Source organism: Pseudarthrobacter linnaei (assembly GCF_055412825.1).
This window is the reverse complement of sequence record NZ_JBVAYX010000001.1, coordinates 229,002-340,888: the sequence shown is the minus strand read 5'-3', so window position 1 is coordinate 340,888 and position 111,887 is coordinate 229,002. Positions and strand designations below refer to the sequence as shown.

Annotated in this window: 112 protein-coding genes and 4 pseudogenes (2 of these 116 cut by a window edge); 60 read left to right on the top strand and 56 right to left on the bottom strand. The window is 63.9% G+C overall.

What is annotated here, in order from left to right; all coding sequences use genetic code 11:
* Positions 1-271, top strand: partial view of a methionine adenosyltransferase gene (gene metK / locus ACZYZ3_RS01590; RefSeq protein ID WP_354170792.1) — the 3' end only. Its footprint begins 965 nt before the window's first position; 271 of the gene's 1,236 nt are visible here — the last part of the coding sequence; the start codon falls outside the window, past its left edge; it ends in the stop codon at positions 269-271.
* A gap of 185 nt (positions 272-456) precedes the next feature.
* On the top strand, positions 457-2,622 hold the full coding sequence (locus tag ACZYZ3_RS01585; RefSeq protein ID WP_463962111.1) for a primosomal protein N': 2,166 nt from the start codon (positions 457-459) through the stop codon (positions 2,620-2,622).
* Between the two features lie 25 nt (positions 2,623-2,647).
* Here ACZYZ3_RS01585 and ACZYZ3_RS01580 read toward each other — a convergent pair whose 3' ends face one another.
* The 4 genes from ACZYZ3_RS01580 to ACZYZ3_RS01565 form a co-directional block, all read right to left on the bottom strand.
* Positions 2,648-2,989 (bottom strand): YciI family protein, encoded by a 342-nt coding sequence (locus ACZYZ3_RS01580; protein ID WP_463962110.1) that lies wholly within the window; start codon positions 2,987-2,989, stop codon positions 2,648-2,650.
* A gap of 629 nt (positions 2,990-3,618) precedes the next feature.
* Complete coding sequence (locus ACZYZ3_RS01575; RefSeq protein ID WP_463962109.1) at positions 3,619-3,903, bottom strand: hypothetical protein; 285 nt, start codon at positions 3,901-3,903, stop codon at positions 3,619-3,621.
* A gap of 176 nt (positions 3,904-4,079) precedes the next feature.
* Complete coding sequence (locus tag ACZYZ3_RS01570; RefSeq protein WP_463962108.1) at positions 4,080-5,735, bottom strand: DEAD/DEAH box helicase; 1,656 nt, start codon at positions 5,733-5,735, stop codon at positions 4,080-4,082.
* Between the two features lie 300 nt (positions 5,736-6,035).
* Positions 6,036-7,514 carry an RNB domain-containing ribonuclease gene (locus tag ACZYZ3_RS01565; RefSeq protein ID WP_463962107.1) on the bottom strand — a complete coding sequence of 493 codons (1,479 nt, stop codon included), beginning with the start codon at positions 7,512-7,514 and terminating at the stop codon, positions 6,036-6,038.
* 41 nt (positions 7,515-7,555) lie between these two features.
* Between ACZYZ3_RS01565 and ACZYZ3_RS01560 the strand changes: the two genes are divergently transcribed.
* The 3 genes and pseudogenes from ACZYZ3_RS01560 (at position 7,556) to ACZYZ3_RS01550 (ending at position 9,225) form a co-directional block, all read left to right on the top strand.
* Positions 7,556-8,227: a ferritin-like fold-containing protein gene (locus ACZYZ3_RS01560; protein ID WP_463962106.1), complete on the top strand. Its 672-nt coding sequence runs from the start codon at positions 7,556-7,558 to the stop codon at positions 8,225-8,227.
* 106 nt (positions 8,228-8,333) lie between these two features.
* Positions 8,334-8,524 (top strand): annotated as a pseudogene (locus tag ACZYZ3_RS01555) (thiazole synthase); the annotation flags it as partial.
* A 26-nt stretch (positions 8,525-8,550) separates the two neighbouring features.
* A complete protein-coding gene (locus tag ACZYZ3_RS01550; protein ID WP_463962105.1) occupies positions 8,551-9,225 on the top strand; it encodes a 4a-hydroxytetrahydrobiopterin dehydratase in 675 nt (224 codons plus the stop codon).
* 33 nt (positions 9,226-9,258) lie between these two features.
* On the opposite strand, the gene ACZYZ3_RS01545 is transcribed toward ACZYZ3_RS01550, so the two are convergent.
* The 3 genes from ACZYZ3_RS01545 to ACZYZ3_RS01535 all read right to left on the bottom strand — a co-directional run bounded on the left by ACZYZ3_RS01545 (position 9,259) and on the right by ACZYZ3_RS01535 (position 10,573).
* A complete protein-coding gene (locus ACZYZ3_RS01545) occupies positions 9,259-9,561 on the bottom strand; it encodes a hypothetical protein (protein WP_463962104.1) in 303 nt (100 codons plus the stop codon).
* A gap of 69 nt (positions 9,562-9,630) precedes the next feature.
* Positions 9,631-9,855 (bottom strand): DUF3107 domain-containing protein, encoded by a 225-nt coding sequence (locus ACZYZ3_RS01540; protein WP_463962103.1) that lies wholly within the window; start codon positions 9,853-9,855, stop codon positions 9,631-9,633.
* A gap of 52 nt (positions 9,856-9,907) precedes the next feature.
* A complete protein-coding gene (locus ACZYZ3_RS01535; protein ID WP_463962102.1) occupies positions 9,908-10,573 on the bottom strand; it encodes a TetR/AcrR family transcriptional regulator in 666 nt (221 codons plus the stop codon).
* Positions 10,574-10,657: 84 nt separating this feature from the next.
* Between ACZYZ3_RS01535 and moeB the strand changes: the two genes are divergently transcribed.
* Positions 10,658-11,878, top strand: a complete 1,221-nt coding sequence (gene moeB / locus ACZYZ3_RS01530; RefSeq protein ID WP_463962101.1) for a molybdopterin-synthase adenylyltransferase MoeB — start codon at positions 10,658-10,660, stop codon at positions 11,876-11,878.
* Positions 11,879-12,100: 222 nt separating this feature from the next.
* Here the strand turns inward: moeB and ACZYZ3_RS01525 are convergent, their stop codons facing one another.
* A complete protein-coding gene (locus ACZYZ3_RS01525) occupies positions 12,101-12,922 on the bottom strand; it encodes an MBL fold metallo-hydrolase (RefSeq protein ID WP_463962100.1) in 822 nt (273 codons plus the stop codon).
* Between the two features lie 320 nt (positions 12,923-13,242).
* Here ACZYZ3_RS01525 and ACZYZ3_RS01520 point away from each other — a divergent pair.
* Positions 13,243-14,628 (top strand): annotated as a pseudogene (locus tag ACZYZ3_RS01520) (DUF222 domain-containing protein); the annotation flags it as partial.
* 398 nt (positions 14,629-15,026) lie between these two features.
* Here ACZYZ3_RS01520 and ACZYZ3_RS01515 read toward each other — a convergent pair.
* The gene (locus ACZYZ3_RS01515; protein ID WP_463962099.1) at positions 15,027-15,413 is read right to left on the bottom strand and encodes a ClpX C4-type zinc finger protein; all 387 of its coding nucleotides are present in this window, start codon (positions 15,411-15,413) and stop codon (positions 15,027-15,029) included.
* A 78-nt stretch (positions 15,414-15,491) separates the two neighbouring features.
* Between ACZYZ3_RS01515 and ACZYZ3_RS01510 the strand changes: the two genes are divergently transcribed.
* Complete coding sequence (locus ACZYZ3_RS01510; protein ID WP_463962098.1) at positions 15,492-16,796, top strand: MFS transporter; 1,305 nt, start codon at positions 15,492-15,494, stop codon at positions 16,794-16,796.
* A gap of 18 nt (positions 16,797-16,814) precedes the next feature.
* Here ACZYZ3_RS01510 and ACZYZ3_RS01505 read toward each other — a convergent pair whose 3' ends face one another.
* From ACZYZ3_RS01505 to ACZYZ3_RS01490, 4 genes are read right to left on the bottom strand one after another with little or no spacing between them, the layout of a single operon-like run.
* A complete protein-coding gene (locus tag ACZYZ3_RS01505; protein WP_463962097.1) occupies positions 16,815-17,903 on the bottom strand; it encodes a glycosyltransferase family 4 protein in 1,089 nt (362 codons plus the stop codon).
* Entirely contained in the window at positions 17,900-18,829 is a 930-nt protein-coding gene (locus ACZYZ3_RS01500; protein WP_463962096.1) for an alpha/beta fold hydrolase, read from the bottom strand. Before ACZYZ3_RS01500 ends, ACZYZ3_RS01505 begins: the two co-directional genes overlap by 4 nt.
* A gap of 10 nt (positions 18,830-18,839) precedes the next feature.
* On the bottom strand, positions 18,840-19,718 hold the full coding sequence (locus ACZYZ3_RS01495; RefSeq protein ID WP_463962095.1) for an aldo/keto reductase: 879 nt from the start codon (positions 19,716-19,718) through the stop codon (positions 18,840-18,842).
* Positions 19,719-19,768: 50 nt separating this feature from the next.
* On the bottom strand, positions 19,769-20,731 hold the full coding sequence (locus tag ACZYZ3_RS01490) for a sugar-binding transcriptional regulator (protein WP_463962094.1): 963 nt from the start codon (positions 20,729-20,731) through the stop codon (positions 19,769-19,771).
* A 125-nt stretch (positions 20,732-20,856) separates the two neighbouring features.
* On the opposite strand from ACZYZ3_RS01490, the gene ACZYZ3_RS01485 reads away from it, so the two are divergent.
* From ACZYZ3_RS01485 to glpK, 3 genes are all read left to right on the top strand, one after another.
* Positions 20,857-22,659 carry a glycerol-3-phosphate dehydrogenase/oxidase gene (locus ACZYZ3_RS01485; protein ID WP_463962093.1) on the top strand — a complete coding sequence of 601 codons (1,803 nt, stop codon included), beginning with the start codon at positions 20,857-20,859 and terminating at the stop codon, positions 22,657-22,659.
* A 157-nt stretch (positions 22,660-22,816) separates the two neighbouring features.
* Positions 22,817-23,566 carry an MIP/aquaporin family protein gene (locus tag ACZYZ3_RS01480; RefSeq protein ID WP_463962092.1) on the top strand — a complete coding sequence of 250 codons (750 nt, stop codon included), beginning with the start codon at positions 22,817-22,819 and terminating at the stop codon, positions 23,564-23,566.
* Between the two features lie 51 nt (positions 23,567-23,617).
* Positions 23,618-25,132 carry a glycerol kinase GlpK gene (gene glpK, locus ACZYZ3_RS01475; RefSeq protein ID WP_463962091.1) on the top strand — a complete coding sequence of 505 codons (1,515 nt, stop codon included), beginning with the start codon at positions 23,618-23,620 and terminating at the stop codon, positions 25,130-25,132.
* A gap of 92 nt (positions 25,133-25,224) precedes the next feature.
* On the opposite strand, the gene ACZYZ3_RS01470 is transcribed toward glpK, so the two are convergent.
* Genes ACZYZ3_RS01470 through ACZYZ3_RS01455 form a run of 4 tightly spaced genes read right to left on the bottom strand, consistent with a single transcriptional unit; the run spans position 25,225 to position 32,943 of the window.
* Positions 25,225-26,139, bottom strand: a complete 915-nt coding sequence (locus ACZYZ3_RS01470; RefSeq protein WP_463962090.1) for a hypothetical protein — start codon at positions 26,137-26,139, stop codon at positions 25,225-25,227.
* 33 nt (positions 26,140-26,172) lie between these two features.
* Positions 26,173-29,316 (bottom strand): efflux RND transporter permease subunit, encoded by a 3,144-nt coding sequence (locus ACZYZ3_RS01465; protein WP_463962089.1) that lies wholly within the window; start codon positions 29,314-29,316, stop codon positions 26,173-26,175.
* Between the two features lies 1 nt (position 29,317).
* On the bottom strand, positions 29,318-29,770 hold the full coding sequence (locus tag ACZYZ3_RS01460; protein WP_463962088.1) for a hypothetical protein: 453 nt from the start codon (positions 29,768-29,770) through the stop codon (positions 29,318-29,320).
* Positions 29,767-32,943: an efflux RND transporter permease subunit gene (locus ACZYZ3_RS01455; RefSeq protein ID WP_463962087.1), complete on the bottom strand. Its 3,177-nt coding sequence runs from the start codon at positions 32,941-32,943 to the stop codon at positions 29,767-29,769. Before ACZYZ3_RS01455 ends, ACZYZ3_RS01460 begins: the two co-directional genes overlap by 4 nt.
* Before the next feature lie 733 nt (positions 32,944-33,676).
* Here ACZYZ3_RS01455 and leuS point away from each other — a divergent pair.
* On the top strand, positions 33,677-36,208 hold the full coding sequence (gene leuS, locus ACZYZ3_RS01450; RefSeq protein WP_463962086.1) for a leucine--tRNA ligase: 2,532 nt from the start codon (positions 33,677-33,679) through the stop codon (positions 36,206-36,208).
* Positions 36,209-36,290: 82 nt separating this feature from the next.
* Positions 36,291-37,280: a DegV family protein gene (locus ACZYZ3_RS01445; RefSeq protein WP_463962085.1), complete on the top strand. Its 990-nt coding sequence runs from the start codon at positions 36,291-36,293 to the stop codon at positions 37,278-37,280.
* A 485-nt stretch (positions 37,281-37,765) separates the two neighbouring features.
* Here the strand turns inward: ACZYZ3_RS01445 and ACZYZ3_RS01440 are convergent, their stop codons facing one another.
* On the bottom strand, positions 37,766-37,897 hold the full coding sequence (locus tag ACZYZ3_RS01440; RefSeq protein ID WP_463962084.1) for a hypothetical protein: 132 nt from the start codon (positions 37,895-37,897) through the stop codon (positions 37,766-37,768).
* On the opposite strand from ACZYZ3_RS01440, the gene ACZYZ3_RS01435 reads away from it, so the two are divergent.
* The 6 genes from ACZYZ3_RS01435 to ACZYZ3_RS01410 all read left to right on the top strand — a co-directional run bounded on the left by ACZYZ3_RS01435 (position 37,898) and on the right by ACZYZ3_RS01410 (position 45,171).
* The gene (locus ACZYZ3_RS01435) at positions 37,898-38,344 is read left to right on the top strand and encodes a ComEA family DNA-binding protein (protein WP_463962083.1); all 447 of its coding nucleotides are present in this window, start codon (positions 37,898-37,900) and stop codon (positions 38,342-38,344) included.
* A 574-nt stretch (positions 38,345-38,918) separates the two neighbouring features.
* A complete protein-coding gene (locus ACZYZ3_RS01430) occupies positions 38,919-39,515 on the top strand; it encodes a hypothetical protein (protein ID WP_463962082.1) in 597 nt (198 codons plus the stop codon).
* 9 nt (positions 39,516-39,524) lie between these two features.
* Positions 39,525-41,075, top strand: coding sequence for a recombinase family protein (locus tag ACZYZ3_RS01425; RefSeq protein ID WP_463962081.1), 1,551 nt, complete (start codon positions 39,525-39,527; stop codon positions 41,073-41,075).
* Between the two features lie 513 nt (positions 41,076-41,588).
* A complete protein-coding gene (locus ACZYZ3_RS01420; RefSeq protein ID WP_463962080.1) occupies positions 41,589-41,882 on the top strand; it encodes a helix-turn-helix domain-containing protein in 294 nt (97 codons plus the stop codon).
* 3 nt (positions 41,883-41,885) lie between these two features.
* A complete protein-coding gene (locus ACZYZ3_RS01415; protein ID WP_463962079.1) occupies positions 41,886-43,727 on the top strand; it encodes a phage/plasmid primase, P4 family in 1,842 nt (613 codons plus the stop codon).
* A 472-nt stretch (positions 43,728-44,199) separates the two neighbouring features.
* Positions 44,200-45,171, top strand: coding sequence for an Rv1352/Rv1906c domain-containing protein (locus ACZYZ3_RS01410; RefSeq protein WP_463962078.1), 972 nt, complete (start codon positions 44,200-44,202; stop codon positions 45,169-45,171).
* 191 nt (positions 45,172-45,362) lie between these two features.
* On the opposite strand, the gene ACZYZ3_RS01405 is transcribed toward ACZYZ3_RS01410, so the two are convergent.
* Positions 45,363-45,848 (bottom strand): hypothetical protein, encoded by a 486-nt coding sequence (locus ACZYZ3_RS01405; protein ID WP_463962077.1) that lies wholly within the window; start codon positions 45,846-45,848, stop codon positions 45,363-45,365.
* 2,076 nt (positions 45,849-47,924) lie between these two features.
* Positions 47,925-48,113 (bottom strand): hypothetical protein, encoded by a 189-nt coding sequence (locus ACZYZ3_RS01400; RefSeq protein WP_463962076.1) that lies wholly within the window; start codon positions 48,111-48,113, stop codon positions 47,925-47,927.
* Positions 48,114-48,170: 57 nt separating this feature from the next.
* On the opposite strand from ACZYZ3_RS01400, the gene ACZYZ3_RS01395 reads away from it, so the two are divergent.
* Positions 48,171-48,317: a hypothetical protein gene (locus tag ACZYZ3_RS01395; RefSeq protein ID WP_463962075.1), complete on the top strand. Its 147-nt coding sequence runs from the start codon at positions 48,171-48,173 to the stop codon at positions 48,315-48,317.
* Positions 48,318-48,452: 135 nt separating this feature from the next.
* Here the strand turns inward: ACZYZ3_RS01395 and ACZYZ3_RS01390 are convergent, their stop codons facing one another.
* From ACZYZ3_RS01390 to ACZYZ3_RS01375, 4 genes are all read right to left on the bottom strand, one after another.
* Positions 48,453-49,331: a hypothetical protein gene (locus tag ACZYZ3_RS01390; protein ID WP_463962074.1), complete on the bottom strand. Its 879-nt coding sequence runs from the start codon at positions 49,329-49,331 to the stop codon at positions 48,453-48,455.
* A 90-nt stretch (positions 49,332-49,421) separates the two neighbouring features.
* Positions 49,422-50,078, bottom strand: a complete 657-nt coding sequence (locus ACZYZ3_RS01385) for a response regulator (RefSeq protein ID WP_463962073.1) — start codon at positions 50,076-50,078, stop codon at positions 49,422-49,424.
* Positions 50,075-51,334, bottom strand: coding sequence for a sensor histidine kinase (locus ACZYZ3_RS01380; RefSeq protein ID WP_463962072.1), 1,260 nt, complete (start codon positions 51,332-51,334; stop codon positions 50,075-50,077). The genes ACZYZ3_RS01385 and ACZYZ3_RS01380 overlap by 4 nt, the downstream gene beginning before the upstream one ends.
* A 357-nt stretch (positions 51,335-51,691) precedes the next feature.
* Positions 51,692-53,104 (bottom strand): aminotransferase-like domain-containing protein, encoded by a 1,413-nt coding sequence (locus tag ACZYZ3_RS01375; RefSeq protein WP_463962071.1) that lies wholly within the window; start codon positions 53,102-53,104, stop codon positions 51,692-51,694.
* Between ACZYZ3_RS01375 and ACZYZ3_RS01370 the strand changes: the two genes are divergently transcribed.
* The gene (locus tag ACZYZ3_RS01370) at positions 53,103-54,065 is read left to right on the top strand and encodes a DMT family transporter (RefSeq protein WP_463962070.1); all 963 of its coding nucleotides are present in this window, start codon (positions 53,103-53,105) and stop codon (positions 54,063-54,065) included. The two genes, ACZYZ3_RS01375 and ACZYZ3_RS01370, sit on opposite strands and share 2 nt — an antisense overlap.
* Before the next feature lie 164 nt (positions 54,066-54,229).
* Here ACZYZ3_RS01370 and ACZYZ3_RS01365 read toward each other — a convergent pair whose 3' ends face one another.
* Both ACZYZ3_RS01365 and ACZYZ3_RS01360 read right to left on the bottom strand, forming a co-directional pair.
* Positions 54,230-54,760 (bottom strand): class IV adenylate cyclase, encoded by a 531-nt coding sequence (locus tag ACZYZ3_RS01365; protein ID WP_463962069.1) that lies wholly within the window; start codon positions 54,758-54,760, stop codon positions 54,230-54,232.
* A 165-nt stretch (positions 54,761-54,925) separates the two neighbouring features.
* Positions 54,926-55,270 carry a MerR family transcriptional regulator gene (locus ACZYZ3_RS01360; protein ID WP_463962068.1) on the bottom strand — a complete coding sequence of 115 codons (345 nt, stop codon included), beginning with the start codon at positions 55,268-55,270 and terminating at the stop codon, positions 54,926-54,928.
* Between the two features lie 45 nt (positions 55,271-55,315).
* Between ACZYZ3_RS01360 and ACZYZ3_RS01355 the strand changes: the two genes are divergently transcribed.
* From ACZYZ3_RS01355 to ACZYZ3_RS01330, 6 genes are all read left to right on the top strand, one after another.
* Positions 55,316-55,774, top strand: a complete 459-nt coding sequence (locus ACZYZ3_RS01355; protein ID WP_463962067.1) for a VOC family protein — start codon at positions 55,316-55,318, stop codon at positions 55,772-55,774.
* Positions 55,775-55,898: 124 nt separating this feature from the next.
* Positions 55,899-56,213, top strand: coding sequence for a hypothetical protein (locus ACZYZ3_RS01350; RefSeq protein ID WP_463962066.1), 315 nt, complete (start codon positions 55,899-55,901; stop codon positions 56,211-56,213).
* 74 nt (positions 56,214-56,287) lie between these two features.
* Positions 56,288-56,884: a cysteine hydrolase family protein gene (locus ACZYZ3_RS01345; RefSeq protein ID WP_463962065.1), complete on the top strand. Its 597-nt coding sequence runs from the start codon at positions 56,288-56,290 to the stop codon at positions 56,882-56,884.
* Positions 56,885-56,959: 75 nt separating this feature from the next.
* Positions 56,960-57,535, top strand: coding sequence for a GNAT family N-acetyltransferase (locus ACZYZ3_RS01340; protein WP_463962064.1), 576 nt, complete (start codon positions 56,960-56,962; stop codon positions 57,533-57,535).
* Between the two features lie 91 nt (positions 57,536-57,626).
* Positions 57,627-58,118, top strand: a complete 492-nt coding sequence (locus tag ACZYZ3_RS01335) for a GNAT family N-acetyltransferase (RefSeq protein WP_463962063.1) — start codon at positions 57,627-57,629, stop codon at positions 58,116-58,118.
* A 186-nt stretch (positions 58,119-58,304) separates the two neighbouring features.
* Complete coding sequence (locus ACZYZ3_RS01330; RefSeq protein ID WP_463962062.1) at positions 58,305-59,237, top strand: GDSL-type esterase/lipase family protein; 933 nt, start codon at positions 58,305-58,307, stop codon at positions 59,235-59,237.
* A 150-nt stretch (positions 59,238-59,387) separates the two neighbouring features.
* Here the strand turns inward: ACZYZ3_RS01330 and ACZYZ3_RS01325 are convergent, their stop codons facing one another.
* Complete coding sequence (locus ACZYZ3_RS01325) at positions 59,388-59,621, bottom strand: hypothetical protein (protein ID WP_463962061.1); 234 nt, start codon at positions 59,619-59,621, stop codon at positions 59,388-59,390.
* Between the two features lie 757 nt (positions 59,622-60,378).
* Positions 60,379-60,837 carry a hypothetical protein gene (locus tag ACZYZ3_RS01320; RefSeq protein WP_463962060.1) on the bottom strand — a complete coding sequence of 153 codons (459 nt, stop codon included), beginning with the start codon at positions 60,835-60,837 and terminating at the stop codon, positions 60,379-60,381.
* 507 nt (positions 60,838-61,344) lie between these two features.
* Between ACZYZ3_RS01320 and ACZYZ3_RS01315 the strand changes: the two genes are divergently transcribed.
* Both ACZYZ3_RS01315 and ACZYZ3_RS01310 read left to right on the top strand, forming a co-directional pair.
* Positions 61,345-61,941 carry an RNA polymerase sigma factor gene (locus tag ACZYZ3_RS01315; protein WP_463962059.1) on the top strand — a complete coding sequence of 199 codons (597 nt, stop codon included), beginning with the start codon at positions 61,345-61,347 and terminating at the stop codon, positions 61,939-61,941.
* The gene (locus ACZYZ3_RS01310) at positions 61,907-62,956 is read left to right on the top strand and encodes a CU044_5270 family protein (RefSeq protein WP_463962058.1); all 1,050 of its coding nucleotides are present in this window, start codon (positions 61,907-61,909) and stop codon (positions 62,954-62,956) included. Before ACZYZ3_RS01315 ends, ACZYZ3_RS01310 begins: the two co-directional genes overlap by 35 nt.
* 204 nt (positions 62,957-63,160) lie before the next feature.
* Here the strand turns inward: ACZYZ3_RS01310 and ACZYZ3_RS01305 are convergent, their stop codons facing one another.
* Entirely contained in the window at positions 63,161-63,688 is a 528-nt protein-coding gene (locus ACZYZ3_RS01305) for a GNAT family N-acetyltransferase (RefSeq protein WP_463962057.1), read from the bottom strand.
* 126 nt (positions 63,689-63,814) lie between these two features.
* Here ACZYZ3_RS01305 and ACZYZ3_RS01300 point away from each other — a divergent pair, with 126 nt between their 5' ends.
* A complete protein-coding gene (locus ACZYZ3_RS01300; protein WP_463962056.1) occupies positions 63,815-64,114 on the top strand; it encodes a hypothetical protein in 300 nt (99 codons plus the stop codon).
* A gap of 293 nt (positions 64,115-64,407) precedes the next feature.
* On the opposite strand, the gene ACZYZ3_RS01295 is transcribed toward ACZYZ3_RS01300, so the two are convergent.
* Together ACZYZ3_RS01295 and ACZYZ3_RS01290 are read right to left on the bottom strand one after the other, a co-directional pair.
* Positions 64,408-64,851: a GNAT family N-acetyltransferase gene (locus ACZYZ3_RS01295; RefSeq protein WP_463962175.1), complete on the bottom strand. Its 444-nt coding sequence runs from the start codon at positions 64,849-64,851 to the stop codon at positions 64,408-64,410.
* Positions 64,852-65,222: 371 nt separating this feature from the next.
* Complete coding sequence (locus ACZYZ3_RS01290) at positions 65,223-65,567, bottom strand: MerR family transcriptional regulator (RefSeq protein WP_463962174.1); 345 nt, start codon at positions 65,565-65,567, stop codon at positions 65,223-65,225.
* A 49-nt stretch (positions 65,568-65,616) separates the two neighbouring features.
* On the opposite strand from ACZYZ3_RS01290, the gene ACZYZ3_RS01285 reads away from it, so the two are divergent.
* The 3 genes from ACZYZ3_RS01285 (at position 65,617) to ACZYZ3_RS01275 (ending at position 67,884) form a co-directional block, all read left to right on the top strand.
* Positions 65,617-66,420: an aminotransferase class IV family protein gene (locus ACZYZ3_RS01285; RefSeq protein WP_463962055.1), complete on the top strand. Its 804-nt coding sequence runs from the start codon at positions 65,617-65,619 to the stop codon at positions 66,418-66,420.
* A gap of 217 nt (positions 66,421-66,637) precedes the next feature.
* Positions 66,638-67,174, top strand: a complete 537-nt coding sequence (locus tag ACZYZ3_RS01280) for a GNAT family N-acetyltransferase (protein ID WP_463962054.1) — start codon at positions 66,638-66,640, stop codon at positions 67,172-67,174.
* Between the two features lie 116 nt (positions 67,175-67,290).
* Positions 67,291-67,884: a class I SAM-dependent methyltransferase gene (locus ACZYZ3_RS01275; RefSeq protein WP_463962053.1), complete on the top strand. Its 594-nt coding sequence runs from the start codon at positions 67,291-67,293 to the stop codon at positions 67,882-67,884.
* Positions 67,885-68,183: 299 nt separating this feature from the next.
* Here ACZYZ3_RS01275 and ACZYZ3_RS01270 read toward each other — a convergent pair whose 3' ends face one another.
* Positions 68,184-69,650, bottom strand: a complete 1,467-nt coding sequence (locus tag ACZYZ3_RS01270; protein WP_463962052.1) for an MFS transporter — start codon at positions 69,648-69,650, stop codon at positions 68,184-68,186.
* 143 nt (positions 69,651-69,793) lie between these two features.
* Between ACZYZ3_RS01270 and ACZYZ3_RS01265 the strand changes: the two genes are divergently transcribed.
* From ACZYZ3_RS01265 to ACZYZ3_RS01245, 5 genes are all read left to right on the top strand, one after another.
* Entirely contained in the window at positions 69,794-70,681 is an 888-nt protein-coding gene (locus ACZYZ3_RS01265; RefSeq protein ID WP_463962051.1) for a helix-turn-helix transcriptional regulator, read from the top strand.
* The gene (locus tag ACZYZ3_RS01260) at positions 70,665-71,093 is read left to right on the top strand and encodes a RidA family protein (protein ID WP_463962050.1); all 429 of its coding nucleotides are present in this window, start codon (positions 70,665-70,667) and stop codon (positions 71,091-71,093) included. The genes ACZYZ3_RS01265 and ACZYZ3_RS01260 overlap by 17 nt, the downstream gene beginning before the upstream one ends.
* A 448-nt stretch (positions 71,094-71,541) precedes the next feature.
* On the top strand, positions 71,542-71,715 hold the full coding sequence (locus tag ACZYZ3_RS01255; RefSeq protein WP_463962049.1) for a hypothetical protein: 174 nt from the start codon (positions 71,542-71,544) through the stop codon (positions 71,713-71,715).
* A gap of 135 nt (positions 71,716-71,850) precedes the next feature.
* Positions 71,851-72,315, top strand: coding sequence for a hypothetical protein (locus tag ACZYZ3_RS01250; protein ID WP_463962048.1), 465 nt, complete (start codon positions 71,851-71,853; stop codon positions 72,313-72,315).
* A gap of 89 nt (positions 72,316-72,404) precedes the next feature.
* Positions 72,405-72,944, top strand: coding sequence for a chloramphenicol phosphotransferase CPT family protein (locus ACZYZ3_RS01245; RefSeq protein WP_463962047.1), 540 nt, complete (start codon positions 72,405-72,407; stop codon positions 72,942-72,944).
* A 91-nt stretch (positions 72,945-73,035) separates the two neighbouring features.
* Here ACZYZ3_RS01245 and ACZYZ3_RS01240 read toward each other — a convergent pair whose 3' ends face one another.
* On the bottom strand, positions 73,036-73,767 hold the full coding sequence (locus ACZYZ3_RS01240) for an alpha/beta fold hydrolase (protein WP_463962046.1): 732 nt from the start codon (positions 73,765-73,767) through the stop codon (positions 73,036-73,038).
* A gap of 73 nt (positions 73,768-73,840) precedes the next feature.
* Here ACZYZ3_RS01240 and ACZYZ3_RS01235 point away from each other — a divergent pair, with 73 nt between their 5' ends.
* The 3 genes from ACZYZ3_RS01235 to ACZYZ3_RS01225 all read left to right on the top strand — a co-directional run bounded on the left by ACZYZ3_RS01235 (position 73,841) and on the right by ACZYZ3_RS01225 (position 75,470).
* Positions 73,841-74,539: a helix-turn-helix transcriptional regulator gene (locus ACZYZ3_RS01235; protein ID WP_463962045.1), complete on the top strand. Its 699-nt coding sequence runs from the start codon at positions 73,841-73,843 to the stop codon at positions 74,537-74,539.
* Positions 74,540-74,631: 92 nt separating this feature from the next.
* Complete coding sequence (locus tag ACZYZ3_RS01230; RefSeq protein ID WP_463962044.1) at positions 74,632-75,243, top strand: hypothetical protein; 612 nt, start codon at positions 74,632-74,634, stop codon at positions 75,241-75,243.
* Complete coding sequence (locus tag ACZYZ3_RS01225) at positions 75,243-75,470, top strand: helix-turn-helix domain-containing protein (protein WP_463962043.1); 228 nt, start codon at positions 75,243-75,245, stop codon at positions 75,468-75,470. Before ACZYZ3_RS01230 ends, ACZYZ3_RS01225 begins: the two co-directional genes overlap by 1 nt.
* A gap of 85 nt (positions 75,471-75,555) precedes the next feature.
* Here ACZYZ3_RS01225 and ACZYZ3_RS01220 read toward each other — a convergent pair whose 3' ends face one another.
* The 3 genes and pseudogenes from ACZYZ3_RS01220 to ACZYZ3_RS01210 form a co-directional block, all read right to left on the bottom strand.
* Positions 75,556-76,074, bottom strand: a complete 519-nt coding sequence (locus tag ACZYZ3_RS01220; protein ID WP_463962042.1) for a hypothetical protein — start codon at positions 76,072-76,074, stop codon at positions 75,556-75,558.
* Positions 76,075-76,194: 120 nt separating this feature from the next.
* Positions 76,195-76,493 (bottom strand): annotated as a pseudogene (locus ACZYZ3_RS01215) (DUF4193 domain-containing protein).
* A gap of 157 nt (positions 76,494-76,650) precedes the next feature.
* Complete coding sequence (locus ACZYZ3_RS01210) at positions 76,651-76,863, bottom strand: hypothetical protein (RefSeq protein ID WP_463962041.1); 213 nt, start codon at positions 76,861-76,863, stop codon at positions 76,651-76,653.
* A gap of 668 nt (positions 76,864-77,531) precedes the next feature.
* Between ACZYZ3_RS01210 and ACZYZ3_RS01205 the strand changes: the two genes are divergently transcribed.
* Together ACZYZ3_RS01205 and ACZYZ3_RS01200 are read left to right on the top strand one after the other, a co-directional pair.
* The gene (locus ACZYZ3_RS01205; RefSeq protein WP_463962040.1) at positions 77,532-78,311 is read left to right on the top strand and encodes a hypothetical protein; all 780 of its coding nucleotides are present in this window, start codon (positions 77,532-77,534) and stop codon (positions 78,309-78,311) included.
* On the top strand, positions 78,298-78,516 hold the full coding sequence (locus tag ACZYZ3_RS01200; protein WP_463962039.1) for a hypothetical protein: 219 nt from the start codon (positions 78,298-78,300) through the stop codon (positions 78,514-78,516). Before ACZYZ3_RS01205 ends, ACZYZ3_RS01200 begins: the two co-directional genes overlap by 14 nt.
* A 1,142-nt stretch (positions 78,517-79,658) precedes the next feature.
* Here ACZYZ3_RS01200 and ACZYZ3_RS01195 read toward each other — a convergent pair.
* The gene (locus ACZYZ3_RS01195; protein WP_463962038.1) at positions 79,659-81,599 is read right to left on the bottom strand and encodes a DUF7487 domain-containing protein; all 1,941 of its coding nucleotides are present in this window, start codon (positions 81,597-81,599) and stop codon (positions 79,659-79,661) included.
* A gap of 322 nt (positions 81,600-81,921) precedes the next feature.
* Here ACZYZ3_RS01195 and ACZYZ3_RS01190 point away from each other — a divergent pair, with 322 nt between their 5' ends.
* Positions 81,922-82,347, top strand: a complete 426-nt coding sequence (locus ACZYZ3_RS01190; RefSeq protein ID WP_463962037.1) for a hypothetical protein — start codon at positions 81,922-81,924, stop codon at positions 82,345-82,347.
* Between the two features lie 134 nt (positions 82,348-82,481).
* On the opposite strand, the gene ACZYZ3_RS01185 is transcribed toward ACZYZ3_RS01190, so the two are convergent.
* Complete coding sequence (locus tag ACZYZ3_RS01185; RefSeq protein WP_463962036.1) at positions 82,482-82,715, bottom strand: type II toxin-antitoxin system Phd/YefM family antitoxin; 234 nt, start codon at positions 82,713-82,715, stop codon at positions 82,482-82,484.
* A 492-nt stretch (positions 82,716-83,207) separates the two neighbouring features.
* Between ACZYZ3_RS01185 and ACZYZ3_RS01180 the strand changes: the two genes are divergently transcribed.
* Entirely contained in the window at positions 83,208-84,815 is a 1,608-nt protein-coding gene (locus ACZYZ3_RS01180) for an AlbA family DNA-binding domain-containing protein (protein WP_463962035.1), read from the top strand.
* 795 nt (positions 84,816-85,610) lie between these two features.
* Positions 85,611-86,018, top strand: a complete 408-nt coding sequence (locus tag ACZYZ3_RS01175; RefSeq protein WP_463962034.1) for a hypothetical protein — start codon at positions 85,611-85,613, stop codon at positions 86,016-86,018.
* A gap of 83 nt (positions 86,019-86,101) precedes the next feature.
* Here the strand turns inward: ACZYZ3_RS01175 and ACZYZ3_RS01170 are convergent, their stop codons facing one another.
* The gene (locus tag ACZYZ3_RS01170; protein WP_463962033.1) at positions 86,102-87,112 is read right to left on the bottom strand and encodes a competence protein CoiA family protein; all 1,011 of its coding nucleotides are present in this window, start codon (positions 87,110-87,112) and stop codon (positions 86,102-86,104) included.
* A 138-nt stretch (positions 87,113-87,250) separates the two neighbouring features.
* On the opposite strand from ACZYZ3_RS01170, the gene ACZYZ3_RS01165 reads away from it, so the two are divergent.
* The 4 genes from ACZYZ3_RS01165 to ACZYZ3_RS01150 all read left to right on the top strand — a co-directional run bounded on the left by ACZYZ3_RS01165 (position 87,251) and on the right by ACZYZ3_RS01150 (position 90,072).
* A complete protein-coding gene (locus ACZYZ3_RS01165) occupies positions 87,251-87,607 on the top strand; it encodes a hypothetical protein (RefSeq protein WP_463962032.1) in 357 nt (118 codons plus the stop codon).
* Positions 87,608-87,706: 99 nt separating this feature from the next.
* Positions 87,707-88,624 carry a hypothetical protein gene (locus ACZYZ3_RS01160; protein WP_463962031.1) on the top strand — a complete coding sequence of 306 codons (918 nt, stop codon included), beginning with the start codon at positions 87,707-87,709 and terminating at the stop codon, positions 88,622-88,624.
* Positions 88,625-88,685: 61 nt separating this feature from the next.
* On the top strand, positions 88,686-89,201 hold the full coding sequence (locus ACZYZ3_RS01155; RefSeq protein WP_463962173.1) for a DUF4113 domain-containing protein: 516 nt from the start codon (positions 88,686-88,688) through the stop codon (positions 89,199-89,201).
* 61 nt (positions 89,202-89,262) lie between these two features.
* Positions 89,263-90,072 carry a hypothetical protein gene (locus ACZYZ3_RS01150; RefSeq protein WP_463962030.1) on the top strand — a complete coding sequence of 270 codons (810 nt, stop codon included), beginning with the start codon at positions 89,263-89,265 and terminating at the stop codon, positions 90,070-90,072.
* A gap of 50 nt (positions 90,073-90,122) precedes the next feature.
* On the opposite strand, the gene ACZYZ3_RS01145 is transcribed toward ACZYZ3_RS01150, so the two are convergent.
* Positions 90,123-90,572: a hypothetical protein gene (locus tag ACZYZ3_RS01145; protein ID WP_463962029.1), complete on the bottom strand. Its 450-nt coding sequence runs from the start codon at positions 90,570-90,572 to the stop codon at positions 90,123-90,125.
* A gap of 195 nt (positions 90,573-90,767) precedes the next feature.
* Here ACZYZ3_RS01145 and ACZYZ3_RS01140 point away from each other — a divergent pair, with 195 nt between their 5' ends.
* Positions 90,768-91,181 (top strand): hypothetical protein, encoded by a 414-nt coding sequence (locus tag ACZYZ3_RS01140; protein WP_463962028.1) that lies wholly within the window; start codon positions 90,768-90,770, stop codon positions 91,179-91,181.
* Positions 91,182-91,191: 10 nt separating this feature from the next.
* Here ACZYZ3_RS01140 and ACZYZ3_RS01135 read toward each other — a convergent pair whose 3' ends face one another.
* From ACZYZ3_RS01135 to ACZYZ3_RS01105, 7 genes and pseudogenes are all read right to left on the bottom strand, one after another.
* Positions 91,192-91,452 carry a glycoside hydrolase family 15 protein gene (locus ACZYZ3_RS01135; RefSeq protein ID WP_463962027.1) on the bottom strand — a complete coding sequence of 87 codons (261 nt, stop codon included), beginning with the start codon at positions 91,450-91,452 and terminating at the stop codon, positions 91,192-91,194.
* A gap of 8 nt (positions 91,453-91,460) precedes the next feature.
* A pseudogene (locus ACZYZ3_RS01130) lies at positions 91,461-91,565 on the bottom strand (Mu transposase domain-containing protein); the annotation flags it as partial.
* 580 nt (positions 91,566-92,145) lie between these two features.
* A complete protein-coding gene (locus ACZYZ3_RS01125) occupies positions 92,146-92,487 on the bottom strand; it encodes a hypothetical protein (RefSeq protein ID WP_463962026.1) in 342 nt (113 codons plus the stop codon).
* 44 nt (positions 92,488-92,531) lie between these two features.
* Entirely contained in the window at positions 92,532-93,830 is a 1,299-nt protein-coding gene (locus ACZYZ3_RS01120; protein ID WP_463962025.1) for a Y-family DNA polymerase, read from the bottom strand.
* A 47-nt stretch (positions 93,831-93,877) separates the two neighbouring features.
* Positions 93,878-94,309: a LexA family protein gene (locus tag ACZYZ3_RS01115; RefSeq protein ID WP_463962024.1), complete on the bottom strand. Its 432-nt coding sequence runs from the start codon at positions 94,307-94,309 to the stop codon at positions 93,878-93,880.
* Between the two features lie 516 nt (positions 94,310-94,825).
* Entirely contained in the window at positions 94,826-95,482 is a 657-nt protein-coding gene (locus ACZYZ3_RS01110; protein ID WP_463962023.1) for a helicase associated domain-containing protein, read from the bottom strand.
* A 308-nt stretch (positions 95,483-95,790) separates the two neighbouring features.
* Entirely contained in the window at positions 95,791-96,300 is a 510-nt protein-coding gene (locus ACZYZ3_RS01105) for a hypothetical protein (RefSeq protein ID WP_463962022.1), read from the bottom strand.
* Between the two features lie 233 nt (positions 96,301-96,533).
* Here ACZYZ3_RS01105 and ACZYZ3_RS01100 point away from each other — a divergent pair, with 233 nt between their 5' ends.
* Positions 96,534-96,785: a helix-turn-helix domain-containing protein gene (locus ACZYZ3_RS01100; protein WP_463962021.1), complete on the top strand. Its 252-nt coding sequence runs from the start codon at positions 96,534-96,536 to the stop codon at positions 96,783-96,785.
* A gap of 13 nt (positions 96,786-96,798) precedes the next feature.
* Here the strand turns inward: ACZYZ3_RS01100 and ACZYZ3_RS01095 are convergent, their stop codons facing one another.
* Positions 96,799-97,044, bottom strand: coding sequence for a hypothetical protein (locus ACZYZ3_RS01095; protein ID WP_463962020.1), 246 nt, complete (start codon positions 97,042-97,044; stop codon positions 96,799-96,801).
* Positions 97,032-97,433, bottom strand: coding sequence for a ScoMcrA-related endonuclease (locus tag ACZYZ3_RS01090; RefSeq protein ID WP_463962019.1), 402 nt, complete (start codon positions 97,431-97,433; stop codon positions 97,032-97,034). The genes ACZYZ3_RS01095 and ACZYZ3_RS01090 overlap by 13 nt, the downstream gene beginning before the upstream one ends.
* Positions 97,434-97,572: 139 nt before the next feature.
* Between ACZYZ3_RS01090 and ACZYZ3_RS01085 the strand changes: the two genes are divergently transcribed.
* Positions 97,573-98,463, top strand: a complete 891-nt coding sequence (locus ACZYZ3_RS01085; RefSeq protein ID WP_463962018.1) for a hypothetical protein — start codon at positions 97,573-97,575, stop codon at positions 98,461-98,463.
* Positions 98,464-98,892: 429 nt separating this feature from the next.
* Here the strand turns inward: ACZYZ3_RS01085 and ACZYZ3_RS01080 are convergent, their stop codons facing one another.
* Both ACZYZ3_RS01080 and ACZYZ3_RS01075 read right to left on the bottom strand, forming a co-directional pair.
* A complete protein-coding gene (locus ACZYZ3_RS01080) occupies positions 98,893-99,339 on the bottom strand; it encodes a hypothetical protein (RefSeq protein ID WP_463962017.1) in 447 nt (148 codons plus the stop codon).
* Positions 99,336-100,505: a DNA-binding protein gene (locus ACZYZ3_RS01075; RefSeq protein ID WP_463962016.1), complete on the bottom strand. Its 1,170-nt coding sequence runs from the start codon at positions 100,503-100,505 to the stop codon at positions 99,336-99,338. The genes ACZYZ3_RS01080 and ACZYZ3_RS01075 overlap by 4 nt, the downstream gene beginning before the upstream one ends.
* A gap of 408 nt (positions 100,506-100,913) precedes the next feature.
* Here ACZYZ3_RS01075 and ACZYZ3_RS01070 point away from each other — a divergent pair, with 408 nt between their 5' ends.
* Both ACZYZ3_RS01070 and ACZYZ3_RS01065 read left to right on the top strand, forming a co-directional pair.
* Positions 100,914-101,663 (top strand): hypothetical protein, encoded by a 750-nt coding sequence (locus tag ACZYZ3_RS01070; protein ID WP_463962015.1) that lies wholly within the window; start codon positions 100,914-100,916, stop codon positions 101,661-101,663.
* A gap of 101 nt (positions 101,664-101,764) precedes the next feature.
* Positions 101,765-102,499 carry a hypothetical protein gene (locus tag ACZYZ3_RS01065; RefSeq protein WP_463962014.1) on the top strand — a complete coding sequence of 245 codons (735 nt, stop codon included), beginning with the start codon at positions 101,765-101,767 and terminating at the stop codon, positions 102,497-102,499.
* 129 nt (positions 102,500-102,628) lie between these two features.
* Here the strand turns inward: ACZYZ3_RS01065 and ACZYZ3_RS01060 are convergent, their stop codons facing one another.
* On the bottom strand, positions 102,629-102,892 hold the full coding sequence (locus ACZYZ3_RS01060; RefSeq protein ID WP_463962013.1) for a hypothetical protein: 264 nt from the start codon (positions 102,890-102,892) through the stop codon (positions 102,629-102,631).
* A 406-nt stretch (positions 102,893-103,298) separates the two neighbouring features.
* Here ACZYZ3_RS01060 and ACZYZ3_RS01055 point away from each other — a divergent pair, with 406 nt between their 5' ends.
* Positions 103,299-104,279, top strand: coding sequence for a ComEC/Rec2 family competence protein (locus tag ACZYZ3_RS01055; protein ID WP_463962012.1), 981 nt, complete (start codon positions 103,299-103,301; stop codon positions 104,277-104,279).
* On the top strand, positions 104,213-105,226 hold the full coding sequence (gene holA, locus ACZYZ3_RS01050) for a DNA polymerase III subunit delta (RefSeq protein WP_463962011.1): 1,014 nt from the start codon (positions 104,213-104,215) through the stop codon (positions 105,224-105,226). Before ACZYZ3_RS01055 ends, holA begins: the two co-directional genes overlap by 67 nt.
* Positions 105,227-105,367: 141 nt before the next feature.
* Here the strand turns inward: holA and rpsT are convergent, their stop codons facing one another.
* Both rpsT and ACZYZ3_RS01040 read right to left on the bottom strand, forming a co-directional pair.
* A complete protein-coding gene (rpsT, locus tag ACZYZ3_RS01045; protein WP_226775157.1) occupies positions 105,368-105,628 on the bottom strand; it encodes a 30S ribosomal protein S20 in 261 nt (86 codons plus the stop codon).
* Positions 105,629-105,801: 173 nt separating this feature from the next.
* Positions 105,802-106,431, bottom strand: a complete 630-nt coding sequence (locus ACZYZ3_RS01040; RefSeq protein WP_463962010.1) for a type II toxin-antitoxin system PemK/MazF family toxin — start codon at positions 106,429-106,431, stop codon at positions 105,802-105,804.
* Positions 106,432-106,622: 191 nt separating this feature from the next.
* On the opposite strand from ACZYZ3_RS01040, the gene lepA reads away from it, so the two are divergent.
* Complete coding sequence (gene lepA / locus ACZYZ3_RS01035; protein WP_463962009.1) at positions 106,623-108,476, top strand: translation elongation factor 4; 1,854 nt, start codon at positions 106,623-106,625, stop codon at positions 108,474-108,476.
* 42 nt (positions 108,477-108,518) lie between these two features.
* Positions 108,519-109,757 (top strand): radical SAM family heme chaperone HemW, encoded by a 1,239-nt coding sequence (gene hemW / locus ACZYZ3_RS01030; protein WP_463962008.1) that lies wholly within the window; start codon positions 108,519-108,521, stop codon positions 109,755-109,757.
* Positions 109,758-109,858: 101 nt separating this feature from the next.
* Here the strand turns inward: hemW and ACZYZ3_RS01025 are convergent, their stop codons facing one another.
* Complete coding sequence (locus tag ACZYZ3_RS01025) at positions 109,859-110,278, bottom strand: DUF4870 domain-containing protein (RefSeq protein WP_463962007.1); 420 nt, start codon at positions 110,276-110,278, stop codon at positions 109,859-109,861.
* A 143-nt stretch (positions 110,279-110,421) separates the two neighbouring features.
* Positions 110,422-111,273 carry a DUF3097 domain-containing protein gene (locus tag ACZYZ3_RS01020; RefSeq protein ID WP_463962006.1) on the bottom strand — a complete coding sequence of 284 codons (852 nt, stop codon included), beginning with the start codon at positions 111,271-111,273 and terminating at the stop codon, positions 110,422-110,424.
* A gap of 232 nt (positions 111,274-111,505) precedes the next feature.
* Here ACZYZ3_RS01020 and hrcA point away from each other — a divergent pair, with 232 nt between their 5' ends.
* Positions 111,506-111,887 carry the 5' end (the start) of a heat-inducible transcriptional repressor HrcA gene (gene hrcA, locus ACZYZ3_RS01015; protein ID WP_463962005.1) on the top strand. 632 nt of this gene lie beyond the right edge of the window, so only the first 382 of its 1,014 coding nucleotides appear in the window; it begins with the start codon at positions 111,506-111,508; its stop codon lies beyond the right edge, outside the window.

The following is a 111,887-nucleotide window of genomic DNA, read 5'->3' as shown; positions in this document are numbered from 1 at the left end:
AATCCAGATCGCCTACGCTATCGGCCAGGCCCGCCCGGTGGGAACCTACGTCGAGACCTTCGGTACCGAGACCGTGGATCCCGCCCGGATCAGTGCGGCGATCGCCGAGATCTTCGACCTGCGCCCCCGGGCCATCATCGATGCCCTCGACCTCAAGCGCCCGATCTACGCCAAGACCGCCGCGCACGGCCACTTCGGCCGGGAGGATCCAGACTTCACCTGGGAGCGGCTGGACCGGGTGGATGCGCTGAAGGCTTTTTTCAACGCCTGAGACGCTCCTGCGCTGTCTGGTGATGCTCTCTTGGACTGCTGTCTAGGACTGCCGACCCAAATTAATGTCACAACCCCGTGATGTGCTGTAGCCAGGCCGCCGATCCCGGCGGCCTGGCTATTCTTTGTTGAGCCGGCGCTTGGTAGGCCGGCAATGACCCGTTGCTGTAGGGAGGACACCCCGCGATGAGCCCGATCCACGGCGCCGCAGCGCCGGACGAGCCACTGCAGCTGTCGCTGCTCCAGGGCTTTCCAGCCTCCGCGGCCGCATCCTCCGGCCCGCCCCTCGCCGCCCGGCTTCCGGTGGCCCGGGTGCGGCTCGAGTCGTCTCTGCCGCACCTTGACCGGCCCTTCGACTACAGCGTTCCCGCCGGGCTAGACGCCGCGGCACAACCGGGTGTGCGGGTGAAGGTGAAGTTCAACGGCCAGGAGCTCCCCGGATACCTGATCGAGCGGGTGGCGGAATCCGACGCCGGCCACCCCCTCGTCCCGCTGTACAAAGTGGTCTCTCCGGTCCCGGTGTTGACGGCCTCCGTCGCGGACCTGGCCTACCGGGTCGCGGCGCGTTACGCCGGCAGCGTCAGCGACGTGCTCCGTGTGGCTGTGCCGCCGCGGATGGCGAAACTCGAGAAGGACCTCGCTCCCGATGGAGCCCTGGATCTGGCCCTCTTCGCGGACGGGGCCGACAACGGGGCGGGCCCGTCCATCCCTGCCGGCCTGGAAGCTTCCAGCTGGTCCTCGTACCGCAACGGCCCGGCCTTCCTGCAGCACCTCAATGCCGGGGAGTCGCCCCGGGCCGTGCTCGGGGCACTCCAGGGTTACGGTCCCGGAGGCTGGCCCCGCATGATTGCCGAGGCCGTGGCCGCCGCGCGCCTGTCCGGCCGCGGCGCCGTCGTCGTTGTACCCGACTACCGGGACCTGGACCGGGTGGAGGCCGCCCTCCTGCAGCTCCTGCCGGCCGGGGACGTCGCCCGGCTCACCGCGGACGATGGCCAGACCCCGCGCTACCGCAGCTTCCTGCGCATCCTCAGCGGAGCCGCCGGGGTTGCCGTGGGCACCCGTTCCGCCGCCTACGCGCCCGTCCACAATCTTGGTCTCGTGGTCTGCTGGGATGACGGCGACGATCTGCACATCGAGCAGCGCTCACCCTATGCCCACTCCCGCGAGGTACTGCTGCTGCGCGCCGAGCAGGAGGGCGCCGCGTGCCTGCTCGCCGGGCACACCCGGAGCACCGAAGCGCAGCGCCTGGTCGAGGCAGGGTGGGCTTGGCCGGTGGAAGCGGACCGCGCCGTCGTCCGCCGGACCGTTCCGCGGGTGCTGAACACCGCCGACAGCTACGAACTCGAACATGATCCGCTGGCGAGGATTGCACGGCTGCCGGGCGCCGCCTGGCGCGCCGCCAAGGACGGGCTCGAGCGCGGCCCGGTCCTGGTCCAGGTGGCCAGGGCCGGCTACGCGCCGTCACTTGCCTGCGAAAACTGCCGTGAACCGGCGCGCTGCACCGCCTGCAGCGGGCCGCTGGCCATCGCCGGGGCCAGCGGTAGTTCCGCCGTGCCGCAGTGCCGATGGTGTTCGACGCCGGCGCCGGCCTGGCGCTGCGGCACGTGCAACGGGGACCGGCTCCGGCGGGGTGCCACCGGGGCGCTGCGTACGGCCGAAGAACTGGGCCGCGCCTTCCCGGGCAAACCGGTCGTCACCTCGTCCGGGGACAGGGTGCTGGCCACAGTTCCGGATTCGAAAGCCCTGGTCGTGGCCACGGTCGGCGCGGAGCCTGTCGCGGCCGGCGGCTACGCGGCGGCACTGCTGCTCGACGGTGACTCGCTGCTGCGGCGTGAGAACCTGCGGGCGGGGGAGGACGCCGTCCGGCGCTGGTTCAACGCCGCGGCCCTGGTCCGGCCTGCCGGTGACGGCGGTCTTGTAGTCATCACCGCAGACGACGCAGCCGGCGTCGGGGCCCTGCTGCGCTGGGACCCTGCCGGCTACGCGCAGCGGGAACTGTCCCTGCGCCACGAACTTCAACTGCCGCCAGCCGTCCGGGTCGCGTCCATCACCGGCGGCCGGACCGCCGTCGGGCACTTCGGCCAGGCCGTCGAGCAGCAGCTGGGCCAGCAGGGGGTCGTGCTGCGGACCGCTGGCCCGGCCCCCCTCGTGACGGCCGGCGCCCCCGGCCCGACGGGATCCCAAGGCAGAGCCGAGGTTGCCGCTGATGAGGACGTGCGCACGCTGCTGTTCATCCCCTACGGGCTGGCCGCACAAGTGATTCGGGTGCTTCGCGCTGTCAAGGTCGCGGCTGCCGCCAAACGTACCGACGACCCGGTTCAGCTGCGGCTCGACGGCGTGGACGTGCTCTAAGTCGATTCTGAATGAGGTTGCCCCGTCAGCTGGCCGGGTCGTACTGGAACTGCCGGACTTCTTGCGAGCAGCGGCAGGCAAGGGCGATCTTCGCGGCCCACTCGAGTGCCGCCTCCCGGGAGGGCAGCTCGAGAACGGTGTAGCCGCCGTTGGGCACCTTGTGGCCTGGGTACGTGCCTTCGGTGACGGTGCCGTCACCGGCCACGAGCACCGGGTCTACGTCTTCATCGATCCCGCCGCCGAAGACGTACACGCCCGCCGCCTTGGCCTCGTCGATGACGGCATGCGCGGCCTCGACCACCGCCTCGAAGTCCTCCTCGGGGAACACCATGGCCTCACCGGGGAACGAGATCAGATACTTCGTCATTCGAGGGCTCCTCTGCTCCTGCGGCGCCAGCCGACGGCTCCTTCTGCGGCACCGCTCTGGTGCCAAGACCGATTATGGCCCCGGTACCCGACGTGTGGTCAAGGCAGATCGTCGCGACCGACCTGCAGAACGATCCCGGCCTTCGCAGATGCCGCTCGCGCAGTCCAGGCACTTCGGTCCACGCCGGAGGCTCTTTCGGCGCCACCCAGAAGTGGACTGCGTGAACAAGTCCGTCGTCACCGTACCGAGCAGTGCCGTCGCTTCTTGAACCACGCTGCCTTCAGGGACGGCGTGTGTTCATCTACGATCTGCCGTGTTCGAAGCGATTCAGGCGTTGGATCCGTCGCGCATTGGGTCTTTACCGTCCATCGCCGACCCCAGCGAGCAGTTTCCCGCACTCAGTACCGCCAGATTCGCGACGTTCTCGCGAGCCATCCACCGGGCCCCTCTATGTGGAAGGCGTAACGCCGCGAAGTCGGCAACGGGGCTGGGCTGACGTCATTGACCTGCCGACAAGCTCTTGTCGTTCCCGGCGCTCCCCAATTTCTTCCGCAGAACCTGTACTCCAAGAACGAGATTTACCCGAACTTGGGCCCGTGCCGGCGTCGACCTGCACCGCGTCCGCTCCATCATTTAGTGTCGGTGGCTCGTGATGTGATGGGTTTATGGATCTCGGAATGGTCTGGAGTGCGGAGGGCAGGGAGGCCCTGGCGGCTGTCGCCGCGTCCGTTGCTGCGCTTGCGGCCCTCACCGGTGCCCCGGCGGACAATGCTGATCGGTCTCAGGCGGGCCACGCTGGTCGGTCCGGTGCGGGCAACGCTGATCAGTCCGGGGCGGGCCACGCTGGTCCGTCCGGTGCGGGCCACGCTGGTCCGTCTGGTGCGGGCCTCGCTGGTCCGTCCGGGGCGGGCCATGCTGGTCCGGCGCGCGTTGATTCGTCCGGGGATGCCGGTCCGCTTCTGGAGGCCGGGTCTGGTCCGCTGTGGGCTGATCCGTTGCGGGATCTGGCGGATGCGTGCCTGGACGGGCTCGGGGAGTTGGCGCGGCTGGAGGCCCGGAGCGCGGCGTTGAAGGTGCGGCTGACCGCGGACTACGCGGAGGCCACGAGGGCGCTGGCGTCCCCGGCGGCGTCCCNCGGACGACGACGGCGGTCGCCGGAGCGTCCGCTGTCCTTGCTGGCAGTGGCACCGCCGCTGCGGCGGGTGTCGCGGCTGCCGTCGCGGCTGCCGCCGGCGGTGCGGCCGCCGTCACGACCGCCGCCGGTGGCGGCGGCGTCGCGTCCGCCGGTCCGGGCACTGTCTCGTCCGCCACTGCGGGCGCTGTCGCGTCCGCCGGTGCCCTGCCCAGTGCGGGGTGCGTTCTTCTTGCCGGTCTCGCCCAGGTCCTCGAGGACCTCGGCGTCGACGCCGGCCAGCACACGCTTGTCGCGGGGCAGCCGGCCCTTGGTGCCCTCGGGGATGTCGAGCTCCTCGAAGAGGTGCGGCGAGGAGGAGTAGGTTTCCACGGGCTCCGGGACGCTCAGGCCCAGGGCCTTGTTGATCAGGCCCCAGCGGGGCATGTCGTCCCAGTCGACGAAGGTCACGGCGGTGCCCTTGTTGCCGGCGCGGCCGGTGCGGCCCACGCGGTGCAGGTAGATCTTCTCGTCTTCAACGCACTGGTAGTTGATGACGTGCGTGACGTCGTCGACGTCGATGCCGCGGGCGGCAACGTCGGTGGCGACGAGGACGTCGACCTTGTTGTTGCGGAAGGCGCGCAGGGCCTGCTCGCGGGCGCCCTGGCCGAGGTCGCCGTGGATGGCGGCGGCGGCGAAGCCGCGGTCCACGAGTTCCTCGGCAACCTTGGCGGCGGTTCGCTTCGTTTTGGTGAAGATGATGGTGCGGCCGCGGCCGCGGGCCTGCAGGATGCGGGCAACAACCTCGATCTTGTCCATGCTGTGGGCACGGTAGATCAGCTGACGGATGTCGCGCTTGGTCAGGCCCTCGTCATCGGGGTCGGCCGCGCGGATGTGGGTCGGCTTGGTCATGTAGCGGCGCGCCATGGCGACAACCGGACCGGGCATCGTGGCCGAGAACAGCAGGGTCTGGCGGACGGCGGGCGTGCCGGCGATGAGGGTCTCGACGTCCGGGAGGAATCCAAGGTCCAGCATCTCGTCGGCCTCGTCAAGGATGACCATCTTGACGTTCTTCAGCACGAGGTGCTTCTGCTTGTATAGGTCGATGAGGCGCCCGGGGGTGCCGACGACGACCTCGACGCCCTTCTGCAGCGCCTCGACCTGCGGCTCGTACGCGCGGCCGCCATAGATTGTGGTGATGCGGGCGTTGCGCTTGCGGGCGGCGTTCTGCAGGTCATTGGCGACCTGGACGGCCAGTTCGCGGGTCGGCACGATCACGAGGGCCTGCGGGGCGCCGGGCGCGGGCAGCGAGTCATAGCCGGCGTCGTCCGGTCCGACGACGCGCTGCAGTGCCGGGATACCGAAGCCGAGGGTCTTGCCGGTGCCGGTCTTGGCCTGGCCGATGATGTCGTGGCCGCTGAGGGCGACCGGCAGGGTCATGGCCTGGATCGGGAAGGGGTGGGTGATGCCGGCGTCGGCCAGCGACTCCACGATGTCGGCGCGGACGTTGAAGTCGGCGAAGGTCTTCTCTTCGATCTCGTGCGGCTTTTCGTCCGAGATGATGGTCTCTTCCGGCTCGAGCGTTTCCGTTCCGGATTCGTCGGTCAGAAGCTGGTGCGTGTGCAATTCACTCACTAGGGGAGTTTCCTTATTCATTTGGGCTGCGCTGCTTGCTCAACGGGGCCGGCCGGGTGGCCGTTCCGGAGCACGCTCAGGCGCGCAGGCAATTCCAGTGGAAGCCGATCGCGGGCTATCAAAATGCTGGCACTGGGGACCAGCGGGTCTGTCTCAAGATCGCGTAGGGGCGGGCTTGTTGAATTCGAAAATCAAGGAAATCAACGACCGGGCATCCATATCTACCCTTCCAGTCTAGCTGTACGTGGCCCGAATCCCCGACTGACACCGCAGGCGGCGCGCGGGAGCGCCGCCGGTTCCTTAACCCACCAGCTCCAGCCGGACCTCGCGGGTGGCAATGTCGGAGGACACAATCCGCACCCTGACCTGGGTGCCGGGCTCCAGTTCGCCGGGGCAGCGGGCGGTGACGGCGGGCTCGGCGATCTGCACGATCCCGGAGGGTCCGTTGCCGTTCCCGTTCTTGCCGTTCGCGTTTTTGCCGTTCCGGGCGATTTTGGAACCCGAAATCACGACGGCGTCGAACTCCTGTCCGACGTGGTTCACCAGGAGAGCCGCCTCGACGGTGTCGAGGGAGAGCCGCTCCAGTTTGGCGGCCAGCTGGTCCGAGGTTGCCATGATCCCGGGCAGGGAGGGAAGGGCCTCGCGGGCCCAGTCCGGGACGGCCGTGCCGTTGCTGAGCGCCTCGCAGATGACCAGGACGAACCGGTCGATGAGCCGGCGCAGCGGGGCGGTGGAATGGGCGTAGGCAGCGCCGATGGCAGCCTGGGTGGCGGCCCCGGGCACGGTTCCATCGAAGGGTGTGTAGCCGGCGCCGCGGAACAGCATGCCGGCCGAGTGTACGATCGCCAGCTGGCGGGGGTCCGTCGGATCCAGGGTGCGCAGGTACTCGCCGTAGCTCATTTCGCTGTCCCAGGGCTTCCCCAGGGCGCGGGTCTGGCGGTGGAAGTGCGCCAGCGATGCCTCATCCGGGGCCGGCATGGTGCGCAGGATGCCGACCTTGCCCGCCAGCATGATCTCCGCTGCGGCCATCCCCGTCATCAGGGAGATCTGGGCGTTCCAGTCCTCCACGGGCAGCGGCGGCGCAGCGGCAATCCGGTAGCCGCCGTCGGCGAGCTGTTCGATTTCCTGTTCAGGCATGTTCAGGCTGGCGCCGCCGCGGAGCCGTTCCAGCTCTACCCGCTTCATCCCGACCTCCTTGAGCAGCTGCAGCACCGGCGCGGCGGTGCCGGCGTCGAGCTCGGCCTGAACGCCCCTGTAGCTGAGCTTCGCCCGGCTGCGGACCGTCGCGCGGCGGACCAGCACCGCGGACACCCCGGCCGCGGCGTCCAGCTCGAATTCCCACACGAACGCAGCGCACAGCTGGCCGGCGAGCAGGCTTCCGGCCTCTTCGCTGATGATTTCGGGATGCAGCGGAATCCGGCCGTCCGGCGTGTAGTAGGTCTGGCCGCGGCGGCGGGTTTCGGCGTCGAGCGCCCCGCCGGGGACCACGAAGGAAGGGGCGTCGGCGATCGCGTAGAAGACCTTGTAGCCAACACCGGAGCGGTCGATGAAGAGGGCCTGGTCCAGGTCGGTGGAGGACGCCGGATCGATCGTCACGAACTCGATATGGGTAAAGTCCAGTTCGGGCAGCTCGTGCCCGGCGACGGCCTCCTTGGCTTCCCGGAGCGCATCCTCGGGGAAGGGCCCCGGCAGCTCCAGCGTCGTGCGCAGCGCGTTGAGCGCCTCGGCAAGTTGGTTCTTTTGCTGGTGGACATTCGGGGTCAAGCGATGATGGGACACGGAAATCAGATTAGCTCCATTTGCGCCATTAGTCTTGGATCATGAGCACATCCCCGGCTGATCCTGCCCGTTACAACACGTTCCTGATGGATCTGCTCGGCGTCATGGCCTACGGCGAGCTGTCCGCCTTCGAACGGCTCTCCTCCGATGCGCGGTATTCACCCACCCTCCACGACCGTGCGGTGCTGGGCCGGCTCGCCGTGACCGAGTTCCAGCATTACGAACTGGTGAGCACCAAACTCGACGCCATGGGACTGGATGCGGAGGCCGCCATGCTGCCGTTCCAGCCGTCCGTGGACCACTTCCACGAACGCACCCGCCCGGCAGACTGGTACGAATCGCTGATGAAGGCGTACGTGATTGACACCGTCTCCGCCGATTTCTACCGCGCCATTTCCCGCTACGTTGACGCCGGAACCCGGGCCCTGGTGGAGCAGATCCAAGCCGACGGGGGAGCCACCGAGGTGCTGCGGGAGCGGCTCAAGGCAGCCCTCGCCGACGACCCGCGGCTGGCCTCCCGGCTGGCACTGTGGGCCAGGCGCCTGCTTGGGGAAGCACTGATTCAGGCCCAGCGGGTGAGTTTTGAGCACTCGTTCGTTGGGGGCCTGACCGGCGCGGACGAGGACCGGTCCAAGGGCCTTGTGCGCGAGCTGATGGCCGAACTGGCGGCGAACCACTCCCACCGGATGATCCAGCTCGGGCTGGCCGGCTGACCGGACGGCCCGGCCGGATCAGACGGCCCGCACTGCCCAGACGGGTCCCGGGTTTCCCGCGCTGGCTGTTTCCCGGGGCCGCAGTTCCCGGGGCCTCAGTTCCCGGCGCCGCCTGGCCATGGAGCCTGGCTGCGCCGCTGTGCTGCTGGCGTCGGCAGTGGCCCGGGCCCAGAATTCGGTGCTGATGGGGGGAGGCCTTCAAGCACGCCCTGCTGGCCGGTAGGCTGGCCAAAATGGCCGGGCAGGATCCCGCGCCGGGAGCACGCGCTGGCGTCCTCGGCGATGGACGGCCGGGCCACCTCCACGCAGCGAAGGAGCCCGCCATGGCAGCCACCGACGACATCCTCGACGAGGGCAAGATCGACGCGGCCCTGGCGGAGCTGCCGGACTGGAGGTACCGGCTCGGCGGCCTCGTCACCGTCTACAAGGCATCGACGGCGGCGGCGGCGCTGGAACTTATCGCCGCCGTCGGACGCCTGGCTGAGGAACAGAACCACCACCCGGACCTGGACTGGCGCTACAACCGGGTCTTCCTGCGGTACAGCTCCCACGACGCCGGCGACCAAGTCACGCGGCGGGACATCGCGGCCGCCACGGCCGCCGGTGCGGCGGCAGCCGCTGTCGGCGCCACCGCGGAACCCGGCCTGCACCGGACCGTGGAGGTGGCCATCGACTCCGAGGACCCGGCCGCCATCGCGGAGGTCTGGCGGGTGGCCCTCGGCTACCGCCGCGGCGGCGGGAATGACCTGGTGGACCCGTACGGGCGCGGCCCGACGCTCTGGTTCCAGGAGACCTCCACCCCCAGCCCCAACCGGCTGCACCTGGACATCCACCGCAGCAGGGCTGAGTCGGGTCCCGTGCTGGAGAGAACGGCGGCCGCCGGGGCCTTAATGAACCGTGACCACGCACCCAACTGGGTGGTGGTCACGGATGCGCAGGGAAACCAGTTGTGCCTTTGCACTGAATCAGGTCACGGAACCGGGACGCCGGAGGCCTGAGCCCCGGCAGCTGGCCCGCTGCACGGCACGCGGCTAGTAGCGCAGGATGGCGGTGAGCCGTGCGGTGTCGCGGCTGGTGCGGGTCCTGCCCAGGTACAGCACGGCCGCCACGGCGGCGGCGGCGCCCAGGCCCATGGGCAGCACCCATGGAATCCAGGTCAGGCCCGGCTGGTAGCCAAGCCCGGCGGCCATGAAGGCGATCCAGCTCAGCATCCCTACCGTCAGCGACAACCCGGCCGGCACGGCGATCCCGTACTTGGCGTGGCGCTTGTCATTGGCCCACACCACAAAGCCCGCGGCCACGGTCACCAGGGCAACCACAATCAGGGAAAGCATGTTGGGACTCCTTGAGGATCGGGGTGCCCGCCGGCAGCGGTGCTGCCGGCGCACAGGGGCGGCTGGTGCTTAGAGCGCGCCGAAACCGACGCGGCGTACTTCCTCGGCGCCGATTTCAACATAGCCCAGGGCGTTCGCGGGAATGATGATCAGGCGGCCTTTTTCATCCTTCAGGCGCAGCTCCGTACCCTTTGTGATGGCCTCGCCGACCACCTTGGCCACGGCGTCAGCCTCCTGGGACGATTCCAGCACAATTTCGCGGCCGATGTTCTGTATGCCGATCTTTACTTCCACAGCAAGGCCTCCCAGCCAATCAAAGTTCTCAGGTGTTATCTCTATTTGTAGTCTAGGTTTCCTTGGGGAAGCGGGAGATTCCGCGCCAAGCTAAACGGTAGACCAGATCGCTGGCCACATCGAGGTCAAGGTTGCCGTCGGTTTCCAGCCAGTACCTGGCGCTGACCTGCGCCATCCCAGCGAGCCCGCGGCCCAGCAGCTGGGACTCCAGTTCGGGCAGCTTGGTGTCCTCGGCGATGACCCGGGCGACGGCGTCGGCGAAGGTTTTGTTGAACGCTTCCAGCCGGGCGCTGACATCGGCGTCGTTGACGAGGTCCGATTCGAAGACGAGGCGGTGGGCCTGGTCGTCGCTGGCGATGAAGCGGAAATAGGCCCGCATGACCGCCTGGACGCGTTCATCATTGTCTGTGGTGGAGTTGAGGGCCCCGAGCAGCAGCTCAATCAGTTTGCTCAGCTGGTTGTCCAGCAGGGCCAGGTAGAGCTCGCGTTTGGAGGGGAAGTGCTGGTACAGCACGGGCTTGCTGACATGGGCTGTCTCGGCGATTTCGTCCATCGCTGCCCCGTGGTAGCCGTTGGCAACGAACACTTCCTGGGCCGCGGCGAGCAACTGTGCCCGGCGCACATCGCGGGGCAGCCGCGCCGATCGCGGTCCGCTGCGTGCCGGGACGTCCGGTGACTTTCCGCCATGACCCCGCTCAACCGGTGCCTGATGAACCACTGTCGGCCTTCTTTCGCTTGCTGTTACGTCCACTTTACGTGCCAGTAATATGACCTGGCGGCATCTTCGGGCATAGATTGAAGTATGGCTTCCAAGTTCACCCCCAGCCCAGGCCCCGCAACCCCGGAAACGGCGCCAGTGGCGCCCGGACCGCTGGTGGAGCCGGCCGACGGCCTGAGCCCGGACGAGGTGGAACGGTACTCCCGGCACCTGATCATCCCGGAGATCGGGTCCATCGGGCAGCGCCGCCTGAAAAATGCCAAGGTCCTCGTGATCGGCGCCGGCGGCTTGGGCTCTCCCGCGCTGCTGTACCTGGCTGCCGCGGGCGTGGGCACCCTGGGAATCGTCGACGACGACACGGTGGACCTGAGCAACCTCCAACGCCAGGTGATCCATGGCGTGGCGGATGTGGGCCGGCCCAAGATCGAGTCGGCGCGCGACGCCATTGCCGCCTTGAACCCGCTCGTGGCGGTCCGGCTGCACAATGTTCGGCTGGACGCCTCCAACGCCCTGGAGCTGTTTGCCGGCTACGACCTCATCCTGGACGGGGCCGACAACTTCGCGACCCGCTACCTCGTGAACGACGCCGCGGCGATCCTCGGCAAGCCCTACGTCTGGGGTTCGATCTTCCGCTTTGACGGGCAGGTCAGCGTCTTCTGGGAACAGTTTGGCCCCACCTACCGAGACCTGTACCCGGAGGCGCCTCCCGCGGGCTCCGTGCCATCCTGCGGGGAAGGCGGCGTGTTCGGGATGCTCTGCGCCGCCGTCGGCTCGTTCATGGTGACGGAGGCCGTCAAGCTGATCACCGGCGTCGGGCGTTCGCTGCTGGGCCGGGTGGCGCTCTTCGACGCTCTCGGCGGGACCTGGCGTGAAATCAAGGTTTCCCGGGATCCCGAGGCAGAGCGGATCACGGAACTGACCGACTACGAGGCGTTCTGCGGGATCACCCCGGCCGCGGAGGCGGGCACCGAACACACCGTGACGGCAACGCAGCTGGCCACGATGCTGGCCTCCCGCACGGCCGGACTCAAGGACTTCCAGCTGGTCGATGTCCGGGAAACAGGGGAGTACGAGATCGTCCGGATCGATGGGGCCATGCTGATCCCGCAGGGCCGGATCCTGGCCGGGGAGGCCTGGCACGAACTGCCGCAGGATATGGACATCGTGTTCCACTGCAAGGGCGGGACCCGTTCCGCAGCTGTTCTCGCTGCTGCCCGGGCTGCCGGCTATGAGCGCGTCAGCCACCTCGACGGCGGAATCCTGGCCTGGGTGCGGGACGTCGAGCCGGACAAACCGGTCTACTGACCGGGTCGGCCTGGAGTGACTCGAATCGTAGCCAGTGAGACGAATGACGACCCGGACATCCGTGTTTTGCGACAAACGCTGTTCAGGGGCTGGGGCCGCCGGTGACTCTGCGGGTCGTGAATAAACCGATTCCATCAGAATCTTGCGGGACATAGTTTCGGGAATCGCGTGGGAAACCGGGCACGCTCGGGTCAGGAGACCCGCAGACCGGTGCCCGACGGCTTATCCGGGTGTCTCGTTCTGCGCTCTCCGGGCGAGCCGCTGTAGTTGCCATTTATGCACGTCGGGCAGCCAATCTAACGTGGCCGATGGACCGACCCGCGGGTCGTCGGGAACACCGCCGTCCCGCAGGCCCCGCACGTAGGCGCGATCCTGCTTGATTCGTGCTCGTAGCTGCTCAGCTCCGCCGACTGAGCCGTGCCCGGGGATGACGGCAACAACGTCCTCGGCCACGGTCTCGAACAGCAGCAGCGCGGCGAGGTAGTCCTCGATCGGATTCGCGGCCTCTAGATCGAGGAACGGCATCAGGATGTCGGAAAGCATGTCGCCGGCGATGAGGACGCCGCGCTCCTCGATGAGCAGGGCGGCATGGCCTGGGGCATGGACCTGATGCTCGATGATGCGGACTTTGGGGCCATCCCAAGGAATCTGCGCAGCTTCGGCGGGCAGACCGGTAATGAGACCGAGCAGATCCATCGGGATATCCTCGGCGAATTCCGGCGGTAGCCCGACGGCGACTCGGGCCTTCCAGTCCGTGTGCGAGAGCAGACCGTGGATGGAGGCCGCGCAGCGGGCTGTACCGTAACGGGGCACGTCGCCGAAAGTCGCTTGCCAGAGCACGTGGTCCCAATCAGAATGCGTCGAAAAGCCTGCCACGACGGGCTGGCCCGACTCGCTAAGGTCGTTCGCGAGTGCGGCCATTTCGTCGGCCGTTATGCCGGGGTCGATGAGCAATACACCGGCCCGGCCCTGCACGACAACGGAGTTACTCTGGATGAACTCGCTCTCGTGAATGAGGACGCCCTCAGCGACTTGCTTTAGCATGAAGCGCCCTCCGCTTGTGGTTTGCAACCGCTTGTCGCGACGGTATTGCCCGGCGGTAGTAGAGCGCAAGAACTATGGGCAAAAGCGGACGAGCCGCTCCGATCGTTGTCGCGTAACCTAACCGCCTCAAAGCTATGCAACACCTATGCGAGGCAGGACAACTCAAAGTCCCGTTGACCGACACCGCGCAATGACAGTATGCCGTCACGAAGCGCTGAACTCCACAGCTCAGAGACGTGGTCGGTGCCGTCTCCGCCTGCCAACGCAGTCCATCGTTTAATGTCGGTGGCTCGTGATGTGATGGGTTTATGGATCTCGGAATGGTCTGGAGTGCGGAGGGCAGGGAGGTGCTGGCGGCTGTCGCGGCGTCGGTTGCTGCGCTTGCGGCCCTCACCAGCGCCCCGGCGGGCAATGCTGATCAGTCCGGGGCGGGCCATGCTGGTCCGGCGCGCGTTGATTCGTCCGGGGACGACGGTCCGCTTCTGGAGGCCGGTCCGTCCCTGGAGGCCGGGTCTGGTCCGCTGTGGGCTGATCCGTTGCGGGATCTGGCGGATGCGTGCCTGGACGGGCTTGGGGAGTTGGCGCGGCTGGAGGCCCGGAGCGCGGCGTTGAAGGTGCGGCTGACCGCGGACTACGCGGAGGCCACGAGGGCGCTGGCGTCCCCGGCCGCGTCCGTGCGGGACCGCACCGTCCGGGAGATGGCGTTGGTCGCGGAGCTCGCGTGTGTCCTGACCGTCAGTGAACACACCGCCGGGATTCCTGCTGGGTGAGTGCCAGGTGCTGACGGCGTCGCTGCCGCTGACCCTGAACGCGCTGCAGGCCGGGTCGATCTCCTGGGCCCACGCCCGGATCATGGTGGAGGAAACCACCGACCTGGACCCGGCCGGGGCGGCCGCGCTGGAGGCGCATTTCCTGGACCCCAAGGTCCCCAACCCGGCCCGCGGCTGCCCCGCCGGGGAACTCGTCCCGGGACGGTTCCGCACGAAATCACGCACCTGGCGCGAACGCCACCACCCGGTCAGCATCGAACAACGCCACACCAGGAGCGCCAAGGACCGGCGGGTTGAATTCGCTCCGGACCGGGACGGGATGGCCTGGCTCCCGCCTACCTCCCGGCCGGCACCGCTGCGGGGATCTGGGAGCGGACCACCGCCGCCGCCCGCGCCCTCCAGGGCCCGGCCGAGCCCCGNAAGGACCGGCGGGTTGAATTCGCCCCGGACCGGGACGGGATGGCCTGGCTCTCCGCCTACCTCCCGGCCGGCACCGCCGCGGGGATCTGGGAGCGGACCACCGCCGCCGCCCGCGCCCTCCAGGGCCCGGCCGAGCCCCGGACCCTGACCCAGCTCCGCGCCGACGTCGCCGCCACCTGGCTGCTGGGCACCGGCACCGACGCCGATGGCAACGGCGGGTGCCCGGGTGTGCCGGTCCCGCGGGCGCAGGTCCTGATCACCGTCCCGGTCCTCTCGCTGCTGGGTGCCGGTGAGGAACCGGCGATGCTGGACGGGTACGGGCCGATCCCGCCGTCCATGGCCCGGGCGCTGGTCGCCGACGGCGCGGAGTCCTTCCACCGGGTCCTGACCGACCCGCGGGACGGTGCCCCGCTGGAAATCGGCCGGACCAGCTACCGGATCCCGAAGGCGATGCGCCAATGGCTCCGGCTGCGCGACGGCCGGTGCCCCTTCCCGGGCTGTAACAACCCGTCCCTGCCCGCCCGCGGACGACGGACCGGGCCAGGATTTGCCCCCGGACCCAGGACCTTATCCGGGCTGGGCTCCTACCAAGTATCCCTCCCCGGGCCGGGCCGGGGATCCCGACCGGGACCTGCCCCCGGAACCAGACAGGGATCCCTACCTGGAACTGCCCGCGGACCCCTTCCCGCACTGGTACCTCGATACGGCCGGGCACGGATTCCCTGCCGCAGACCCGGAGGCTTCGCCCTGGCCACCGCCCCCGAGGGCTCGTTCCCGGAGTACTTTTTAGTCCAATGTGACTGAGCGGCCAGAAGCCTGCTGCTGTCTCATGACAGTCGTCCTGGCTGAATCCCACCGGACCACAGTGCCAGTTGAACGTGCAGAGGCGTCCGCGGACGACGCGGGCAGCAGGCTCAGGGTGTGTCGGCTGAGGCAGCAGCAGCCGGGGACCGGAAGCGTTCCCACGCCGACTGGCGGGTCATGCCTAATGCAGCGCCAATGCGCGCCCAGCTGATACTTCTTTGCCGGGCGGTCCCCACCCAGGCGCGCAGCCGCTCTTCGACTTGCGCGGCGACTGCGGAAATTTCCGGCAGGTGGGCGAGCAGTTCTTCATCAGTTATTCTCGCCCAGGGGGCCTCTGCCCGTGAGCTGTCGGTGCCGCTCAAGAGTTTTATGGATGACGTGGCGCAGTCCTCGCAGATGGCAACACCCGGACCTGCCACCAGTCGACGCGTACTGCTGGCTGACCCTGCACAGAAGCTGCACATCATTGGGCTTTCAGGTGGCAGTTCGTCTTCCACGGCGTTCTCCTTCAGTACGTTGGCTGACGATGTTCAGTCTAGTTGACATGTCAGGAGGATCCTGACAGATTGTCAGGCGTGACCTTACAGCCAGTTGCAGCACCCAGGAGCCGGCCGGCCGACAAGACTCCACTGATGCGGCTGGTGGCGTTTAGGAAGCTGTGGATGTCCAGCGCGTTCGAGGGTGTGGGCGACGAAGCAAGTCGCGTCGTGATCCCGATCATTGCGGTCTCGATGCTTGGTGCTGGCGCCCTGGAGGTGGGAGTCATCAACGCCCTGGGCCTGAGTGCCTTCCTAATCCTGGGCGTCCCGATCGGTGTCTGGGTGGACAGGCTTCGCCGACGATGGCTGATGATCGCCGCGGACGTGTTCCGGGCGCTGGTCGTCCTGAGCGTTCCGGCGGCCTTCGTGACAGGGGCGATGACGATCGGGCACCTGCTGGTTTGCGTGGCGCTGATCAGCGTCGCGGATGTCGTGTTTACCACCGCCCATGGGGCCTTCGTCGCTTCCGTGGTGGACCGGGAGCAGGTCAGCGACGCCCACGCCCGGCTGCAATCGGCCGCCAGCATGGTCGCCGTCGGCTCCCCGTCCCTGACGGCGGCGCTGCTCAGTGTCATCGCTGCACCGTTCGCCCTGGTGACGGCAGGGATCTCCTACGTCCTATCCGCACTGACCCTCGCAAGCCTCCAGGTCGGTGAGGACGTCAAACCTCTCCGGCAGCACGAGGGGTTCTGGCCGGCGGCACGGGCCGGGTTGTCCTTTACCATCCACCAACCGGTTCTCAGGGGTCTCTTCCTGTCCGGCATGGTCCTGAACGCGGCCACCATGTTCGGCAGCGCCGCCACGGCGGTCTACGCCCTCGGCGTCCTGGGGCTCAGCCCCGCTGTCTTCGCGCTGCTTGGCAGCTTCGCCGCTCTGGGCGGCTTGGCGGCCTCCTTCGCTGCGCCGGCCGTTCTGAAGCAGCTGGGCATCGGGAGGACCAGGATTTTGGCCGGCGTCGCCTGCGTCCCTATTGTCGCGCTGACGCCCCTCGCGGCTGTCCTGCCGTGGTTCCCGGCGATCTGGCTCGGCGCGTCCACATTCGGGTGGGCATTCCTCGTCGTGGTCATCTCGGTGGCAGGAGCCGGCATCGTGCCGCGCATCGCTCCGGCCCACAGGCTAGGAACCGTAATGGCGAGCAGCCGCCTCTTTGTCCTTGGAGTCATGCCGCTCGCCAGCCTCACCGGGGGCGCGCTGGCCGCATGGATAGGTGCCCTACCCGTGCTCTGGTTCTGGGCCCTGCTCGCCGGCGCCTCTGTTGTCCCGATTGTCCTTTCGCCAATGCGGACCTGGCGGGAATTTCCGGCGGACTCAGACGGCGCCGCCAGTCGCTTTCGAGGCTGACACCAGCCGGGGTAACAATTACAGGCCCGAGCGGTGTGCGCGTAGCGCCATAGCCTCTTCGGCGACTTCCAGCAGCCTGCGGGCGGACTCGTCCCAGCTGAAGTCCGCGGCGCGTTCCACCGAGCGGCGGGATCGGGCCTTCCACAGGTCCGGTTCCTCAAGCGCCCGGACCGCAGCGGCGAACTCCGCCGGGGAATCAGGGTGGACGTAGCTAACGGCGTCGCCGCCCACTTCGCGGAAGATCGGAATGTCGCTGGCGATCACGGGCGTGCCGTGCGACATGGCTTCAACGAGGGGCAGTCCGTAGCCCTCCGCCCGGGACAGGCTGATCAGGGCCGTGGTGCGTCCCAGCATGGCCTCGTACTCGGCGTCGGTGACGCCGTTGTGGAAGACGATGGCGGCGCCCGCCGGCGCCAGGGCTTCGAGTTCGGCCCGGCGATCGGGGGTGATCCGGCTGAGTAGGTGCAGGGTCATGTCCGGGAGCTCCGCCATGCCCCGGATCATGGTCTCCACGTTCTTGTACGGCATGAAGGAACCCATGTACAGCAGCGTCTTGTCCGCTCCCGCCCCGGGGTCCCGCGGCGTATGGCCGTGCTGCGGGGCGTTGCCGACAATCCTGACGGGGCGCCGGGTGAGCCGGTACTTCGAGATCAGCGCGGCGGTCGTGGAACTGATGGTGGCAACGACGTCGGCCCGGTTCAGCAGGAGTCGCTGCGGCCAAAACGCCCTGTGGTACAGCCGCCAGAGGACCCGGACCGGGGCCGGCAGGAAACCGGGAGGTGCCGGGTGTTCGTAGTAGATCAGGTCATGCAGGGTCAGCACCAGGGCGTACTTCCGGCCCCAGCTGCCCATGGTCTGCATCGGACACACCACCACGTCGGCGCCGAGCTTATTGACCCTGCCCGCGACGAACAGCTCGGCCGGGGACAGGGGGCTGTTGATCAGGGTGTACGGCACATCGGGAAGCAGGGCCAGCTGGCGGGCGTCGCTGACCAGCATGGAAACATCGGCGATTTTTGCTGTCGCCTCGATCAGGCTGGAACCGTAGCGGCTGATGCCGTCATGGTGGTCCAGCCGGGTGAAGCGGGCATCGATGAGGATTTTCACGCGGAATGGTCCTTCAGGAAGCGGCGGATGAAGCCCGCGGCGGGTTCCGGGGTTTCGTAGTGGATCAGGTGGCCGACGCCCGGGATCACGTCGAGGTGCGCGTCCGGCAGCAGGGCCAGCAGGGTGCGCTGGTCCGTCAGTGCGGCGATCTCGTCCTTTTCCCCGGCGATCAGCAGCACGGGAAGCGTCAGGCGGCCGGCCACTTCCGCCACGTTGCTGCCGACCGAGGCCTTGAACGCCTCCAGCAGGCTCTCCCGGTCCGCAAACGCGGAGAAATAGGCGCTGTGCTGGGCATGCACAAAACGGCGGAGCTGCTTGTCCCGGGTCTTCGCCATCGTCTCGCTCATGACCCGGACGATCAGCTGGCTGCGCAACAGTCCCTGCCCCAGGCGGCGGGGAAGGCGCGCGGCGGCCTCGTAGTACAGGACGGCGAGCTTGGTCATGAGCCCCTTGGGCCCCTCCAGGGCGGGGGCGGCGATCGGGTTGACCAGGATCAGCTCGGAGACCGTGCCGGGGTGCGCCGCCACGAAGTGGCCCGCGACAATGGAGCCAAAGGAGTGGCCCAGCAGGACCGTGTCGGGCCCCAGACCCAGGGCGCCCATAAAGTCGGAGACGAACCGGCCGTAGCGCTCGACGCTGTGTTCGGCACCGACAAAGGCGGCAGAGCTGCCGAAACCGGGGAGGTCCGGCATGATCAGCCGCATCTCGGGGAGCTGGTCGGCCACCCGGAGCAGGCCATGGTGGTCGCCCCGGAAGCCGTGGATGACCAGGATGGTCCGGGTTTCCGGCGTCACCCGGACCGGCTCGTAGCTCCAGTACGCGACCCTGGTGCCGGCCAGGACCACCTCGGAGCCATGGGTGCGGGCCTCGAGCCCGGCGCTGAACAGGGGAGTGGTGGGGGAAGGCTCGGTGGCCACGTGTTCCATTCGATGGGTCCTAGTTGACTGAGTCCGGGTGGGAGCCGGTGCGGAAGCCACGTTCCAGACCGGCCAGTGCGTCCATGGCGGCGTTGTCGAGGCTGAAGCCGAAGACATTCAGGTTTTCCTTGATCCGGGCGTAGGAGCTCGCCTTTGGGATGGTGACATTGCCCAGCTGGACATGCCAGCGGAGGATGATCTGCGCCGGGGTCCTGCCGAGCGCGGCGGCGAGGTCCAGCACCACCGGATCCTGCAGGACCCGACCGCGGCCCAGCGGGCTCCACGCCTCGGTGGTGATGCCGAGCTCCCCGTGCAGGGTGCGCAGCTGCTCCTGCTGGAGCCAGGGATGCAGTTCGATCTGGTTGACGGCCGGGACGACTTCCGCGGTCTGCAGCAGGCGGTCCAGGTGGGCCGGCTGGAAATTCGAGACCCCGATGGCCCGCGCCTTGCCTTCCCGGTACAGCGTCTCCATGGCGCGGTAGCTCTCGGGATACAGCCCGCGCTGCGGACATGGCCAGTGGATCAGGTACAGATCCACGTATTCCAGTCCGAGGTTGGACATGGACGTGTCGAAGGCGCGCAGGGTGGCGTCGTAGCCATGGTCGTCGTTCCAGAGCTTGGTGGTGACGAACAGGTCCTCGCGCGAGAGCGAGGGGAAGGACTCACCGGAACCGCCGCGGGCGTCGTCGGGGCTCACAAAACCTGACAGCGAGCCAATGCCGCGGCCAACGCCAGTCTCGTTGCCGTACATGGCGGCGGTGTCGAAGTGCCGGTAGCCGGTCTCCAGTGCCATGGTCACAAGTCCGGCGGCGTCCGCGGGGGGCACCTTGTAGAGTCCGAACCCCACCTGGTCGATCAGTACTCCGTTGTTGAGGCTGAGGCGCGGCGAGGGTTTCATAGCATCGACTTTACCGACTCCGCCGGCGGGACTGCCCACGGCGGGCCGGTTCAGGACAAGCCGTCGAAGCTGACCAGCCGCCGTGCGCTGGCCTCGTCGAGGATCAGGTCGGTGGCCAGCCCCGCGGCAAGGGCGCCGCGCAGGCCGTTGATCTTGGAGGCGCCGGACACGACACAGATCCGACGGCGTACCTGGCGCAACTGCGCCAGGTCCGGGCCGGTGGAGCGTTCGTTGAGGGTGATGCCGTCCGAGGAGCCGTCGGCCCGGAAGAAGACGGTGGCCACATCGCCCACGACATCGGAGGAGGCCAGCACCGACAGGTCGTCTTCGTCGAGGTAGCCGCCCGCGTAGACGTGGCTGGGGTAGTCGGCGTCGACCGAGCCGACGCCGAAAATGGCGATGCTCATGCGGGCCTGCAGTTCAAGGATCCGTTGCACACTGCGCTCATTCCACATGGCCCTTTTCGTCGCGGCGTGGTCGAAGAACGCCGGGACCGGGAATTGTTCCACCCGCGCCCCGTAGGCGCTGCCAAAGCGCCGCATGATGTCGGAGGCGTACGTGATGCCCGTGGTTTGCATGTTGCCCGCCCCGTTGAGCTGGACGATCACTGTGTCGTGGGTGATCTTCCGGGTCAGGTGCCGGCTGACGGCGCTCAGGGTGGAGCCCCATGCGACGCCGATGATGGCGTTGGAGTCGACCAGCGGGCCGATGGTGCGCGCGGCCTGCATCGCCACGCGGTCCAGTGTTTCCGCCTCATTCAGCGTGTCCACCACCGGAACGACGTGCACATCGACCCTGTATTCGGCGCGGATCATGCTTGCCAGTTCGGGGCCCGTGTCCAGCGGACTGCGGATCTGGATCTGGACCAGCCCCGATTCCCGGGCTGAGGAAAGCAGCCGGGACACGGTGGACCGCGACGTGCGGAGCTCGCGGGCGATCGCGTCCATGGTCAGGTCCTGCAGGTAATACAACTGGGCCGCGCGTAGGGCGTCGGAGCTGCGTGAGGGCGTCATCCCATTTCCGTTCTGCACGTTTGTGCATAGTGCTTGACTCCATTTTCCATTAGTCCAAAGAATAGTGTTGAACGGCGGCGCGCCACCTGGCGCGCCGCACAGGACTAAACCCAGAGGAGCAGTTCTTGGGACAGAAGGATTCAGCCCGCAACCAGGCGTCGGCCGGCGAGCGAGCATCGGTGCAAAAGCTGCGGACGCGGCCCCACGCCCAGGTGCTGATCATCGGCGGCGGCATCAACGGAGTGGGCACGTTCCGGGACCTGGCCCTGCAGGGTGTGGATGTCGCCCTCGTGGAGCGCGGTGATTACTGCCAGGGGGCCAGCGGAGCCTCCTCGCACATGATCCATGGCGGCATCCGCTACCTCGAGAACGGCGAGTTCCGCCTGGTCCAGGAATCGGTGGTGGAACGGAACCGGCTGCTGCGCATCGCCCCGCACTACGTCAAGCCGTTGCAGACCACCATCCCCATCTTCAGCACCTTCTCCGGCATCCTCTCCGCTCCGCTGCGTTTCCTGACCCACAAGCAGCAGGGCGCCCCCAAGGAACGCGGGGCCTTCCTGATCAAGCTCGGCCTGAGCATGTACGACTTCTTCTCCCGTGACGGCGGCACCGTCCCCCGCCACGAGTTCCGCGGGCGCAAGCGCGCACTGGCGGAACTCCCGCGCCTGCACCCGGGGATCAAGTATGCCGCCACTTATTTTGATGCCTCCGTCCACAACCCTGAGCGACTGACTCTGGACGTGCTCCAGGACGGTGAGAAGGCCGGCGCCGCGGGCGCCAGTGACGCCCGCGCCAGCAACTATCTCTCCCTCGTCTCCGTCCGGGACGGCGCAGGAACCGGGCGAACCGGAAGCACCGTGAAACTCCGCGACGAGCTCACCGGTGAACTGTTCGACTTCTCCGCGGACGTCATCGTCAACACCACCGGCGCCTGGGTCGACCAGACCAACCAGGCGATGGGTGCGGCATCAAAGTTCATGGGCGGCACCAAGGGATCGCACATTGTGCTGGACCACCCGGAGCTGCTGGCCGCCTGCAATGGCCGCGAGATCTTCTTCGAACACACCGACGGCCGGATCGTGCTGATCTACCCGATGGGGGACCGGGTCCTGGTGGGAACCACAGACGTCGACGCCGACATGGCTGAGGACGCCGTGTGCACCGAGGCGGAGATCGACTACTTCTTTGACCTGATCGGCCACGTCTTCCCGGACATTTCCGTGGACCGGGAGCAGATCGTTTACACCTTCTCCGGTGTCCGCCCGCTGCCCAGGCACGACGCCACCCAGCCCGGCTTCGTCAGTCGTGACTACAGGATCGAACGTCGCGCCGGTGCCACAGCAGGGCTGGGCGACGGCGGCGCCGTCGTGCTCAGCCTCGTCGGCGGAAAGTGGACCACTTTCCGGGCCCTCGCCGAACACCTGAGCAACGACGTGCTCGCCGAGCTCGGGATGGAGCGGAAGGTCTCGACGGCGAAACTCGCCATCGGCGGCGGCGCCGGCTTCCCGGACAGCGAGGACGGTGTGCAGCGCTGGATCAAGGCGCACATGGCCGCCGGACGCGACGCGGACCGCACGGCCGGACTGCTGACCCGCTACGGCACCCGCGCCGCGGAAGTCATCGGCTTCCTCGATGCCGCCCCGGGAGCAGCCCCCGACCGGATCCTGCACTCCACCCGGGAACTCAGCGTCCGCGAACTGGAGTTCATGGCCCGGAACGAGCAGGTCGGGCACCTGATCGACGTGCTGATCCGCCGCACCTCCCTCGCTTTCCGGGGGCTGGTGACCGGCGAGCTGCTGAACGAGGTTGCCGACATCCTCTCCGGGCCGTTGGGTTGGGACATGGCGACGAGGTCCTCCGAAATCATCCACGCTCAGGAGGTGCTCAAGCGGTTCCACGGCGTCCAGGTCCACAGCCTGGTCTCCTGAAAGACCTCGGCGCCCGGACGGGGGACGTCCGGGCGCAAGGACTGCGTGGTCCACTGGGGGACCGGCGCAGTGGCCGGCCGGCAGCGCCAACACGTTGCCGGCCCAACAGCCCTTCAAACTCGCGAGGGGCTGACAACAGAAAATAGAGGAGTCAAAGATGTCTCTTGGAATAGTTTTCCTGTCCGAAGTATTCGGTACCGCAATGCTGACCCTGCTGGGTTGCGGCGTTGTGGCAAACGTTGCACTCAAAGGCACCAAGGGCAACAACGGCGGGTTCCTGATGGTCACCTGGGGATGGGGCATCGCCGTCTTCTCCGGCGTTTACGTTGCCGCCATGTCCGGGGCCCATCTGAATCCCGCGGTGACCTTCGGCCTGCTGCTCAAGGGCAACAAGGAGTATGCACCGGGCGTCCCGGTCGACTTCGCCTCCACCTTCACGTACTTTGGCGGTGAACTGCTCGGTGCCTTCCTCGGCGCCGTGGTGATGTGGCTGGCTTACAAGCAGCACTTCGACGCCGAGCCGGAGCCCGCCAGCCAGCTGGCAGTGTTCTCAACCGGTCCGGCCATCCGTTCGGCCCCGTGGAACCTGATCACGGAGATCATCGGCACCTTTGTGCTCGTCTTCGTCATCCTGACCTTCGGCGGGACACCCTCGGGGCTTGGCCCGCTCGCTGTGGCACTGCTCGTTGTCGGCATCGGCGTCTCCCTCGGTGGCCCCACCGGCTACGCCATCAACCCCGCTCGTGACCTCGGCCCCCGCATCGCCCACGCCCTGCTGCCCATGAAAGGCAAGGGATCCTCCGACTGGAGCTACTCCTGGGTTCCGATCGTCGGGCCGATGATCGGCGGTGGCCTCGCCGGTCTGGTCGCCGCAGTAGTGCCGATCATCGCCACCGCAGCCGCCTAACCCACCCACTACGCACTCATTCAACTGCCAGCCCAAGACAAGGACGTCAACATGAACCAGTACGTAATCGCCATCGACCAGGGCACCACCAGCACCCGCGCCATCGTGTTCGACCACAGCGGCCACATCGTCTCCTCGGGGCAGATGGAGCACGAGCAGATCTTCCCGCAGGCAGGCTGGGTGGAGCACGACCCCGCCGAGATCTGGAACAACACCCGCGAGGTCATCGCCTCCGCGTTGTCCAAGGCCAACCTGACCCGCCACGACATCGCCGCCGTCGGCATCACCAACCAGCGTGAAACCGCGGTCGTCTGGGACAAGACCACCGGCAAGGCCGTCTACAACGCGATCGTCTGGCAGGACACCCGCACCCAGCCCATCGTGGACGAGTTGGCCAAGGACGGCGGACCGGAGCGGTTCAAGCAGAAGGTCGGCCTGCCGCTGGCGACCTACTTCTCCGGCACCAAGATCAAGTGGATCCTGGACAACGTCGAGGGTGCCCGCGCCAAGGCTGAGGCCGGGGACCTGGTGTTCGGCAACACGGACTGCTGGGTGCTCTGGAACCTCACCGGCGGGGTCGACGGCGGCGTTCACGTCACGGATGTCACGAACGCCTCCAGGACCTTGTTCATGGACCTGGAGACGCTCTCGTGGGACCAGGAGATCCTGGATGTATTCGGCGTCCCGGCCTCCATGATGCCGGCCATCAAGTCCTCCTCCGAGGTCTACGGTACGGTGCACACCTCCCAGCTGCTGCGCGAGGTCCCGGTCGCCGGCATCCTGGGCGACCAGCAGGCCGCGACGTTCGGCCAGGCCGCCTTCGACGCCGGTGAAGCCAAGAACACCTATGGCACCGGCTGCTTCCTCATCTTCAACACCGGTGAGGAAATCGTCCACTCCAAGAACGGCCTGCTGACGACGGTCGGCTACAAGCTCGGCGACGCCGCACCGCACTACGCCCTGGAAGGTTCCATCGCTGTCACCGGTTCGCTGGTGCAATGGCTGCGTGACAACCTCGGCATGATCAGCAGCGCCGCGGAAGTGGAGACGCTGGCGGCCTCGGTGGAGGACAACGGCGGCGTGTACATCGTGCCTGCGTTCTCCGGCCTGTTCGCCCCGTACTGGCGGTCCGACGCCCGCGGCGCGATTGTCGGGCTGACCCGCTTCGTGAACAAGAACCACATTGCGCGGGCGGCGCTGGAGGCCACCGCTTTCCAGACCCGCGAGGTGCTCGACGCCGTCAACGCGGACTCGGGTGTGCCGCTGACGGAGCTGAAGGTCGACGGCGGCATGGTCGCCAACGATGCGCTCATGCAATTCCAGGCGGACATCCTCGGCGTTCCGGTGATCCGGCCCAAGGTTGTCGAGACCACGTCGCTGGGTGCCGCCTACGCCGCCGGTCTGGCCGTCGGCTTCTGGAAGGACCTCGGCGAGTGCTCGGCCAACTGGTCCGAGGACAAGCGCTGGGAGCCGCAGATGGAACAGGCGGAGCGCGAGCGCCAGATGCGCCTCTGGAAGAAGGCCGTCACGAAGTCCATGGACTGGGTTGACGAGGACGTTAAGTAGCCGTTTCCGGGCCTCTGAGGGCACAAAAGAGCCCCGGCCAGCCATGCTGGCCGGGGCTCTTTCCGTGCGCCGCCGGGGACGGAGGCGACAGGTCAGTCCGGGTGCCGGGGAGCTACCTCGACGGCGGGAGGCGTCTTGGCGTACACATCCTTGCTGACCTTATAGGCGCGCTTATCCAGTTCCAGCGCCTGATCGTTGACCTTGCTGAGCTGCGCATCGCTGAGCTTGCGGATCTTGACGAGATCCATGGTCTCCTGCTGGTCACCGCCCACGGCGGTGACCCGTACGAGCCCGGTGCCGGCGGAGTAGAACTTCCGCTGGTGACCGGCGGTGGGCGGATCCAGCGGGTTGTACTCGTCGATCACCAGCACATCATCGTAGCGCCCGGTGGGAACGGAGACGTGCTGGTTTTTCTTGACCACCTGGCCGCAGTCGAGGAAATCGACTTTGGGGGCATACGCCTGCACATACGCGGGCGTGCCGGTCCGCGGATGGGCCTGCATGGCGATCCCCGCCTGCGCCGTAGCGATCCCGCTGATAAAGGTGCTCGGCGCCCCCACAAATTCGCCGTTCTCGTACTCCTCCGGATACTCGCCGAAAAGCCAGACGTTGTTATCGTCCGACTGGGCGAAGAACGCCAGTTCGGATTCAGCCAGCTCGCCGTCCGAGTAGTCCCGGTCCCACATCACCAGGGTGTTCACCCCGTCAATAACCTTGGTCAGGCCGGTGACGGTGTGGACGACCTTGTGCGCACTGGTTCCGTCCGCCGAGGTGACCGTGCCGTCAGTGGTGTACTGCATTCCGGGCTTCAGCGGAAACCACTTGTTGTTGATCCGCGGCGAGGCAGGGAATTCCCAAGGATCGAAGTCGATCGCCGAGCCGGGTCCGCAGAGTTCCTTGTGACCCGAAGCGGCTGTGGCGGTAGCCGCCGTCGTGACTGTCAGCGTGGCCAGCACCAGCAGGATAGCGGAGCCGTACGCCGTGATGCGCTTTCCGGGTGTGACCATGTCACAGCCCTCCTTCAAGGGGGTGGTTGGTGGCTAGACGGCCGGCACCGGCTGGGGCTGGTTGGGCCGACTCTCACGCCTCGGACGCTTCTTGGCGAACCGCAGGTAGAGCGACGGAACGATGAACAGGTTGACCAGCGTCGACGTGACGAGGCCACCCAGAATCACCACCGCCATGGGATGCTCGATCTCATGGCCCGGGATGTTCCCCATCACCACCAGCGGCACAAGGGCCAGGGCGGTGGCAAGGGTGGTCATGAGAATCGGCGACAAGCGCTCGGCGGCGCCCCGCATCACCAGGTCACGCCCAAAGGGCATACCCTCGAATTGTTCCAGGTGCTGGCAGTGATTGATGAGCAGGATGCCGTTGCGGGCCGCGATGCCCATCAGTGTCAGGAAGCCAACCAGCGACCCCAGGGATAGGATGCCTCCGCTCATATGCGCGGCGATAATCCCGCCCACGAGGGCCACCGGCAGCGTCAGGATGGCAAGAATCGCCAACCGCCAACTGCGGAACGCCGCCTGAAGCAGCAGGAAGACCACGATGACCGCGCCGATCGAGTAGAGCAGGAGCCGCTGGGAGGCGGCCTGGCGTTCTGCGTACTCGCCGAGGACGACCGCTTCGTAGCCGACCGGGAACTCAACCGCCTTCATCTCGGACTCCAGCTTTTCGACAACCTTGGCCAGATCGCCTTCCTTGACGTTGGCACTGACGTCGATGCGCCGGGACCCCTCTGAGCGCTCAATGACGTTCGGCGTGGGCTTGACCGCGATCGTGGCGACATCAGCCAACCGGATCTTCTGCCCGCTCGGCGTATCGAGCGGAAGATTCTCGATGCTCGACACGCTGGTCCGGATTTCCGGCGGGCTCCACACCTGGACGTCGTAGGCCTTGCCGTCCCGGTAGATGTCGCCCACTTCTTCGCCGGCGACGAGAGTGGCTGCGGCACGCCGCACATCGCCCGGTTTGAGGCCGTACCGGTTGGCGGCCTCGAGGTTCACCTCGACGTTAATCTGCGGAATGTTGGCCTGCAGGGCCACCTTCGCGCCGATGGCTCCGTCAATGCCGGCCAGGATGGTCTTGAGTTTGTCGGCCTCCTTCTTCAGTGTGTCGAGATCGTCACCATACACGCGGATGACGACGGCGTAGCCCGTGCCGGTCAGGACCTCACGGATGCGCTCCTTGAGGTAGGTCTGGACGTCCCTGACGATGCCGGGGTAGCCGTCGACCACTTCCTGGACTGCCGCGAGGGTCTCGTCGTAGTCGACTGCGGGGTCGACGCTGATCCAGTTCTCACCGAAGTAGACGCCCACCACCTCGTCGGCGTTGAATGCCTGCCCGGTGTGAGCCCCGCAATTGTTGACACCCGGAATCGTCATGAGTTCCTTGCAAGCCAGCTCGCTGACGCGGACTTCCTCCGAGTTGGATGTGCCGGGCTGCGTGAGCCAGTGCATCAGGAAGTCCCGTTCCTTGAAGGACGGTAGTAGCGATTGGCCCAGCAGCGGGGCCGCGACAATGCCGATGACACCCAAAGCACCCAGGGCAAGGTACCCCGGGACAGGCCGGCGGACGATGGGGCGGAGCGCGTTGGCGTACCAACGTTTCAGCACCCTAACGAGGGGCGGGTCGCGATCCTCCAGTTTGGCGTTCCGGAGGAAGATGTACGCCATCGCCGGGGTGACCGTGAGCGCCACGATCATGGATGCCATCACCGCGAGGGTGTAGGACGTGGCCAGTGGCCGGAAGAACGCCCCGGTCAGCCCGTCAAGGAAGAAAATCGGCACCGTGGCAGCGACGATAATCAGGGTGGCGTACACAATCGGTCCGCGGACCTCGAGCGAGGCGTTGACCACCACCCTGGCCGTGCTTTCGGTGCCGCCACTTGCCCGGTGCTGCCGGAGCCGTCGAACGATGTTTTCGACGTCAATAATGGCATCGTCCACCACCACCCCGACGGCGATCACCAACCCCGCAAGCACCATCGTGTTGATTGTGCCTCCGGTCCAATACAACACCAGGGCCGCGGCCATGAGGGACAACGGAATGGCCGTCACGCTGACCAAGGCAGTCCGCCACTGGAAGAGGAAGACGCTCAGTACCAGGATGACCAAAAGGCATCCGAGCAACAGAGCCACTCCCAGGTTGCCCAGGGATTCCTCGATGAAGGTCGCTGGCCGGAAGATCGCGGTGTCCACCGCGATCCCGGTAAGGCCAGGTTCGAGTTGCTTCATCGCCTCTTCGACCCCACGCGTCACTTCGAGCGTGTTGCCCCACGGGAGCTTTTCCACGATCAGCATGAGCCCGGGACCACCGTTGATGACCGCGTCACCGATCAGCTGCTGATGGTCTTCCACGACGTTGGCGACGTCAGAGAGCCGCAGCGGGGCCTGGCCCTCACGGTCCGCTACCGCCACCTTCGCAAGCTCTTCCGGCGATGTGATGGGCTGGACGTGCCGGATGGCCATGCTCTGGCTGGGTGTATCCAGCGAGCCGCCGGTACCGATCAGGGCGCCCGGGGAATACTGGAGCAAACCCGCGTCCAGGGCGTCACCTGTGGAGGTCATTACCGTTTCCAGCGTGACATTGTGGGCCGCCAGCCTGGCAGGATCAACCTGCACCTGCAGCATCTGGAGGCGTTCGCCCCAGATAGCCACGTTTGCCACCCCCGGGACCCGGAGCAGATGAGCCCTGATGTTCCAGTACGAAACCATGGACATCTCGATCAGGGACCGGGTGTCCGAGGACAGTCCGATCTTCATGACACGGCTGGTCGAGGACAGCGGCTGCAGCATCAGCGGCGGCGCCGCCCAGGTGGGGAGGGTTGGTATGACAGTCGCCATCCGCTCTGAGACCAGTTGCCTGGCCGTCAGGAGATCCGTGCCGTTCTCGAATTCCAAGACGATCGACGAGAGCTGGGGGACCGACTTCGACCGCATATGGTCGAGGCCGTCGATTCCGTTGAAGGCCTCTTCCAGGGGAACAGAGACCAGTTCTTCGACTTCGGCGGCGGTGAGTCCCAGGCACGCTGTCTGGACCTCGACCTTCGGCGGCGCAAACTCGGGAAACACGTCCACCGAGGCACTGCTGAGTTGTGCGCCGCCCACGATCATCAGGGCAGCCGCCATCGCAATGATGATCGATCTGAACCTTAGGCTGGCTGCGACTATCCGGCGCATGTCATTTGCCTGTGTTGAATTCGGCGCCGAACAGTTCCGCGGCGCCTACCGTGACCACGAGGGTTCCTGCCGGCGGTCCGGCAGTGGCCGTGACCACGCCGGCTTCCACCTTGCGGACGGTGACCTCCTGGCGCTCGTAAACCCTGGGGGCGGGGTTGGTGTAGACCCAGGTCTTGCCGTTGGCGTCGTACATCAGGGCTCCGTAGTTGATCAGGAGCTCTGTTCCCGGACCCGCTGTAACAGGCTCGGTTTTAAGCTCGAGCCGGTCCACGCCCCGTTGGGTGAGGGTCAGCTTCGCGATGCCGGTCGAGGCGTTCTTCTCCACTTTGGCGGGGGCCTCGCCCACAGCTGCCGGGGCAGCGGCGGGTGCGGCGCATGCCGGGAGGAAGAACACGAGGGCTGCACAGACAGCGGCCGCCAGGGGCAGGCGCCGTTGGGGCTTTTGGCTGGTCATTTTGCTTCCACCTTTTCCTGCGTAACGGGCTGAACGGGGATTTCCGAGTCGTAGACCTCTGACCACTCTTCCGGGGCGGTGCGGGGACCGAACCAGAGGGTCAGGAGAGGGACCACCAACAGCGCCACAAGCGTCGTGGTGATCAGGCCGCCCGCAATGATCAGCAGCATCGGAACGATCAAGGCCTGCCCGACGGAGCCGCCCAACAACGCGGGCGGAATCAGCACGAGCACGGTGATCAGCGCTGACTTCAGGACCGGCGAGACCCGGTCCCGGGCCGCCGCAAGGGCGACCTCCGCCCGGGACGTGTGCGGTGCGGAGCGCCACAGATCGTCCGCCCGGGCTGACAACAGAACTGCGTTGCGGGCAGCGATACCCAGCACCGCAGCAAAGGCGGTCAATGAGAGCCAGGAGACCGACGCCGCACCGATCCACGCGGCCACGGCCGCGCCGGCAAGCGCCGCCGGCAATGCCAGGAAGAGGGCCAGGGCCAGCTTCCAGCTCCGCACTGCGGTCTGAAGCAGCAGCAGTATGCCCACCAGGGCGGCCGCTCCAAGCCAGAGCACCACCGCGTCGGCTGCGCGCAGTTCGCTGTACTTCGCGGGAATCTCCGCGTGGTATTCAAGCGGGAACTGAATTTGCTTTATTGCCGCTTCAATATCGCGCTGGACGTCGGCCAACGACCGTCCGCTGACGTCGGCTACGACGTCGATCCGCCGGGAGGTGGCATCGTGCTCGATGACAACTTCATTGGGAACCATCCGGACCGCGGCGATCTCACCCAGCTGGACATGGCCTCCGTCGGGGGTGTCCAGGAGCAGTTCACGGATGCTGGTCAGGTCGTCCCTGACGTTAAGCGCCCCGCGTACGACCACTTCAAACACCTTCTGTTGTTCGAAAAGGTTGCCGACGATGACGCCCTGCATCAGCGTGGCAGCGGCGCGCCTGGCGTCGCCTGGCTTGATGCCGACCCGCTGTGCAGCCTCAAGGTTGACTTCCACCTCCACGATCGGAGTCATGGTCGTGGCTTTGACGGTCGGGTTCTGCACGCCGTTGATGTTCGCAAGTGCCTTCCGAACCTCTTCGGCCTTTTCGCGCAGGATCGGCATGTCCGTTCCGTAGACCCGGACCGCAAAGCCCGGCTCCATGCTGTTGCGCATATCGCCGACCTCCTGCTGCGAGTAGTTCGAGACGTTATGAGCGATACCCGGGTAGCCCTGGACCACGTCCCGGACTGCCCGCTCGGTCTCAGTGAAGTCGGCATCGGCGGCTATGGACACCCAGAGTTCGGCTGCATTGTTCCCGACAATCTGGTCCGAGGAGATGGCGCGGCCGATGTGGCCGCCCACGCCGGTTACACCAGGCAGGGCCCGCAGCTCATCTGAGGCTTTGGATGCGACCCTGCGGACCTCATCTGTAGACGTGCCCGCCGCGTTGTCCCACTGCACCAGCAGGGTCCTGTCCGGCAGAGTGGGAACGAGCGGCCGGTTGGCGATAAGTTGGGATCCAGCGGCGAGGCCGAGCACCCCGATGACGGCCACAGCGACCAGACTGAGGGTACGGCGGGACCGGGCGCCTTCCAGGACCCGGCCGTAGTAGGCGCGGGCACGTCCGGCGGCAGGAGACTCCGGACGGGCTGCAGTGTCCCGGCGCAGGAGCATCTGGGCCAGTACCGGCGTCACGGAAAGGCCAACGAGCAGTCCGGCTGCGAGGGCAAGCGCCAAGGACCAGAAGAGCGGCTGGAAGAACGAGCCGCCGACACCGGTCACAAACAGCGTCGGAATGAGAGCGACCAGCATGATGAGTGAGGCGTGGAAGAGCGGAGTGCGGATGCCACGGACCACGTTGGTGATGCGGGACCTTAGGGTTGCATCGGTTTCCGTGGCCACGGTGGTCAGGGGCCGGCGGCGCTGTGCCTGGACGTCCTCCACTATGTCGCCCACGATCACGGAAACGCCGAGCAGAATGCCGAGAAGAATCGTGATGTTTAGCGTCGCATTTTGCGCGTAGAGCACCACGGCCGCCGTCAAGACCGTCGTTGTGAGGGCCACTAGAGCGATCACGGCGACCCGCCAGGAGCGGAAGAGCAGCCAGAACAGCGCCACAGCGATCAGGAGGCTGAGCAGCAGCGCGATACCGAGACCGTCCACTGTGTTCTGAACGGCAGTGGCGGGACGGAACACGCTGGTGTCGACCGTGATGCCGGTGAGCCCCGGTTCCATGTCCTTCAGGGCTGCCTCGACAGCGCGCGTTACATCCACCGTGCTGGTGCCCGGGAATTTTTCAACAACCAGCATGAGGCCAGCATCCTGCCCGACGACGGCGTCGCCGATCAGGGGCTGATGGTCTTCCTTGACCTGGGCGATGTCACCCAGGAGCATCGGCTGGGGTGCGTCCTCCACACTCACCTTTGCCAGATCCGCAGGAGTGCGGATCGGAAGGACGTGCTGGATACCCAAACGCTGGCTGGGAGACTCCACGAAACCGCCGGTGCCCGGGGTCGAGGCCTCAAGGAAGCTCAACGGCGAGACCCAGACGGCATTGCCGGTGGTCTTGATGATTTGCTCCAGGGTAATTCCCCGGTCGCGCAACTGGGTGGGAGTGACCTCAACCTGCAGCTGTTGTTCACGCTGGCCCCAGATGGACACGTTCGCCACGCCCGGAATGCCGACCAGCCGCGGCTTGATCTTCCACCGCGCCAGGACGGACATCTCGATGCCCGAGAGCTGCTTCGAGTTCAACCGGACCATCAGCACACGGCTGGTGGAGGACATCGGTTGCATGATGAGCGGCGGAGACGACACGTTTGGCAGAGCGTGCGCCTGGGTCATCCGTTCCGCCACAAGCTGACGGGCACGAAGGAGGTCCGTGCCCGGCTCGAAAACGAGTTCAATCGAGGACAGCCCCGGAACGGATTTCGATCGGATTTCGTCCAGCCAGGCCACTCCATTGAGGAGGTCGGCTTCCATCGGAGCGGTAATGAGCTGTTCAACTTCGACAGCGGAAAGGCCCAGGGCCTCTGTCTGGATTTCGACCTGAGCGGGGGCAAATTCGGGCATTGTGTCCGCAGCAATGTGTGGAACGTTAACAACGCCGAAGGTGATGAGTCCGGCCGCAAGAGCGAGCACCAGGATCCGGAACTGCAGACTAAACCGGGTGATCCAGCCAAACATGGCTATTCCGATTCCAGGTTGCTGCCCGTGACGCCGGAGCGTTCGGTCAGTTTGCAGAGTCGTGGCATGACAGAACACGACAAACAAAACATGTCAGTCTCCTCAGTCCGAGACCTGTTTGAATCCCCCCAGGGATCTTGAGTGCATAGTGGCCCTCCTGACACGGTTTTGGCAAGGAAGCAAAATTCGCCCAGGAACGAGGAATCTGAAAGTTCAATTTCATGAGACTGCAATCCGTAAAAAGGCAAGCTCCGGATACTCGGGATTACGGAAAAGCTACTCGGGCAGACTCGAAAAAATACGTGCTTTGATGTCTCATGTACTTTGTTCGTTGGTCCTGAGGACACGGTGAGGGCGCCCTAGCCGGCGTGAGTACTGGATTTCTTTCCGAGTGGTGCGTTTATAACAATTTGAGGCGGAGTCCGGGGCTGCGCCGGACCTCCGGCCCGCGTGCCCGGTTGCCGCCAGGCTCCGCGCGGCCGCAGTTACCCCGCGATGCAGCCCGAGGCGCTAAAGTAGAGGTATGCGTGCGATCTTCCTGCTTAGCTAGCCGCCCGGTATCCCGACGAGAACTCGGATTGCCGAGCGGCAGCCCCTCCGTGTCGAGGGGCTTTTGTGTGTCTGGACCCTTTTGGGCAGACGGCAGCGGAGCAGGACAGTGGCCGCCGCCGGAGTGATTTACGGTACGAGACTTGACGGAACATAAGGCTTGACAGAACAGAAGAGGCCAGCAGTGAGCGTTCAGCCGGAGACAGAGACCGGAACACCAGCAGTCGTAGCCCAGACCCCTGAAGAGGGTGCCTACAGCTTCGCGGCCATGGAAGCCAAGTGGCCGCAGGTCTGGGAAGACCTAAAGGTCTTCACGCCCGTCGACGACGGTTCGAAGGAGCGGCGGTACGTGCTGGACATGTTCCCGTACCCCTCCGGAGATCTCCATATGGGCCACGCCGAGGCTTTCGCCATGGGCGACGTCGTCGCGCGCTACCTGCGTCAGCAGGGCTACGACGTGCTCCACCCGATCGGCTGGGATTCCTTCGGGCTGCCTGCCGAAAACGCGGCCATCAAGCGCAATGCCCACCCGAGCGAGTGGACCTACGCCAACATCGACACGCAGGCGGCGTCGTTCAAACGCTATGCCATTTCCGCTGACTGGTCCCGCCGGATCCACACCTCCGACCCGGAGTATTACCGCTGGACGCAGTGGCTCTTCAAACGCTTCCACGAGCGCGGCCTGGCCTACCGCAAGAACTCCCCGGTCAACTGGTGCCCCAAGGACCAGACCGTGCTGGCCAACGAACAGGTGGTCAATGGAGCCTGTGAGCGCTGCGGCACCCCGGTCACCAAGAAATCACTGAACCAGTGGTACTTCAAGATCACCGACTACGCCGACCGGCTGCTCGATGACATGGACGAACTGCGCGGCCACTGGCCCGAACGCGTCCTGGCCATGCAAAAGAACTGGATCGGACGCTCCGAGGGCGCGCACGTCACCTTCGTGATCGAGGCCGAGGGCGGCAAGCCGGCCAAAGACGTTACGGTGTTCACCACCCGCCCGGACACCCTGTACGGCGCGACGTTCTTCGTCGTTGCCGCGGACGCGCCGATCGCCGTCGAACTGGTCACCGACGAATACGCCGCTGCCCTGGACGCGTACCGCGAACAGGTCAAGGCGCTCTCGGAAATCGAACGCCAGTCCACCGAACGGGAAAAGACCGGTGTCTTCACCGGCCGGTACGCCACCAATCCGCTTAACGGCGAGAAGCTGCCCGTCTGGGCGGCGGACTACGTGCTGGCGGACTACGGCACCGGCGCCATCATGGCCGTCCCGGCCCACGACCAGCGCGACCTCGACTTCGCCCGCACCTTCGACCTGCCCGTGCGGGCAGTGCTGGACACCGGCGAGGAGGATCCCGCCGTCAGCGGCACCGCGACCTCTGGCGAGGGAACCCTGATCAACTCCGGCGCCCTGGACGGCCTGCCCAAGGCAGAAGCCATCCCGGCCGCCATCGAGATCCTGCAGCAGCAGGGCACGGGCGAGAAATTCGTGAACTTCCGCCTGCGCGACTGGCTGCTCAGCCGGCAGCGCTTCTGGGGCACCCCGATCCCGATCATCCACTGCCCCGCCTGCGGCGAAGTCCCGGTCCCGGACGACCAGCTGCCCGTCACCCTGCCGGCCGACCTGCGCGGAGAGGACCTGTCCCCGAAGGGCACGTCACCGCTGGCCGCCGTGGAAAGCTGGGTCAACGTCGCATGCCCCAGCTGCCAAGGTCCGGCCCAGCGGGACACGGACACCATGGACACCTTCGTGGACTCGTCCTGGTATTTCCTGCGCTTCGTCTCGCCGCAATACACGGACGGCCCGTTCGATCCGGCGAAAATCAACGACTGGATGCCGGTCGGCCAATACGTGGGCGGCGTGGAGCACGCCATCCTGCACCTGCTCTACGCGCGGTTCTTCACCAAGGTCATCCACGACCTGGGCATGATCGACGCCGACGAGCCGTTCAGCGCGCTGCTGAACCAGGGCCAGGTGCTCAACGGCGGCAAGGCCATGAGCAAATCCCTGGGCAACGGCGTTGACCTGAGCGAACAGCTGGACAAGTACGGCGTCGACGCCGTCCGGCTCACCATGATCTTCGCCTCCCCGCCGGAGGACGACGTCGACTGGGCCGATGTCTCGCCGTCGGGCTCCGCGAAGTTCCTGGCCCGCGCCTGGCGCCTGGGCCAGGACGTCACGAGCGCCCCAGGCGCCGACTACGCCACCGGCGACCGGGCCCTGCGCGCCGTCACACACCGCACGATCGCCGACGCGGAAGCCCTGCTGGAGAACAACAAGTTCAACGTGGTCGTGGCCAAGCTCATGGAGCTGGTCAACGCGACCCGTAAAACCATTGACGCAGCCAGCGGTGCGGGCGGCGCCGATCCGGCGGTCCGTGAAGCTGTCGAGACCGTTGCGGTCATCCTGAGCCTCTTCGCGCCGTATACGGCCGAGGACCTCTGGAACGTGCTGGGACATCCCGCCTCGGTGGCCAACGCCGGCTGGCCGACGCACGACGCGGCCCTCCTGGTGCAGGACACGGTCACCGCCGTCGTCCAGGTCCAGGGCAAGGTCCGGGACCGGCTGGAAGTCTCGCCGGAGATCAGCGAGGACGATCTGCGGGAAGTGGCCCTGGCGTCGGAAAACGTCCAGCGCGCCCTCGACGGCCGCGGGATCCGCACGGTGATCGTCCGGGCGCCTAAGCTGGTCAACATCGTCCCGGCCTAACCGGGAGCCGGCCGCCGGTACCCACCGGCGGCCGGCTGATACCGCAAGTCCGTCAGCACGTGCAGACAGCAGGAGGTCCCTCGTGCCCCACCGCGACCCCGCAGGGTGGCTGAAGGAGCGCCTCAGCGGGCTCCGGCAGGCCAAGACGTCCGCCGAAGGCCCCGCCGCCGCAGTCGTGAGGACAGCCGTCGTCACCGACTCCGCCGCGGCGCTGCCGGCTGACTGGGTCCATGCCGTCTCCGCCGACGGGCGGCTGACGGTCGTCCCTATGCCGGTGATGGTGGGGGCGGAAATCTACGGCGAGGGCGAGGACGACATCGCCGAGACGATCGCCCTGGCCCTTGCCAGCGGCAGGCCCGTCAAGACCTCGCGCCCTTCACCCGGACAGTTCGAACAGGCGTACCTGGCGGCCCAGCGCAGCGGCTTTGAGGCCGTCGTGTCGCTCCATATTTCCGGTGAGCTCTCCGGAACGGTGGACTCGGCCCGGCTCGCTGCCGCACGGGTGGGTATCCCGGTGGAGGTTCTGGACTCGCGCACCGTCGGCATGGCGCAGGGGATGGGTGTCCAGGGGGCCGTCGCGGCGGCGGCGGACGGTGCTGCCCCGGCGGACGTGCGCGCGTCCGCTGAACACGAACTGGCCCGCACCAAGGTTTACTTCTACGTCCCGAGCCTGGAACAGCTGCGCCGTGGGGGGCGGATCGGCGCCGCGGCGTCGGTCTGGGGCACCATGTTCTCGATCAAGCCCATCCTCGCGGTGGAGGACGGCAAAGTCGTTCCGCTCGAGAAGGTGCGGTCGGCGGCGAGGGCCATCGCGCGGCTCAAAGAGATCGTTGTGGCCGACGCGGCCGCCCGGCCCGCGGGGCAGGCCCGGCTTGCCGTCCACCATTTCGGCAACCCGGCAGAGGCGGAACTGCTTGCGTCGCAGCTGGCCGAAGCGGTTCCCGGCTGTGCTCCCGTCCAGATCAGCGCCCTCCCGGCCGTCCTGGCCGCGCACGCCGGACTCGGCGTCCTGGCAGTGATCGTGGGGGAAAGCAGCACCCCGGCAGTCCGCGACATCCCCGCCGCGCCGTAGTCCTTGTGGCTTGGGATCGACACAAGAACCGCCGGGCCGTGCCCGGCGGTCTCCCGGTATCCACATAGGACTCACCGCCCCTGAACCGCGTGCCCGGAGCTTCGTACGATGGGCGCATGCTGCGTCATAATCCTGGAGACCCGCCCGGCGCCGAACCGGGCCGCGCAGACCACAGGCTGGCGGCAGCCGTTGGTCCGGGCGCTGATCGTCCTGATGCCGGGCCGGGCCTGCTCAACGGGCCGCCCGTCGTGTCACGGCCCGGGACGCGGCATGACCCCGGCCCGGACCCTTCGCCGGTCCGCAGCCCCTGCATCAGGTGGCGCACCGGGCGCCGTGCCGCAGCATTGCTGTGCCTGCTGGCCACAGCGCTCCTCTGCTGGTTCTGGTGGCAGGCGGCGAACGCCACAGCACAGGTCAGCCCGCTCAGTTCCATCAACCCAACGGAAGCCAGTGGACCAGGGGACCCGGAACCTGAAACAGGACCGTCAGCCGCCCCGGACAATTCCCCCGGCGAAGGCGAAGGCGGTGGCGGAGGCGGAGGCAGAGGGGGAGGGGACGGCGAGGGCGGAGGCGGTGTCGGAGTGGGAGGGGACACCCGCGACAGCATAATCGTGCATGTGGCCGGCGCGGTTGTCCGTGCCGGCATCGTGGAGCTGCCGCAGGGAAGCCGCCTGCACGAGGCTATCGCAGCGGCCGGAGGCGGTGCCCCTGGCGCTGACCCGGACCAGCTCAACCTAGCAGCCGTCCTCGAGGATGGACAGCAGGTCCTGGTGCCGCGGCAGGGTGAAGCGGTGCCGGACGTGGCCGCCCCAGCGAGTGACGCGAGTGACGCCGGCGCCCGGGGAAGCCGGGACAGCGGATCCACTCCCGCGGGAAAGATCAACTTGAACACGGCCGGCGCCGAGGAACTGGCCACCCTCCCTCGGGTGGGCCCGGTGCTTGCCCAACGGATCGTGGACTGGCGCAAGCAGCACGGCAAGTTCCAGCGGATAGAGGAACTGGATGCCGTGGACGGGTTCGGACCCAAGCTGCTCGAAGGCCTGCTGCCCCTGGTTCGGGTGTGAGGCGTGCCGGACAAGGAACGTACGAGTCGCTGGCAGCGGTATGTCGATGCGGCGGTCCGGCGGACACCGGGGAACCGCCAGACGTCGGAGCCCGCGCAGTCTCGGGCGGGGAACCGCCAGACGCTGGAGCCCGCGCAGTCTCCGGCGGGGAACCGCCAGACGCTGGAGCCCGCGCAGTCTCCGGCGGGGAACCGCCAGACGTCGGAGCCCGCGCAGTCTCCGGCGGGGAACCGCCAGACGTCGGAGCCCACGGACGCCGCGGCGGCGCACTTGCAGGCCCGCCCTCCGCGGTGCGGCGGCCTGGGGACCCGCGGCTGGCTGACGTCATTTGCAGTGCGCGCCCGCGCCGGTCCGGTCAGGGAGGACACCCTCCGCAGGACCGATGTGCGCCTGGTCCCCCCGGCGGTTCTGGTGTGGGCAACGGCCGCTGCGGGACACCATCTGCACCCTGCAGCGCTGGCCGCCCTCTGCCTGACCCTCGTGGCGGGCTCGGGACTGCTGCTGCTCAGGGCAATATTCACTGTCGGCGCACGGCCCCCCCGGGGCACCGGCGCACCGGAGCTTCCACGCGACGATGGCCGGCGCCCTGCTGCTCGCCGCGGCGGCGGGCGGGCACGGCGCGGCCGACTCCGCCCGCCGGCACGAAGGGGCTGTGGCCGCCGCAGCCGCCGCGGACACAGCCGTCGTTGCGGAAATGGAGATTGCGGGGTCGCCCCGGCAGCTCAGGACGCCTGGGCGATCCGGGCTCGCGGACCGGTGGGCGGTCCCGGCCACCGTGATCAACATGACCTTCGACTCGCACCGGGTACAGGAGCGGGCCAGGCTGCTGGTCCTGGGCGGGGGCGACTGGGAACATGCAGCCCCGGGTCAGCGGATCCGCACGACCGGTAAACTCAAGCCACCCGGGCCAGGGCAGCCGGAAACGGCGGTTCTCTCGGCCAGCTCGGCCCCGCTGACGCTCGGGGCGGCCTCGGACTGGCAGCGGGGCCCGGCCGAACTCCGCGGCCGTTTCACAACGGCCGCCGGGCACTTCGACGGTGACGCCCGCGGACTCCTGCCAGGCATGGTCACCGGCGACACCAGCCGCCTTGACGCGGAGCTGGACGCGGCCATGAAGTCCGTCGGAATGACCCACCTGACGGCCGTCAGCGGGGACACCGTTTTGAAGTAGGGTGGGTCAATGGAACCCAAGAATCTGCTCGTCCGCGAGTATCTGCGTGTGTCAAAGGACCGCGCTGGGAAGGGCAAGAGTCCTGACCAGCAGCACGCAGACAATGCCGCAGCACTTGAGCAGCAGGGATGGGACCTCCACCCTGAGCCGTACCGGGACAATGACCGAAGCGCCAGTCGTTACTCGAAGCAGGCGCGTGAGGGTTTTGCCCAACTCATGAGTGATCTGGAAGAAGACGTCTTTGCTGCAGGTGCACTCGGGCTGTGGGAGTCAAGCCGTGGATCGCGCCGAACAGGTGAATGGGTCGACCTCATTGAACTCTGCGAGATGCGCGGTATCCGCATCTGGGTGACGACGCACGGCAGACTGTATGACCCGGCGAATGCCCGTGACCGCCGATCATTACTGGAGGATGCGGTCGACTCCGAGTATGAGAGCGCCAAGACGAGTAAACGACTTCAACGCGATATGCGCTCCAACGCCGAGAAGGGCCGGCCGCACGGCAAGAAGGTCTACGGCTACCAGCGCATCAAGGATTCTGAGACGGGTGCCCTGGTCCGGGTTGAGTCTCATGTTGATCAGGCCCCTATCGTGCAAGAGGCAGCACGGCGCATCCTTGCCGGAGAGACCTTCTATGCTGTAGCCAAGGACTTCAACGAACGCGGCATCCCGCCACGGCGTGAGACCCGCAAAGCCCATCGACAGGGCCTTGGCTGGACGCCTCCGGCCATAAAGCAGATGCTTACTATGCCAGCCTATGCGGCGAAACGTCAGCACCAAGGGGAGATCATCGGTGATGCAATGTGGCCGTCCCTCATTAAGCTGGACACCTGGGAGAAACTTCAAATCATCATGAGTCCTCCGGAGCGCAAGCGGACGAACGACTGGCCGGCTAAGCACCTGCTCACGGGTATCGCTGTGTGTGGTGTGTGTGGGGCACCGATGCGGATCGGTAAGCAGAACGCCGGACGGCGGAAGGACAAGGTGACCGGGGAACCCTTGCCGAAGCCCACTGATGAGCATGGCAATGAGCTGCCGTATCCGTTTTACAACACCTACATCTGCGTCGGTGTGCCCGGGAAGACGGGTTTCCACGTCGCGATGCGCGATTCGCACCTGGACGAGGTTGTCAGCGAGCTGGTGTTGGCCCGACTGGAGCGGCCTGACTTCCTTGCCATGATCGGAGAGCGCGGCGAGGGCACGGACGCCGAGCGCCGGTCCATATTGGAAGAGATAGCTAGCTATCAGGAGTATTTGGACGAGGTGCGCGAGGAAGCGGCCCAGAAACTCAGGTTTGATCTGGTGATGGATCAGGAGGCCAGAATCGAGCCGAAGATCAAAGCAGCCCAGAAACGGTTGGAAAAGCTCTCAGAGCTGGACCCGTTCGTGCTGCGGCTCGTGCGCGAAAGGGCGGTCCGGGACGTGTGGGACGAACTGGAACTGCCCGACAAACGCCGTGTCATCCGTGCGGTGGTTACGCCGCGCGTCAATCGCGTTGGACCGGACGAGACGGGGAAGAGAGGTATCAACCACAAACGTGTCGATGTAGTTTGGCGCTGAGAATCTCTCTTACCGTGTACTCGTCTTCACGTGTGTCTTTCCAAAACGCTCAACGAGAAAGGCAACGGACCGATGAATATATTCATTTATGAGGTTTGTTAATGTTGAGTAACAGCAGCAATACGATCGTCACAGGTGATCGGATTTGATAAGGTGATTGTGCCTGGAAACCCAGGCGCGCAACTGAACATCGCTCCACATTTGTCGGTAGGCGAGTGTGGAGACAAATAGTGCAGCCCCCTCGGGGCTAGGTTGGTACGTCGGCAGGCGTGTTCGCTGAGAAGACAGTGCAAGCCCCGCGGGGCCAGGCGCGTACGTCGGCAGGCGTGTTCGTTGAGAAAACAGTGCAGACGTTGGCCTCTTGGGCAGCGTCACCTCACGTTGGCTGGCAGGCATCGTGACGGAAAATCGTGCAGCCCCTCGGGGCAGGTTCACATGCTGGCAGGTATGTGGGCTGTGGAATCGTGCAGATGAATTCTTGTTGTGCTCCCCTCTTCACCCTGGAGCATCACAATGCCTGCCAAGACAACTCTCGACCTGGATGCTGCCGCCGAACGCAGCGGCCGCAGCGTCATCACACTCCGCCGGTACATTAAGTCCGGACGCCTCCCCGCAGTCAGGGATGGCCGCAAGCTCTACGTCGTCGTGGGTGAACTTGACGCCGCCGTCGCACCACTCCCTGTTGTCGCCACTGACAGCGAGTTGAAGGTGTGGGCTCACCGCATGGCTGCTGCTGCCCCGCCGTTCCGGCTCGAGCAGCGGGACATCATCGTCTCAACGTTCACCTCTAATCTGCGAGGTGCCTAGACCGTGACGGCAAAAAAAGACCGCCCCATCGGTGACGAGGCGGCCCAAGAAAAAGCGTTTGGCGGCGCTGATAAACATTCTACCGCAACCGATATTTCTGATGGTTTCTCTACGGCCAACAGGGACTTGGACGTTCTTCTCGAACTCCAGAGCCACGGCATGCGTCGCACCGAATCGCAGCTCTACACGGAGACGGCGACGGAGTACCTGGACTCACTTGACCCGACGGACCCTCCGTCTCCGGGGGAGATCGAGCGCGATCTGGTCAGGCGTACTCAGGATGAGTTCAAAATCGAGAACATGTTTCGCCAACCGGGGAAGGTTAATCGTGAAGTCTCGAAAGGCATCCTGCTTGCGCTTCCTCAGCGCCTCGCGAACGTGCAGGTCGCGATGATCATCAAGAAGCTGCACCACGTCCGGTCGGTGCTGCTGCACGGGACGAACCCTGATGACGCAATTCTGGCGATCTACGTAGCGGACGGCCCTAGTAAAGGTCTTTACGTTACGTCTGAGATGGGATTGCAAAATGCGATTGCGCGGTACAGCCCGAATATCGGCATGGTTGGGATTAAGGAAATCACGCAGATACTCCGCCGGGAGGCGCCGGTAACACCCGTCTCGAACGGTAGCCCCGTCGCGCACTTGAGTATTGTGGCCAACGGCATCTGGAACCAGGATAGCCAGGAGCTGGAGGCGTTTACTCCCGACTACGTTTTCCTGGCACGAGCATCGTGCATCGAGTACGACGAGACTGCACAGAACGTATTCATCGAGATGCCCGACGGCCAGATGTGGGACGTCGAGTCCTGGATTGCTGAACTCTCTGACGACCTGGAGATAGTCGACCTGCTGTGGGAGTTGCTGAGTGCAATCGTCCGCCCGAATGTGCCGTGGGGAAAGTCAGCCTGGTTCTACGCCGAGCAGGGCAACAACGGTAAGGGCACGCTTGCGAAACTTATGGGCAATCTCGTAGGTGAGACATCGACGGCGACGTTGTCCATTAACGACTTTGGCCAAGACTTCATGCTGGAACCGCTGACACGTGCCTCAGCAATCATCGTTGACGAAAACGATGTAGGCACCTTCATCGACAAGGCAGCCAACCTGAAGGCGATCATCACCAACGACGTGATCTCCATCAACCGCAAGCACAAGATACCCATCCGGCACCGCTTCTGGGGCTTTATGGTGCAGTGCCTGAACGAGTTCCCAAGGGTCAAGGACAAGTCGGAGTCGTTCCTTCGTCGCCTTCTGCTCATACCCTTCGACAAGTGCTTCACGGGCGTGGAGCGCAAGTACATCAAGAATGACTACTTAGCCCGTCCCGAAGTGCTGCGCTACGTGCTCAAGCGTGTTCTGCATATGCAGCACACGACGCTGAGCGAGCCGGGATTGTGTCTGTCTGAACTCGATAAGTTTCGGGAGGTGAATGACCCAAGGATCTCGTTTTGGAGAGAGTTCGAGGATCAATTCGTCTGGGATTTGCTGCCCTTCGGTTTCATCTACGATCTGTGGAAGGCATGGACGCTTAAGAACAATCCGGATGGTCGACCGGGTTCCCAGAACTCTCTTACGAGTTTCCTGAAGACCCATCTCGCCAGTTCTGCAAAATGGGACCACATGGGCACTAAATCCATGCGTCCCGCTCGCCATATGTCCAGCCCGGAGCCGCTGATAGTGGAGTACGACCTCAGAGACTGGACAAACACTTCGTACACAGGAACCGCGGTAAATCAGCGAGCAGTGCCGTTTCCTCTGAAGCCCAACTACGCCGGTCTCGTGCGTCGCCCGTCCGTCACCGTGACAGCCGGGAACGGCGACGAGGAGGACGAAGGAGGAATTTAGCCTAGCGGTACTTCGTGCAGCTTCGATCCTAGTAAAAGCACCCACTCATCGTGATCCGAGTGGGTGCTTTTACTTTCCCCGAGATCCGACATGGAGTCTGAGGCCTCTGGCTTTGGAGGCGCTTTACCGGGGGAGCGGGCACGGGGCGACGGCGCGCTGGAGACACACCGGCGATCTAGCGCGGGGTGTGGAGCTATGCGTGAGGTGCGGCCTCACGGACCTACTGCTGGCTCGGGGTCCTGCTCCTCTATACGGGCCGCTCGGGAGCTCGTGACAGCTCGATGGTGTCATTGCCCCGCATAGCCCGGGTAGCGCTTCCAGTCTGGCGTGCAGCGGTTAGACGAAAGTTCGGGGTAGTGGCGTCATCTACCAGCCCCCGCTGTCCTAACCATTATCGTTATGCCATCACCGCGTTCCGTCCCACCCGGGCGGAAAATCGTCATCGCACTTTGAAACCGAATATTTGGGGGACATGAAACTCAACATCCCTGCCGTCTTGGCAGCCATCGCGATCGTACTTACCGGCTGTGGGGGAGGCGAGAAGCCTGCTTCGTCCAGCACAGCGGCTAAAGCCACTTCCACAGCAACTGCCAGGGCGAAGGTCCCCGACCTTGTCGGAAAGACGGTCCTGGAAACGCAGTCGGAGTTGGGAAAAATCAACTACTTCGCCAATATCTACGGTCCAGACGGCGGGAAGTGGGACAGTACAACGGTGCCGGATGAAACAGTCGTCACGGTCTCAACAGCACCTGGCGCAGGCGGGGTCTCCGGGAACGACAAAGTTAACGTCAAAGTGAACGTCACCGAAAAAGAATTTCTAGCGGGATCGAAAGCAAAGGCTGAAACTGCTGAGGTCGCAGGCGCCGAAGCAAAAATTGCGACGCGCTACACCTATACCTGCGGCAAGACCACCGAATACAAGTCCCTCAAGGAAGTCTGGGCCAGCGGCGCGTACAAGGTCGGCGGAACCTGCACGGTGGATGGTGGATATGCCCTGCTCCCCAGTGAGCAGAAGCTCGTCGATACGGTGGCTTCCAGGGGCGTGAATGTCACCGACCCGAGTGGGACGGTTGAGCGGATCATGGGTCTCTGCGCAAAGCTCGAACCGACCTACGCCGATCTGCCCACGATTCCTGAACGCAAGGGAGAAGCTGAGGCCGCACTGACCGTTTGCCCGGACGCCCCACACGCTGCAGTCCTCCAAGACGTAGCCACCCTAAGCAAAATTGTCGACGGGAGCATGACGGTCGGTAAAACGATGGAGCCGGGCACCTGGAAGACCAAGCCGGGGGTCAGGGATTGCTACTGGTCCCGCAGTACCGGCGGCGGCGACATCATCACCAATGACATCGTGGATTTCGCCCCCGATGGCGTGACCGTCACAGTTATCGCCGGGGAAGGTTTCGAGTCATCCCGCTGCGGGACCTGGACGAAGATCGGCTAGATATAGGGACGGGGCGGGTGCGAGGGAAAGCGCCCGCCCTTCCCTTCCCTTTATTTATTCTTGTCATTATTCACGGAAATCATTCGGAGAATGATTTGTGGGGAAGCCCAGTGAGCGACCCGGGCTGTTTTCCGGTCCTGATTGGGTCTTGAGGCTCACTAGATCCGTGACACTCGAATGGTCCGCTGACTCTACGTGACCGGGTCCACCAGGATGAACCGAACGGTCCGTGGCGCACGTTCTGCGACGTACCTGATCTGCTCCAGGCACAGCCCCTGGATCTTCACCACAGCGCGCTGCACATGCGGCAGCCGGGTGACTGCGACCAGCTCATCGAGCTGATTCTGGGTAGCTGCCCGCGGCGCTTGCAGGACATCGTTGGAGTTGTTCCAGGACCAGGTCAAGAGATGATTTTCCATCCACTGCTTCTGGCGCCGGCTTAGCCGGTGGGCACTCGGATTGGATGCCCGGGCAAGCTGCGTTTCCAGAGCGCGCCGGCGGGCCTTCCTGGCTACCTTGCGCTTGTCCCAGAACACGTCACCGGAGGCGACTGTCCTGGCTGCTGCACGGTTCGTTTTCCGGGGCATCGTGATCTTCACTCCCAGGTCTGGAACAGCAGCGAGCACTGCGGGTTCTTTGCGCTCTTCGCGCCGGCTGAAACTTCGGTTGCGTGCCATGGGCGAAGCACCTCCTGTCGATGGATATTCGAGACAGCCATCTGAGACCTCAGATGGCGATCGACGGGGTGTGTTGCGGAGTGCGCAATAACGCTGCAACAACCCCCCGGGTCGGCGGCAGCCGACCGGTGCCGAACGGCAGCTCCACACAACACCTGTCGCCAGGGGCCGCGAGGCGTCTGCACTGGCTTTGCTGTCTTGCTCAGAGACGCCTGGGACGGAGTCACAGCGGCTCTGTCCGAGGGCCGCGACAGCGGACATCGGGAACTGGTGCCACTCGCGTCAGCGATGGCTCCAGGAGCACCCCAACGACGCGTCAGCGTTGGTGGGGAAGGGAGCGAAGCGACCGCATAAGGGCCCGGAGCGCAGCGATGGGTGAGGGAGCGCAGCGACCGAAGGTTTGTCGGCTGTGCCGACCACCGAAGCGAAGCGAGGTGCCAAAACCCCTTATGCTCTTTCTCTTGTTCCCTCGCATCTGTAGCTTTAGCGGAAGATCGGGGGGATTTCTGGTGACATGTCGCAGGAAAATAGCGCCTACCACTTGATTCCTACCCACCCATTTATGGTTCCTACTCGTAGGGGGTGGGTTGGAAGTGGCGCTAGTTTCCGGCGGTTGAAGGCTTTTGAGTTCCTACCGGGTCTTTAGGTGCATGGCACCCGGTAGGAACGTTGCTGCAACGCAGCGTCATGGCCCGTGCGACGAAGGAGTAGGGACGTGTTTGGCCTTCATTTGATGCTCATGTCCACAGGCGCTGTGACGCAGGATCAGCGGTCCCATACGAGGTACCAATGGGGTGATGGCTGAGGAACGAAGACAGTGCCACAGCGGTATCGAGGGAGCTGCGCAGCGGCTAATGAAAGCACTTTGCACTCATGGGATTTCCAGGCCCGCAGGGGACTAGCCACACGCCTTCACTGAGACGCTGCGGCACTCCAATACAGCTCGTTCCAGCGGCCGCCACATCTCTGTTGCAGCGGTCGTGGCATCATCAAGCTCGTCGCTGCTGCGAGGTCACTGCTGGTCGAGATAGACACTGCTTCCTCGAAGGTCGCCGGCTGTCTCGCAGCGCTCTCACAGCGGCTCAGCAGAGCTGCTCCAGAGTCGATGTGGCACCTGGATCTTCTCTTTGCCAGGAGTCCCACGGTTCCAGTCCTCGCACACGATTGCTGTTAGACCAGACGCTTCCTGCCCGGTGCCTGGGCGGCGTCAGCTCCGGCGTCCCATCCTCGGCCTTTTACCTTCCGGGCTGGGGAACTTGTTCATCCAGCCCGGGCCAAGCACTGTATGCCCGGGGACCGGCACGGGCTCTGGTTCTCTGTCCTCACTGTGCATCCCAGCACAGCCTCAACGGGCTTAGAAAGAGCCGGCTCTTCATCCCCAGGAGAGAGTCCTCAAAGGGGGTGGTTGGCGGCTGTCATCCGACTGGCCTTCCATCCTGTATCGCCCCGTCCTAAGCCAATCCATCCTTGGCTCACCTGGTGGTTTGGGGAAGTTCTGAAACACGGTTGTCACGAGGAGAAGTAGAGGTCTGAACTGCCCTTGAAAGCTCTACATCTCCTCGAGGGAACCGGACTCCCGGACCACCTGGTGAGCGGTGGGGCTTTGCGCCAGTGCATCGCCAACCGCACCCGCCCCTCGTTCTTTTTAGCACCGTGCTTCCGGCTCAGCGTGGCGCTCGGAGAGCGCCGGTGATGATAAAAAAATGCAGCCCAAAGGCTGCAATCTTCTGGTCACATGTGGCCAGAATCCGGCCACAGTTGTCCTGCATCGGGCGTCTTATGGACGAGTAATACAGAGCATTCAGCGCTTTATAGCGGAATCAGCTGTGCAGACAGCGCAATGTAGCCGCCAGCCCATGATTGGGCTGTTTCGGGCCAATAGCCGGTCAGCAGCTGCCCACAGATCGCCCACGATCAGTGAGAGCCGCTTCAGCTGGTCACTTTGTGGCCGCTTTGCGCCCACAAAGGGGTTGCAATTGGGCTGTCACCACGCTGGGGGCCCGGTTGCGGGCAAGAGCTGGCCGCTTTGTGGCCACGATTGGCCCACTGTCCAGTCGGACACCACTGATGACGGTTTCAGTCATGGTGGGGCTCTACTGTGTAGTTGTTTTCCTCAGAGGCCCAGGAGGTTGCAGCTCGTTGGCTTTGCCGTGCGATGTGCTCGAAGGCGCGGGAGAGTTCGGGCGGGGAGATGATGGTTTGCTCTGCTTTGGTAAGCAGGAGCCATCGGGCTATTGAGTCGTAGCTGTCAGCTCCGGCTTCCACGATGCAGGTGTCCGCGGTTTCTTCCCGCACAGGCCCGCACAGGCCCGCACCGGAGCAATGGTGTCCCTCGCCCAGGAGCTCCCGCCCGTCATTCTGGCCCGGCTCACCGGACTGAGCACCTCCAGCGCCATCAAGTGGGCAGAAGCAGTTGCAGCGAGCAATGCCCGCTACGCGGCGTTGCTCGCTAATCCCGAACACGGGTGAATGAGGTGGACCGCGGCGCGGAGGCTCCCCCATCTGCCTGACAACGCGCCACTCTGCATTAACTGGCGGAAGCCGGCGGCGTCCTGTCACCCCCGAATCTTGACAGGACGCCGCCGGCCGTTTCGCCGCGCCGCGCTATTTCGACGCAGTGCCACCCACTGTTGCCGCGTTAGCGGCAGCCGTCCGGCGAATCTCTTTGACCTTCGCGATCTGCGGGCCCAGTTCCTGCATGCGGGTTGTCAGGTACTTATCCAGGACTTTGTCCAGGGCGGCGTGGAAGCCGGTCTTGTCCCGGCAGACCGCGTCGGTGACGGCGATTCTGAACTCTTCTTGGCCGCCTGCAGCTCTTCCCGCATCTACTGCCTGCTGCGGGTTCGCAAAGGAAGCGTAGGGGGTGTCTTTCATACAGGCCGTCCAGCCTGTGACTGCTTTGGTGATACCTGAGTCCCCGGAGGCGGACAGGCTCGCCGGGAGGACTGAGTTGTAGGCGAGGCCGGTAGCGAGCATGTAATTTTCCGCGCTGCCGTAGATCTGTGTCATGGCTTCGCCGCGGCATCCGCCGGAGGACGTTCCCGTACCGCCCACCGTGGGCTTTGACGCGGTGTCCTCAGGGCCGGTGAGTGCCTTGGTGAAGTCTGGATTGGCGAAGAGCTTGCCGTCCGCGGACTCGGGAGCCGGCTCACGGGATCCTTGTGGTCCGGTGCTGGCGTAACCGCTGGCCTTGGCGGCGTCGACCGTGATCCGTTTGAATCCGATGGCTCCGTTGAGGTCCATAGTCATCTCGGAGCTGGGCGGCGTGTAGTCGAATCCGGCCTTGGCCATGCAGAGCCGGACAGCCTCCTGCATGCCCTTTTCGGCGATCGGATCTGTAGAGGCGTAGGCCTCTGCCTGGCGGATGATCCCTGGGACAGGCTCCGGGGACGCGGTGACCGACGCGGCCGGGATGGCGGCTGCGGCCAGCGCGGCACCGGTGCCTACGATCAGCACGGCAGCGCCGAAGATTTTCTGTTTCATGGTGGCTCCTTCGGTTGTTTTGGGCAAAGCGGTGGCTGGCCTTCCCACAGCGGGAGGGCGTCGGTGGATGGGACGGCGCTGCTGTGTGGGCTAGTTGAGGACGTTGTTTTCGTAAGCGAATGCGACGAGCTGGATGCGGTTCTTCAGCTTCAGTTTCGCCAGGATGCTGCTGACGTGGGATTTCACAGTGGCTTCGCTGAGCACGAGGGATGCGGCGATTTCGGCATTTCCCAGCCCCTTGGCCGTCAGGAGAAATACGTCGCGCTCCCTTCCGGAAAGGTCTGCCAGTGCGGCGTCGTTCCCCGAGGAGGGCGTGGTGTAGTCGCGCAGCAGTTCGTTGGTGATGGCCGGGGCGATGACTGAGTGCCCCGAGTGAACCGTTCGGATGGAGGCCAGCAGGAAGTCGGGTGTGGTGTCTTTGGTCAAGAAACCGGCGGCGCCGGCCTGGATGGCTCGGACGACGGCTTCGTCGTGATGGATTGTCGTCAGAACGATGATTTTAGTGGCAGCTCCACTGGACTTCTCCAGGATCGTCCTTGTGGCCGTGATTCCATCCATGACAGGCATCCGGATGTCCATCAGGAGCACATCGGGGCATGTCGCCCGCACGAGTTCGACGGCAGCCGCTCCGTTGGCGGCTTCACCGACTAAGTCCATGTCTACCTGGCTGCGAAGGATCATCTTGAGTCCGGCGCTGAACAACGGCTGGTCGTCGGCCAAGGCAATCCGGATGGGCGCGGCGGTCATAGCTTTGCTCCTTCGAAGGCGGGGAGGCGAGGCGTTGAAGGAGTCGCCGCCGCGTGCTGGCCGGGTCCGGCCGACGGGAAGAACGCCAGCACTTCGAAGGTCTCGTCGCCCCGGACTGTTTCCACCCATCCGCCGGCAGCTGCGGCGCGGGCCCTCATTCCTGCCAGCCCGAGACCGGGCGGGGGCGTCGTCGTCGTCGCGGTCGGGTTTGCGATCAGCGACGATCTGCTCCGAACTTCGAGGGAGGCCGCGGTCCAGACCAGGTGCAGGTGCGCGCCCTGGCTCCGGTCCCCGTGCTTGAAAGCATTGGTCAGGCTTTCCTGCGCCAGACGGTAGACCGCCAGCTCCTGGGCGGCGGTCATCTCCCATGGCTCGCCCATCGTTTCGATCATGACCGGCATGCCACTCGACCTGAGACGGTCGGCAAGAGTGACCAGGTCTTCAACCTTGTGAGTCGGCTGGTTGCTGAGCTCCGTGGAAAAGCCTTCGATCAGCCGGCGAGTTTCGATCAGTGCGGCCCTCGCTGATTCGGCGATGACCCTTGATGCTGCCTCAACGGACTCCGGCTCCACGCGGTGGATGAAGCGTATTCCGTCGGCCTGCGCCACGATGACCGTCAGTGAATGGGCCAACACATCGTGCAGCTCCCTGGCAATTCTGTTGCGTTCCTGTTCGACAGCAAGTTCAGTCACCGTTTCCCTGAGTCGTGTTTCGGCCGCGAGCTGCGCCCGGCGGCTCGTCGAGGCATTATTTACTGCCACACCGACCGCCCACGCGGCGAGGTTCAAGGCGGCGAACGCTCCAAAGATCAGAAAAGCGTAGGTGAGGGTTCGCAATAATCCCCGCCCGTATATCTGGTTGCCGAAAATGAAATTGATCCAGGTCTGGTCAGTGAACCAGTTAACGGTGATGATGGCGGCGAATACGACAGCAGCAACGGGGAGGACCCACCGGTTCCGGGATTTCCAGCCGACTACTGCGAAGAAGATGACCACCGGGACGATAGCGTAGCTCAGCACGCCGGACAGAAGGACCAACGGGAGAACCTTGACACCCTGCAGGACCAGGGCGGAGAAGACCAGCCCCAGGGCGGCCGCCGGCAGAATCTCGGCCACAGCGACGCCCGTCACGAGCGCCAAAAGCAGGGCGCTCTTCTGGTCGAAATGGCGCTCCTCCAGGATAAAGAGCGCCACCATAAGCAGCACAGCCGCGGCCGGCGCCGCGAGGGGCCTCAGAGACTGGATCGTTTTGAACATGCCTTCACCCTAAGCGGGCTCTCGCAACACAGAGGGCCATATCGAGTGAGTTCCAACTTGATGATGAACAAGTTCCACCTCCCGGATGACTGATCCGCCGACCGACGACCATCATCGAGTTCTTCAGCGTGGACATCAGTGCGACTTCGACGACCCTTAGGGGCGAATTGTCTCTGGTTCCGGGGGCCAGACGGCAAACGCAACCGGGCAAGGAGTGCCGGTAACTTGCGGCGTAGCTTTTGACCGAATCCCTTCCAAGAACGGCAGGTGTCACGGGTCTTCCAAGTCCGAGGCCTGCCCATCCGTGACGTCCGGCCGGTCGATCATAGGTTCCGCTGAGGGCCCTCGGCAGATGGCCTATTGGCTGTTGCGTTCGAGAGCGCTGCCGAGAATGCGGGCGCCGGCGGCGAAGGCGCCGGGGTTTGGTCCTGAGTAGTTGAGCCTGATGAACGGTCCAGTGGATTCTGCCGGGAACCACTCGGCGCCGTCGCCGATGATCACCCCAGCGGTTTCGCAGTCCCGGATGAGCCGTGCGACGTCCGTCCCGTCGGGCAAGCGTGCCCACAGATTCAGTCCTCCTGCGGGGACGTGGGGGATGTGGGCCAGTGGTGCGTGTTCGCGCATACTGGCCAGGAGCAGGTCACGGCGGGATTGAAGCTGGTGGCGGAGGCCGCGCAGATGCGTCTGCCAGGCCGGCTGCGTGACTACGTCCAGTGCCGCGGCCTGGAGCAGGCCGCTGACATACATCGATTCGGCCACCCGGTCGGCCACGATGCGTTCGCGGGCAGGGCCTCGGGCGATGACGGCAGCGACGCGGATGGCGGGGGAGACGCTCTTGGTCAACGAGCGGAGATAGACCACGTGCCCCGAATCGTCTTGGGCGGCGACGGGCGCAGGGCTGGTCGTGATGCCGAAGTCGTGCGCCCAGTCGTCCTCGACGAGGAACGCGCCATAGCGGCGCACCACGTCCAGCACCTCTTCGCCGCGTTTTGTTGTCCATTGCGCGCCGGTGGGATTCGCGTAGTTCGGCTGTGCGTAAAACACGCGCGCGCCTGTCTCCTCGAAGGCGCGCGCTAATTCGTCAGGATCGGGACCCTCGGCGCCACTGGGCACCGGGATGACGCGGACGCCGGCCTGGGCGGCTGCGAGGATGCCTCCCCAGTAGGTGGGTGACTCCATAAGCAGGGGCTGGCCGTTGCCCACCAGAGCACGGAAGATGGAGCTGAGTCCGCTCTGGGATCCGGGCAGGACGATAACGTCGCTGGGCACGGGCGGGGTGACACCTGCCGGGGTTGAGGCCCTGAGTTCCTGCGCGAACCAGGACTGGAGTTCCGGCAGTCCCGTCGCCGGCGGACGCGATACGGCCGCGTCCCCTCGTGCGGCGCGGCTGAGGGCAGCCCGCACCAGGCGCTCGGGCAGGAGTTCCCGGTCCGGATAGCCTGAGTGGAAGGCGATGACGTCATTCGGTGTGTCCCGCATCGCGGCGGAGACCGGGCGGGCCGGTGCCTGCGGTGAACGGAGGGCCGCCGACTGCCACCCGTAGTCAGAGGGCCGCGCTGTCCGGACAGCCCGGACAAAAGTCCCAACTCCGGGCCGGCTCTCTATCAACCCCTGCGCGGAGAGGGTCCTGAGCGCATTCTGGACTGTCACCGGGCTGGCCTGATACTGGGCCACCAACGCCCGTGTCGACGGCAGCCTTGCTCCTGCCGGAGCAGTCGCCATCCAGTCCCTGAGGCGACCAGCAATCCTGGAACTGCTATTGTAAGTCATGAGAGACAATAGTAGCGCTACTACACTTATTGCCCCAGTGATACTGCCGCCCCGGCGGCCTACGGGTCTCTGGTGGGGCCTTCTAGGCGTGGTTGCCTTTTCCTTTACTGTTCCGTTCACCCGCGTGGCAGTGGACGGGATGTCGCCCTTGTTCGTCGGGTCCGGACGGGCTGTCGTGGCGGCCATCCTCGCGATCTTCGCCTTGAGTCTCACGCGGCAACGCTTTCCCCGCGGCATGCTGTGGGGACGCGTTGCCGTGGTCGCCGGCGGAATCGTCATAGGATTCCCGCTACTGACGTCCTTCGCCCTTACCTCGGCGCCCGCCAGTCACGGCGCCGTCGTCATCGCGCTCCTCCCCGCCGCGACTGCAACCATGGTTGTCCTGCGAACCCGCGAACGCCCCCGGCCAGTCTTCTGGATTCTGACAGTCGTAGGCGCAACGGCGGCCATCGCCTTCGCTTTTATGCAATCCGGCGGCGTTGGACAGCTGCAATGGACGGACCTGCTGTTTTTCGGCGCCGTCGCCGCTGCGGCCATCGGCTACGCGGAGGGCGGCCTGCTGGCACGCGAACTCGGAGCATGGCAGACGGTCTCCTGGGCCCTCGTCCTCGCATCTCCTGTGATGGTGTTCCTGACTGTCACCGCAATCGCCGAGCAGCCACCGTCCGGCACACCTGCCCAATGGGCCGCCTTTGCCTATCTCGGGGTGGTCAGCATGTTCCTTGGATTCTTCGCGTGGTACCACGGCCTTGCCATCGGTCCCATGGCCCAGGTTAGCCAGGTCCAACTGGTGCAGCCGGTCCTGAGTATCTGCTGGGCCGGCCTCCTGCTGGGCGAGAACCTGACCTGGACCACCATCGTCGGAGGTGTGGCGGTGATTCTCTGCGCCGGAATGGCCGTTCGCACCCGTCTAAACCCCGCCGAAGGGGCGAGTCCCATGAATGGCAGCGCTCCCGCTTAGCGTCATGGTCCTATTGAGACACCGCCACGCTGCGTGGACCATGCATTAGCTACAAATACCGCAAAGAACCTAGGTAACTTGCGGAGTAGCTTTGGCCGAATGCTGTCCGCAAGCGAAAGGCACAATGGACAGACTCGTCAGCGCGGGTAGTCACTCAGTAAGGATCAGCGGGCTTGTGAGGCGCTGGTGGCAGCCAGGAGATCCACGTACGCACCTTGTACGAGCGCGCCGTCCTCAATTCCGAGAGCAGCAACGAGCCGGTGCGCTTCCGAAACTGCAACATCAGGTTCCAGCGTGTCTCCGACGGCGACCTCCAGTTCCACAAACTCGCCCAATCCGTCGACGAGGTCGAGATGGACCCGGGTCTGGCCGATGTGAAATACCGTGCGGTGCTTTTGAACGCGCCCAACTGCGCCGTAAGCATCAGTCAGGACTGACCGGAGCCCGTCTGGGTCCGAAGTTTCTGAATGGACATAGAACGAGGGCTTCGGGCCCGATTCGTCTGCCCTGCGGTAGTAGATCAGCACGCCGTGGTTCTCGTCGAGAACTCGAAGCTTGAGCCGGCCGTTCGGGCAGGAGAAAAACGTGTCATCTTGCGCGACATACTCGGGCCCCGAGTCTGCCAAAGACGCCACCACCGGCAGCAACTTTTCGAGACTGTCCACGTGCGCTTTGATTTCGATGTTCGTCGGCATGATCCCACTAGACCACGTCGTGATCGTCAAGCGGGCATCCTGGACTGCCCGTAAGACGGTCCTGTTTGGGAACCCTAGCCGACGCAAACTGCTTCCGGCAGGTTGGGATGAATTCCCCGAGATACGAAGGGACCGAACCACCGCCGCACATCGGATAGGGGATGCCTAGCCGATTTTGATCTCGCTGATGATCCGGTCGAGGGCAGTCTGGGTCGCCTTAAGGTTAGCGATCGTCTCTGAGATCCGGTCTCGTTCCTCGAGCAAGCGGGTCCCCAGTTTTGGGGTCCTCACTCCGGGATCACTCATGCACGGCAGTAAATCGACCATTGTCGCGCTGCATATGCCGGCGGCGAAGAGCTCCTGAATCAGGCCAACACGGGCGGGCGCATCCGTGTCGTACACTCTTTGCCCTGATCCGGTGCGGTCCGCGCTCAGCAAACCCTGCTCCTCGTAGTACCGCAGCGAGCGGACGCTCACCCCTGTCGCGGCCGAAAGTTCACCGATACGCATCTATGCCTTGCCTCTCACATTGGTGTCAGGTCCTAGGGTACGAGTATGACCACAGAGAACAGAAGCACAGCCCCCGTGCGCCAGCTGCGCCTCATCGTCGAAGCCGAAGACTACGAGGCTGCCGTGACGTTCTACCGCGATGTCCTCGGGCTCACCGAACAAGCCGCGTTCGAAGGCGAGGGCGATGCCCGAGTCACCATCCTCGACGCAGGCCGCGCCACGCTCGAACTCTCCAACCCGGCCCAGATCCGAATGATCGACGACATCGAGGCCGGCGGCCAACGGAGCGCGAAAATCCGGGTCGCCTTCGAAGTGGACGATTCGGCCGCGGCAACCCAGGATCTCGTCGCGGGCGGCGCCACTCTCGTCGCCGAGCCGCGCGAAACACCATGGAAATCATTGAACTCCAGGCTGACCGGACCCGCGGGGTTGCAGCTCACGCTGTTCCAGGAAATGGAAGACATCCAGACACGCAGCAACCGCCCAGGATTCAAACACCCCTAAGCAGCTGCCGCCGATTCACGGCACACCAGGATCAGCCCGGGCCGCACCAAGACAGCACAAGCATAAAAGATCAGCCGCGGGCGTCCCGCCGCGCTTCCTCATCCCAACGGAGAAAGAGAATTCAATGTTCCACGCAACAACAGCGGACCGTGACGCATGTGGCGCCGGCGAGGTCATATCCAAGAATCAGCAGTTCGGCTACGCGATGCAGGAACTCGCCATCCATAAAACCGATGGCGAACGACGGGTAGAGGCCGAGGAGGGAACGTCCCTCTATTGCATCGGGGGCCGCGGCTGGGCGTCCTTTCCTGGAGGACATGCCCGGTACGCGCTGGAGCCAGGGACCGTCTTCGCTGTCACCGAACCCGGATGTGGGATCATCATCAACGCCGCCGAGGACCTCAGAATGCTGCGGGTGGATCATGCACGCCATAGTTGAGAAACCACCGGTCCCGGGCGCCGGGCCGAATGAGCCAGACCCCATCGCTAACCAGACACCCGACAGGAACATCCATGAGCCACGCGCTAAATCCCACCTTTGATCCCCGTGCCGCACTGGTGATCGTCGATGCCCAACGGGCCTTCGATGACGCCGCATACTGGGGTCCGCGCGATAACCCTTCCTGCGAGGCGAACATCGCGGCCCTGCTGGCGCGCTGGCGAGAAACCGGCCGTCCCATCGTTTTCGTCCGTCACGATTCGACCGCGCCTTCATCCCCTCTGCACCCGAACAACCCCGGCAACGCGTTCAAGGACATCGTCACTGGCACACCGGATCTCCTGGTGCGTAAAAACGTCAACTCCAGCTTCCACGGCACCCCCGATCTACACGCCTGGCTCCAGGAAAACGACATCAAGGAGCTGGTCGTCTGCGGAATCACCACCAACCATTGCTGCGAAACCACGGCTCGAGTCGGGGGCAATCTGGGCTACCGGGTCTACTTCCCCCTCGATGCGACCCACACCTTCGACCGCACCGCCCCGGATGGTCAGAACATCCCCGCAGCTGTACTGTCCCGAATCAGCGGGGTGAATCTCCACGAAGAGTTCGCAACAGTCGTGACCACCGCGGATCTGCTGGAACAGGCAACGCAAATTGCTGCCCGGTAGCCGGAGCGGGCACGACTGTCCTTTCAGCGTTCGGCTTACGGACGAGGTTCCTAGAGTTTCTGACAAACTGGCCGCATGACCACGATCTTCACCCATAAGCCGACAATCGAGGGCCAACTCGTCAATCTGCGACCGATTCCGGCTCAGGACGCACCTATAGTGCATCGGATGCTTCATGATGTCGAAGCCGCAATTCTGACCGGAACAGTGCACTCCAGCAGCCAGACAACGCTGCCTTGGACTGTTGATGACCTCCGCGTGACTTACGAACGCTGGAGCTCCGCTGATGACCGTCTCGTCCTCGCCGTGATCGAGCAGGCGACGAACGCGATGGTTGGAGAAGTCGTGCTCAACGACTTGAACGAGTTGAATCGCTCCTGCGGCTTCCGCGCTTTCCTTGGCGCCGAAGGCCGCGGCCGAGGGCTTGGCAGTGAGGCGACCGAGCTGATTGTCCGGCATGGCATACACGAGCTTGGTCTTCACCGAATAGCTCTTGAGGTCTACGCCTTCAACCCGCGCGCCCGGCATGTCTATGAGAAAGTAGGATTTCGCCACGAAGGAACGGGCCGGGACGCGCTGTGGTTCGACGAGCAATGGATTGACGTCCACTACATGTCGATCCTTGAAACCGACGTACCACTGAGTCAGTAGAGGATCCGCCTGCGGGCGGCGGTCGTTCTATCGTGAGGTTCTCAGAAGGCACGTTTCCTGCTCGATGTAGAACTTTCCGTAGAGTGGCCTGATGGAGCTACGCCCGACGACAGCAGTTGACCTGCAGACCATTCTCGGTTGGGTAAGAAACAACCAAGAGATGGTCATGTGGTCAGGCCCCACTTTCACGTGGCCGCTCGGGTATAACCAACTCGCAAGATACTTCGGCAACACAAACAGGACCTACTGGTCTGCCATCGACGTCGAAGCCCAGGAACTCGTGGGGCATGCATCCCTCCTGATAGACAAAGACGCAGACCTGATGCGCATTGGGTTCATCATCGTGAGTCCGGAACACCGAGGACGTGGAGTAGGCCGAAAGTTCGTCGAAGCGGTTGTTCGCCAGGGTTTTCAAGCATCAACCTTCCCCGTCATGAAGCTGGGGGTCTACGCCCATAACACCGCAGCCCTCAACCTGTACGAAAGTCTCGGATTCACTAGGACCGGGGCCGTTTTCCAGACCACCGTCGATGAAGAACAGTGGGACGTAGTAGATATGGCTCGCCCAGCAATGCCCGATTGAGGATCCCTCACCGCGAGACTTCAATCAGCGAGGCGTAGGGGCCTTGGCCCCGTCTGGCGAATGCGTCCCATTGCCGCGAAGAGCCAGGACCGTGACGGATGCAATAATCAATCGCACACATTCTTCCTGGTCACAGCCACAAGCGAGGCTCGGGAGGGACGAAAGCTCTGCCTAAGGAGTCTCTCCGTGTCCACCCCGGAACCAACTACAACCGCTGCCCCGAGCCAGCTGGTCTTCTCGTTCGGCACCTTGTTGGGTGAGAAGGTGCAGCAGTCGCTGTTCGGCACCCGGGTTAAGATGGCTGAGGACGCCCTAATCGGGTACGGAACCACCGAGGTCGTCATCACCGACCTCGACGTGATCGCCAAGAGCGGCAAGAACGTTCACCTCGGCCTCGTCCGGCGTGAAGGTGACACCGTATCCGGCGGGCTGCTCGCGCTAAGCCCTGACGAGCTGGCCGCAGCCGACGCCTACGAGGTCGATACCTACGCCCGCCGCCGCGTGTCCACCGCCGCCCACGGACAGGCCTGGTGCTACGTCTCAGCCGATCCTCTGGATGTCGCCGAACGCATTGCCCTGATCGGCGACAGCATCGCCTACGGGCGTTGCACCCAGGACGGCGGCTGGGCCGCCCGGGTCGCCTCGCGACACATCACCCGCGACGAGGAGAGCAACCGGTTCTTCAATCTGGCCTGGCCGGGCGCCACCATACTCGAGATCCTGGACGCCGCCGAGGCCGAGGTGACCGCCCGCCGCGCCGACACTGTCCTGGTGGCGGCCGGCATCAATGACCTGCTCCACGCCGACGGACGGAGCGGGGCACAAGTGGGTCAGGATGTCATCGCCCGCCTTGAATCCTTCTGCTACGCCATGGAGCCCCAGGGACGCCGCGTAGTAGTGATGAGCCCGAACTGGGTGGACACCACTGTGGTCCCCAGTCTCCACCTAGGCGAGATACTGGACTTGCGGGAGACTTTGCGGTCGTGGTGCGAGCGGACCTTCCGGGACTTCCTCGACACCTGGGACGTCCTGGCCGACTGCCCGGCCCTGTTCAGCGACGGTCTCCACCCTACTGCCGAGGGCCACCGGCTGCTGGCCGAGGCTGTCGGCAACGTCTGATCTGCTCCCGGGGCCGTCCGTGTCCTTGGAATTTTCGCCGCGTCTCGTAAGCCGAACCCTTAGCGGACTGATTCACGCCGGCGCCCACGCTCAAAGGACACTGTCCTCCAGGCCGGCCGGTCGACACACTGCTCCCTCAGAAAGGCTCGCTTAGTCCAGAACCCTGAGTGAGCGGAGCTTGAGTCCTGTTTCCTGGTGCTGAGCCGTGAACGCCCGGGCAATTAGTCGCGCAGATGCTCTCGACCCCTGCTCGCGTTCGCTCGGGGGCACATCAATCGGCTCCTCCGCAGCCCCCTGTTCCCATTCTTCGTTGTAGCGCTGAATCGCCTCCAGATCATCAAGCTCTACTTCCAGTGAGAACGTGAAGACTTCTTTGGGTGCCATACCGCCATTCTGCATGACACCGAGGCTCAATTGCTGTGCTTGGAGGAAGGCGTTCGACGAACCCTAAACGGACAGTTAGTTGCCGAGCTCGCAGTCAGCGTTCATAAAGCAGCGCCGTTTCCTAGGACGATGCGTTTTCGGAGGTACTGATTCGTCGGTGGAAGCCACATCAGTACCGTCCCGATTACGACGGGGATAAAGGCCCACATAGGTTCCAGGTAAGGGGCTGCGATGACAGCGACGGCAAACCATGCGGCCACAAGAGTGAGGAGGCCTCTGGCCACTCGAGACCTATAAAGCATCAGAATGGGAACGCCGATCACGACCACTGTGTATCCGGCCAAAACGGCAAGGGTCCAAGACCCGAACCAACCGGTGTCTCTTAACTCGGGCGGCACGAACAATAGTGGGATCAGCGTGCCGAGGCCGGACCACACACCGGGAATGAGCCAGTACAACACACTGAGGGTGAGACTCCACGGCACCTGCCGGCCATCCACCCGCAACTGCTTAATCACAAGCACCCCACCACCCCCAGCCATACGGCCATTCAACGCTTCCCACTGCTCTCCGTCCAATCAACGCCGGCACGGGCCGAGCCTTGCACAGGCCCTGACCTATTCTTTTTGGGGATCCTTCAGCGGACGCCGTCGTCCTACGTGGTCGAGTTTCGGATGGTGCGTTAGTGGGACAGCGCTGCTCCGTCGATTCGAGCGCGGCCGTAAGCCGGCGCCAGCGGGCCGGCACCCTGCTGAGTTCAAGCGGGCGGCGGCGGAAGCTGAAAGATGAACCGGTCATCGGGCGACCACGTGTGCTCGTCGTCGCATCGGTAGCCGCGCAGCCACGCTTGACCGTCTACGACGCGAAGATAGAAGCCTTTCGGATACTCGTCGTCCTTGCTAAGCGCTTCGGCGGCCACTGTGAGGCCGCCATCGGGTGCACTCCCCGAAGACATCACCGAGTCGCGAGACGCGACCTGCTCGTTCAGAGCCATGCGCAAATAGGGCGCAGTATCCACCGGGCACAGTGACAAGCCCTGTTGCTGTGCTACCTCGAAGATCTGAGTAAGCGTCGCCCCATTGGGAAGCCCTAGTTCGGCGACCGTACGCTCTGTGACCATCACGGGACGAGAGGCCTGGGCGTCGAAGATGACGTCCTCGATCAGGGTTTCCGCGTGACCGTTGACCAGGATTCCACGCGAACTCAGGCTGTTCATCAGCTGACGTCGGGAAAGCCCTCCGACGCTTACTTCGAGTCGTTCAACGCGAGGTCTGTCTGGCATGAGTCTCCTTGAGGCGAGTGTCTGCTACAGGCTGGCGCCCAACTCTACGGGGGCCGGATCGCCGCGCGAAATGAAGAACAGCCAACGGGCTGCTCAGCTGCACGCCGGCGCGCCCGCAAACCGATCCCTGAACGGGCAGCATCCCCTGCGCGCCCCCAGTTTATTTCTTGGAGGTCGACGTAGCCACGACGATGGGACTTCAGCGAGGCTGAAATTGGCCTTTGTTTCTGCGACCCTGTGCATTTGACCGCCCTTAGTCGACCGCAGAGCGGGCCACGAGCAAGAGTCGAACTGCGGTGGCAGCCCGGTGCGGCCTGAGTTGGACCAGGATCATGAGTAATCTGCATATCCGGGCACCGGTACGCTTCGATGAAGATCCATTGGGCGCGAAGAAGAGGGAAGCTCCGTGAACCCTTTTGTGGCCAGCGGGCAATACATAGTGTGAGCACAGATAACGACATCATCAGGCGGTCCCGGGACAGCCCCGCAGTTTTCGGGGAGTTGTACGACAGACACGCTTCAGTCATCTACAGATACGCCGCACGAAGGGCTGGTGACTTCGCCGCCGACGACGTGACGTCCGAAACCTTTCTGGTCGCCTGGGAGCAGCTGGAAGCTTACGACCTCGACAGGGACGACGCCCGGCCCTGGCTGTTCGGCATCGCCACCAATCTGCTCCGGCGGCACCACCGTGCTGAAGCCAAGATGCTGAAAACCGCGGCTAAAGCGGCTTCGCGGGAAGCCGTGGCCGATGCCTCGGACAGGATTGCCGCCCAGGTGGACGCCGTTGTGGCGACCGGGCGCATTGCCCGGACTCTGAAATTAATGGCCGACATCGACCGCGAAACGTTGCTGCTCTATGCCTGGGCAGACCTGACCTACGAGGGTATCGCCTCGGCCATGGACGTCCCGGTGGGCACCGTGCGGTCCCGCTTGAACCGCGCCCGCCGGATACTGCGGACCGAGCTCAACCTCGAAATACTTGATGAAACGGAGAACGACCATGAACGACTTGCAGCTGCTCCGCGAAATGCGTAGCGACATCGGCTCCGCCACTCCGGCCACGCTGGCCCGCGGACGCACCAAACTCATGGCCAGAATCGGTTCTGCTTCCCGTCCCGAGGCCACGACTAACATGCGGGCCCCGGCCAAGGTGAGTCCCATCCGCATCCGACGCCGTGTCCTGATGGCCTCGGCAGCCGCTGCACTGCTCGTGGGCGGAATCGTGGCGGCTGACGTTGTCCTGCCGGCCCGTCCGGGCGCCATCGCCGAAGCAGCAGAGGTCCTGAACAACGCCGCGGCAGCGACCATCCAGACCTCTGACCCGGTGGTGGCACCGGGCCAGTACCTGAAGATCGAAACGACCGCCCGCTACGGCGGAAGCGCGGTCACCGCCGACGGAACACAGGTGTCCTGGCAGGAAAAAACCGGAGGCCAGGTCTATGTCCCGGCGGACCGGGACGGCGAATGGGTCTGGAACCGTGAAGAGAGCATCCCCGTAGAGTTCTCAAGCGATGCTGCCAAAGCCGAAGCAACGAAGCTGCAGGAAGAAGCACCGAGCGACATGGTCGGAATCCAGCGCGCTCCCCGGGGCGCGTTCCACGGGGGTCAGCAAACCCTCATCATCGGCGGCATGCCCCTGGATGAAGCAGCGAATTTGCCTCGGGATCCGCAGGCTCTCCTGGACGTCATCCATGAGCGGACAAAAGGCGCCGGCAAGTCCCCGGAATTAAAGGCCCTGGGTACCATCACGGCTGCCCTGCGCACCGGAGTTATCCCCGCCGACCTGCGCGCTGCCTTGTACAAGGCGGCCGCGCTTATCCCCGGCGTCACCGTCGTGGATAAGCAGGCAACCATCGACGGAAGGACAGGCATCGCCATCGGCATCCCGTCCCCGGATGGAGGATCCCGGCAAGAAACCATCATCGATCCGACCACCGGACTGATGATTGGGGAACGGAACGTCCTGCTGAAGGACTATCCGGGATTGCCCGCCGGAACTGTCATGACCTGGACCTCCGTACGCACGTCAGTGGTGAACGCCGCGCCCTAAGGTCCTGACGACGACGACAACAAGGCTGAGACGGCCGGTCACTATTGGGGGTGACCGGCCGTCTCACTCGACTGCCCTGACGCGATCGCAAATGGTGCTCACCGCACCCCTTTCTGGTGAAACGCGATTGCTCTGTGATGGCTGACCTGACGGGTGTACGTCCGCTTTGAAAGCAGGTCTCGATACCGTCCGTTCGAGGAACGTTTATCGGGCGTCTGCCCTGTCGCGAAGATCGAGAGCGTAAGTCACGTATACGACGGGCGAGCCGTCCGGACTGTGATCAGTCATCGATGTAATCGCTGCGATGAAACGGAACCCGCAGTGTTCCGCTACACCGAGTGATGCAGTGTTCTGGGGGTCGGCGCGGATGATTGCTCGGTCACCAATGTCCTCGTCCGCAATGTAGTTGCAGACCAGAAGGACTGCAGTCGTCGCGACAGCCCGACGGCGTGCCCAAGGATGAACGGCATAGGAGATATTCACATCACCGGCAGCAGGTAAGTCGTTCGTGTCGGGGTCGACATCGATGTACCCCGCCAACTGGTCGTCGAGCCAAATACCGAATCCCCGCTTACCTACCCCGCGGCTGGCATTCTCAGCCAGCATCGCAAAGTGTCGGCGCGTGGAATCGACGGTCCCCGCCCTCCCGGAGAGCCATCGAACCGTCTCGTCGTCCTCACCGGCGTTGTGCGCATTTATATCCTCGTCAGTGAGTGCCCGAAGTTCGACCATGGGCACAACATACAACGCAATCCGTGAAGTTGCACCCAAGGGCGCCGTAAGCCGATCCTCTCGACCGGACGTCCCGAAGCATCATGGTGAATCGTTGGCTGGCTGTGAGCGATGGACAATCAGTTCATGATGAGTGCAGCGAAGGGTGAGTCCCTCGTAGTCCAGGTGGGTGGACAGTCCCGAACCGGGATCGTGCAGTCACTGCGCGATGCGGGCGTGCAGCTCAACTCTCATGCAGAGGTATTGCTCGCCCATTCGGCATTCGATGCCCCGGTGTGTCGGACACTGCGGATCGTGGAGCGAACCGTGGAGCAGCTCGGCTTCGAGCACGGGGCCGTCCAGTCCCAGATTCTGCCGCTGCAAGGCATCAGGGCCTTGGTCTCTGTCCCCTGGTATCCGGACCCTACCTCCGGTTGGCGCTCATGAGTCAGGCGAACGCGCCGGACTCGGTCCTGTCCGCAGGACGCGGTCCGACTGGAGCGATCCATGTCGCATCTTGGCCTGTGAGCGAGGACGTGGAGTACCCCAAGGGGTTCTACCTACGTGTCGTGGACGGGCAGACCTGGCTGAGGGGGGTACCGCTGTGATGACAGGTACGTTTGGGCTCCGGCGCAAAGGCTCGCGTTCCTCCTGCTGGATGACGAACAAGGCGCGGCCGCTCCATAAGAGGATCCTGCATCGCCCGTCCTAGTGGGCAGACGTCCTGCTACCTCGCGCCATTAGGAATGGTTGACGCGGCGTAGAGCCAGTGATCTGGCTTCGGAGAATCCCAAGGACCGGTAAAGACGCTCAGCATCAGGTGTTGCATGCAGATCCACGACCTCGGCGCTCATTTCGTCCAACCACGAGAGTCCCGCAGAGACCACAGCACGAGCTAAACCGCGCCCACGATGCTCTGGTGCTACGAAGACGGACGACATCGACCCGCTCGTCCCGCGGGGGAACCCGGGCCCAGGTAAACGATCCTCAAGCGTCACCACAGCGCAGGCCAGCAACAATGCCCCCTCGTGGTTCTCGCTGACGATCGTTGGTTGCTCACCGTCGATGACGAAAGCGGCCAGAGTGCCTTGGGCGATACGTGAAGCTATCGCCTCTTGTGCAGCTGGGTACCAAGAGGTGTCATCGACGTCTTGGGGTCGGCCGGCGGCGCCTGCCTCGGCCATCGCCCGGAACATTGCGTGCCTCAGTCTCACCAGCTCGGATGCGTCCTCTGGCCGTGCTTTCCTCACCGATATGGAATCCATCATGAGAACCATTGTGTAGCCCGCTGACCATCACCAAACGCAAGCCTACGTTTCCCGGTGGAGGATCCCCTAACGGACCGTGCCGCAGAGGGTTCCGCTTGCAGGACGGGGCAGGGCAGCAGTATCCGTGAGGAATCCGTTGAAAGACAGTGCTGACCCGGGACGTTTCTTGAGGGAGCTGTCCGACTTGGTAACGGGGCGTAGTCGAATGTGGCAGGCTCCCGGGAAAGACTAGGCATTTTCTGGGGTTCACTCTCAGCACCTAGCGAGGTGTTGAGAGTCTCGATCATTTAGGGTGCCGATGCATCGATGAGTCCCTGGAGCGAACCCCGCGTGATGGCCAGAGCAGCGATCCGTGCGTCATAGTCGTTGATGTGCTCGACAAGGACGGGGACGGCGCAAGGTTCGAGGCGGCCAGGCTCATGGATGCAGTCGATCAGTTCACGAATCACACGGGTGGGCAGGCCTGCATCTAGGAGCCCGCGTATGGACAGCACTCGCTCGATCGCGCTGCTGTCGAATAGTCTCTGCCCGGTCGAGGACCGTTGAGCCGGAAGGATTCCTTTGTTCTCATAGTGGCGCAGCAACCGGGGGTTAACTCCGGTGCGCGCTGACAGATCGCCGACCCGGAGCATACCGCCTGCACTTGACCTTGACACTAATGTCATCTCCTACATTGCAAGCATGTCGATTTCCGAAACGTACTTCAATGGTAAGCCTGCCACGACCAGCGACCTTGCCCCGCTGGCGTTCGCGGGGTACGCGCACTTCACCGCGATGCAGGTGCGTGATCACGCAGTGAGAGGTATAGACCTCCACATAGACCGGCTGCGTGACGCGAGCGATGAGCTCTTCGGAGGTCACTTGCCCGACGAACAGATCCTCGAGCTTCTTGCGTCGGCCGTCAAGTTCACACCGCCCGACGTCTCGCTGACTTGCTATATCAGTTCACGGCCCGGGGAGTTCATGCGGACTCGTGGAACGCTTGATCTTGACGTCCTCATCAAAGTCACCGACCCGGCCGCGACACCAGCCGCGCCACTAACGCTCGCTGTCTTTCCACACGAGCGGTACCTTCCACATGTCAAGCACGTGGGAGAAGTCGCGAAAACGCAGCTACTTCGCCGCGCTAACGCGCACGGCTTTGACGATGCTGTGTTCATAGATGCCTCCGGGCGTCTGAGCGAGGCAACGATTTGGAACATCGCGTTCTGGGACGGCAAATCTGTGATTTGGCCCGAAGCTCATGTTCTTCCAGGAGTCACTATGCAGATCCTGAACCGTCAACTCGCCGCCAGTGGCATTAGCCAGGTCACGCGCCCAATCCGCGCATCGGACCTAAACGAGGAAATTGCGGGTGCGGTGATGAACTCGTGGAGTCCTGGGATCCCAGTTGCGCGCATCGCGGAGCAGCCTCTCGCGGATACTAACGAGCTGGTAAATCTCCTGCATCAGGCATACGCCTCGGAGTCGCCAATCGCCTTGTGAACTGGAGGGGCGATGGCCCCGCAAAGGTCATCTGCCCCTCAAACTCCCCACGATTTTCTGTGTGAAAGCCCGCAAATCACGGCCTGTTCACACCTCAATGAATGAGCCTGCCCGTAAGTCGATCCGTTTCAAGGGGCCGTCCCGCAGGACGTTCCTCTAACGGGCACGCCGCCGAGTCCTGGTCGGGTCAGCGACTCGACCTGGCTAGGCTTTGCGGGTGAAAGAATTAACGACTGACCGCCTCTGGCTCCGCCGTTTCACCTCCGATGACTCGGACTTCATCTTTGACATGTACTCCCGGTGGGAGGTTCAGCGCTTCATTGGGTTGACGCCGCGGTTGATGACCGAACGTGTCGAAGCAGACGAACGAACCGTCCGATACGCCGCGTTCGAGCACCCTGTGCATGGATTGTGGGCGATTACCGACAAGTCAACCGGTCAGCGACTCGGCGTGCTGCTTCTCAAACCACTACCTGCGTCGGGGCCTGAGACACCGCTGGGCCCGTCCGGCGAAATTGAGATCGGCTGGCATCTTCATCCGGATGCGTGGGGCCAAGGTTACGCAAGAGAAGCGGCGGAGTCCGTTCTCGCTCATGCCTTCGCGATGGGACTCAATCGGGTCCTGGCAGTGACGAACAAGAACAATGTCGCATCGCAGGCTGTCGCGCGCCGCATTGGCATGACCCACATGGGAACCACGGCGGACTTCTACAACACCGAGTGCGAGCTGTTCAGCATCGAGCGCGAGCATTAGCTGCGGATCTTGTCGAAGTTCACCGGATAGCATCTCCAGATTCGAGTAACGCTGGAGCCTCCCGGTCAAGGATCGGCAACCGGGCACCTGTCCGTAGCTTGCCTAGACTAGAACGCATGATCAACGTTGTCAGCGATGCGTATTCGAGCAGGGCGGTGGAATACGTCGAACGCTTTGGTTCACTCGGTGCTGTGCACCCTTCAGATCGTCAACTGGTGGGGACTTGGGCGGATGGTATCGAGGGTGTGGTACTCGACGCCGGCTGCGGTCCGGGCCAATGGACGAACTTCCTCAGTGAAGCCGGGGTCCCTGCACTCGGAGTGGATCTGGTTCCGGAGTTCATTGCGCACGCCCGCGGTGCTTATCCCGGCATTCCGTTCCGGACTGGCAGCCTCGACGCCCTCGATGTCGGCACCGGGACAATTGGTGGAGTGCTTGCTTGGTACTCACTGATCCACTATGAGCCAGACACGATCCGCACTCCTCTCCTGGAGTTCAGTCGGGTCCTTAGCCCTGGCGGCGCCCTGCTGATCGGCTTCTTCGATGGTCACGTCGTCGAGAAGTTCGATCATGCGGTCGTCCCGGCATACCAGTGGCCGGTAAGGGATCTCTGCGACGAGTTGGTAGCCGCGGGCTTCAATGTGGTCGAGACGCACGCACGGACAACCACCGGGCAGCGATCTCACGGAGCAATTCTCGCCATCCGCTGACGAGTTCGGCGGGGGATCCTCTTGCGGACGCTGATCAGGGGCCGCTTCCTTATGGTGCTACCAGTGGAGATCCTGCTCCCCAAGGGAACAGAAGCGCGGCGACGCACGATCACCTGAGTCAACGAGCTCGCGCATCTGGCGAGCGGCTGATCGCGGATCCCTGGACGCGTCAGTTTGACCCATAAATGTTGGCGGCGCAGCCAACGAGCAGCCTGGTGAGTGCCCAGCGTCGAAACCTGGCGCTCGGCTGGACAGGGATGTAGTCCCCGGCCAGCCGGGCAGCGTCGCCTTGGGGAGGATCAGTCCGCGGCAGCGGCAGGTCGGCGGAGAAAAACTGCGACCAGAAGCGCCGCTGCCAGGCAAAGGGCTGCGTTGATCCCGATGGCCGGCAGCACCGCGACCAGTACCTGGTCCGGGGCGCCGTCGCCGTGCTGGAGCAGGGACGCGGCGATGATGGTGCTCATGACGGGGATACCCATGGTGATGCCGATTTGCTGACTCATGGTCGTCAGGCCGGTGGCGAGGCCTTGTTCGGCGTCAGCGAGCCCTGTGGTGGCGGTGACCATGAACCCGACGATTGCGGCGAGATTGGCAACCCCGCCGATGAAGGTGGCAATCAGCACGATGATCAGTGAGGCCTGGTCGGTGTTGATGAAGAGCAGGGATCCGGTTGCAGCGGCCTGGATGGTGAGGCCGGTGATGATGGTGTTCCTGGTGCCGAGTTTGCCGATGAGTTTCGGGGCGATGATCCCGCCTACGACCGTTCCGATGCCGAGGACGGCGAAGGCGAGTCCGGCTCCGAGCGGTGTGTAGCCGAGGACCTGCTGGAGGTAGAGGGTCAGGACGAACACCAGGGACGTTTCGGTGGCGAATGCCAGGATCCCGGCGATGTTGCCCCAGGCGATGTTGTTCCGCCGCAGGATCGTCACGGGCACCAGCGCGTGTGCGGTGTTCTTTTCGATGAAGAAGAACACGATGATCAGGAACAGACCAGCGGCGAGGGGACCCCATGCCGATGTCTCAGCCCAGCCTTTTTCGCCGGCCGTGGTCAGGCCGAAGACGAGCAGCAGCAGGGCCAGGGTGACGGTGACCGCGCCCGGTACATCGAGCTTTGTTCGGGTTCCACGGGCGGACTCGGTGAGGAGTTTCGGGGCGAGGATCAGGACGAAGAGGGCGATGGGGATGTTGATGAAAAACGCCCACCGCCACGACAGCAGGTCGGTCAGGAGCCCGCCGAGGATCGCGCCGGCGGTGAACCCTGCAGCCATCAGGGACCCGTTCAGTCCCAGGGCTTTGTCCCGCAGAGGCCCTTCGGGGAAGGACGTGGTGAGCAGCGACAGCGCGGCCGGGGTGACGGCGGCGGTGGCGAGGCCCTGGGCGACGCGCGCGGCGAGCAGCAGCCCGGGGTCGGTGGCGAGCCCGCCGACGAGTGATCCGATGCCGAGCAGCGCCATGCCGGCGATGAAGAGCCGTTTGCGGCCGAACAGGTCAGCGACCCGGCCGAAAAACAGGGTGAACCCTGCCGCGCACAGCGCGAAGGATGTGGCGATCCATTGCAGGTGCTCCAGTGAGAAACCTACGTCGGCCCCAATCCGGGGCAGTGCCACGTTCAGGATGGAGAAGTCCACTGCGAGAGTGAAACTCGCGGTCAAGAGCAGGACCATGATGAGCCGCTGCCGCCCCGTCATCCGGACAGGACTCTCATGGACCGTCGGTTCCGGTGGTGCGGCGAGCTGGGGGAGAGGCGTGGTGTCGTTGGTTGTCATCGCGGGAGGGTATCCAATCACTATGCGTGTGTGCGGGTAATCCTCTCCACCCTGCCGACGCCCGGCAGGAACAGCCACGCCGTGTTGTGGGTAGCACTGGCAGTGCTACCCATCTACGGGAATGTTCGTGAATACTCACAGGTATGAACCAACCAGCAGCCATGGGCGACTTCCTCCGCAAACGACGGGCCGTGCTAACCCCGGCCGACGTCGGGCTGATGGACTACGGCACCCGCCGTGTCCCCGGGCTGCGCCGGGAAGAAGTGGCCATGCTGGCCGGCATGAGCGTGACCTACTACGCCAGGCTCGAACAGGGCCAGCACGTCAACGCCTCCGACGCCGTCATCGACTCCCTCGCCCAGGCACTGGCCCTGACCGAAGTCGAAAGAAAACACCTTGTGGACCTGTCTGGCGCCAAGCGCCGCACAACCAAAACCATGCGGAGCAGGCCGGATCAGGTCCGGCCTGGAACAAAGCGCCTCGTTGATTCCATGGGCAGGGTTCCATCGGTAGTGCTGGGCAAACGCACCGAAGTCCTCGCCTGGAACCAGACCGGGCACCGGCTCGTCGCTTCCCACCTGGACTTCGACGCCCCGGACACACCGGCGGAGCGCCCGAACATGACCCGGATGCTCTTCCTGGACGAGGCCACACGCGCCCTGTACCCGCAGTGGCGCACCGAGGCCGGGCGTGCAGTGGCGTCCCTGCGGCTGCTCTCCGGACGGTTCGCCGACGACACAGACCTTGCAGCCCTCGTCGGGGAACTGACCCTGAAAAGTCCTGAGTTCGCGAGCATGTGGGCTGAACACCCGGTCGAGAACTGCATGTCGGGGCACAAGACACTGAAGCACCCCCAGCTCGGCACTTTGGAGCTGGGGTTCGAGGTCCTGACCATGCCGGACGATTCCGGCCACCGCGTCCTCACCTACACAGCAGAACCAGGCACCGAAACAGCCAAAGCCTTGACCCGCCTGCAGCGGGCACCCCTGGCCATTGCACGGGAAGGAGCTGATCTTGATCAGGCAGTCTGAGGTAGCTATCCGCCATCACTTCAGCCCCCAACTTCACCAGTCCACCGCCCCGTTCTCGCACTTCGTGCAGCACGAAGATACCGGCTACACGGCAGGGATTATCGGCCAAGACCCACGCACAGGTGCCCTCGTGTCCGACGACGTCGCCGAGCAATGCGCCGCCATGCTCACCAACCTCGAAACGCTCGTGCATGAGGTCGGTTCAGGACTATCCAACATCCTTCGCGCAACGATCTACCTGACGGATTACGCGGACTTTGCCGCAATCAACACGGCCTACGCAAAGCACTTGCAGGCACCGTTCCCGGCGCGGACCACCCTCCAAGTAGCCGCGCTCCCGCTCGGTGCGAAAGTACAACTAGATGCCATTTCGACTACTTCGAGGTTCCCGCAACAGAGAAAGGACCGATAACGGTCAAATCCGTCCCGTAGAGGGTTCCCCTTGTGGGCGCGGCCGCCGTGCAGAGACTTTGAACTATCCGTGCAGCTGAATTCGAAAAGCGACATGAGAGGTGTCGTTTTCCGAAGTCGTCCGGGCACGCACAAAGGGTCCCTTTTGACTGGGCGTCTGTTCGGACGCATAGGCGGAGCGAGCCCGACGCGGCACCCGCTTCCGATGCATCTAGGGTGGAACCATGGGGGCAACAACGAGCGAGCGAATTTCCAGTTGGACACCGGGCAGCCGCAGGAGGAATGTCCTCGCTTGGGCGGCCGTGACAGCGATTCTGGTCCTTGGTTGGGGCGCCTACGCCGGCACGCTTCTATCGATAGCCGGACTCGACGGCTGGTCCGGGATTGCTTGCGATGGCGAATACCGCCCGGCGTCCTGCGCCTCTACGTCTGGGTGGCGGCAGTTCGAAATGACTATCACCCTCGCTCAGCTTGTCGCCCTGCCCATCTTGGTCTTCAAAGGGATCAGATCGGCTTCGGGGGGCTGGTTCGACGGCGGCTGGATGCTTTGGCTCTCCGCGGTCCTGCTGATCTGTATCGCAGTGGCACCCCTAAACAACTCACAGCTCAGCTACCTCCCCTAGCCTCTGCCGAAAATCGATCGTTGTTGGCTGACTCGTATAGGCCACCTTCTCACCGGTGCAGGTGGCGCTACTTCTCCTGCGCCTTCCGCTAGGGTGTCGGATATGGGTCCGGCAGCCGTGCGAAATGTAAAGACAGTGGCGTCGCCTCTCCTGGTCCGGGCTGTCTCCACCGGTGCCTTGCTGGGTGCGTTTATCAGCGCGGGCACCTCAGTGTTTTCGACCGTTCAGGCAGCCCTGTTTCCGGAGCAGTTTGGGCTCTGGGGCATGAATGGCGGTCAGATATTCTTCATCGCCATACTTGGGCTCCTTATCGGAGCAGTTGCCGGGCTGGCAGCGGGTGCCGGTTCGGTAGCGGCGCTTTGGATTGACGCCAATACGTCCTTATCCGTTGTACTGCCACGCGCGCTCACCGCTGGATTGGGAGCAGCCGCGGTGACGGCCGTTTACACCGTCATCGCCTTCCAGGCACTGGGAGCCACCGGGTTGGCGCTGGCAGGATTCGGAGCCGGCTTCGCCACAGTCTCCGGGTTGCTGGCGGCATTTCATACTCGACGGCTTATCCGCCGATACCATTCCACCGGCCAAAAAGAGGCCCACTGAACGTTCCCCTTACGGACTGGCTTACGGGCGTGCCCTAATCGTCCATTCCGTACTAGGCTCGCGGGGTGTCGACCAGTCAGAAACCCCAAGTGATCGTACTGAACGGCGGATCAAGCTCCGGTAAATCTTCAATTGCTCGGGCTCTTCAGGAAATTCTCCCGGGTATCTGGTTGACCTTCGGCGTCGACACATTCATCGACGCACTTCCGGCTGGGGGTGACAGCCCGCGCGCGGGAATCACCTTCGAGCAGGACGGTACAATCACCTTCAGTGCTGAGCACCGGGCCTTGGAACGCAGTTGGTACACCGGGCTCAACGGCATGGCCGGCGCAGGGGCCCACCTGATCCTCGATGAGGTCCTTCTGTCAGGGGAAGCGGGACAGGAGCGACTGCGGTCAGCCTTCAGCGATGTTGAGCTGTTTTGGGTGGCCGTGCGCTGCGACCCGGACGCCGCCGCATCCCGCGAGGCCCGACGCCCCGACCGCGTGGAAGGGATGGCGCGACAGCAAGCCCGAAGCGTGCACGACGGAGTTGTTTACGACGTCGAGGTCGACACCACGCATAGCTCATCGGAAGAGTGCGCACGCGACATCGCTCGCCAGGTTTCGCTTGAGGCTTCCGCCCGCTAAGGGATCCCAATTCGTGCATGATGGCCGACCAGCTAGCAGACGGAAAGGGGCCAGCCTGATTCGGCCGACCCCTTCAGGTTGTACGTGCAGTTCAGTTGGTTCGAGAAGCCGCTGACTGAATGGCCTTGGCGAGGTCGAGGGGGCGGCTCCACATGGGCCAGTGCCCCGTGGGGAGGTCGATGACGTCGGGGTGTTCGAGGTTGGCGACTTCGGCAAACATGGGATGGCCTGCGCGGGCCAGCTCCATCACCTGCGTGCTCGGGATCGAGCAGCACACCAGGGTGGTCGGGACGCTGCGGCGGGCGTCGTTGGTGAGCACGATGGGCTGACGAAGCACGGCGCCGGGCTCAGGGACGGCCCGGGCCCGAAACTGTTCGAGGACCTCTGCGCTCAGACCTTCGAGGCTCGCCTGCTGCGCGAGCACATCGAACGACGGCAGCGGAAGCTCCTCCAACTCCTCCGGGAGATCCGGGGCGAAGGCACTTCCCTGCGCTACAGGGCCGGAGTCGACCCACACCACCCGGTGGACAAGCTCAGGGTGCCGGTCCATGACGAGGCTGACGGGAGCGTTAGCCCCACTGTGGGCGACGAGAATTGCAGGCTGATTACCGTGTCGAGCAATGACGCCCAGGATTGCTGCGGCTTGATCGTCGAGAGTCTTCGCCACACGCTCGGGATCGTCCCCGTCGAGACCGGGCAGTGTCATCGCGATGGCACGAGAGTGGTCGGTTGTGAGGTGTTCAAGGACTTCATCCCAGGCCCAAGCGCCCAGCCAGTGGCCGGCGATGAGAATGATGGTTGGACTGCTTGCCGTAGTTGTCATGTCACTACCCTTGCAGGCGTTACGGACAAGGGTATGTCACTATTTGTGTCATGAATTGGCCTGGGTCTGAGCAGTGAAGCGTGCAGAGCGGCTCCATGCTCTATCAGAGATGTTGCGCCGCAGCGGCGCGCGGGGGGTTTCCGCCGAACGGTTGGCGAGGGAGTTCGAGGTATCCGTGCGCACGGTCAAGAGAGACCTCGATGCGTTAGAGAACAGCGGTGCGCCTATCTGGTCTCGCCCAGGTCCGGGCGGTGGCTACGGATTGGCTATAGGCGCGTCCCTGCCGCCTGTCAGCCTGTCCCCAGCGCAGGCCGTGGCGCTCATGGCAGCCGTGTCCGCTGCACCCGATGCCCCCTACTCCGATCTGGCAGCAGCAGGTATCCAGAAGATCCTGGACGTCCTCGATCCCAAAACCCGAGCACGAGCCGACGAGCTGGCCCACCGTGTCTGGGTCAACGCGCTTCCCTCCTCTTCGCGCGCAATCAAGTCGGCACTGGAGGAGGCGATGGCCGAGCAGCGAGTGATCCGCATTCGCTACACATCGAGAGACGAGACCACGACCACCCGCGAGGTTGAGCCAGTGCTGTTCGCCTCCACGAACGGCCAGTGGTACCTAGTTGGGTGGTGCCGGCTGCGCGACGCCATGCGATGGTTCACCGTGTCGCGCATCGAGCGCGCCAGCGTAACCAAGACGGCTTGTGGCGGCCATACCATCCACGAGGTCGGAGAACCCCCAGCGAACGCCAGGCCCGTGCACGGTCGGGGCGAGTGAGTCACTCAATCAACCTCTCCGGCCGCCTTGACGTATTTATCGTTTGTCGTTATGTTAACGACAAACGATAAACTCCGGATTGGGGATGGACTGTGGCGAACACATTGGCTTATTTGGACCGCAAGGGTGCATTGCTGTTTGCGATCGTCTTTGGACTGGCCGCGCTCGGCATCGCTGTTTCTGCGATCGCGACTGTGTACTCCGGACTGGCGAGCACGCCGCTGCTGAATGTGCCCCTCACGAACCTGGTGACGCCGGCTCTGGGAGAGGGCAACAGCGAGGTCCTCAAGGCCGCGTACGCCACAGCCGATGTGCAGCCGGCCAGCCTCAACGCGACCGAACGCTTCTTGCTGCTCGGATCAGGGCTCCTGGGCGGTCTTGCGGGCCTGTTGTCCGCGGCGACTCTGGGACTAATCAGTTGGTCTGTGTACCGTGGCACAGGCTTCGGCAAGCAACTGGCCCTCGCCGTCGGCATCTCGGGCCTGGCTCTGATGGCCTGGGGACTCCTGGGGCCCCTGATGAATGCAATGGCCTATCACTCGGTCCTGGACCGGATTGCATTGCTTCCGCAACAGGAAACAGGTGAGTTCTTCCTCATGGAACTGGACGTGTGGCCGGTCGCGGTTGGTCTGGGCGCTGCCGCTCTCGCGAGCATGTTCGAGACGGGCCGGCGTCAGCAGCTGGAACTGGACGGGCTGATCTGATGGCTCCCGCGTCAGATGAAGAGCAGAGGGTACATTGCAGACTCGATGAGCTCCTCGCGGCCCGGGGCATGACCTTGACCGAGCTCAGCCAGCGGGTAGGGGTCAGTCTCGTCAACCTGTCTGTGCTGAAAAACGACCGGGCGCGCGCGATCCGCTTTTCCACGCTGACCGCGATCTGCGATGTCCTCGACTGCGCGGTCGGAGACCTACTGGTCGTCACTCGGTAGCGACAGGCGGGCACAGTCGGGCGCGACGGTCCGGCGGGAGTTGGCTGCTGCTGACACAGTATCCTCACTGTTCAGCTCCGAAGGGTCAGGGCTGTGGACTCGGAAAGTAACGATCTAAGAACCGACGCCCGGCGGGGGTGATGGCTTCGGAACTGATGTCCTCCGGTAGGGGAGTCAAAGTCCCGTACTCGTCGCGGAGTCGATTTGCGAGCCGAGGCGTGTACGTCTTGTCGGAGCCGCGCCTGAGTGGATGAACCCAGACCCAGGCCAGCTTGCCGCCATCGGGTATCCGATGCACTTCGGCGGCTCCTGCGATGCGGAGGGCGCCGCCGCCGCCCGTTCCCGCATCGGTGACAAGCCAGACCTCGCCCGCGTCTGCGTAGGGCGGCATACCCAATGATGAGAATCCGGTCTCTGCCTTGAACTGACGGTACGTCCCGGTAACAGCGTTCCAATCCCCCCGCTCGGCGCGGAATACCGACTGGGCTTTTCGCTTTCTATCGTGGTCGTCGACCGCGTACATCGAGATGGTCACGTCCAACGAATCCAAATCGACCTGTTTCTGGGTGCTCGTGCGCGGGTCGTCCTCGAAAGAGTGCAACATGGTTTCCTCTCAGTTCATCGGCGGAGGCTTACCGCAGCGGACGGCGCCTGCGTGCCCGGTCACGCCTTGCTGGGTTCTAGCAGCTATGAAAAACGTGCGTGAGCCATTCAGAACTCTGGTTCAGCCTTCACACTCAACACAGTAAGCGTGGCCGGTCTTTTGACGGGCCTCTTGGGAGCGGTGGCGGACCAGAAAACAGGAGTAACAGGTGAACTCGTCGTCGGCTTGCGGGACGACCCGGATGATCAGTTCCTCGGCTATAAAATCCCCGGGAAGATCAACCCGTCGACTGTGTCTGCTTAGTCCAGCTCCCGGCCCACGCTGCGGGCGTCGGGGGTGTTGGCGGAACGCAGCGCCTCCAGGGAGTTGTGCTGAGATTTTTTGACGTCGGATCGAAGTTCGTCGTAATCGGTTGCCAAGGAAAACCGTCTCATTTCTGGCTTTGTGGGGTGTCTGCCAAGCAAGGTACACCACGCGCCCCATCGACTTCCCAACCAAGTGCTGTGAGTTTCCCGACAGCGTCCTGACCCAGCTGAGATGCCTGTGTCTAATGCAGCCAATCCAGCCCAGACTGCGTCAGCCATGTGAATCCTCGCCGGGCTGACGCTTGTTTCTGGTGGTGCGATTCTGCATCCCGAGGATGAGGAACGTGATGGCCATCGTGAAGAACGCGATCCAGGCGTTAGTGCCCAGGAAAATCAACGCGATAGCAACGGCCAGGAACACGATCCCGAGCGGCAGGAATACATTGAAACGGCTCTTCTTCGCCGGGGCATTCGACTCTGACATGGGTGCTCCTTCATCGTTCATTCGGGGTGAGGCTATGTCGCTGAGTAGATGCCCGCAAACGCTCTGTATCTGGTTGCTGGACTGAAGGCACGGCTACGTGGCGTCCAACTAGCAGTGTCTTCCTAAGTTGGAGCTGGCAGGTGCAGTATGGTGCGCGGGTCCAGCGCCGGTGAAGTGCTGCGCGGACCTGCTGCCAGCCCGCTGTTTGCCTGCCGCGGTCCCCGGATGGCGCGTGTGTCTCCGCTAGCTCCTGCTGGGGTCTGCGTGGGCGTGCGGCTGCTGTTGTCCGGCTCGGAGGATAGGAGGTTCCCACTGCACTCACCGGATCCAGATCATTGAGCCCGTGAGTCAGTCGGATAGCCGATGGGGTCGGAGATCGTTGGGGAGGAAGACGGGCAGTACTTTTCACCCGAAGATACCTCCTCAAAGACCATATCGCCCCCGTGAGGCCCTGTGCGCTCTCGCAACTGTCTTCGATTTAGATCCCAGGTACCTGTTCCAGGAGGACGGCACGCTCCCCGAACGGGTGGAAGCCGAGCTGGAACTGCTACACAGCGTGCGGCGTGCGCCGCTCATGCCTTCGGACCGGTGGACCCTGAAACACTCAGAGCCATCGCCAAGATCCAGGATGAGCGCTATCCCGGAGCGAACCCGTAGGCTACAAAGCGATGGATGAAAAACAGATACAGGAAATAGCCGACAGGGTTATTACCGCTTTGCAGAATCTGGCGCCCACCGATCCTGGCTTCAGGCTCGCCGACGCCAGTCCCATCGCCGTCCTCATAGCCGCTGTCGTAGCTCTTGTCATTGGTCTGAAGACCGTCAGACAGAAACGTGAAGCCGATGCCCGGAGCGAGTGGTGGAAGCGAACACAATGGGCCCTCGAAGCCTCCGCCTCCAAAGACACGCGGATGTATGCCTATGGCACAGGGTTGCTCGACCTGCTGGCCCAGAGCGAGCTTGCCGGTCCCAAGGACAAGGAGCTGATAGATGCTGTCTGGGAGACCGGTGATACCGGGATGAAGGACGAGGACATCGCACAGCTCATCAAGGAAGCCAGCGAGCAGGACGATCTCTCGGCCGAGGACCTGCTGTCGCTGATAAGTTTCGCTCCCGAAGATTTCGACGTCCTCGAACATCTCCGGGAGCAGGCGGACAAACTTCCACCCGAGGATGCCGGGAAGGCCGCGTTGATCTATGGCGTGATAGCCGGCTATGAGTCGATGGCGGCGATGGACGCTAAAGACGCCCGTGCCGCCGGGACAGCAGGCTCAACAGAGTTGACGAATTCCGCAGGTCAGGGAGAGGTCCCCCGCGGTAAGTTTGCGCTTATTCGCACATTTTTCAGAGGATTCGGAAACTCAGCGACACCCTCGTCCGTAGACGATTCACCGGCTCCGGGCGATAATGTGAGGGACAACAAGGAGGTGCACGATGGCAACAGGTGAGAACTACCGCGTCATTCGCAAGAGTCGCAAGGAAGAAGTGTTCGACACCCTGCGTCGCGAGATCCTCGCCGCTCGGCTCAAGGTCACCCTGGACGAGCAGCTGAAGCGTCCGACATCCCCCACGGTCAAGCGTCTGGCAGGTATGAAGCTGCCACCAATGATCCGGCCTCATCGCTTCGTCGATAAAGCCCGGGTCACGAGTTAGTTCAATCCGCTGGACCTCAGCGAAAAAAGAAGCCCCATCCGGATGACCCGGGTGGGGCTTCTGTCTTATGTAGGGGATTTCCCACTGCGAACGCATTAGGCGATCACGTTTTTCGACAGCAACGGCGGTCGGCGGTTCCGCCCAAGCTGGCCGTAGGTGGTCGTTGGACCCCCGGATAGGTAGATCTCCTGTCGCACAAGATGACGTAAGTCTCTGTGGAAGATTTGGCACAGTAGCGCCACCACGGACCTGCCGGAGCGGCGCACGCAGCCACGCACGCTCGCACCTGACCAAGAAGCGGAAGTTCTCCTGCCCGTCAAGAACAGGGTTCCCGGTGGTGCTCGGGAGGTCATTCTGACCGCTCAGGAGTACGATGTAGCACTTCGTGTAGCACTTGTACGACTCACGTCCTACGCAGTATTTGCTTAGTTAGCTGGTGATCTGAGCCCCTGTAGCAATGTAGCTATGTAGCACCCCGAATCAGCATCAAAACTGCGTGTGTGCGTGCGCGGGCGTATACATATGTGTGAGCTATCTAAGTGCTACATAGCTACATTGCTACATTCAGTAGTTTTGTACTGGTAAATCAATGTTTAAGGTGTAGGAGTTTTGTAGCAATCTGTTGGAAAACGTCGACAAACTCCTACACCATCTTCCAGCCGAGCCCGTTCATCTCCTGCCTGAACAACCCGCCTGCGTCCTAGGCGCCGCGCCCCGCTTGCTGCCCTGGCAAGGAATCGTCCAGGCATGGAGGTCTACAACTCGTACAAGGAATATTCCGTCACCCCTGCATGGACTTGGGCCCAAAGCGCCCGGTCACAAGCGGAGTCATCCTGCCCATGTCGATGACGTTACGAACGAAATGATGAAACGAACGAAATGACGTAACGAAATTGGGAACGAAACCCTATTCGCCATCGTCCGGGCGCAACATGATTTCAAAGCAACGAAGATCCCCGCCATGTGGTGAAGCGCTGGACCGGGCAGCCCTCCTCTCCAGCCACGACCACCGCGTGAGACATTCTGCGGCTGTTGGCTGCCAATTTGCAGTGCGCTCTGGCGGCCCCTCGTAAGGGCAGCCTGCGTGGCCGCCGTTGATGCTGACATAGCCGTGGTGATCTCAGCGGGCATTCACGCCTGTGCTACGGAAGACCCCTCAACAGCCCGCTGACGGAGAGGCCCCGCAGAATCTCTGAGTCACTAAGCTCCTGCGGCAACTTGCCTAGAAAGCGGTAGCGGTTCGAGTACAAGAACCCCTGCACCGTGCCCCACTTGGTGCAACCGGTACCCTCCCACAACGCCAACTCACGCCGGTAAAACTCCTGCCAGTTGACTGCCCTGACGCCATTGGCCGCCGTTCGCGGACGCTGATCCGGCACCGGGGGAGTCCCATTCAGGTTCAGCTCACGGACAGGCAGCCAGCTGTATTCCTGCTTCCAATCGCCGCCGTCGGGTGCCCCCATTGCCAACCAGAGCCGTGCGTCGTCTAGATTCTGGCTGTCCCAGATCGTCACGTAGTTAAGTTGCGCGGCGCCGGCAGCGCTGCGCTTGGCCGTGTCCCGCTGACACCACTGGAGGATAGCTGTGTCGTAGAAGGCTGAGCTCTTGGCCCGCCAACTTTCCACGAGCAGCCGGTCGTGGCGATTGTCCTCGTCAAACCAGTGGCCGCCGTGGGTCCACATCCCGTTGAGCTCGATGAACAGATTCCGTGAAGGAATGAAGAAGTCGCACCGGTAGGGGTAACGCAGGTCGCTGTGCTGGCGGAGAACGTCAGACTTGCCGAAGTGCCCAACAAGCAGGCCATGAAGGGCCTCCTCCGGTGCCGAAGCATTAAACGAGTTGTTGGCCCGCTTGGCCTCGTTGATGCGCCGCTGGTGCTCCGGATCCAGCATCCTTCGCGACTGGCTCTCACGCCGCTCCTCTGTCTGGGCGTGGTTGGGAAACCCGTAACGCTCCAAGCTCGTCTCCCGCGAGCGTGCCGCAAACTCAACACCATTCGTTTTCATAAACGTCGAATGGGCCGCTCGTCGCTCCTGCCGCTGAGACGCATAAAGGACACCGTACTTCTCCAATGTCGTAGCCCGTGCCTTCTTGCTGCGCTCCGCGTTAGTCTTCAGCATCAGCTTCGACTGACGCTCACGGTTCGCAGACAACTGGGAAGCGGATTCCACACCGTAGCGTGCCAGATTCGTCTGCCGGGATATTGCAGCCCGTCTCTTGCCGTCCGCCCGGGCCAGGGCGGCCTGCCGGGCACGGGCCTCCGGGCGCTGTGAGGCATGATCCACCCCGTACCGTTCCTGGAATGTGGCTCTCGTGATGGCCTGCACCACAGGGCTCTGGCTCGGATAATCCACGCCATAACGGTCGCGAGTCGCTGCGGCTTTTCTGCCGCGCAGATCCTCAGCAAAGGCCTCGTCGGCCATATGCCGGGCAAAACTGGCCCGGGCTGATTCCGCCAAGGAAGAATCTGCTGAGAAAGTGTACTTGCCGCCATACCGTTCTAAGCGGGTCTGTTCAGCCGATTCCTGGAACTCCGTCAACTCAAAGGGGTTCGCAACGCCATGCTTGGCGAGCATGCCCGCAACCATGTTGCCGCGCCTGAAAGCAGTATCCGCTGCCGCGAACTCAACCGCACAGCCCAAGGAAGCAAAGAGCCGCCGCAGGGTCACTGTGTTTTCGCCGGAAAGACCTAGTAGCCCCAGTGTCGCGATCTTAGAGGCCCCTTCTGCGTGGGCAGCAACAGCTTCCAGAACAACAGTCTGATCCACCCGGACACGAACATGCTCGACCTTGTACTCGAAACGATCGACACCCTTTGCTGAATCGCGCAGCGAGCGTCCATGGTAGCCAACATCCACCCCGGTGCGCGTGAGAATATCGCCCTGTCTGAAGCCGCGCAGCATAAGGTCAACTGGCGAGTTTTGGGCTTGGAGCCGAGGCCGCTGAATCGAGGCCAGTGCCACTGCTGGCGCCACGTCGGGGCCGGCAAATTCGAGGTGGGCCTGCTGCGGAGTTGGATCAAGTGTGAGGCGGTAGGCGCAACGAACTTCTGTGGTCGCCGTCGCCGTCGTCTGGTTCCTCATGTTGGGAACGTAGTTACGGGAAGCAGCCGATCACTAATGCCTCGGGTGCCAGCTCGGATCGAAGCCTGCACCCGAGGTGCTGGTCATTGCCTGGACACCATCAACCCGCTTCTGTTCGTAATCGATCAATTGCGGCGGTTGATGAGCAGAGCTTGCCACCAGCGGGCGCCCTCTACCGCCCCTCCGGAATGTTTCCCAACATGTTCCGAGTGTGACGTCTAGCGAAGCCTTTCCACGGAGATGCCGTCGATGTTGCACAGCGACGGGGGCATCGACCATCGGGCGGCAACGGGCCATGATGGGAGCAACGAGGAGGAGCCGCATGACGAAGTCCACAAAGTACCGCCAGGACGGCAAGGGCCATGTGTTCAATACGCTGCGCCGCGAAATCCTCGCCGCACGACTGAAGGTCACCCTCGATGAGGAACTGGACCGTCCCACCTCGGTGACGGTGAGGCGCCTGGCCGCGATGGATCTGCCGCAGATTATCAGGCCGTACCAACGCGTCGATGGCGTGACTAAGCGCGGAACCTACGACCCGTCGCACAAGGACGAGGTGTTCGCCACGCTGCGCCGCGAAATCCTCGCTGCCCGGCTGAAGGTCACCCTCGACGAGCAGCTCAGCCGTGAGACCTCGCCGACGGTGAAGGCTCTGGCCGGGATGAAGCTGCCGCCCATCGTCAGGCCGAACTATCGCGGTGGTGATCCCAAGCCTCATGCTGGCGGGCCGGCCACTTCCTTGGAGTAGAAGTAGGCAATTTGTCGTTGATGCCATGACGGGCACCGCGGAGTTCCTCCGGTGTTCAAAGCCGGCACTGCCCGTGCGGGCAGTCCTCCCACCAGACAGTCCAAGCTGAACTGTGTCCGGTCACGGTTCCAAAACTAGTGCTCGACAGTTTCGACGCCGCGGACGGATTCCAGAGCCGACATGAGGCGGTGCGCGTTCGTCGGTGAGTTCAGCAGGTAGCTTGTTTCCACCAACGCGTCGTACTCATCCTTCGACATCAAGACCGCGGATCCACGCTTTGACATGATCTCAACCTCGGTGCGGTCGAGATTGACTCGCTCGATGAGACGGACGAGGTCGCGGCGAGCCTCGCTTATGGTTATGGCCATCACTGCCTCCTGGTTGTACGAGACATGCTAGTACTTGGCCTTGGTGCCGAGGTCCTCCGGAGCGAAAAGGCCCGTAGCTAGCCACAACCGAGAGTCAGGCAATGAAGGTGGCTGGTCACTCCGTTGCTAGTCGGGCGAGGGCGCGCACGCCTGCGGTGAACTGGTCGAATTTCAGTCGATTGTGACCGTTTTGGAGTGCGACAGCACATGCACTGAGTTCTTCGAGCTTGAGCTCCATGAGAACCGAAGGCACGAGCCGAGGTTTGCTGCGGTTGATCCAGGGCCAGCGCTCCAGGGAATCCGGCTCATAAGCGGCGGTCCACTCGATGTAGTCCTGGGCTCGGACTCTGCTTCAAGGGTCACCTCTACGACGGCTTAGCAGTCCTTTGGCGTTGACGGGTGGTTCCGTGGCCGTTGTAGGTCTCAGGACTGCCCAGTCGAGACTGACACGCGCCTCCGCGATTCGGCAGAAATCCTTCCTAGGATGAACTGATGAGCGAAACCGCGGCAGAAACAACAGGCCCAGCCCAAGCTTTCACCTACGACGGCCAAGTTGGGGAAGAGAAGCTTGGGGAGCTTCTTGCACTTGGAGCAGAGCACTCGTACCTGGACTTCAAGAGGGAACTGGACCTCAAAGATCCCGTGAAGAAGCTCGATTTCGTCAAGGACTGTGCCGCCATGATGAATCAGCCGCGGGGCGGGTATCTGGTGATCGGTGCGAATGACGATGGAACGCCGGCCCCAGGAGCTTTGCTCCCGACAAAGGAGATGTTCGATTCCGCCGCACTTACCGAAATTGTCAGAGGTTATGTCGATGCGCCCATCGACATCCGCGCCCAGGTGCACACTCTTTACCTTGCGGGCGAACCTGCTTGCATGGCAGTTATCTATATCGCGCCTCCAGCAGATGGAATACCGGCGGTGATGGCCAAGGAGGGTACCGCACCGAGCTCGAGTGGCGGCAGAATCAAACGCTTTGACCGTGGAGTTGTATTTACTCGTGAGGGAACGTCCAACGCCGTAGTCACACACAAGACGTGGGGTAACGTTCTTGCGAATTTCAGGAATCAGCAACGTACTGAATCTCGCCAGGACGTGGACGCGCTTATCCGACGGACTCTGCAGATGGTTGGTACCTCAACTGCACGGGCAACGGTGATTCCGGACCTGGCTATGAACGCGGCTACGTTCACGGAGGCAGTAGGCACGACCCTTATTGAGGGTAACGTTCGGGCCCTCCGAAAATTTCTGAATGAGGCCAAGAATGTCTATCTCCATGGTGCAGACGACAAGCAAAGTGAAGTAGCGCTCGACCGGATCGCGGCTGTCGCGGCTGAAGCTGTGACCGTGGGCGATCTGTCCGCCGTAAAGCAGGCCATGGACGCACTCTCTGAGCTGTACGAGAGCCACCTCACCACCCCAGGTAGAACAGCAGGAAGAGCAGGGGCGCAAGCTAAGTGGCTGGCCATCATTCTCCGTGTCATGGCCGTAGGTGCCGTCGCCGTTCGAAGCAACCAATATGGAGCCCTACCGAGCATTGTCCTGATGCGAATTGGCGACGGAACTTACTCCTACAGGTCCTGGATTAGGCATGCCTTGACGGAGGCTTCCAGAGAGAACCTGCTGGTACGTTCAGACGAGGCGGCCAATGGCGGAAATATCATTGCCTTATCCGCCGAGCTGCTACGCGACAGTCCTGAACTTCGACCAGACATGCAGAACGTCGCCAGCTTGGATTCGAATGAAGTCTTTATGGACTCCTTGTGTCAGTTCGATTTCCTCTGGTGCTGCTTGTCTCTGGCATCCGTTGAAGAGGCATCATCATCAGAAGCTGCGTACTACCCAAGCTGTGCTGCCTATCACCAGCACAGGGTCATGCCCGCGGTCCAGAAACTGGAAAGTAGATCCGAGATCAGAAGCGAGATATTCTGCGACATCCCAGATGAAAAGATCGCGGACGCAATCCTCGAAGTCCTTGACATGGCAAAACAGCAGTCATGGAACTACGGCGGATGGTGGGGCGGGCGCCGCGAGCTGGATCCCGCCGGCTGGACCATGAAAAATGCAACAATCGAGGGTTTGTCTGAGAACCGTTTCTAGATGCCCGCGGTCATGACTTGCTAGGAGCGCTCTCGCTGCGACACTGTCCAACTATTTGCCGCTTATAGGAAAAAACCAATAACGCCTAATAACTCCGTATAACTGAGGGTTTGAACCCTGTGGAAACCCATGGGAGGAAGCTCAGGCGTGCCGCCTCGGTTCCGGGTGGCGAATCCGCTGCTAACGTCCTCGAATTCCTCGCGGCCCTGGCTGAGCTGTCCATGGCGGCCGGGCCCAGGGTCCTCAGCCGGCTCCGGGGAGTGGCAGTCGGTCCTGCACCCCTTGTGGGTTCGAGGGGAACGGCGGCCGGATACGAAATCTACTTGTCAGGTGTTCCTGTGCCAGGCGGGCCTATCCTGCCGCTGCAGCTTCCGGAAGAAATCTGTTGGCGCGGGGCCGACCCCCAAGGTCCCGAGGCCGGCGAGTCGTGGTCCAAGTACTGACCAGGCTGCTGTCCGCTTGCTCGGCAGAGAGTACGCAGTCAATCCACAACATAATGACAGTTATGGTGTGGCCGCTAAAGCCTAAGGGCAAACGGGGCGGCGCTCGTCTAAGCGACTTCATTTACGCGGGCACGTGTGTGCCATGCTGAGTCCATGAAATTTCACTCGCTCCAGAGCGGGCACGAGCGGAACCTCGCTGCAAGCCTTGCAGGACAGCAGGGGCCACGCTGATCCGCGGACCACGAGGCGCTATGACAGAGCACGGAACAACCTGCTCAAGTCTGCCGGCTACGACGTAGCGCGGGCGCGGGCGTAGAGCCCTTCTGATGATTGTCCCTAAGGAAGCAGGAGCGTGAAGGAGATCTCTATAGCGGGCCGCTGGTGGACTGCAACCATCGCGTGGACCCTGCTGGCACTCGCCTCGATCGTCCTCATCGGCTACGGAATCATGCGGGCCGACTGGCATGTCGGGCTGCCGAATCCGGCCGATCAGGAAGAGACATGGATAGGCAGTCGCTATATCTTCGCCGGCTGCGCGCTGTCACTCGCGGCCGCCGCGTGGTCACGCCTTCGTGGCAACCCGGTCTGGGTGAGCGTCTGCGTTGGCCTGCCAGGAATTCTGGTGGGCTGGGCGGCACTTCAGGACCCCTACGACCTGAAGCGTCACCTGGCCGCAGTCGTGGCGTTCCCGCTGGCCCTGGCCGGGGTCACTGCGGTCCTGCGGGTGCCTAGGCATCGGCATCGAGCGTACCGGCCGTAATCATTGAAACGTCCAACAGCGTGTTGGACGCGAGTTCAAGTCGTTTGAAGCGAAGCAGTCGCACGCTCGTGCTTACAAATTTTCTAGCGTTTGCGGCCCATAATACGTTCGATGGCCTCTGCCTCACGTTGCGCTTCCCGTTCCGGGTCGATACGCGGCGCACTTGCGCTGGCTCCCAGTACCTGGCTGTAACTGGTGCGGCTCCGGTACTGCCTGAGTGCGTCCGTCCGCCGTTCCACCGACGTCGTCGGCTGCCTGGACGTCCGCCGGGCCAGCGCTTCCCGATGGGCCGTGAGTTGTGCCAGCCGGGCCGGTTCCGGCTTGTGCCCAATGAATTCAACAATCCCTGGTGGAGGCACCAGGGACCCTGCGTCCGACAGCCTCCACTCCGACAGCGGGGCGGAGGCGTAGTGGGCGGGAGTCATGAGGTACCGCTCAGCCGTGGGGTGGCGGTAACTGCCCGAGTACATAGCCACGAGGACACCGAGGGATTCGTACTCCATATCCAGGACGACGCTGGTCAGCGGCAAATCGAGAACCAGATCAGGAACGTCCGGAGACCACAGCCACACGTCACGGATGCCTGCCGTCTGATAGCCGCCGTGGCGGCGGTCCCACTCTTTGCTGTCCATTGGCTTGCGCTGGACCTCGAATGCCAGATGTCGCCCGGAGGTTGCCGTCGCCCTGACGTCGCTGCGCAGCCGGACGCCGGGGATCCAGACCTCATCTTCGACGGACCAAGGAAGGATGTGGTGCTGGTCTCTGGCCCAGTCCATGATGAAGCGCTTACCGTGCAGGTGCTCAGCGGTCTCGCCGTGGCGGCGCAGGCCGTCGGGGGCCTCCCCGGCCTGATGGCGGAAGTGCTTGCATCGCGTTTTGGCGTCGACGAGCTGCACCGGGACTTCGCGGCCGTCTTCCTTGCAGTCGATGCAGACGATCTCCTTGGAGCCCTGGTAACCGTAGCGGTCGTAGTAGGAGTTGTTTCCCCTGCCCGTTGCCGCAGCGATGACAACCTGCCCGTCCGCGTTGTTGTAGGCGACGAGGGGATCTGACGGTTCCCACTTGCGCGGAAAGAGCCGACGTATTTCGATCATGCGCACAGTATGAGCCGGGGGGCTGACATTTCTGCTCACTGTGCGGGCGTGTTGAAAGCCCCGCTCCCAGGCGCTGGCATAGAGCTCGTCGCTGCGGGAGCTAGGCTGGACCGTTCCTGGACGAGGGGATAAGGGACTGTGGATTACAACGATTTCGAGCTGGCTGCGTTTTGGGTGCTGTCACTAGCCCCAGGGGTTCTCCTGATGATTGCGGGCATCATCGTTCACCACAAGCTGTCGACAGCGTGGGTGCCTCGATACCTGATCCTCGGCATTCTGGGCTGCTTCATCTACGCGGCGTTTGCGGCTCCCGTGGTCATGAAACTGTTCCCGCCCCCCTACGTCCCGGGCCTGTCAGAAGGTCGGGGACTGGACCTCCGGGGAGTGGGCTTAGTAGTTGGATCGTGGATAGGTGCCCTCGCAGGCGTTGCTTTCGCGCTGCTGACTGTCGCGGGTTCGTGGATCGTGCAGCGGCGCCAGGCCGGTAGCGCGTGAGCTTCCCGGCAGCAGCCTCGGATGAGGATTGCAGGCGGAGCGGTTTGGTCTGCGCCGTCTCGTAGACTGCCTCTGGGCTTGTAGGGCAATGGGGGAGACATGAAGACGAACGACATGGTGTTCAACACCAAACGAATGCCCGAAAAGTGGCGGCGTCACTTCAAGATCTACCGGGCCAAGATCAGCATCTATCTGGATACTGCCGACTTCGGGACCCCGCTCATGGTGGACGCTTCCGAGATGATGGAATTCCTGCCCGCAGGCGTAGACCAGGCGTCCTTCGTCGAGAAGATCGGTCCCGTCAGACCTGGAGCCGAGGCGCTGTGGGTCGAAGCGGAAGTGCCCGAGGGTTTACCGTCCCGTCCGAACGTCCGCCGAATCGGGGCAATGGTTCACCGCAGTAAGACCCGGACCAACTTCATGGAGAAGCCCTTTACGGGGGCGGATCATGAATTCTGGATCGAAGCCTACCTGCGCGATGTCGACGGGCTCTCCACCCGGCTGGAGCAGGATGTCCGGTTCCGGCTCGATGACAGGGGATTCCTGACTGGGCTGGAATTCATGGCGTACAAGAGCATTCTTCGGCCAGGGAACCCGTTCGGGGAGTCCAAAAGCATGGTCACCAGCGGATATGCCGTTGAAGAAGGTCAGTCCCCGCCGGCGGCACCGGCTGTCGAGGCGATCAACAGAGTCTTCTTCGCCCTGGCCCTGATGAACTGCCGCAATGTGAGCCTGCGGGAGCGCAGCTCGGGCCGCTCAGCAGGAGCCGGACTCACAGGCGATGCCTTCCACGAGGTCGTCATCGACGGGAACACCCGAGGGTCCGCCGGCGGCGGGGGAGAGGCAGAAGGGACAGGCAGACGCCACCTGGCGCGCGGTCACTTCAAGACCTTCACAGAAGATGCGCCGCTGCTTGGGAAGCATGTGGGGACGTACTGGTGGGGCTGGCAGGTGCGTGGCCAGGAAGGCTCCGGCGTCATTGAGAAGACCTACACGCTGAGGGCCGGCAGCCGCTGACAGATGGGACGGAGCAGGCTCCCGGGCAGGGCGTGTTTCACGATAATGACACCCAGGTCCACTGGCCTATGCAGGCGCGATTCGTTTAGGGAATTCCTGCTGCGTCCGGTCCGTTGCCCAGCAGGCTGCCATCCGGCTGGCGAAGGACCACCAGCAGACCAAGCTGATGTCCTGCGTCGCCGGCACGCCCCGCTTCAACGAACGGTTCTCCTCGTTCCCGTCTGCGACCGTGAAACTGCCGGCGCCGACGGCAGATCCGGTGGTCCTGACCAAGGCTGCGACCTCAGCCCTGGAGCACTGGATCGTGGACGGTGTGCCGTACGCCAGGGCAGGAGTGATGCTGATGGATCTGTCGCCGGCCGGAGCTGCGCCGCAGCTGCCCATGTTTGCCACCGCTCACGAGGAAAAACACATCGGGTCTCTGCTGGGGGACATCATGGACAGGTTCGGAACCGGCTCTATTGGCCTGGGCCGTGCCGGGATGGTCGAGGCGCCCGACTGGGGCATGAAGCGCGAGGCCCTGTCTCCGCGCTACACCACGGAATGGGACGAGCTGCTGGTCGTCAAGGCGGCCTGAGAGCAGCGGCCCACGGCCATGTTGCCCACAGGCCACCATTCTGAGTTGTAGCGTTCTAGCCATGGTCTATTCGCTGGATACAACCGAATCCGAAGAGGAAGTACAAGCTGGATTATGGCTGATCCGGAATGCTGGTCAACGCGTCGAAGTGCTGTTGGGCGAACCGGGCCTGCGCAATCCTGAAAAAGGCAGCCGGCTTGCTGCTGTGGATGCGCTCACGCCATATCAGCCCATGTCCAACCAGCTGTCCATCTTCGACATGGTTGCCGTCGACAACCTACGCGCAGCGGTGAAGTACATCGAGAAGGCAAACGATGTGCCCATGATCGCCTTATATTCGATGATTCGGTCGGCAGTGGAAGCAACGTCTTATGGCCTCTGGCTGTTGCACGCAGGGAAGGTCAGTAAACAAGCCTTCCTGTCCCTGCGGATCTCCTATGAGAACAATGAAGATCTCGCCAACCTGGGCAAGGTGTTTGCACCTGAACAGGGATCTGGAGACAACGTCCGGAAACGACTCCGCGAGCTTCAACAAGCCATTCCCGCCTACAGGAACCACGATCTTTCAGCGCGCCCAACTACAACCGACGTGATTTCGAATGCTGACAAGGCAGTACCCAAGAGGGATGGCTTCTCAGGGCTCCAGGTGTGGAAATCTTGCAGCGGCCTCGCCCACGCCAACAGCGCGGTAATACCTCACATCCTGGAACGAAAGTTTGCCGGCGACGTGGAAAACGGCAAGATGTTCCGTCTCACCTCTCGGATGACTATGCTGGGCGCCTTCCTGATCGCGGGCGTCGAGAACGTCGAGACGTTGAGGACCTTGCACCAGGACGCGACGGCGGCACCTTCCTGGTTCAATAAAGCCTAAGACGCCCGGCGGGTGCAAGGCGTCGCAAGTCGAAAAGTCCGAGGGGGGTCTCATCTCCACCGGCTCTCCACCTTTTTGGTGATCTCTGGCAGCGGGTAGTCATCCACCTTGCTGCTGCCGTATTTCAGCGGAACCTCGGCCGGACAGTCAGCCGGCACCAGGGACACAGATTGGGAGGCCACGGTGAAATCAGCGCACGAGCGGGCTGAGTATCTGCCGCCGCCCTCCGCTTCTGTCTTCTGGATGTTGCTGCTGAAGGACACAGGAACATGGAGGGCTCCGGCTTCCCAGCGGAATGCTCCGAATCCGCGGCGCGTCATTTCGGGCAGGGTTTGCAGCGAAATCTCGAAGGCTTTGTGGTCGCTTAGTCCTCCACGATGGGCGAGGTCCGCGGCGGCCACTGCCAGTTCGTCGGCGTCGTGCCTGATCTGGCTGTGAACCCGTGACTCCGGGTTGCGGCAGCCGGTGAGCAGCACAACACAGCACAGAAGTATGGCCACGGGCCAGCTTGCACGTCTCATTCATCCCCCAATAGACGGTTCCAGCCTCTCACGCCCTCGGGCGTCCAAAGCTGCTACGTTCACGGCCAAGCACAAGGGGTGTCAATCACGGCTGCCGTATAGCCTATTTGTGAATTTTCGGTGTGTCTCGCGCGACGGACCATCTTTCCCGTGTGGCGCCGTTAGTCTCCTGCCATGGATGAATACTCGGAGGAACTCGTCAACCTCGCCTTCATGGCACTGGACCACGCCATCGGTTCGGTGGTCTCATCGGGTACTGACCTGGTGCCGTTTGTGATCAGGGAGCACGGTGCCCGGCGGAACCTGCAACGGTACCTTGTGGGCGATCAGCTTGAGGCGGGTGTTGCTGCGGCGCGGCAGTCCATCACGGAAGGGCCGCTACCTGACCGCGTGGCGGTCGCCTGGGATGGTTTTATGACCACGCCGGAAGGGCGGCAGGAAGCTGTTTTCGTTGAGTCTTATGAGCAGGGCACGCCTGCCGGATTCATCATGGCCCAGCGCTACCAGCGGGCCGGGTTCCTCAAGAAGAAACGCGAAGCAGTGGGCAATCCCGCCCTCGTGGAGAAGAACACCGCACCCCTCTTCTAGCCGCCGTTCACTACTGGCCGCCCAGCTGCTCGGTAAAGGTACGCCGTTCAGCGTCCCAGGACATGCTGAGGGCCGCCCTATGGATTTGCCGCGCGGCTGCCTCCCATCGCCGCTTCGGGTACGGCAGCCTGTGCCGGCGGGCGATCTGGATGGCCTGGTCCAGGGCAACGTGGCACATGGCTGCCGAGTAGGTGAAGGGGCGGCCATCGCTTCGGACCTCCCAGGGGCCGTTGTCGGGTGTCTTCCAACTGGCGATCGCTGAGAATGTCAATCTGACCTGAGCTGCACGCATTGCCCGCCCCGGGCCACGGTCCGCGGGTGGGTGGCGATCAGGGTCCGGCCGTCGAAGATCCGCACCTGCGTGGCTTGCAGGGAGACTCGGACTTTGCACTGTTGGGAAAAACCTCTGATGGAATCAACGGTGGGGTGGGCTCAACTGAAACTGCGATTCATCAACCGGCTAGCCGCGAAGTGGGCCCAACTCAGACTGCAGAACCGGTCCCCATTCAAACTGCCATAATCACAGCAGGGGCGGGCTGGCCATCTTGGCCGGTGTTGCAGTGGGCGCCGGCGTTTGGTTCCTATTAAGAAACTACTTCCCAGACATTTCTCCCCTCTGGGCTGTTGTGACAGTTTTCAATAGCTCCCCTGCCACTATCTCGGCGTGTGGCGAGGAGGTCCAGTCGGTCGGATGAAGACCAAGATCGCCCGACTGCCTAACGACAGCTACGGCCACCAGCCAAGAACGCCAGCGTTGTCGAATGATGCCCGCCGACGGCACATGCTCGGGGCTGGCGGAAATGTCCTCTCAGTAGTCCGGATAAGAAGACGCGGACGAGCTGCCGCATGACCGGTTCGGGGTCTTCCATGAGCTCAGAGAGCCGCCGGCGGACCAGCTCCAGGGAGGGCAGTGTGAATTCTCTGCTGATTCCTTCCCACGTCTGATCGCTGATGGATTGGCCGTTCACTCTTCTTCGGTTGTTTCGTCGGCGTCGCTGATGCTGTCCAACAGCCAATGCGTGGACAGCGGTTCCCGGCGGAGAGTCGCGGTTCGGAGGGCCGACTGAGCGTCGGGGCGGACCTGTACCCGCCAGTATTCGATGCTGACCAGGTCGCCGCTTCCGACAGCGGCTGTGCGCCGGGTGTCCCACCAGGCGTCGCGTCCGAACCAGTGCTGGGAGTCCGTGGCGGGATCGACAAGCCAGGTTGTCCCGTCGTGCCGGATGGCGAGGGGTTTGCCTGCCGGATCGAGACGGACCTGGAGTTCGCGGGTCGGTAGGGCAGGGGCGTCGGTGATGGTGGTCATGGGGGTGTGTTCTTTCGTGGTGCGGTCGTGCGGGCGAAGTTGGGTTAGGCGGCTTTGACGAGGGGGAGTTCGTCCCAGTGGGTGGTGTAGCGGGGGGAGACCATGTCCCGTTTCATGGTCCAGTCCGGGCCGCCTCGGATCCCGCCATGGCCCAGGCCGATGGAGCCCCGCCCGTACCGGCGGGTGATGTCTTCCAGGAGTGTTCCGACGTGGCGTTCCTCGTGCGGGTTCTCGAACAGGGCCAGGGGTGCCTGGTTGCCGGAGGGCCGCAGGTCGGTGACCATGATCCCGGCCCTGGCATACCGGATTCCCTCGCAGATGCGGGGCAACAGGGCGTGGGCGGCCTTGGTGAGCAGCACCGGATCGGCGGTGGGCATTGGCAGCGGCACGCAGACCGAGGGGTAGGAGGTGTCTTTCGGGTTGAAGTGTGAGGTGCCGGCGAACGCGGTGAGGACTTTGGCTTGGAGTCCGTGTTTGGCCAGCCGTGCCGAGGCCTGCTGGCCGTAGACGCTCATTACCTGCCGGATCCCGGCCGCGGTGGTGATGGGGGTCGCGAAGGAGCGGGAGAAGATGAGCTGGTCCCGGCCGATCCGTTCTTCCTCCATCGGGATGCAGGGGGTGCCCTGCAGTTCCAGGACAGTGCGCATCATGACCACGGAGAAGCGGTCCCGGATCATGACCGGATCGGCCCGGGACAGGTCAAGGATGGAATGGATTCCCAGGGCGTTGAGGCGTTTGGTCAGCCGGGTGGCGACACCCCAGATCTCAATCACGGACAGGCGGCGCATCAGTCCTTCCCTGTCCGCGGCCGGCACGGAATCCCAGTGGCAGACCCCGTCGAAGGCATGATTGTTCTTGGCCCATTTGTTGGCCAGTTTCGCCAACGTCTTCGTGGCAGCGATCCCGACACAGACCGGCACACCGACGTTCCGCCGCACGGCGGTCTTCATGTCCCGGCCCAGGGCCAAGAGCTCCTCCGGGGTGCCTTTGACGCCGAGGAACGCCTCGTCGATGCTGTAGACCTCCAGCCATGCCGAGTACCGGCCCAGCAGCTCCATGACCCGGGCGCTGATGTCCCCGTAGAGCTCGTAGTTACTGGAGAGGGCAACGAGTCCCCATTGTTTGGCGCGCGGGGCGAGTTTGAACCACGGCTCACCCATGGCGATGCCGAGCGCCTTGGCCTCGGGGGAGCGGGTGACGGCGCAGCCGTCGTTGTTCGAGAGGACGATGACAGGCCGGCCCTCCAAGGATGGATCAAACGCCCGCTCGGCCGAGGCATAGAAACAGTTCACATCCACATGCGCGATCTGCGGCATCTGCCGCATGACAGCCGGCTTAGACATGGCGTGCCCCATGCCGGCACAGCCCCCGTTTAACGCAAGAGCGCGCCTTAAACATGGTGCAGGCACCGGGTGGCGACGCCCCAGATGACTAGGTCCGACAACGAGAGCACGCGGATGTCCGGGTAGGCCGGGTTCTCCGCCTGCAGCACCACCCCGGCACCCGTGATCCGCAGCCGTTTGATGGTCAATTCCCCGTCCAGGACCGCGACGACGACGGATCCGTCCACCGGTTCCAGGGCCCGATTGACGATCAGTTCATCGCCGTCGCTGATTCCGGCGCCTTCCATCGATTCCCCGGACACCCGCACGACGTAGGTGCTGGTGATGTCCTTGATCAGGTGCTCGTTCAGGTCGATCCGGCCGTCAAAGTAGTCCTGCGCGGGCGAGGGATAACCGGCCGCGACGGGGACCGGAGAGATCAGAACCGACAACAAGGATGCTCCCGCATTTATCACACGGGGACCTACTATAACGCCCACAACACACCCTTTATTCGAATATATGTTCGATTCATTAACTCTACATCGTGCCCACGACAAAGGAACTATCGAAGGTTTCGACGATCAAAGAGGGGGCTGGTTGTATGCAGATGGGGACCGTTTGAGCTGTGCGGAGAGCTCCACCTGACTCCAGTGGGGCACAGCGCGGCGGGCGTGCTTGCCCCTGCGATGACGCCATCGACTGATGACACCGCCGGTCCCGGAACGCGCCTTTCTCTGGCCGATCAGGTGGGGGAGTCCGCAGCTCCGCGCCGGCCACCTGGCGTGTCCCGGCTTGGTAAGTCACGGTGGCTCCCGGGGGTACGCATCCGGCTTTGCTCACCTTCGTGCAGCCGTGCGCTGTTTCATCGACCTATGAGGAAGCCTCCGCGCGAGTCTAGGACTCAAGCGCGGAGGCTCCCGGTTCTCCAAGCTGGGGGGACTGGAGAACCAATCTCAGGGTACTCGACGGATTGACGTCCCGGCCGCGGGGCCGGTGGGGGGCACGACCTTCGGTCACCGCCGGGGCGGGCGGCCCCGGGTTCTCCCGGCATGCCAACCGGGAACGGCCTCATCCAGAAGTTTGACCCTGGTCGAGGCGAGTTCGCCGCGGCGGCGTTTGTATCTCTGCTGGTGGATCCACACCCCGAGGGTGTGTTCGCGCTCTGTGTCATAGTCGTGGTGGCGTGGCCAGTCGTTGCCTTCCCGGCGGAAATCCACGAGCTCGGCGAGCCGGTGATGCCACCTCGCTTCGTCCGCGGCTGCCTTGTGGTTCCCGGCCCATCCCGGAACCCGCGCGAGTCCGTCACGGTAGGCCGGGTCGAGGGTGCCTTCGGCTGCTTCGCGCCGGCGCTCCGAGAGCCACCGTGCCATCGACCGTTCAGCCCTGTTCTCCGAGTGGCCTCGGGGGAGCCTGCCCTCGGCCGAGATCCAGGCGACGATTTCTTCCATGCGGGCGAGGCTTCTGGGTGAGGGGTAAGGAACAGGTGCAGCGCCGGCGGCGGCCTGGTGTTCGGCCTCAAGTTCAGGATCCCGGCGGCGGGCGATGACTAGGTGGTAGCCGACGACGGCGGGGTGCACGCGCACGAGGTCAGCGATGCGTTTCCGGCTCAGTCCGAGCCGGTACATCAACACCCATTCCGCGTCAGGAGCGCGCCGCAACCGCCTGTCCATAATGGACCCATCCTGCCACGGCAGCCGAAAAAATAACCTTCCTCCGTGGGTCCCGTCTGGATTTAGTGCAGAGACCAACTCCGGACGCGTGGGAAGCGTTTGGTCGAGAGGATGCCCGATGGTTCGCCACTGCCACTGCCACTGCCGCAGCCGAACCGGGGTAGGAGGGCCCATGCCACTTGCATTCGTCTTGACAGACGTTGGCATGATGCCTCACATGGGCTCGCAATCGAGGTTCGCGCAGCAGGGTAAAGACCATTATTCAAGAACCAACGTTTAGGAAGCAGTGCTGACGGGCGCGCCACCATCTACGCGCTGTTGTCGCCGCTACCGAATCCGACCTTGCCGCCAAGTGCGGCAACACCTGCTCCAATCGCTGCAATGCCGAACGTCGCGGCGATTGTGAGCAACTTGATGGTGAAGGCCTTGTGCTCGCTGTCCTTTTCGGACTCCATGTTCACGGCTTCGCGAAGCAAATTTAGAATCGAGAATCTATCTTCTCTGCTCAGATTCTCGCGTTCCAGTTCGCGATTGAGAGTCTCTCGATAGGACTGAAAGGCCTCGTGAACCTTCTTCTGACTCTTCCAGCTGTATTTCTGCGCACTCTCGTAGCGCTGCTCGAAGGAGTTCATTGTCTCGTGTACCAGCGATTTGAAGTTAGGGAACTGTTCAATCGCCCTGAGTGCGACTTCTTTGTCCATCTGCGGCATTTCTGCCACGAAATTGAGTAGCTTATCCTTCGAAAGATTGCGCCAGGAGTCAATGTCCAGTGCCTTCTTGACATCATCTTCACTTCTTAAGGTCATGCCTGCCCCCATCTCTATTTCTCAAGTTTCATGCCTTCCCCACGTAGTCAGCGACACCAGGCACCACCGCATTCGCTTGTGCGAATAATCTAATGGCACAACGTCAGTATGCAGTAGCAACCGGGGGATTTTCCGGCCGCTCAATCGACGGTACATGCTTGCTTCCGAACTTCTATACTGCCTGGAGTTGCGCGATGTGAATCTCAGCGTCCGCCAGTCAGCAGGCCCTCATTTAGGATAAACCGGTGACCGATAAACCTAAGACGCACCGCTTCTTGACTACCGACCAGGCGGCCGAAGAGCTGAACGTGAGCCCCAACCAGATCCGCGCCCTGCTGAAGACAGGGGAGTTGCGTGCCATCCAGGTCGGCGGACGCGGCATGTGGCGCATCGGCGTCAACGACCTGGAGGACTATGTTGCAGAGGCGTACCGGCGCACCGCGGAGCGCATCGCCGCTGGCGAGATCGTGGAGGACGGGGAGCTCGACGCCGCGTAGGCCCGAAGTCAGATCACTTGCCCTCTCGGCCAAGGCCAGCGGAATGGCGTTGCCGGTGCCAAGCATAGTAGCGGCGCGATTCGATGCTGTGGGCCGGGCACCGTCGGCCGACGATGCCCGCTATTCGGTCCTCAACCTGGCCGTGATCGCGGCAGCCTCGCTCGATGACGCCCTGCTCATCGATGACGACGTATCCGAGCTCGAAGAGAGCATCGCATCCGAAGAGGCAGGCGAGCATCGACACGTTCAGCGAATCCATACGCTCGTCTTCCGAACAGGCCCAACGGATTGGTTCGCCCACCAGAATTTGGTGTCCGGACCGGCCGGGATCTTGGTGAGTTTGGCAGTGCCTTCGAATGATTCCTCGTGGATATCCACCAGCTGGTAGCCAAAACGATCCAAGATGGTACGTGTCTGCTCACCGCCCGACAGTCGGGGAGGTCCATCCTTGCCGCAGCCGAATTGCAGCTGGAAGGCCATAGCGACTAGGGGTTTGCTGGCGATAGCCTGCCCCCGATCGACCACGACGTACCTGTGAGACTCCTTGAACCTGGTCCGGGAAATGAATTCGTCACTCCCGAGCTCGTGCCAAAGTTCGATTGCCTTATGGATGCTTTGGGATTCCAACTCGACCCATGATCTCTTCATGCGTCTATTCTTACCGGATTAAGGCCTTATTCGATCGACGCGAACCCTGGACTCCGTACATGGCTTGTAACAGCTCTATCGGCGCCTCGTGTCGAAGCGCAAGTTTCGGGTTTTATCGGTGTCTACATAGCATGGCTGTATGGCGAACCGCTTCAAAGGAAAGTCTTGTGTGTTGTGCAACACAGAATCTGTGGGTGTGGGCGAGCACGTGTGGCCAAGCTGGTTCATCAGAGAGTTTCAAGGGGAAGGCCCTTTCTACACGGAGAAAAACGGTCATCGGCTGGTTACCTCAAAAGGTCTTCCACAAAAGATGGAAGCGGTGGCGGGAGCGCACGTTCCGATGTGCGAACCGTGCAACTCACGCCTCAGCAGCACGATTGAGAATACGGCCAAAGACATCGTCCGTAGGCTCGTCCCTTGGAAGGAGGGGCATACGTGGCCCCTGCTCTCTCCCGAAGAAAGCGAAGTTCTCGCACGTTGGTTCCTCAAGGTGGCCCTTCTGACCGCCCACCCAGACGTCATTCACGACAACCCGAGAGTCAACGGGGATCCTAGCCGCAAACTATTCGCGAGCATGGAGCCCGAGTGGCTGAATTGGATGTATGAAGGCGGCGTCCCGCCTGATGAATTCTCCGTCTACTTGACCCGTCGTGCAGTGAGGGAAGAGGAACAGTACACCGGGGAGCAGATCCTTTTTTGTCTCCCTGATCTCAGCGTCGACGGAAGGGATCTGCACTATATGTCAAGATCGCTCGGTGTCCGAGGCTTGGAGGTAACTATCGTCTGGCACCCGGGCTGGCCAATAGTCCACCCCCTCGTCGACGATGGACGCGCGGCCCGACTCTGGCCGAGGCCGGTCGCTATTGATGTCGGACGTCTCCCTGAAGTGCACTCGAAGGAGTTCCGCTTCTACCAAGGTGCGGCGGGGGAACTGCACGTAACCAAGGAACAGTTCAAACATATCTCCCTGAAGCCGCTACTTCACGACTCGGATCCCGTCCTCACGTTATTCGGCGACGACCTGGGCTGAGCCATAAAGCGGGGCAGAACACAGGATTTGATCACATGCAGTAATACGAGATCGCGCACCCTTGCTGTACTGCCCATCCGGCCCCACGCGCCAAGGTTCAGGAAGGAGGCACCTGCAAGAGAAAGAAAGGGATTAATTGCGGGTTAGTGTGTCTTGCCCGTGACCCACCCCTGTTGCGAACTATCTCTGGCGAAAGTTTAGGGGTGGGTTTCGCAGCCCGGCGACATTCAGACCGGCCGGTGTTCCGGTCGAACCAACTGGGATCAGAGAGGCTGGCGATGGTGCCCTTCCCGGGACTGAAAGCGCTCGGGGACCGAGCGGTTCAGTGAGAAAGGCACCCCACGCGTCGCTCAGGGACAGGACCTCGACGATTTGATGGTTGCCGCAGGAACTCATCGGGATCGTTCACGGCAACCAGAGTCATGCCCCTCAGGTGGTCCAGCTGCCCTGTGTCCTGGAGAAGAATTCCTCACGTGTACACGATGCGACGCAGAATTCTGTGGCCTTTGCCCTGACAGCGTTGTCGTTGGACACGATGACCCACGTCCATCCGAAGAGTTGGTTGGCTGTTTCCCGCATCCCGTCCAGAGCGCAGGCGACAAGAATCGGGTCCGCAGCGCCTTTGTTCGCATAGAGGTTCACGAGCGAAGTATCGTCCTCAGGCACGGTGGCCATGATTGTCTGAAGAAATTTCAGAACGCTCGCTGTGGTGGGGTACTCGGCCTCCTTGAGCACCTCGGCGTCAGAGTATCCGTCGGCTTCGTGGAGCACCTCGGACGGGATCCGGCAGCGCGCATGGAAGAACTCAGTTGTTCGCTGTGCCGGCGACACGTGCGAGAGCACGTTGTTATCTATGAGGTACATCTCCTCGTTCATCGGAGCGCTGCCTTCAGTTCGCCGAGGTCACTGGGGCCGATCCGGTTCAGGCAGACGACCCGGCAGAATTCTCGCGTGGTGAGCCGCCGCTCATCGACGGCACGGAGCATTCGTACGGTTAGCTCGCGGCCACTGTACTTCTTTATAGCGTTGACGGGTTTCGGCTGGCGCGTCGGTTTCGTCTTGTTCCGGGCACGAAACTCCTCTTCGAGCTCGCGCAGGTACCCCGTTGCGGTCAATGGGGTGAGCCTGCCGAGGCGCATCGCCCTGACCGCCAGGGCACTCGGGGTCACCTTGAACAAGTCGGCTGCGGACTTTACATCGTCGAGGGCTGCGAGAGTTAGTCCTGTCAGTTCGCCTGCAGGCATGAGGATCTCGCCCACGATGTCGTACTCGCGGCCAGCGTCAGAGGCGGTGCTGTTGGCGTCGTAGCTGACGGGCGCGAAGATCCCGCGTGCGACAAGCACAGCCATCAAAACGAGAGTGAAGATCTGCCGGCCGGCCGGTTCCTGGAAGTCGCCGTGGTCCCCGCCTGTCAGGAAGATGTAGGGCACTTTCGAGTCGCGCACTGTCATGCCGCTGAAGTGCACCTCGATGAGCTGGGGCATGTAGCCGCGCACGCTTCGGGATACAAGCACCTGATTGGCTTCGAGCTGTTCGATGATCAGCTCCAGTGCGGTTTCCTTCTTGCGAGCCTGACGGATGGCTTCACGGTCGAGCCCGACAGCCTTGATGAGGGCCTCGGCGTCTTCCCGTACGGTCGGGCGGGGTTTGCGGAGCAGCCCGACGATTTTGTTCTTCGCGATGGTGGGGTCGTGCTTCCGGGCCAGTGCCTGCTTGCGGAGGAGGTCCTTTACGATCAGCTCGACATCGCGCAGCTTCACGGTTGTCCGGGTGTTCACCGTGAACGTCTCTGGGGCAACGCCCTGCAGCAATTTCGCGGTTTTAGTGCGCAATTGTGCCTGAACCACGGCCGGGGGAGCGAAGAACAACGGGTGAGGGACCTCGGCCTTCCGGGCAAGCACCAAGAGGTCGGAGTACTGGATTTTCGATTTCTCGAGGGCATGGAGATACGGCGCCCTCCCGTTCACCACGGAGTTCTCCAGGAGATCAACGAATACCGACCGGTCGATCGGCACCGATTCGCCCGCAATGATGACATGCACCGTGAAGCCCCCAAGCTTCGGTTCTTTTTCGCAGAATCAGTCCTTGATCTGTTCCACCGCAATGTACACCGTCAAGATCGCAACAACGGGATCTCCACGCCAGCGGGGTGCGTGGCAGGCGTACCAGCAGTTCATTATCACCGATGGTGACAAGGTGCCTATGGCTTTCAGCCGAAACGCCACGGCGCACACGGTGAGTTCCCGCCAGTTCAACCGAACAAACCGAGTATCGCGGCCTGATGCAGAACTTCACGACTACATACTCGAGTTTGCTCGACCTCGTCGACATGGCTGCCCTCGGCCACACCCCACTCCGAGCACGGGTCATTGGTGGCTATGCGGCCTTCTCAGATTCGCCTTGGCAAGCGCGAACTCGGTCGTGGACTCGTTTGCCGATAAGGTGCGGGTATGACCGATCCACTTCCAGGCGCAAGCACGAGTGCCGGCCCTATGCCGACGTCCGAGCCAGTTGAGTTTAAGGACGACGGTGCCTTCCGCCATGTCGGCGCTTGGAACTCGTTTCAATTCGATCCACCGCTGACGCACAATGACTGCCTTGAACTCGACTCGCACGCGCAGGAGCTCGGTTATCGGATGCTGTTCCGGCGGACCGACTATTCGCTCGAAGAGATCCAGGAGCGACTTGTCGAGGAGGGGCCTAGTTCGTTCTTGAACATGACCTGGCTCCAAGAGGACATCTCTCCCAAGGAGCCGCCGAAGACCGCGGAGCAGCGGATGTCGGACCGCATGACCAAGCTCGGGCCGGCCAATGATCTCATCATCACCGATCCATACCTGTTCACGAGCTACCGGAAACGCGACAGCCACAATTACGCGGCCTCGGTGGTGCGCATGATCGCGCCGGCTCTGGGGAAAGGGCTGCGCATCACCGCGATCGTGAGCCCGTCGCAGAACGACGACACGGTGCGCACAGCGGTCCTCGATCAGCTGCACGCCCGGGGCCAAGATCTCCACATCACCGTGGTGGAATCGCATGACTTCCACGACCGGTTCTGGATCGCGGATCGCGCAAGGGGTCTCGTCGTCGGGACGTCACTCAACAAGATCGGCAGTCGAATCTTCTTCGTCGACGAGCTCAGCGAGTCGGACGTGGCTGCAGTGCTCGCCGAGGTGGATGCGATCGTCGGCAGGCAGTAATAGCTGACCGGGTCCCCCCCGGCTGCAATTGCCTATCGACGCATGACCTGTACGCCGTGGCCGACCAGCTCCAAGACCAGCGGAAGTGAGGACAGAACTCGATGAAGTTCGCTTACAAGGACGAGCACGACATAGTCGACCTCGCGTCACGCATCGACGATGCGGACGTGTGCTTCTACCCCGCGGAGAGCGATGTTGCGCACCGGTTCCTAAAATCTCTTCAAGGCGGAGGTCTCTCTCAGCGCGAGCGACCCGACTTCGAGGACCCTGCCGCGTCGCTCCTTCTGGAGGCGATGGTCGTGGACGACCACCCGCGGCCGGGCAAGAAGGATAAGACGCGGGCGCGGGAGGGCGCGGTGCTCCGTGAGCTCAAGGAGGCCGGGCTCGATGTCCGTCCGGATGTCAGAGTCTTCGCATCGGTCATCAACGGGCTTCCGACCGACCAGGATCACAACTACCGGGCCTACGTCGACCAGTTCACGCGCACCGTGCTAAACCACGCAAGCAAAGCGGAGGTGTACAGGGCCGAACGGTCGGGGTACGACCTCGGGTTCCTCGTCTTCGACGAGTCCACGGCCTACTTCGAGACCTTGGGCGCATTCGGGCCGCCCGGCATGGGCCGACCTCATTGGTGGTTCGCCGATTCGGCGTTCGTGGATGTGATGACCCGCTCCAGCGCGGACTGCGTCGTCTGGCTGACGCCATACAAGAGCATGCATGCGGCCGACAATGGCGAGTTCCCGCTCCCGACGATGACGATCCTCGACGTCGCCCTGTTGAGCCGGGAGGAGCGTCTAGTCTACGACGCGGACCGCATGGTCTCCACCGAAGAGTGATACCGGCGCTGCGGGTGCTCAGGGCGCAGCGGACCGGAAACTGACCCCGTGGCGGCTGGCGGCTTCTCCGATCGGCGCCCCTTCCATACCCGCAGCAGTGCGTCGACGACCGGCCGCGGAGCTACATGGCTATGCGTCGGCCTCGGCCACGGAGTCGCCGTTCTCATCATCCACAGGCAGCGCGACCACGACCTTGCGCGCGGACAGGAGCGTCCGGACCGGGCTATGAGGGACATCCATCAACGACGCTCCCCGGGTCGCCTTCAGATAGCGCCAGCCGAACGCCTCTAGTTGCTCGCGGTTTGGTGCTGGTTCATGCCCGCTCTCGGGGAACCGCCGGCGAATAGACTCCGCTTCGTCGTCTTCGTGATCGGGCTCGACTACCATCTGCACCCAAGGTGCTCACCTACCTGGTCCTCGACGATGCTGATCTCAGCGGGAAACACGACGGGCCGGGCCCTACGGGACCTCATTGACGGTTTCCCTGGCTGTCTGTCGCAGCCCCGTCAAAATCGATGACATGCTGCTTGTCGCCGAAGCCTCCCCCCTCTGGAAGCGCCGCCTGCTTCCACCAGGCTCAGCTACTAACATGGTGCCTATAAGAGGCTCCTCCGTGGATCCTCAAAGCGATACGGAAGCAAGCCGTCCGTAGGGATCAAATCAGCCCCGCGTCCTCTGGGGATCCCAGCCGTTGCGGGCTGCTGTGCGTCGTGAATCATGGGTCTATTTTTCAACGATCGCGGTTTAGCTCAGCATATTGATTCAAGCCATTGGGAGCTTCCACCTCTACCCACCTCCTTTGGTAACTTTCACTGGGGCCAACTGCAGCCTCATCCTGGGCGCCCTCCTCTTGGCCGCCCGAACCCTGCGGTTCAACCGGGCGTGCGCAGCGGTCCTCTGCCTCACGGGGTTGGGCCTGTTTGTCCTGATGGTCGGCCCGGAGTCCAGTGTCCTGCGGGCCGCCGTGATGGGCGCCATCGGCCTCGTTGCACTGGCCGGCGGCCGGCCCGGGCGGGCCTTGAGCTTCCTGTGCCTCGCCGTGATCGGACTTGTGCTGGCACAGCCCGGGCTCTCCACCAGCTTCGGATTCCTGCTCTCCGTTCTTGCGACCCTCGGCATCGTGGTGACCGGCAGGCCGATCATGGCCTGGTTCCCGTCGGCGGTGCCGCGCTGGCTCGCCGCAGGATTCGCCGTTCCGCTGTCCGCTCAAGCTTTCTGCGGGCCGGCGATCGTCCTTGTGCAGCCGCAGTTCTCCACCTATGCCCTGCCCGCCAACATGGCCGCCGCCGTCCTCGTCGCACCGGTCACGCTGCTGGGGACCTCAGCCGTGCCGCTGGTGCCGCTGGCCCCTGCCCTCGCCGCCGCGCCGCTGGGCATCGCTGCGGCTTTCGCAACCGGGGTCGGCGCGATCGCACGCTTCTTCGCGGGGGTGCCTGGCGCGGTCCTCCCGTGGCCGGAAGGAGTGTTCGGCGCCGCCACGATGACACTCTTCTCCGCCTGCACCCTCGCCGCCTGGTGGCTGCTGTTCCACCCCGCCCGCGCCGTCGCGCTGGCCCGTGCCGCGCATGAACGGACAGTGGCACTGCTCAGCCGAATCCCGCCCCGCGGCGACGGCATGCGGACACCGCAGGGAGGGTCCCGGCCCGGCTTGGTGCACCGCCCGGGCCGTGGCAGGCTTAGAGTCTGCAAACAAATTTCCGGGAGGAAACCTCAGTGGCTGCTGCCCAGACCCCACGTGCACGGTCCGCCGCGTCGAACACCGCCACTTGGCGGGACGTGACCCCGGCCGCCGTCGTCCTGGTCGGCGGACCGGAAGACTATCTGGGGTCCCGTGCCATGGACCGCATCCGGGCGCACGCCCGCGCTGCAGCCCCCGACGTCGAAGTCACCCGGCTCAATGCCGGCAGCTACGAGCCAGGTTCCCTCGCCATGAACGTCAGCCCGTCCCTTTTCGGCGAGCAGAAGCTCATCGAGGTGGAGGGCCTGGAAGGCATGAACGACGCTTTCCTGGCCGACGGGCTGAAGTACCTCGCCCGCCCCGAGCCCGACGCCGTGCTGGTCCTCCGCCATAGCGGCGGCGTGCGGGGCAAGAAGCTCCTGGACGCTGTCAAGGCAGGCGGATGGCCGGTAGTGGACTGCCAGCCCCTGAAAAAGGACGCCGACAAGGTCGCCTTCGTGACGTCCGAGTTCAAGGCGGCGTCCCGGCGCATCGATCCCGACGCCGTGCATGCCCTGGTCAACGCCGTCGGCGCCCATCTGGCTGAACTCGCCGCAGCCTGCAGCCAATTGATCGCCGATGCCGCCACCGGGGTGGATACCGCCATGGTGGACCGGTATTACGGGGGCAGGGTGGAAGCCACCGCGTTCAAGGTCGCCGACGCCGCGATGGCTGGCAACGCCCCGCTGGCACTCTCCACCCTGCGCCACGCCCTCGACACCGGGGCGGATCCAGTGCCGCTGGTGGCCGCGCTGGCCTCGAAGCTGCGCACCCTCGCCAAGGTTGCCGGCGCGCAGGGATCCTCGTCGCAGATTGCCAAGCAACTGGGCATGCAGCCCTGGCTTGTCGAACAGGCGCAGCGCGAAGTGCGGCGCTGGACTCCGGAGGGGCTCGTCCGGTCCATCCAGGTGACAGCCGAGGCTGATGCCCAGGTTAAGGGCCTGTCCCGGGACCCGGTCTACGCCGTCGAACACGCTGTGACGGTGATTGCGACCTCCGTGCGCCGCTGACGCCGGGCTTCGGGTGCGCTTTCCGGACGGACGGGCGCCGCCCGGGCCACGATGTGCCGGGCCATGACGTGTGGCTTAACTGGAAGTGGCCGGCGCCCGAGGGTGCCGGCCACAATCATCAGTTCGAATGAACTGGAAACCTTAGAGCGCGTTGACCTTCTTGGAGATGGCCGACTTGCGGTTTGCAGCGTTGTTCTTGTGGAGAACGCCCTTGCTGACAGCCTTGTCCAGCTTGCGGCTGGCGGAAAGCAGCGCGGTAGCCGCAGCATCCTTGTCGGTGGACTCAACGGCGGTGTTGACGGCGCGGATGGCCGTCTTCAGCTCGGACTTGACTGCGTTGTTACGCAGGCGGGCCTTCTCGTTGGTGAGGATGCGCTTCTTCTGGGACTTGATATTAGCCACGTGTGAACTCTCTTTTTCAATGCGGAAAATGGTCTAGAGGGCTTTCAGATTGGCCATTGACTGAGCGGCGTGGGGATACCTATGGCGACCAACCATCTGTGGCCGTCGACCTGCACGGACACACAGCTGTCAATAGTAGCAGAGAGCCCGGCGGAGTGGCGATTTAGCGGCGTTCAGCGCCAGCCGTGGCGGCTCTGCAGGACGCCCGCGATGAGGCGGAAGCTTCCTGCGTCGAGGATGGCGCCCTCGCGCCGGACATCCTGCGGGTTGATCTGCAGGATACGGTCCAGTTTCGCTTCGCTGGGACGCGACTGCCGGTCCCAGGGGCCGGTGCCGATGTCCACGTAGTCGTCCGCGCGGCGCGCGTCGCCGTCGTGGTCCTTGCTGGTGAGCATCAGGCCGAGCAGATAGCGGCCGCTCGAGCCCACCAGCAGCACCGGTCGGTCCTTGCCCCGCGAGTGGTCCTCCTCATACGGCACCCACGTCCAGACGACCTCGCCCGGTTCGGGCCGGCCGTTGAGGGAGGGCGCGTAGCTGACCTTCGCCGTTCCGCGGAAATCGCCGGGATAGGCCTTGGCCAGGCCGGCGGCGGCGCCGCCTCCGGTCCCCGGCCGTCCGCCGGTTTTCGAGCCGGTCCGTCCCGGCTGGGCCTTCGTGCCGGACTTGGCCCTTGTTCCAGGCTTGGCCTTGGTGCCGGCCGGTCCGGCCGTGCCGGAGCTGCCGGGCGCTGAGCCCGGGCGCCCCTCCAGGAAGCGCATGGTGCTGCGGATTGCATTGCCGATCGAGCGTAAGTTCCAAGCCATGGGAAAACCCTACCGGCAGCGTACCCAGTCAGGCGGCAGTGAGGCGGCCGGCCGAAGGCGGGGATGCACTCCCATGGGCCCGGACGTGGGAGACTATAGGTTCAGAGATGCGGCACGTCGCGGGCTGGGAAGCCAGCCCCCGCGCCGGTCTGTGCAAAAGCCAACAGTATTGCCAACAGTAAGGACCCTGCGTGTCTCCCATGGCCCGCACCGCCCCGGTGCCCGCGGCAACAGATCCGGACATCATCCGGAACTTCTGCATCATTGCGCACATTGACCACGGCAAGTCAACACTGGCCGACCGGATGCTCCAGTACACCGGCGTGGTCCAGTCCCGTGACATGAAGGCCCAGTACCTGGACCGCATGGACATTGAGCGCGAACGCGGCATCACCATCAAGTCCCAGGCGGTCCGTATGCCCTGGGAACTCGACGGCACCAGCTACGCGCTGAACATGATCGACACTCCCGGACACGTTGACTTCACCTACGAGGTTTCCCGTTCCCTCGCGGCCTGCGAAGGCGCCGTGCTGTTAGTGGACGCGGCCCAGGGCATCGAGGCCCAGACGCTCGCCAACCTCTACCTGGCGATGGAGAACAACCTCACCATCATCCCGGTCCTGAACAAGATCGACCTCCCGGCGGCCCAGCCGGAGAAGTACGCGGCTGAACTGGCCAACCTGATCGGCGGCGACCCGGACGAGGTGCTGCGCGTCTCCGGCAAGACCGGCATGGGCGTCGAGGTCCTGCTCGACAAGATCGTCCGCGACCTTCCGGCCCCCAAGGGTGACCCAAACGCCCCGGCCCGCGCCATGATCTTCGACTCGGTCTACGACACGTACCGCGGCGTGGTGACCTACGTCCGCGTGGTGGACGGCATGCTGCACCCCCGCGAACGCATCCAGATGATGTCCACCCGCGCCACCCACGAACTCCTCGAGATCGGCGTCAGCTCCCCGGAGCCGACTCCTTCCAAGGGCCTCGGCGTCGGTGAGGTGGGCTACCTCATCACCGGTGTGAAGGACGTCCGCCTTTCCAAGGTCGGCGACACCGTCACCAACCTGGCCAAGCCGGCCTCCGAATCGCTTCCCGGCTACGCCGATGCCAAGCCGATGGTCTTCTCCGGCCTCTATCCGCTGGACGGCACGGACTACCCGGTGCTGCGCGATGCACTCGAGAAGCTGATGCTCAACGACGCCGCCCTCGTGTACGAACCGGAGACGTCGGCCGCGCTGGGCTTCGGCTTCCGGGTGGGATTCCTGGGCCTGCTGCACCTGGAAATCACCCGCGAGCGGCTCGAACGCGAGTACAACCTGGACCTCATCTCCACCGCCCCCAACGTGGAATACGAGGTCACGCTGGAGGACAAGAAGGTCGTCCACGTGACGAACCCCAGCGAATACCCCACTGGAAAAATCGCCGAAGTCCGCGAACCGATGGTCGCCGCCACCATCCTGGCGCCCAACGAGTTTGTCGGCGCCATCATGGAGCTGTGCCAGAGCCGGCGCGGCGTCATGGGCGGGATGGACTACCTCTCCGAGGACCGGGTGGAAATCCGGTACCGCCTGCCGCTGGCCGAGATCGTCTTCGACTTCTTCGACATCCTCAAGTCCAAGACCCGCGGCTACGGCTCGCTCGACTGGAAGGCCGACGGCGACCAGGTGGCCGACCTCGTCAAGGTCGACATCATGCTCCAGGGCGAACAAGTGGATGCCTTCTCCGCCATCACGCACCGTGACAAGGCCTACGCCTACGGCGTCATGATGACCGGCAAGCTGCGCGAACTCATTCCGCGGCAGCAGTTCGAGGTGCCCATCCAGGCCGCTATCGGTTCCCGCATCATCGCCCGGGAAAGCATCCGTGCCATCCGCAAGGACGTGCTCGCCAAGTGCTACGGCGGGGACATCACCCGAAAGCGGAAACTGCTGGAAAAGCAGAAGGAAGGCAAGAAGCGCATGAAGATGGTGGGCCGCGTCGAGGTCCCGCAGGAAGCCTTCATCGCCGCCCTCACCACGGACGAGTCCAAGGACAAGGCCAAGAAGTAGCGGTGCCAGTGATGACTGTCCCCACGCAGGCAGGCCCGGACCGTGCCTAGCGCCCTCCCGCTGGGCGACCCGGCGCCGCCGGACGGGCTGCTGCCGGCCCAGGCGCTGGAAGGCGCCCCGGGCCGGGCGTTCGGGCTGTACGTGCACATCCCGTTCTGTGCCGTGCGCTGCGGCTACTGCGACTTCAACACCTACACCGCCACGGAGCTCGGCGGCGGAGCGTCCCAGGACGCCTACGCCGGCACCGCCATCGCGGAGGTCGACTTCGCAGCGGCGGTCCTGCGGCACAGCGGCCTGCCGCCGCGCCCGCTCAGCACGGTCTTTTTCGGCGGCGGAACGCCCACGCTGCTCCCCGCCGCGGATCTGGCCCGGATTCTCACCACCGCCATCGCGGCCTGGGGCCTCGAGCCCGGCGCCGAGGTCACCACCGAGGCGAACCCGGACTCCGTCACCCCCGAATCACTGCAGCTGCTGGCCGGCGCCGGCTTCACCCGGGTGTCGTTCGGAATGCAGTCCGCGGTGCCGCACGTGCTGAAAGTACTGGACCGCACCCACACCCCAAGCCGGGTGCCCCAAGCGGTCCAGTGGGCCCGGGAGGCCGGCCTCGCCGTCAGCCTCGACCTGATCTACGGGACGCCCGGGGAGTCGCTGGCCGACTGGCGCTACTCGTTGGAGACGGCACTGTCCTACGGTCCCGACCACATCAGCGCCTATGCGCTGATCGTGGAGGAGGGCACCAAACTCGCCGCGCAGATCCGCCGCGGCGAAGTGCCGGGAATCGACGACGATGACCATGCCGCCAAGTACGAACTCGCCGACGAACTGATTTCGGCCGGCGGGCTCGCCTGGTACGAGGTCAGCAACTGGTCCCGCACCCCGGAGCAGGCCTGCCGCCACAACCTCGCCTACTGGCGGGGGGACGACTGGTGGGGGATCGGCCCCGGTGCGCACTCACACGTCGGTGGCGTGCGCTGGTGGAACGTCAAGCACCCCACCGCCTATGCCAACCGTCTCGGGTCCGGGCTCTCGCCGGCCGCCGGCCGGGAAACCCTCGATACGGAGACCCGCAACGTGGAGCGCGTCATGCTGGAGGCGCGGCTGAAGTCCGGGCTGGAGATCGCCAGCCTGGGCGGGCTGGGTACCACCGGGCGGCACGCCGTCGCGGGACTCATCGCCGACGGCCTCGTGGATCCCGTGGCGGCCTTCCGCGGCAACCTCGTCCTGACGCTCAAGGGCCGGCTGCTCGCCGACGCCGTGGTCCGCAGGATCCTGCCGGACTGACGCGGGTACTGGGGGACTGACACGGGCCCCGGGGGACTGACCCGGCCCCGCTGGAAGGCTCACGTCTTCCCGGAGTTCCCAGCCAGGGCAGGGGCTGCGGCCTACTTGATCCAGCGGAGGTTGAACTCGTAGCGGTGCGGCTGGCCGCGGTTGACGTGGATGCCGGCCGCGACCGAGAAGCACGTCACGGCAATCCAGATGACCGTGGCCAGGACCGCGAAGATGTTGCCCACCACCGGGACGAAGACCAGCAGGTTGCACAGCACGGCAGCAATCGTGGGGGGCAGCGTGAAGTTCAGGGCTTCCTTGGACTCCTGGGCAGTGAACGGGCCGCGGTCCTTGAAAATCAGGTAGATCAGCAGTGAGGGAACGCAGCCCAGAATGCCGCCGAAGTGCGCCAGCGTGGCCCACTGCCGGTCCTCGTTTGCCGTCAGCGGCAGCGCATTTGCGGGAACGCCGTGGTACGGGGGCTGGCCATGGCCGGCGTGGTTGCCAGTATGTTCGCGTGCGTCATCTGCCACGTTGTCGTCCTTCGGATTGCGGTGGTGCGTTGCTGCCTGGGGGTGCCAGGGCTGCGCCGGGAGCGCAGCCGCCTTATCAAGAATACTTGCTCGGGCCCGGAATCACCGATCGGCCCGCTGGCGGGGCTGCGCGGCGGGGCGCCTCAGGGGACGGTGAGGAAATCGATGACCTCCTCCACCCGGCCCAGCAGGGACGGTTCCAGATCGGCGTAGCTCCGGACCGCGCCAAGGAGCTTCTGCCAGCCCAGGCCGATATCCTCCTTGGTGCTGTGCGGCCAGCCGAAGGCCGTCAGGATGCCGGTCTTCCAGTCCACGCCGCGGGGGACCACCGGCCACTTCTCGATTCCCAGCACGGCGGGCCGGATGGCCTGCCACACATCGACGTAGGGGTGGCCGACGATCAGGACGTTGCCGGCTGCGCCGGGGGACGCCATCACAGCCTGGGCGATCCGGGATTCCTTGGAATCGGGCACCAGATGGTCCACCAGAACACCGAGCCGGCGTCCGGGCCCGGGCCGGAAATCGGCCACGGCACCGGCCAGGTCATCAATGCCGTGCAGCGGCTCGACCACGATGCCCTCCACCCGGAGATCGTCTCCCCAGACCCGTTCGACGAGTTCGGCGTCGTGCTTTCCCTCCACCCAGATCCGGCTGGCTTTGGCCACCTGGGCGCGCTGGCCGGACACCCGGACGGAGCCGGAAGCGGTTCTGGTGGCGCCGGCGGGTGCCTCGGCGGCCCGGGGCGCCGGCGGCATCAGCCGGATCGGCTGGCCCTCCAGCAAGAAGCCGAAGCCGAGGCGGAAGGACCGGGACTTCCCGCGGCGGTCTTCGAGGGCCACCACGACCATGCCGCCGGATTTCTCCACCCGGGTGACAGCACCGACCCAGCCGGACTGCACATCCTCGAGCACCATTCCGCGCTCCACCGGCACTTCAGGCAGTTCGGTCCGGGCGGGCGCGGACAGGTCCCGGGGGCCCCAATTCTGGTACGACATCGGTTACACACTGCTTTACGCTCGGTTTGCTGCGGCGGGCTGTGCCCGAAAACACCTGCCCCGGGAGGAACGCCCGGAGCGAATTCAATGCTAACAATGCGGCGACTCATATTAGACTGGTTAGCACTTAGGCATGTCGAGTGCTAATCACTATGCCTTTGTGCCGGAACAGTGTCCGGCGCGGCCGGCGAGCGGCGGCACAGGATGCGGGACAGTCGAATGGAGGTGGAGCGTGAGCGAACCACGCAAGCTCGAAGTGCTGCGCGCCATCGTGGAGGACTACGTCCATTCACGGGAACCCGTCGGCTCCAAAGCCCTCGTGGAGCGGCACCACCTCGGGGTGTCCAGTGCCACGATCCGCAATGACATGGCGGCCCTGGAAGATGAGGGCCTCATCACGGCGCCGCACACGAGCGCCGGGCGCATTCCCACAGACAAGGGTTACCGGCTCTTCGTGGACCAGATTTCGGCGGTCAAGCCGCTCTCACCGGCGGAGCGCCGCGCCATCCAGGCACTGCTGGAGGGCTCCGAGGACCTCGACGACGTCCTCGACCGGACGGTGCGGTTGCTCTCGCAGCTGACCAACCAGGTCGCCGTTGTGCAGTACCCCCACC

Coding starts and splice junctions, on each gene's coding strand:
- ACZYZ3_RS01290 (WP_463962174.1), bottom strand. CDS start 65,567: ATGCTCCGGGTCGGCGATCTGTCAGCGCGCACCGGAGTTAACCCCCGG.
- ACZYZ3_RS01220 (WP_463962042.1), bottom strand. CDS start 76,074: ATGTTGCACTCTTTCGAGGACGACCCGCGCACGAGCACCCAGAAACAG.
- ACZYZ3_RS01335 (WP_463962063.1), top strand. CDS start 57,627: ATGGAGCTACGCCCGACGACAGCAGTTGACCTGCAGACCATTCTCGGT.
- ACZYZ3_RS01150 (WP_463962030.1), top strand. CDS start 89,263: ATGGTCTATTCGCTGGATACAACCGAATCCGAAGAGGAAGTACAAGCT.
- ACZYZ3_RS01575 (WP_463962109.1), bottom strand. CDS start 3,903: ATGGCCCGCCCCGGACGGACCAGCGAGGCCCGCACCAGACGGACCAGC.
- ACZYZ3_RS01085 (WP_463962018.1), top strand. CDS start 97,573: ATGGCGAACCGCTTCAAAGGAAAGTCTTGTGTGTTGTGCAACACAGAA.
- ACZYZ3_RS01465 (WP_463962089.1), bottom strand. CDS start 29,316: ATGCGCCGGATAGTCGCAGCCAGCCTAAGGTTCAGATCGATCATCATT.
- ACZYZ3_RS01200 (WP_463962039.1), top strand. CDS start 78,298: ATGGCAACAGGTGAGAACTACCGCGTCATTCGCAAGAGTCGCAAGGAA.
- ACZYZ3_RS01090 (WP_463962019.1), bottom strand. CDS start 97,433: ATGAAGAGATCATGGGTCGAGTTGGAATCCCAAAGCATCCATAAGGCA.
- ACZYZ3_RS01180 (WP_463962035.1), top strand. CDS start 83,208: ATGAGCGAAACCGCGGCAGAAACAACAGGCCCAGCCCAAGCTTTCACC.
- ACZYZ3_RS01110 (WP_463962023.1), bottom strand. CDS start 95,482: ATGGACAGGCGGTTGCGGCGCGCTCCTGACGCGGAATGGGTGTTGATG.
- ACZYZ3_RS01340 (WP_463962064.1), top strand. CDS start 56,960: ATGACCACGATCTTCACCCATAAGCCGACAATCGAGGGCCAACTCGTC.
- ACZYZ3_RS01550 (WP_463962105.1), top strand. CDS start 8,551: ATGGCAGCCACCGACGACATCCTCGACGAGGGCAAGATCGACGCGGCC.
- ACZYZ3_RS01300 (WP_463962056.1), top strand. CDS start 63,815: ATGATGAGTGCAGCGAAGGGTGAGTCCCTCGTAGTCCAGGTGGGTGGA.
- ACZYZ3_RS01190 (WP_463962037.1), top strand. CDS start 81,922: ATGACGAAGTCCACAAAGTACCGCCAGGACGGCAAGGGCCATGTGTTC.
- ACZYZ3_RS01270 (WP_463962052.1), bottom strand. CDS start 69,650: ATGACAACCAACGACACCACGCCTCTCCCCCAGCTCGCCGCACCACCG.
- ACZYZ3_RS01195 (WP_463962038.1), bottom strand. CDS start 81,599: ATGAGGAACCAGACGACGGCGACGGCGACCACAGAAGTTCGTTGCGCC.
- ACZYZ3_RS01285 (WP_463962055.1), top strand. CDS start 65,617: ATGTCGATTTCCGAAACGTACTTCAATGGTAAGCCTGCCACGACCAGC.
- ACZYZ3_RS01370 (WP_463962070.1), top strand. CDS start 53,103: ATGAGAGACAATAGTAGCGCTACTACACTTATTGCCCCAGTGATACTG.
- ACZYZ3_RS01360 (WP_463962068.1), bottom strand. CDS start 55,270: ATGCGTATCGGTGAACTTTCGGCCGCGACAGGGGTGAGCGTCCGCTCG.
- ACZYZ3_RS01265 (WP_463962051.1), top strand. CDS start 69,794: ATGAACCAACCAGCAGCCATGGGCGACTTCCTCCGCAAACGACGGGCC.
- ACZYZ3_RS01580 (WP_463962110.1), bottom strand. CDS start 2,989: ATGACGAAGTATCTGATCTCGTTCCCCGGTGAGGCCATGGTGTTCCCC.
- ACZYZ3_RS01325 (WP_463962061.1), bottom strand. CDS start 59,621: ATGGCACCCAAAGAAGTCTTCACGTTCTCACTGGAAGTAGAGCTTGAT.
- ACZYZ3_RS01255 (WP_463962049.1), top strand. CDS start 71,542: ATGACTATCACCCTCGCTCAGCTTGTCGCCCTGCCCATCTTGGTCTTC.
- ACZYZ3_RS01480 (WP_463962092.1), top strand. CDS start 22,817: ATGTCTCTTGGAATAGTTTTCCTGTCCGAAGTATTCGGTACCGCAATG.
- ACZYZ3_RS01240 (WP_463962046.1), bottom strand. CDS start 73,767: ATGACAACTACGGCAAGCAGTCCAACCATCATTCTCATCGCCGGCCAC.
- moeB (WP_463962101.1), top strand. CDS start 10,658: ATGGCTTCCAAGTTCACCCCCAGCCCAGGCCCCGCAACCCCGGAAACG.
- ACZYZ3_RS01140 (WP_463962028.1), top strand. CDS start 90,768: ATGGATGAATACTCGGAGGAACTCGTCAACCTCGCCTTCATGGCACTG.
- ACZYZ3_RS01205 (WP_463962040.1), top strand. CDS start 77,532: ATGGATGAAAAACAGATACAGGAAATAGCCGACAGGGTTATTACCGCT.
- ACZYZ3_RS01040 (WP_463962010.1), bottom strand. CDS start 106,431: ATGGCTTGGAACTTACGCTCGATCGGCAATGCAATCCGCAGCACCATG.
- ACZYZ3_RS01080 (WP_463962017.1), bottom strand. CDS start 99,339: ATGAACGAGGAGATGTACCTCATAGATAACAACGTGCTCTCGCACGTG.
- ACZYZ3_RS01390 (WP_463962074.1), bottom strand. CDS start 49,331: ATGAAACAGAAAATCTTCGGCGCTGCCGTGCTGATCGTAGGCACCGGT.
- ACZYZ3_RS01385 (WP_463962073.1), bottom strand. CDS start 50,078: ATGACCGCCGCGCCCATCCGGATTGCCTTGGCCGACGACCAGCCGTTG.
- ACZYZ3_RS01490 (WP_463962094.1), bottom strand. CDS start 20,731: ATGACGCCCTCACGCAGCTCCGACGCCCTACGCGCGGCCCAGTTGTAT.
- ACZYZ3_RS01120 (WP_463962025.1), bottom strand. CDS start 93,830: ATGTCTAAGCCGGCTGTCATGCGGCAGATGCCGCAGATCGCGCATGTG.
- ACZYZ3_RS01350 (WP_463962066.1), top strand. CDS start 55,899: ATGTTCCACGCAACAACAGCGGACCGTGACGCATGTGGCGCCGGCGAG.
- ACZYZ3_RS01405 (WP_463962077.1), bottom strand. CDS start 45,848: ATGGCACGCAACCGAAGTTTCAGCCGGCGCGAAGAGCGCAAAGAACCC.
- ACZYZ3_RS01020 (WP_463962006.1), bottom strand. CDS start 111,273: ATGTCGTACCAGAATTGGGGCCCCCGGGACCTGTCCGCGCCCGCCCGG.
- ACZYZ3_RS01560 (WP_463962106.1), top strand. CDS start 7,556: ATGAGCACATCCCCGGCTGATCCTGCCCGTTACAACACGTTCCTGATG.
- ACZYZ3_RS01320 (WP_463962060.1), bottom strand. CDS start 60,837: ATGAACAGCCTGAGTTCGCGTGGAATCCTGGTCAACGGTCACGCGGAA.
- ACZYZ3_RS01375 (WP_463962071.1), bottom strand. CDS start 53,104: ATGACTTACAATAGCAGTTCCAGGATTGCTGGTCGCCTCAGGGACTGG.
- ACZYZ3_RS01500 (WP_463962096.1), bottom strand. CDS start 18,829: ATGGAACACGTGGCCACCGAGCCTTCCCCCACCACTCCCCTGTTCAGC.
- ACZYZ3_RS01225 (WP_463962043.1), top strand. CDS start 75,243: ATGGCTCCCGCGTCAGATGAAGAGCAGAGGGTACATTGCAGACTCGAT.
- ACZYZ3_RS01460 (WP_463962088.1), bottom strand. CDS start 29,770: ATGACCAGCCAAAAGCCCCAACGGCGCCTGCCCCTGGCGGCCGCTGTC.
- ACZYZ3_RS01365 (WP_463962069.1), bottom strand. CDS start 54,760: ATGCCGACGAACATCGAAATCAAAGCGCACGTGGACAGTCTCGAAAAG.
- ACZYZ3_RS01345 (WP_463962065.1), top strand. CDS start 56,288: ATGAGCCACGCGCTAAATCCCACCTTTGATCCCCGTGCCGCACTGGTG.
- ACZYZ3_RS01410 (WP_463962078.1), top strand. CDS start 44,200: ATGAAACTCAACATCCCTGCCGTCTTGGCAGCCATCGCGATCGTACTT.
- ACZYZ3_RS01455 (WP_463962087.1), bottom strand. CDS start 32,943: ATGTTTGGCTGGATCACCCGGTTTAGTCTGCAGTTCCGGATCCTGGTG.
- ACZYZ3_RS01105 (WP_463962022.1), bottom strand. CDS start 96,300: ATGGGGGCAGGCATGACCTTAAGAAGTGAAGATGATGTCAAGAAGGCA.
- ACZYZ3_RS01070 (WP_463962015.1), top strand. CDS start 100,914: ATGACCGATCCACTTCCAGGCGCAAGCACGAGTGCCGGCCCTATGCCG.
- ACZYZ3_RS01295 (WP_463962175.1), bottom strand. CDS start 64,851: ATGGCCGAGGCAGGCGCCGCCGGCCGACCCCAAGACGTCGATGACACC.
- ACZYZ3_RS01425 (WP_463962081.1), top strand. CDS start 39,525: ATGGAACCCAAGAATCTGCTCGTCCGCGAGTATCTGCGTGTGTCAAAG.
- ACZYZ3_RS01585 (WP_463962111.1), top strand. CDS start 457: ATGAGCCCGATCCACGGCGCCGCAGCGCCGGACGAGCCACTGCAGCTG.
- ACZYZ3_RS01380 (WP_463962072.1), bottom strand. CDS start 51,334: ATGTTCAAAACGATCCAGTCTCTGAGGCCCCTCGCGGCGCCGGCCGCG.
- ACZYZ3_RS01355 (WP_463962067.1), top strand. CDS start 55,316: ATGACCACAGAGAACAGAAGCACAGCCCCCGTGCGCCAGCTGCGCCTC.
- ACZYZ3_RS01420 (WP_463962080.1), top strand. CDS start 41,589: ATGCCTGCCAAGACAACTCTCGACCTGGATGCTGCCGCCGAACGCAGC.
- ACZYZ3_RS01095 (WP_463962020.1), bottom strand. CDS start 97,044: ATGGATTCGCTGAACGTGTCGATGCTCGCCTGCCTCTTCGGATGCGAT.
- ACZYZ3_RS01210 (WP_463962041.1), bottom strand. CDS start 76,863: ATGTCAGAGTCGAATGCCCCGGCGAAGAAGAGCCGTTTCAATGTATTC.
- ACZYZ3_RS01430 (WP_463962082.1), top strand. CDS start 38,919: ATGGCCGGCGCCCTGCTGCTCGCCGCGGCGGCGGGCGGGCACGGCGCG.
- ACZYZ3_RS01160 (WP_463962031.1), top strand. CDS start 87,707: ATGAAGACGAACGACATGGTGTTCAACACCAAACGAATGCCCGAAAAG.
- ACZYZ3_RS01440 (WP_463962084.1), bottom strand. CDS start 37,897: ATGCACGATTATGCTGTCGCGGGTGTCCCCTCCCACTCCGACACCGCC.
- ACZYZ3_RS01065 (WP_463962014.1), top strand. CDS start 101,765: ATGAAGTTCGCTTACAAGGACGAGCACGACATAGTCGACCTCGCGTCA.
- ACZYZ3_RS01275 (WP_463962053.1), top strand. CDS start 67,291: ATGATCAACGTTGTCAGCGATGCGTATTCGAGCAGGGCGGTGGAATAC.
- ACZYZ3_RS01310 (WP_463962058.1), top strand. CDS start 61,907: ATGAACGACTTGCAGCTGCTCCGCGAAATGCGTAGCGACATCGGCTCC.
- ACZYZ3_RS01545 (WP_463962104.1), bottom strand. CDS start 9,561: ATGCTTTCCCTGATTGTGGTTGCCCTGGTGACCGTGGCCGCGGGCTTT.
- ACZYZ3_RS01185 (WP_463962036.1), bottom strand. CDS start 82,715: ATGGCCATAACCATAAGCGAGGCTCGCCGCGACCTCGTCCGTCTCATC.
- ACZYZ3_RS01495 (WP_463962095.1), bottom strand. CDS start 19,718: ATGAAACCCTCGCCGCGCCTCAGCCTCAACAACGGAGTACTGATCGAC.
- ACZYZ3_RS01525 (WP_463962100.1), bottom strand. CDS start 12,922: ATGCTAAAGCAAGTCGCTGAGGGCGTCCTCATTCACGAGAGCGAGTTC.
- ACZYZ3_RS01470 (WP_463962090.1), bottom strand. CDS start 26,139: ATGGTCACACCCGGAAAGCGCATCACGGCGTACGGCTCCGCTATCCTG.
- ACZYZ3_RS01395 (WP_463962075.1), top strand. CDS start 48,171: ATGGTGTCCCTCGCCCAGGAGCTCCCGCCCGTCATTCTGGCCCGGCTC.
- glpK (WP_463962091.1), top strand. CDS start 23,618: ATGAACCAGTACGTAATCGCCATCGACCAGGGCACCACCAGCACCCGC.
- ACZYZ3_RS01305 (WP_463962057.1), bottom strand. CDS start 63,688: ATGGTCGAACTTCGGGCACTCACTGACGAGGATATAAATGCGCACAAC.
- ACZYZ3_RS01170 (WP_463962033.1), bottom strand. CDS start 87,112: ATGATCGAAATACGTCGGCTCTTTCCGCGCAAGTGGGAACCGTCAGAT.
- ACZYZ3_RS01125 (WP_463962026.1), bottom strand. CDS start 92,487: ATGACCACCATCACCGACGCCCCTGCCCTACCGACCCGCGAACTCCAG.